Below are 112,391 nucleotides of genomic sequence, written 5' to 3'. Positions count from 1 at the left end.
GCGAGGCGGCCGGCTTCGGCGGCGTCACCGATCATCACCGGCGAGATCGGGTGGTCGCCCGGCAATACGTCGAACCCGGCCTCGGTCATCTTCGCCCGGAACAGCTTCGTGTTGGCGGCGAGCTTGTCGCGCAGGTCGGACGATCCACCGATCAGCTCCAGCGCCTTCAGCGAGGCGGCCGTCACCGCGGGAGCCAGCGAGTTGGAGAACAGGTACGGCCGGGAACGCTGGCGGAGCAGCTCGACGATCTCGCGCCGGCCCGAGACGTAACCACCGGACGCGCCGCCGAGCGCCTTGCCCAGGGTGCCGGTGAGGACGTCCACCCGGTCCTTCACGCCGAAGAGCGAGGGTGTGCCGCCACCATCCGGTCCGACGAATCCCACGGCGTGGGAGTCGTCCACCATCACCAGCGCGTCGTACCGCTCGGCCAGCTCGCAGATCTCGTCCAGCGGCGCGACGTACCCGTCCATCGAGAACACGCCGTCGGTCGCGATCAGGCGGTACCGCGCGTCGGCCGCGTCCTTCAGCTGGGCCTCGAGGTCGGCCATGTCGCGGTTCTTGTAGCGGTACCGCTTCGCCTTGGACAGCCGGATGCCGTCGATGATGCTGGCGTGGTTCAGCTCGTCGGAGATGACCGCGTCCTCGGCGCCGAGCAAGGTCTCGAACAACCCGCCGTTCGCGTCGAAGCAGGAGCTGTAGAGGATGGTGTCCTCCTGGCCCAGGAAGTTGCTCAAGGCATCTTCCAGCTGCTTGTGGATCTGCTGGGTTCCGCAGATGAACCGGACCGAGGCCATCCCGAAGCCCCACTCGTCCAGCGCCGACTTGGCTGCCGCGACCACCTCTGGGTGGTCGGCCAGACCGAGGTAGTTGTTGGCGCAGAAGTTGAGCACTTGCTTGCCGCCGGCAACGGAGATCCCCGCGTTCTGCGGTGACGTGATCACCCGCTCGGACTTGTACAGACCCGCGTCGCGGATCTCGCCGATGGTGGTGGTCAGGTCGTCGCGCATCCGCCCGAACATCAGTGCTTCTCCTCCAAGGTGGCGTGGGTCCAGTCCAGGATGACCTTGCCGCACTGCCCGTGGCGGGCGGTGTCGAAGGCCTGCTCGAAGTCGGCGTACCCGAACCGGTGGGTGATCACCGGGCCGAGGTCCAGGCCGCGCTCCAGCATCACGGACATCGAGTACCAGGTCTCGAACATCTCCCGGCCGTAGATGCCCTTGATCGTCAGCATGTTGAGCACCACCGTGCCCCAGTCGATCGCGATCTCGTCGGCGGGCAGGCCGAGCATGGCGATCTTGCCGCCGTGGTTCATGTTCGCGAGCATGTCGCGCAGCGCCACCGGCTGGCCGGACATCTCCATCCCGACGTCGAACCCCTCCCGCATGTTGAGGTCCAACTGGGCGTCGGCGATGGTCTGTTCACGCACGTTCACGGCATGGGTGACGCCGATCTTCCGCGCCAGTTCCAGCCGGTAGTCCGACAGATCGGTGATCACCACGTTGCGCGCACCCGCGTGCAGGGCGACGGCCGCGGCCATGATCCCGATCGGCCCGGCGCCTGTGATCAGCACGTCCTCACCGACGACCGGGAACGACAGGGCGGTGTGCACCGCGTTACCGAACGGATCGAAGATCGCGGCGACGTCGAGATCCACCGGATCCCGGTGCACCCAGACGTTCAGCGACGGCAGCTTCACGTACTCCGCGAACGCGCCGGACACGTGTACTCCGAGCCCGCGCGTCTCGATGCACAGGTGGCGCCGGCCCGCGCGGCAGTTCCGGCAGCGGCCGCAGACCAGGTGGCCCTCGCCGCTGACGATGTCACCGACCGCGACGTCGCGGACACCGGCACCGATCTCGACCACCTCGCCGCAGAACTCGTGCCCGGTGACCATCGGAACCGGCACGTTCTTCTGGGCCCAGTGATCCCAGTTCTGGATGTGCAGATCGGTGCCGCAGAGTCCGGTCCGGAGCACCTTGATCAGGACCTCGTCCGCCTCGATCTCCGGCTCCGGGACCTCCTGCAGCCACAGCCCCGGCCTGCTCTCGGCCTTGACCAGCGCCAACACCGCATACCTCCTCAGACGATTGCCCTCCTCATCGTCGTCCCCGGCAACCACCGGCGTCCATCGACACGTCGTACACAGCCTGTTCAGTTGATCTGCATACTTGTGGCCATGTCACGGGGCGCAGTACGGAGGTTGGGCGTCGTCCTGTTGCTGGCCGGGCTCGGATTGCTCGGCTGGGCGGGCTGGCAGTACTTCGGGACCGCGCTGACCTCGAACCACCGGATGGACCAGGCCGAGACCCGCCTCCGCGACCAGTGGAAGGCGCCTGCAAAGACGACGACAACGGCCGGTACGCCGCTCGTGCTGCTGCGGATCCCGAGATTCGGCAAGGACTGGCAGAGACCTGTCGTCGAAGGCGTCGGGAAGAACGACCTGACCCGCGGCATCGGCCACTACCCGCGGACCCAGTTGCCAGGGGAGCCGGGCAACTTCGCGGTCGCGGGGCACCGGGTCACGCATGGTTCGCCGTTCGGCAAGTTGCTCGACCTCCGCAAGGGCGACCAGGTGATCGTCGAGACCGCCGACGCCATCTACACCTACGAGCTCGACGCATCCCCGCGCGACCTCACCGTCAAGCCGACGGACACCTGGGTCCTCGAGCCCGTCCCCGGCAAACCCCGGGAGACCCCGACCAAGTCCGTCATCACCCTCACCACCTGCCAGGACCTCTTCCACTCCCCGGACCGCTCCGTGGCCTTCGGCCAGCTCGTCAGGGTGGACAAGAAGGGCTGACCAGCCGACCGCATATGCTCAACGCCCATGAGCTTTGATCGGGATGCGTTGCTGGAGCAGGTCAAGGGCAAGGCGATCGTGCACGGGCGGGTGACGTTGGCCTCCGGTAAGGAGGCCGACTACTACGTGGACCTGCGCAGGATCACGTTGGACGCCGAGGCGGCTCCGCTGATCGGGCCGGCGATGCTGGAGCTCACCGCGGACCTCGAGTACGACGCGGTCGGCGGGCTCACGCTCGGCGCGGACCCGGTGGCGATGTCGATGTTGCACGCGGCGGCTCAGCAGGGCCGCAAGCTCGACGCGTTCGTCGTCCGCAAGGCCGAGAAGACGCACGGGCTGCAGCGCCGGATCGAGGGCCCGGACGTGAAAGGCCGCCGGGTGCTCGCGGTCGAGGACACGTCCACCACGGGTGGTTCGGTGCTCACCGCCGTCGAGGCGTTGCGGGAGGCCGGGGCCGAGGTGGTCGCCGTGGCGGTGATCGTGGACCGGGCCACCGGTGCGCAGGAGAAGGTCGAGTCGGAGGGGCTGGAGTACCGCTCGGTGTTCGGCCTGGAGGAGTTGGGCCTCGGCTCTTGAGCATCACCCCCGTCCTGGTCATCGTCCTGGCGGTCGTGATCGGCGTCGGGGTCGCGTACGTCAACTACGTGCAGGCGAAGAAGCGGCGGGAGGCATTCGCCGCGTTCGCCGCGGACCAGGGGTTCGCCTACGTCCCGGAGAATGACTCGCTGGCCGGGCAGTGGACCGGTACGCCGTTCCAGACCGGCGATCACTGGCGCGCCCGAAATGTACTGAGCGGGTCTTTCCAGAGCCACAACATCGTTGCCTTCGACTACAGCTACCAGACCCACACAACCAACGGGAAAGGACAGCGGCGGACCACGACGCACAAGTTCGGTGTCGTGGTGTTGCAACTGCCGGCGCCGTTGCCGCACCTCGAAGTGACCCACGAGGGGATCTTCGGCGGGGCGGTCGCGAACGCGCTCGGGTTCGCCGATCTCCAGTTCGAGAGCGAGCAGTTCAACCGCGCGTTCCGGGTGAAGGCGGACGACCCTCGCTTCGGGCATGCGGTGATCCACCCGCGGATGATGGAGCTGCTGCTGTCCCGGGGCGAGATCGGCTGGCGGATCGAGGGCAATTCCCTGGTCGGGTGGGACTCCGGCCCGCACACGCCGGTCGAGGTGATGAACCGCCTGCAGCTCCTGCAGTCAGTGGTCGACAACGTCTCGCCCTATGTCTGGCGCGACTACGCGGGCGTCGACCCGCGCACCGGCGGCAGCGGCCCTGGCGGGGACTAGAGTCACGGCTAGTCAACACTCGGGAGCAGGGAAATGACCCTCGTCATCATCGTGATCGTCGCGATCATCGTGATTCTGGCGATCGCGCTGATCGTCTCGTACAACCGGTTCGTCAAGCAGCGGAACCTGATCCAGGAGTCCTGGCGGCAGATCGACGTCGAGCTGCACCGCCGCTACGACCTGATCCCGAACCTGGTCGAGACCGTCCGGGCCTTCGCCGCGCACGAGCGGCACGTGTTCGAGGAGGTCGCCCGGCTCCGCACCCAGGCTGTGAACGTGCAGGGCGCGTCGCCGGAGCAGCGCGCGGCCGCCGAGGGTGAGCTGTCCGGCGCGCTGCGGCAGCTGATGATCTCGGTCGAGGCCTACCCGCAGGTGCAGTCGAACCAGAACTTCCTGAACCTGCAGCGCGAGCTGACCGACACCGAGGACCGGATCGCCGCCGGCCGCCGCTTCTACAACGCGAACGTAGGCGACTACAACACCCGGATCGAGGCGTTCCCGTCGAACGTCATCGCCGGCAGCTTCAAGTTCGAGAAGGCCGGCTACTTCGAGGTCAAGGACGAGGCCGTGCGGTCCGTCCCGCAGGTTTCCTTCGGCACGATCGGCTCGGTTGCCGGTGAGCAGGCGCCGCCGCCGCAGCCGGGCGCGCAGTCGTCGGGTCAGATCCAGCCGCCGCTTCCGGGCGACGAGAGCGGCTATCAGCAGGGCCAGGCGCAGTTCCCGCCGGCTCAGAGCCAGTCCCCCTACCAGGGGCAGCCGCCGGTGGGCGGGCCGCCTGCGGGAGCCCCAGGTCCGCAGGACGGCCAATCACCCTTCACCGGTGGCCAGTAGTTCACTGAGCTCCCCCCGACCACGTCCCCCTGGCCGAAGCTCAGTGCCCCGTACTACTGGCCGGTCTTCAGACCCGGGCGCGGCGATGGTCACTCGCCGTTCCCGGGCCTGCCCTCCCCCCGGTACCACCGACAACTTTGCTCTCCGCAGATACATCCGGCGTACATCGCGACATACATCGCAGCGCCCGCACCTTCCCGTCAGCCCGGGCGGGATGCCACCATGGGTCGGTTCAACGTCGGAGAGGGACCCAAAGTGGACAGTCTGAGGTACGAGATCCTCGGACCTCTGCGCCTGGGCCACCTGCACGGCCAGCCGCTGCGCGCCAGCAAACCGCGGCAGCTCCTCGCCACCCTGCTGCTGCACCCGAACCGCTTCGTCTCGACCGACCTGATCGCGGACGCCCTCTGGGAGGGCAGTCCGCCCCGCTCGGCGACCGCGAACATCCGCACCTACGTCCGGGCTCTGCGGGGAGTGCTGCAGGAGGCCGGACTGCCCGCGCCGATCGATACCTCGGCCGCCGGCTACAGCATCGAGGTAGGCGTCGACGAGCTCGACTCGAGCCTCTTCGAGGCCCTGCTGGCCGAAGGCGGCCACCTGCGCGACGCCGGTGAAGGCCGTCAGGCGATGCAGGTCCTGTCCCGTGCGTATTCACTCTGGCGCGGCCACCCGCTGGAGGACCTGACGCCAGCCTCAGCCTGGGAGGGCTCGATCGCCCGGCTGGATGCGCAGTACCGCGGGCTGGTCGACGGACTCCTGGACCTCCGCCTCGAGCACGGCGACGCAGCCGGAGCCGCCGTGCTGCTCAGCAGTCGCCTGACCGAGGACCCGTACGACGAGCAGCTGTGGCGGCGGCTCGTGGATGCGTTGCACGCGGCAGGCAGAACCGCCGAGGCCCGCGCTGCCTATGCGAAGGCCGTCCGGACGCTGGCGGACGAGCTGGACGTCGAGCCGGGACCGGAACTCCAGGCCGCCGGAGCCCGCGCCGAGAACGGCCGCTCGGCGAACTGGCCCGCCCCAGGCATTCCCCGTACGACGGATCGCCCCGCCGAGGAGGATCCGCAGGACGTAGTACTGGGGCTCATGGCGGCGCCGGAGCTGACTGAGCCGAAGCGGCCTCCCAGTCAGCTTCCCCTCGACCTGTCCGACTTCAGCGGTCGGCAGGAACGCCTCGAGCAGTTGCGTGACCTGGTCTGTGGACGTGACCGCGTCCGGCCGCCGATCGCGGTGATCTCCGGAGCGCCCGGGACCGGGAAGACCTCGTTGGCGGTTCGGCTGGGTCATCTGGTCAGAGACACGTTCCCTGATGGGCAGATCTACCTGGACATGCGCGGCGCCACCCAACCCCGTGATTCCGGCGGCGCGCTCACCGATTTGCTGCTGAGCCTCAACATCCCCGACTTCGCAGTACCGGCCGATCCCGAGCGGCGGTCGGCGATGCTGCGGTCTGAGCTGGCCAGCCGGCGGGTGCTCATCGTGCTCGACGATGTCGCGTCGGCCAGGCAGGTCGCGCCGTTGATGCCCGGCACGGGCGCTTCCGCTGTCGTCGTCACGAGCCGGAACCGGTTGATGGATCTTGCCGGCGCGGACAGCACGCCGCTCGACACGTTCGACGACGGTGAAGCCGCCGAACTCCTGGAGCGGGTCGCCGGGGCGGGCCGGGTCGACAGCAAGTCCGCCGCGGCCGAGGAGATCCTGGCGGCCTGCGGGAACCTGCCGCTCGCGATCCGAATCGTGGCGAGCCGCCTGGCGCAGCGGCCCGACCTCAGCCCGGCCGAGCTGGCCCGGCGGTTGCGCGACGAGACCCAGCGGCTGGACGAGCTGAGCATCGGCGAGCTGGCGGTCCGGACCAGCGCGGACCTGAGCTACGGCTCGCTCAACGCGGAGGAGGCCCGGCTCTACCGGTTGATCGGGCACTTCGCGGTCGGCGAGTTCTCCGCCCGCGTGCTGGAATCGGTCGCCTCGCCCTCCTCCGTACGGCGGAGCCTGGATCGCCTGATCGAGGTCAACCTCGTGCAGATCAGTTCGGTGGATGCCACTGGCAAGGCGCGGTACCGGGTGCACGACCTGCTGCGGTTGCACGCGATCGGTGTGGGCGACGAGGAGCAGAAAGCCCAGGCGCTGAAGGACCTCTCAACTGTTCTGGATGCCCTGCTGCACAAGGTTCGCCGGGCTACGGCGGCGTTGCCGTTCGGCTACTTCGGAGTGCTGGACCACCAAGGACCGTTGCTCGATTCGGACCCGCAGCCCTTCAGCGATGTGGATGCGATCGCGTGGTTCGACAGCGAGCGCAGTTCCTTCGTGCCCGCCATCCGCGCCGCCGCGCAGAACGGCCTGCACGAGCACGCCTGGCGGATCGCCGCGGCCTGGGGGCCCTACCTCGATATGCGGGCCGGTTTCGACGACTGGAACGAGTCCCACCAGCCCGGGCTGCTCAGCGCCGTCGCGTGCGGGGATCGCCGCGGCGAGGCGATCATGCACCGCAACCTCGCCCAGCTCGCGCTCTACCGCGACGACTGGGAGCCGGCCTGGAACCACCTCAACGAGGCGGCGTCGATCTTCGCGGAGGTCGGCGACCGGCTCGGCACCGGGATCACCGCGGTCGGACTCGGGACCTGGCTGCGCGAGCGGGGCCGCCCGGACGAGGCACTGACGCAGTACGAGCTTGCTGTCGACGCCTTCGTCGAGGTCGGCGACGCGAACGCGGAAGCGGTGGCCCGGAGCGCGGCCGCCTCCATCTGGCTGGGCCGCGACGACACGGTGACGGCCGGGCGGTATCTGGCCGAAGCGTTTCTGCTGGGGGTGCGCCTTGGGGACTCGCACCGGGAGGCCAAGGTGCGGCGCCGGATCGCGGCCCTGCGGCTCCAGCAGGGGCGGCAGGACCAGGCGGTGCGGCAGTTGCAGGCTTCGCTGGCGATCTTCAACGGCATCGGGGACGACCACTGCGCGGCTTACGCCCGCGCGGAGCTCGGCAACGCCTTGCGGGCCACCGGCGAGGAAGCGGCCGCGCGCCGGATGCTGATGGACGCGATCGAGATCGGCCGTCGGTTGGGCGACCGGAGCGTCGAGGGCCAGGCTGCTTTGCACCTCGGGGAGCTGCACGCCCGCTCCGGCAACACCGACTTCGCCCGGCGCTACCTGAGCCGCGCGGTCCGGGCCTGGCAGCAGATCGGCAACGACGACAAGGCCGCCGAGGCCCGCCGCTCCCTTGCCGAGCTGACCCCCACGACGCAGGCCGTCAGCTGATTCGCACTCGCCCAATTGCACTCAGTTATTGATAGGTGGAATGTATCGCCCCTGTATGCCGACGGACGAGGATTCTGCTGACCTCGGCGGGAGCCGGAGGATGGGGGAGCACGGCCAGGGGGGAGATTCATGGGGGAGATTGTTGTGGAGCGCCGGACTGTGGAGTGGGTGGCAAACCCACGAGACACCGAATCGGCGCTGACCTGGCAGCTGGAGCGGGTGGGTTCGACGGCCTGGCAGGACTGGTCGTTGAAGTTCCAGCGGATGGCCTTCGGCTATGCCCAGGACAGCGGCTGGCACGATCCGGCCGACGCATTGCGGTGGCTCGACCATCACGCTCTGCTCCACGAGGGAGCTGCGCCACGGGGGGCGCTGGTCTGGTACCAGGCGGCGGACCGGGTCCGGGTGGCTTGCTCACTCGGCTCCGGTCAGTTGGTCGGGCCACTGCCGATCGGTCAGGTCGGGGTGGCACAGCTCACCGACCTGAGCACCGACTATGTCTGGTCAGATCCGCATTTCCCTTTTGGGCATTGACACAGTCCGTTCGGGCATTGACACAGTCCGTTCGGGCACTGACCTTCAGTCGTTGAGGTTCTCCACTACCGCCGCCTGCTTGGCCGAGCTGTCGTAGCGGTCGTCGTGGCCGTCGCCATCGGCGTCGTGGTTGCGCCCGCGGCGCTTGGCCAGCACGTACTCGACGACCATCGGGATCAGCGAGACCACGATCAGCAGGATCAGGGCCGACTCGAGGTGGTCGTGGATGATCTTCACGTTGCCGAGCGCGTGGCCCAGCAGGGTGACGCCCGTGCCCCACAGGACCGCGCCGACGCCGGTCCACAGGAAGAACCGCTTCGGGTCCATCCGGCCGGCGCCCGCGGTGACCGTGATGAAGGTCCGCACGATCGGCACGAACCGCGCCATCACCAGCGCGCGCGGACCGTACCGGTCGAAGAACGCAGTCGTCTGCTCGATGTACTTGGGCTTGAGGAACTTCGCGTCCGGATTCGTGAACAGCGTGGTCCCGAGCGCCCTGCCGATGTAGTAGCCGGAGACGTTCCCTAGGAACGCGGCCACCGTCAGCACCACGCAGGCGACCCACAGCGGCACGTTGATGGTGCCGATCGCGATGAACAGGCCCACCGCGAAGAGCAGCGAGTCGCCGGGCAGGATCGGGAACAGCAGGCCGCATTCGATGAACACGACCGCTGCGGTTCCCCAAAGGGCCCAGTCACCGAGCCAGTTGAGCAGGAACTCCGGGTCCATCCAGTTGGGCATCAGCATCGCGATCATAGGAAGCACGCGGACAGGGTAGCGTCCCAACCTGTGCAGGAGCGTAATCGCGATGACCAGGCCGACCTGATCGGGACCGATCTGGTCGGCCCCACGCAGGTCGGCGTCGGTCCGTGGAAGGGCGACCGGCCGGACGATCCACGCCTCGATCCCGAGCTGCTCGAGCACGGCGACCGGCGCAATGTGGTGGACAAGTACCGCTACTGGCGGCTGGAGGCGATCGTCGAGGACCTGGACCGGCAGCGGCACCCGTTCCACGTCGCGATCGAGAACTGGCAGCACGACCTGAACATCGGCTCAGTCGTCCGTACTGCGAACGCGTTCCTGGCGAAGGAGGTTCACATCGTCGGCAACCGGAAGTGGAACCGCCGCGGCGCGATGGTGACGGACCGCTACCAGCATGTGCGGCACCACCCGCTCCTGGAGGACCTCGCGAAGTACGCCGCCGACCATCAGTTGCCGGTGATCGGCATCGACAACCTGCCCGGCTCGGTCCCGCTGGAGACGTACGAACTGCCCACTGCCTGCGTCCTGCTGTTCGGCCAGGAGGGCCCGGGGCTGACCGCTGAGGCGCACGCGATCTGCACAGCTGTCCTGTCGATCGCCCAGTTCGGGTCCACCCGCTCCATCAACGCCAGCGCGGCGGCGGCCATCGCTATGCACGCCTGGGTCCGCCGCCACACCTACGACCAGTTGCCCTAATTCCCGCTTGCTTGCCACAGCCCACGGCCGTTGTGTCCGCAGGCCGGTGGGTGGGTGTACCGACCGACAGGAAGTAGTCCCCACCGGCGCTACAGCCGCAACCCCGCGCCGCCTGAACACCTGACCAATTCAGCCCGACCGGGGACATCTTCCTGTCGGTCGGTACGCCGGCCCTCCGTGTCCGTGTGGCTGGTGCGTTCCCCGGGCCGTCCCGGCAGACCCCGGGAGGCGGCGACGGACAGGTCGACCACTCCCTGCTCGGGCGGCTTACCGTCCGAGCAGGGATTGGAAGGCTTCGGTGAGGGTGCTGGTGGGGTCGCCTGGCAGGGTGTGCGACCGGTAAGCGACGTGGGCGTCCGGGCGGATCAGCAGGCACCCTGTGTCGGTGATCTCGCGGAGGCGGGACCAGTCGCCGTACAGGTCTTCCAGTTCGCGGCCGGGGCCGATGACGAACGACTCGACCGGGACGCCGGTCTCGTCCGAGACGGCTGCGGCGGCCTTGATCCAGGCGTCGCCACCGATGCCCGTGAGCAGGGTGAACCTTCCCTTGCCGACCACGTCGAGGGTGCTGACGGTGTCGGTCCCGCGGGTCAGCCAGCAGTGCGGGATCCTCGCGCCCGGCCAGGTGGTCGGGTGGTAGTAGAGCTCGGGGTCCCGGTCGTAGGCAGGCTCGGGTGTCCCATCGGGGACGACCGCCGCGGACGAGTAGCGCTGGCCCAGCTCCACCCCGTGTGCGTTGAACTCGTAGTCCTTGAGCTCGATCGCCTCGCGTAGCTCCTCGCGTTGTGCCGCGCCTTCCGGGGTGTCGTCCTTGCGCGACTCGATCGTGCGCCCGGCCGGTGCGTCCGGCGTCATGCCGAGCGCCCGGAAGATCTGCCCGAACTGGGTGCGGCTCTTGTTCGCCCGCTCCACGATCTGCTTCGCGATCGGCGTCCGCTCGGTGTCGTAGGTGTCCAGCAGCGACGGCGACGCCTGGCCGCGCAGTACGAGGGCCAGCTTCCACGCCAGGTTGTAGGCGTCCTGGATCGAGGTGTTCGAACCGAGGCCGTTGCTCGGCGGATGCCGGTGGATCGCGTCGCCCATGCAGAACACCCGGCCGACGGACGACTGCTCGGCGTACATGTGGTTGACGCTCCAGACGGAGGTGCCCTTGAGCTTGACGTCGATGGTGTCGTCGCCGACCAGGTTGCGCACGATCTCGGTCGCCATCGCCTCGTCGACGACCGGCGCGGGCTGGTTGATGTCGTAGCCCCAGACGATCAGCCACTCGTGCCACGGGCGGACCATCCGGACCAGGCCGGCGCCGATGCCGCCGATCTGCGCGCCCGGCTGCAGCACCCAGTAGAGAACGCTCGGCCGATGCGCGACGTACCTGGACAGGTCCGCCTCGAAGACGATGTTCATCGAACCCTCGATGTCCATCGCGCCCGCCATCGGCAGGCCGATGTCCTGGGCGACCTTGCTGCGACCGCCGTCCGCGCCGATCAGGTACTTGGCGCGGATCTCGTACTCCGAACCGCTGAGCCGGTCCCGGACGTGCGCGGTGACTCCGTCGGCGTCCTGGTCGAGCGACAGGAACTCCGTGTCGAAGCGGATCCGCGCGCCCCGACTGGCCGCCGTACCGACGAGGATCGGCTCGAACAGCGTCTGCGGCAGATCGCACGGCAGGGTCGGGCTGGCTTCGGTGTAGTCGGCGAGGCGCTGGGGATGCGTGCCCCAAGTGCGGATCCGGCCGATCTCCTCACCGGCGAGGCTGGTGCAGAAGGCGGTCTGGCCCATCAACGAGTGCGTGGTGCCCTTGTCGGTGATCTGGTCCTCGATGCCCATGTCGCGCATCAGTTCGACCGTGCGCTGGTTGGTGATGTGGGCTCGCGGCGTGTTGGCGGTCCAGCGGTAGCGGGTCAGTACGACGTTGTCGATGCCATAGCTGGACAGGAACAGTGAAGCGGCACCCCCGGCCGGGCCACTGCCGACGATCAGGACGTCGGTCTCGAATGCGTCGGTCATAACGAGCGGGTCTCCTCGATGGTGGCGAGCACCAAGTCGTACTGGACGGTGTTATAGGGGTGGTCGAACTGCCGGCCGTCCGGAGCGGTCCCCGCCGGGTGCTCGACGAAGCTCGCGATCAGGGAGTCCTTGACGCCGAAGACGGCATCGCTGTGCAGGTACTCGTCGCCCGCCGCGAAGACGTGCGTGATCAGCCTGGAGTAGCCAGGCGCGGTCACCATGAAGTGGATGTGAGCCGGGCGCATCGGTCCACGACCGCCGGCCCGGAGGAGCTCGCCGACCGGGCCGTCGTCCGGGATCGGGTAGGCGACCGGCCGCACCGCCCAGAACGAGTAGTTGCCCTCGGCATCGGTCGTCAGGTGGCCGCGGTTCTGCGGTCCGTCGACGTCTTTCTGTACGTCGTAGAACCCGTCCTCGTCGGCCTGCCAGGTCTCGACCAGCGCACCGGCGATCGGCTGGCCCTTGGTGTCCAGGACTCGCCCGCTCACCAGGCACGGCTGTCCGGGAGCACCGTTGGACACGTCGCCGCCGAGCTCGATCTCGGGGGAGCCCTCGACGAAGAACGGTCCGAAAACCGTTGATTCGGTGGCCTCCGGAGGCTTTCGGTTGCCCAGGCCGACGGTGAGCATCGAGAGTCCCAGTACGTCGGCGAGCAGCACGAACTCCTGCCGGGAGCCGGAGGAGAACTGACCGGTCCGGGTCAGGAAGTCGATGCCGGTGAAGTACTCCTCCTCGGTCAGGCCGACCTCACGCGCGAACGCGTGCAGGTGGCGCACCAGCGCGCCCATCACGGCCTTCATCCGCGCGTCGGGGCTGCTGTCGAAGCTCCCCACCACCGCGTCGGTCAGCTCATCACCCTCGAGATCCATCCTGGCGCTCCTCATTCGTCGATCCCGAACCCCTCATGCTCCGACTGCCCCGGAGGGCTCGAATGACTGTCATGCCTCGATCACCATCGCCAGTCCCTGGCCGACGCCGATGCACAGCGTGGCCAGGCCATAGCCGCCACCGCGCCGCCGCAGTTCGTGCGCGAGCGTGGTCAGAATCCTCGTACCGGAGCTGCCCAGGGGATGCCCGAGCGCGATCGCCCCGCCGTTCACGTTCACCTTGTCGCGGTCGAGCTCCGGCCATTCGCCCAAGCAGGCAAGACTTTGCGCCGCGTAGGCCTCGTTGAGTTCGACCAGCTTCAGGTCGTCCCAGCCGATCCCTGCCTTGGCCAGCGCTGTGCGCGACGCCTCGACCGGCCCGATCCCGAAGTACTGCGGTTCGACGCCGTGCACTGCCCGGCTCACGATTCGCGCCAGCGGAGTGATGCCGAGCTGTTGTGCCGTTGCCTCATCGGCAATCAGTACTGCGGAAGCGCCGTCGTTCAGGGTGGAGGAGTTTCCAGCCGTAACGGTTCCGTCGGTCCGGAAGGCGGGCTTGAGTCCGGCCATCAACTCGAGGGTGCCGCCGTCGCGGATGGACTCGTCGCGGGTCAGCGGTTTCGGGGCGTTGCGGCCTTGTGGCAGCACCGGCGCGAGGTGTTCCCACGGCACCACCTCGGTGTCGAACTTCCCGGCAGCCCAGGCCTTTCCGGCCTTGTCGTGGCTCTCCAGCGCGAAGAGGTCCTGTGCCTCACGGTCGACGTGGTAGCGCTCGGCCAGCAGTTCGGTCGCCTCGCCCAGGGAGATCGTCCACTCCGACGGCATCCGGGGATTGATCAGTCGCCAGCCCAGCGAGGTGGATTCGGCGGTCAGGTTGCCGTGTGGGAAGGCCTTGTCCGGCTTGGGGAGAACCCAGGGGGCGCGGCTCATCGACTCCACGCCGCCTGCCACCACCAGGCTCGCGTCGCCAGTCTCGATCGCGCGAGCGGCCTGGATCGCTGCTTCGAGGCCGGACCCGCAGAGCCGGTTGACCGTAGTACCGGGCACGCTGGTCGGGAAGCCGGCAAGCAACGCGGCCATCCGGGCGACGTCGCGGTTCTCCTCGCCGGCGCCGTTCGCGTTGCCGAGGAAGACGTCCTCGATCCGGGCCGGGTCGAGTCCGGGGTTGCGGGCCAGTAGTTCCCGCAGCGTGACAGCGGCCAGGTCATCCGGACGTCCGCCGGACAAGGATCCGCCGAGTTTCCCGACGGGCGTCCGGACCGCATCCAGCAGGTACGCGGATCTCACTGCGACTCCTTCAGGTCTTCTGCCGGGCGTGTGCCAACCCACGCGTCTTCCGTCGGTCGAGTGCCGGCCCAGGCACGGGCGAGGATGTCAGTGACGACCTTCTCCTCTTCCTCGTCGTGGTTCGCGGCGTATTCCTTGGCTGCTTCGTGTGCCTGCGCTTCGGTCAGTCCTAGGTCGCGGAGGCTGGTCGGCGCGTTCGCCGTGGTGAAGAGGTCGAACAGTCCTGCTGCCAGGTCGTCGATCTCGAGCGCGGCTTCCAGGCGGCCCTTGGCCCTCGGTGCCGTCGGCGCCTTATAACGAGTCACCTGAGGAAGTACTGCGGCGTGGGTCTCGGCGTGCGGGAGGTTATAAGTTCCGCCGAGCAGGTGACACAGCTTGTGGTGCAACCCCGTCCCGGCCATGGCAAGCGCCGAACCCGCGAGACTCGCGCCGTACAGAAGGTTGCTGCGGGCGTCTAGATCGGCGTGCTCGTGGAGAACTGCGAGCAATCCCTCACGCAGGGCTCTGGCTCCTTCGACCGCGGTGACCTCGGTGATCGGATCGGCCTTCGGGGTCCAGGTGGCCTCGATACAGTGCGCAAGGGCGTTCGCGACGCTCGCGCTGGTCACCTTCATCGGCAGACGACGGCTCAGCAGCGGGTCGTACACCACGGTCTTGGGCAGTACGACGGGATCGGTGCCGGTCGTCTTGTCGCCGTCGGCAGTCTGGCCCCACACCGGTGTCATCTCGGAGCCCGAGTACGTCGTCGGCACCGCGATGATCGGCAGCCTGGAGGTCAGAGCGATCGCCTTCGCCAGCCCGATCGCCGAACCACCGCCGATCGCGACGATCCCCCCGGCGCCCACCTCGATCGCCTTCGCCCGCGCGGCCTCGGCGCGGTCAGCCGGCACGTGCTGGCGTACTTCGTCGATCCGCCCGGCGAACCGGTGATGCAGAGCGGACTCCAGCAGATCGGCATCATCCCGCACGGATTTCGTTGCGATCAGCAACACCTTGCCGATCCCCAGCAAGTCGACCTCGTCGGCTACCCGGTCGAGCGTCCCCGGCCCGAGCACGATCCGACCAGCCAGTCCGACATGAACAAACGACTCAGGCATCGGCGGGCTCCCGATTCCTCAACCGGCGAAGCTCTTCCAGCTCGATGTCGGTTGGCGGCGGGACAACTCTGACGCTGTCGGCAACCTTCAGGTCCCAGCCGGTCGCTGCTCGCGCTTCCTCGACGGTGACCCCCTCATGCAGCCGGGTGAGGGTCAGTTCGTGGGTCTCGGGATCCGGCTCGAGCACGCCATAGTCGGTGATCACCAGAGTCGGCCCAGCGCCGCGTCCGTCCCGTTCTTGGCCGGTGGGGCCGTAGCCGACCGAGGAGACGAAGTCGACCTTCTCCACGAACGTGCGTGGCGACTGCTTCACGATCACGATCACCCGACCTGCGGCGGCCGCGATCTCCGGCGCTCCGCCGGCACCGGGCAGTCGAACCTTGGGGTCGGCGTGGTCGCCGATGACGGTCGTGTTGATGTTGCCGTACCTGTCGATCTGCGCAGCACCGAGGAACCCGACGTCGATCCGGCCGGCACCGACCCAGAAGTTGAACATCTCCGGCACCGACACCACCGCGGTCGCCGTCGCGGCCAGGTCGTCGTCGCCGATGGACAAGGGCAGCCGTCGTGGTTTCGCGTCGATCGCGCCCGACTCGTAGACGAGCCGGCAGTTCGGTGCGTGCGTCCTCCGCGCGAGGTTCGCGGCCAGGTTGGGCGGCCCCACCCCGACCAGGCAGACGTCCCCGTCAGACAACTCCCGCGCCGCTGCAACATTCATCATGTCCGCGCTGGTCCACTCAGGCATCGGCTGTCTCCTTGAGATCGTTGGCGGCAGCCCAGGCGAGGAAAGACCCGCGGTCGCGGGAGATCGCGTCCCACTGCTGGTAGAAGTCGTTGTCGCGCACCGAGTAGTCCGCCGCGTACGAGGGCCAGGTGCCGTTCGGTACGACGCTGACCGCAGACAGCACCCAGTTCGGCAGGATGACCGCACCGGTGTGCTCGGGGAACTCGTCGACTACTTCTTCCACCGTCACGATCGCCCGCTGAGCAGCAAGCACGGCTTCGCGCTGGACCCCGGTGATTCCCCAGAGCATCACGTTGCCGTCGCGGTCCGCCAACTGTGCGTGGATCACCGTCACGTCGGGGTTCACTGCTTTCACTGCGGCGAGTTCCTCGCCGGTGAACGGACAGGTGACGCGCGAGATGATGTCGCGCTGCTCCTCGAGGTCCGTGCCGCGGTAGCCGCGCAGTACGGCGAACGGCAGGCGTGCAGCCCCGGCTGTGTACGCATTAGCTAGCCCGGCATGACTGTGCTCGTGTACTGCGAGTCGGTGTGGCCAGTGGTTCTCCACGGCGTCGCGCAGCCGGTGGAGCGAGCCGACGCCGGGGTTGCCGCCGTATGAGAAGACCAGCTCGTCCGCGACGCCCAGACCGATCAGCTGGTCGTACACGAGGTCCGGCGTCATCCGGACGAGCGTCAAGTGGCGCCGACCCTGGCGCGCGATCTCGTGGGCCGCGGCGAACGGGATCAGATGGGTGAAGCCCTCCAGTGCGACCGTGTCTCCGTCGTGCACGTGCTTGGCGATGGCTTCGGCCAGGGGGACTGGATTCGTCACGGCTTCTCCGCTAGGATTTCGCTGAGCGAAAAATTCTTCTTTCAACGAAAAGGCTAGCCGATGTCTGCTGAACCGTCTACGGGAACGTTCCTGCAGGGGCTGGAGCGTGGCCTGGCCGTGATCCGGGCGTTCTCCGCGGAGACGCCGTCGCTCACGCTCAGCGAAGTCGCCCGGGGGGTCGGAATCACGCCCGCGACCGCCCGTCGGATCCTGCTGACGCTTGAAGAGCTCGGGTATGTGCGTAGCGACGGCCGCCGGTTCTCCCTCACGCCGCGAGTGCTTGCACTGGGTTGGGCGTACTTGTCGTCGCTGGACCTGGGTGACATCGCCGGGCCGTTCATGGAGGACCTGAGCGCGAAGACCCGCGAGTCCTGCTCGATAGCGACGCTGGACCTCCCGGACGTCGTGTACGTGGCGCGGGTGCCGACCAGCCGGATCATGACTGTCGCGCTCGGCGTGGGTGCGCGGTTGCCGGCATACGTGACTTCGATGGGGCGCGTGCTGTTGGCAGGACTACCCGAGGCCGAGCTGTCGGCGTACCTGGATTCGCTGGTACCGGAGCAGCTCACCCCGCACACGGTGACCTCGGTGGATGAGCTGCGCGAGGTGATTGCGCGTACTGCGGCTGACGGTTACGCGGTGGTCGATCAGGAGTTGGAGCTAGGGCTGCGGTCGATCGCAGTACCGATCGTTGACTCGCGTGGTCGTGCCGTGGCGGCGTTGAACGCCTCGGCCCACGCCTCCCGAACCAGCCGGGATGTACTGCTCTCCGACGTGCTAGGGCCCCTACAGGAATGCGCCGGCCACATCAGTACTGCGCTGCAGCGCCGCGGGCGCATCTGACTCGCCGCCGGCGGCCGGCGGCGAGTCAGCTGGTTGAGGCTCAGGGCTTGAGGGACTCGAGGATCTCCAGGTAGTGCGGGTTGTTCATGACGCCGAGGATGTTGCCGAACGGATCGACCACCGAGGCTGTCCGGAAGCCGGTGTCGGTGCCTCGGTTCGTGATCGGGTCGTGCAGGGTCGCGCCCAGCGAGAGCAGTCGCTCAACTGTGCCCTCCAGGTCGTCCACGTGCCAGAAGATGACCGCGCCGGACGGCTTCTCGCTGAGGCCGTGGGGCGAGTAGCGGGCGTCGATCAGGCCGAGCTCGCACTGGAAATCACCGAACCGGAACTCCAGGTATGCCGGGTCGCCCACCTCCGGCACGGCGTAGTACGGCTCGATGCCCAGCAACTCGGTGTACCAGACCTTGGCAGCGGCCATGTCGTCGGCGAAGAAGCTGACGGTGGCTAATCCTCGCAACATCTCTGGGTTCCTCTCGTTCGACCTGCTGACAAGAACAACCCTCCCAGCCAAAGTGCTCACCAAATGAGCACTTTGGCTGGGTATTTTCGCGGATCTCTGCGAGGAGGTTCGTTCGAGCCGGTCAGCCGAGGCCGATCTGCGCGTAGAAGCTCTGGTTGTCCCAGAACAGGTACTCCTCGTCCATCGTGTTGTGGGTGTTCCAGATGCCTACGGTCGCCATTGGCAGGGCGTAGGCCTTGCCGGTCGGCTTGATGATTCCGCCTTTGCCGTCCGGCATCGGCTTGGTGAAGGTGCCTTGCATGACACCTGTGACGGCGGTCAGTTGGTCGTTCGCCAGCCGGTACGGGTGCTGCAGGATCCGGGTGTCCGGGGCCCAGACGAACAGTGCGGCCAGGTCGGCGGTGTGCTTGTCGATGCCGTCGGTGAAATGCCCGTCGGGCCAGTGCACCCGGATGCTGCGCGCGTGGCTCTCACCCAGCCGGTCCCACTCCTGATGTGTGAAGACCTCGAAGTCGAGTTCGTCGAAGATCCGCAGGTGCCGGCGCTCCTCGGCGGAGAGGTTGGCCGGGTAGCCCGGTTTCTGGGTGTTGAGCTGTCCGGCGGCGCCTGCTGGGCCGGTCGAACCGTAAGCCAGGTCTGTGCCGCTGCTGACGGCGGCTAGTGCGAGGGCGCCGAAGCCGGCGGCGGTGCTGTTCCTGATCAGAGAACGACGATCGATCATTTCGCTACCTCCTGAGGGATCGCCCCGGTGCGGGCGACTTCTCCTCACTCTACAGTTACTTTTGGAAACTAGTCACTAGTAGAAACTGCGATCGTTCTGTAATCGGTTTCCATTTGGGGTAAGCTGATCGTTGTGGATCACGACGTGGAGTATGACGTCTTCTCCTCTACGTGCCCGTCCAGGCCGGTACTGGAGGATGTGACAGGTCGGTGGGGTGCGCTGGCGCTCGGCGCGCTGGCCGATGGGCCGTTGCGGTTCAACGCGCTCCGCCGGCACGTCCAGGGAGTCAGTCAGAAGATGCTGGCCCAGTCGCTGCAAGCGCTCGAGCGCGACGGGCTGGTGAAACGGGAGGTCCAGTCGACCTTCCCGCTGCAGGTCGAGTACAGCCTGACCCCGACCGGCGAAGTACTGGCCACCAAGCTGCTCGACCTGATTGCCTACCTAAGAGGCAGCATGCCTGGCATCGTCGAGGCCCAGCAGTCCTACGACAAGGCACGCGCCCAAGCCGACAAGGCACGCGCCCAGACCGACAAGGCCCACGCTCAGACCGACAAGGCACGCGCCGCCCAAGCAGACAAGGCACACGCTCAAGCCTGAAATCGACGAAGTCCCCGCCGTTCCGATAGTGCGAGCGGCGGGGACTTCGTCGGTGGAGACTCAGTCGGTTTGGGTGACCTTGCGGAGGCCGCGGGGAGCGTCGGGGTCGAGGCCGAGCTTGCGGGCGAGAGCCTCGATGGCGCGCTGGGCCGGGATGATCAGCGCCAGCGGCGACAGGGTTTCGGGCAGGTCCGGGCCGGCCAGGTTCACGTCGCAGCGGGAGGCGAAGGTCGCGTCGCCGCCGATGCCGAGGATCTTGCTCCCCTTCTCGCGGACGATCGAGGCCAGTTCCGTCATGCCGGGAAGCGCGGGGCCTTCGCCGGCCGCCACCAGGATGGTGACCAGGTCCGCGTCGACTACTGCGATGGGTCCGTGCTTGAGGTCTGCGTACGAAAGGCCGCGGACCGGCTGCAGGCAGGTCTCCTCCAGCTTGAGTGCCACCTCGAGCGTTGTACCGAAGGTCAGTCCGCGGCCGCTGGCCAGTACGTCGTGGGCGCCCGCGAGCAGGTCCGCGGCGGCTTCGACCGAGCCCTCCAGCATTTTCGCGGCAGCCTCAGGGACGCGCGCGATGTCCGCGTCGAGCGTGCCCGGCTTCTGGGCGAGCGCGTCGACTGCGACGGTGATCGCGGCGAGCTGCGTGGTGTAGGTCTTCGTCGCCGGGACGGCCAGTTCCTTGCCTGCTTGGGTGATCAGGGCGACGTCGGCGGTCGACGCCAGTGGGCTGTCGCCGTCGTTGGTGATGCCGACGATCGCGGCGCCGTTGCGCTTGGCCCACTCGGCGGTGTCGACGATCTCCTGGGTGGCGCCTGACTGGCTGACCGCCACGACCAGGGAGTTCGACAGGTCGAGGTTGGCGCCGTACAGGGTGGCGACCGAGGGCGCGGCCAGCGATGCCTGCCGGCCGGCGTGGATCTCGGTCAGATAGCGGCCGTAGACGCCGGCGTTGTCCGACGACCCCCGGGCCACGAAGATGACGTGCCGTCGCCCGGCGGCGAGCCGGGTGATGTCGTGGCGCAGCGGCAGCACGTGCTCGAACGTCGCGGCCAGAGCCGCGGGCTGCTCGGCGATCTCGCGCGCCATCTGGGTGGCAGGGGCGGGGACAGACACCACTACGATCACTGGTCCTATCTGGTCTTAACAGGTATGCTGCGCACGATAGCAGTGAGCGGTGTACGGGGGCACCCCCCGGTTCCCGCCCAGGTCTGGAGGATCGAGATTCGATGGTGGCTACCAAGCGGGCCCAGGTCCGATCGGTGCTGGAACGGCTGATCGAGGTCGAGTTGCACCCGGGTGACCCGATTCCGTCCGAGCGCGCGCTGGTGGACAAGTTGAACGTGTCCCGGGTGACTGTCCGGCAGGCGATCAGCGACCTGGTCGAGTCCGGCGCGCTGGAACGTGTGCACGGCAAGGGGACCTTCGTCACCGGCCCCCAGGTCGATTCCCAGCTCCACCTGACCTCGTTCTCCCGGGAGATGCGGGCCCGCGGTCTCGAGCCGGGCACCGTGGTGCTCTCGGCGACCGAGATCGAGGCGTCCGACGAGACCGCGAAGGGTCTGCGGGTGCCGAAGGGCACCAAGGTGATCCGGGTCGAGCGGCTGCGCACCGCCGACGCCTCGCCGATGGCCTACGAGGTCGGCTACTACCCGTCCGCGCTCTTCCCCGGCCTGCTCGGCCGCGAGCTCGGCACCCTGTACGACGTCTTCGCGAGCGAGTACGACGTCGTCGTCACCTCCGGGGAACAGACCGTCCGGGCGGACAACGCCGACGGTCACGTGGCCCGGGTCCTCGGCGTGGCCAGACGGGCACCCCTGCTGGTCCTCGAGCGCACCACCTTCGCCGGCCGCAAGGTCGTCGAGCTGTCCTGGTCGGCCTACCGGGCCGATCGCTACCGGCTGCACATGGCCCTGACCCCCCGGGGTCCGCGGACCGGGTCCGCCTGAAACAAACTGGACCGGTCCTGTTCATCAACTGGTCTGTTCGCCTGCCGTTCGCTCCCCGGTCACCCGACCGGCCCGGCAGGGAGGCCGCCGCGTACGACGAGGTAGGCGACGGTGATACTGGAGCTTCACCCACACGGAACTTTGTTGTGAGGAGTACCGCGAGACATGCCTATTGCCACCCCTGAGGTCTACGCCGAGATGCTGGACAAGGCCAAGCAGAACCGCTTCGCCTACCCGGCCATCAACGTCAGCTCCTCCCAGACGCTGATCGCCGCTCTGCAGGGCTTCGCCGAGGCGGGCTCGGACGGCATCGTCCAGGTCTCCACCGGCGGCGCCGAGTACCTGTCCGGGTCGACCGTGAAGAACATGGTGACCGGATCCGTCGCGCTGGCGGCGTACGCGCACGAGGTCGCCAAGAACTACCCGGTGAACATCGCGCTGCACACCGACCACTGCCCGAAGGACAAGCTGGACGGCTTCGTCCGGCCGCTGCTGGAGATCTCCGCCGAGCGGGTCGCCCGCGGCGAGAACCCGCTGTTCCAGTCGCACATGTGGGACGGTTCCGCGGTGCCGCTCGAGGAGAACCTCGAGATCGCCAAGGACCTGCTGGTCAAGGCCGCGGCCGCGAAAATCGTGCTCGAGATCGAGGTGGGCGTCGTCGGTGGTGAAGAGGACGGCGTCGCGCACGAGATCAACGAGAAGCTCTACACCACCGTCGAGGACGGCCTGGCCACGGTTGAGGCGCTCGGCATCGGCGAGAACGGCCGCTACCTGACCGCGCTCACCTTCGGAAACGTGCACGGCGTCTACAAGCCGGGCTCGGTCAAGCTGCGTCCGGAGATCCTGAAGGAGATCCAGGAGCAGGTCGGCGCCAAGGTCGGCAAGGACAAGCCGTTCGACCTCGTCTTCCACGGCGGCTCCGGGTCGACCCTGGAGGAGATCCGCGCCGCGGTGGATTACGGCGTCGTCAAGATGAACATCGACACCGACACCCAGTACGCCTTCACCCGGCCGGCCGCCGGGCACATGTTCACCAACTACGACGGCGTCCTGAAGGTCGACGGCGACGTCGGCAACAAGAAAGCCTACGACCCGCGCGCCTGGGGCAAGCTGGCCGAAGGTGGCATGGCCAAGCGCGTCGTCACCGCCTGCGAGGACCTCCGCGCCACCGGCACCTCCCTCCTCGCCTGACCTTCCCGCAGATCGCCGGACCGCCTTCTCCTGAAGGAATCCGCAGCTCCTGAAGGGCCCGCCGCTCTCCCGCGGCGGGCTCCTTCCGTTGTGCCCGAGCTCAGTACCGCCGTCTGATCGGTGGGCAAATTCAGCAGGGGAGGTCGTGGTCGGACGGCAGTGCGAGCTCACCGCCCGCTCCTCGCCGCCCCGTCCAGTCGCCGGCCCGTTTGCGCCGGGGCCGGTTGGGGTCGAAGACACGGACACCCGTACGCCGGGACGCTCGGGCGAAGGCTGCTCGGACCCGGTCCACGACCAGGGCCGGCTCGTCGAGATCCGCCCAGGAGATCCAGCAGTACTCCAGCGGCTCGGGCGCTGTCGGCTCCCCAGGAGGTGGTGCGCCGAAAACGCGGGCGGCGGCTTCTTCCAGATAGTCGTCGAACTCCTCGCACCAGAAGGGCTCGTGGGGTTCGAACTCCACCACGGTCCGCTCGTCGGGGAACCAGAGCGCGCAGTTCGCCACCTCCAGCTCGCATCCCGGCGGTGGTGACGACGCGGGCACCGGCAACTCCGCCTCGGCGAGAATCAGCCGCAACCGCGACTCCGCGACCGAAGCCGACTCCACCCCCGCCATCGCGAACACCTGGTGAGCTCGCTCGACTCCCTGGACCAGCTGGCTCGCGGCACGCTTGAGCGAACTCGGGGTCACCAACCCGGCGTACAGGGCTGCTTCGGCGAGCACGACCGCGGGCGCGAGCTCGGAGCTGGCGGCGACCTCCGCGACAGCCCGGGCGGGCGAGGTCATGCGCAGCTTGTTCCACAGTTGGACGCCTGGCCCGACCGGGTCGCGGACGTGCCGGTGGACTCCGCCGGCATGCCGCCCGGGTCGGCCGTCTCGTGCGGTCACGTGAACCTGGCCGAGGTCGAGCCCCCAGAGCGGCAGGGCATGCAGCGCCGCCGCCGACTGGTGGCTCGCGGCCAGCCCCGGCTCGCCGTACCGGAGTACGTGGTAGACGCGCCGGAGGTGCAGCATCGCCTCGTTCACCGGGGCGAGCGCGCGGTGCGCGGCATAGGTGCCCGGCCGGATCCGGCGCCAGCCGCCGGTGTCCAGCAGGGAGTCGATGTCCGGGTCGGGGTAGCCACACGCGCGCGCATCGGCACGGGTGAACACCCCGCCACGGATGAGGGTCATCACGCTGAGTTGTGGGTTCACACCGGAGAAGATGCAGTGATCAGCCCCGGTTCAGCGCGCTGACTTCAAAGCTGTGGAAAGAGGGCATGAAAAAAGCCCGTCATGTCTGTATGACGAGCTCGGCGCGAGTCGGTACCCAAGGTTGCCACAGGAGCGGCATGTTGGCCTCGGAAGGTGTGCGGTTGCCCTTCCGCTCGTTGCACGAGGCATGCGCCGCGACCGCGTTCAACCACTCTGTCCGGCCGCCTCTGGATCTTGGCTGGACATGATCCATCGTGTCCGCGTTGCCCAGACCGCAGTAGGCGCAGCGGAACCTGTCGCGTCGCAGTACGCCGTGCTTGCTGTACTTCATCCGGCCTGCCGCATAACGCCAGTGAGTCACCACGTAGCGCACCAGGCGCAGCACCCGTGGCACTGGAAAAGGGCCGATGGTCCGTTCGCCGTGCGCCTCTTCGACCACTGCGACCTCGCGGACCAGCATCCGGATGGCGTGCTGGATCGACACGGTGTGCAACGGCTCATATGACGCGTTCAGGACTATGACGCTCATCCGATGCCTCCTTCCGGCCGTAGCTGGGAACCACGGCGGCCTTGACGCAGGGTCTCAAGCATCCGTGGCCACTCGGTGAACGGTCAACGGATTTCGTCAGACGGTCACCTGCCGGTACGGCAGCGTGATCGGCGAAGATGTGCCTATGGAATTGAACAATCTGCTCTCTGGTCCACCCGAGACACTACTCCCTGTAGACCCAGCGGCCGCGGAACTCGCCGCCGGGGCCGCTCCGGCGGAGGTAGCGGCCAAGTTCCCGACCTCTTCGCTGGCCTGGTCGGAACTGGCCGAGGCGGCCTTCGCGGACGGCCGCACGATCGAGGCCTACGCCTATGCCCGCACCGGCTACCACCGCGGCCTCGACCTGCTCCGGCGCAACGGCTGGAAGGGTCACGGCCCGGTTCCGTGGGAGCACGAGCCGAACCGCGGCTTCCTGCGTTGCCTGGCCGTCCTCGGCAAGGCAGCCGCCGTCATCGACGAGAAGGACGAGGCCGAACGCTGCGCGACCTTCCTCCGCGACTCCTCCCCGACAGCCGCCGACGTTCTGAGCTGAAACTGTTTGTAGGGACTGGGGCCGGCGGGACATGATCCGTCGGTGACCAGTCCTTACGCGCAGAGCGGCTATCGCGCTGCCTTCGACTGGGGCCCGGTGGGCGCGGCCGCGGTCCGTGCAGACCTGGTCGCCGTCGTAGACGTCCTGTCGTTCACAACCGCCGTGACTGTGGCCGTGGACCAGGGCATCGAGGTTTTGCCCTACCGCTGGCGCGATGAGTCAGCGAAGGCTTTCGCTGAGAAGCACGACGCCGTACTGGCTGTCGGGCGGGGCCAAGCGGGCGCCGATGGGATCAGCCTCTCGCCCGTCTCGATCAGGCGAGCCCGGGACGTCCAGCGGTTGGTGCTGCCGTCGCCGAACGGCTCGACGATCTCCCAGCAACTCAGCGATAGCGGATCGACAGTGCTTGCGGTGTCCCTGCGTAATGCGTCGGCAGCAGCGGCTTGGGCTGCTGCCAAGCTCACAGAAGACGCTGCACTGACTGTCGTGGCGATCGCTGCGGGGGAGCGCTGGACAGACGGCTCGCTGCGTCCGGCGGTGGAAGATCTTTGGGGTGCAGGCGGGTTCTTGGCCGCACTGGCAGACAGAGGTGTCGCACCCTTGTCCCCGGAGGCCCGCGCGGCTGCCTCGGCGTACAGGGATGTCGTGGACGAACTGCCTCAGCTGCTGCACGAGTGCGCGGGCGGGCGGGAGCTGACGGCATACGGGTTCGCGGCGGACGTGGCGATCGCGGCCGAGGTCGATGGGAGCCAGTTGGTGCCGGTACTGCGGAACGGCGTCTTCCGGATAGGATGACGGCGTCACCCCAAGCCCTCGAGGTTCTGCCCGGTGACAGAGCCGGCAGGCGGCGTGCGTCCCCGCTTCCTGCCGAACATGGACGGTTGTTGGCGGCATGACGGACCGATGAAGCAGGACGCCCACGGTCAGATCACCGCCCCGCCGGGCAGCGGAAGGTACTACCGTGCCGGCTCTCACCGGACGGATCCGCACGCCCGACAAGCAGCACGGCTATAGCGCCGCGCTGCGTACGCCCGGAGCGTGGAAGTTCTATCTAGCGGCAGCACCCGCACGCATCGGCATCGCCATGACAGGCCTCGGCATCGTCTGGCTCGTCCACGGTTCCACCGGCTCGTACGCCGCGGCCGGCACCGTGACAGGCGGGTTCGCCGTCGCAGAGGCGGTCGCGGGTCCACAAGTCGCGCGGCTGATCGACCGCTACGGCCAGACCCTCATGCTGCCTATCACCCTGTTCCTCCACGCCGCAGCAATCGCTCTATTGATCGCCTTGACCCTCACGGCCGCGCCACTGTGGAGCTTGGTTGCAGCGGGAGTGCTTGCTGGGGGATCGCTGCCACAGATCGGTGCGCAGACTGCAGCGCGATGGTCAGCAGCACTCCGTGGCAGCCCGGTGCTCTCCTCGGCCTTCGCATTGGAATCACTTGGTACCGGCCTTGCATTCCTGGTCGGCCCCGCACTGATCGGCACAGTGAGTTCACTGGTGCACCCAGTCGCAGGAGCAACGCTCGCTACCTTGCTGGTTCTCACCGGCGGCCTCACCCTGGCCCTGCAACGCAGTACTGCGCCGCCGCGGTCGGCTGGTCCGCGGAGGTCCTCGGCCCGGCTGCTTCAGCGCGGATTCCTTGCACTGGTTGCCACGAACGTCGGCGTCGGCCTGTTCTTCGGCACCATGCAGGTCTCGGTCACGGCCTTCGCAGTCGACCGCGGATCCGCCGCACTGGCCGGTCCTCTCTACAGCGTGACGAGCTTGGTCAGCATGATCGCCGGACTCGTGTACGGCGCCCGGCGTTGGCGGATGCCGATCCCCACCCAATTCGTGGTGGCGCTGGGGTGTCTCGGCGTCCTCTGCATTCCGCTGCTGTTCGTGACCAGCCCGGCCGCACTGGCGATCGCGCTGGCTCTACCAGGACTCGCCATCGCCCCCTTCATGGTCCTGTCCTCAGTGCTGGCCGAGTCGCGCGTCGCACCAGCTGTCCTCACCCAGGCCTTCACCTGGCTGAACTCCGGCAGCGCCGCCGGCATCGCAATGGGCGCCGCCCTGGCCGGCCGAGTCGTAGACACCCACGAACCCCGCTGGGGATTCACCTTGGCGCTACTGGCGGCCGCCACCGCAACTATCGCGGCAGCGGCAGCCCGTAGTACAAGCGGCTCTCAGGAGTCGTGACGGAGCATGGCCCAACCGAGGACTGCGAACAGCGCCATCCAGCCGGCGATCACCAACCGGGCGACCACGAACGGGCCGAAGATCCCGGGGGTGAGCGGAACGAAGACGTAGATGCCCAGGGCGAGTGGCAGGTAGCGCTGCCAGCCCTCCCAGACCTTCGCCCGCACGACGGCGATCCCGGCAATGATCAGGAAGACACCGATCGCGGTCGACACGACGCCGTACCAGGTCTCGATCGTGTCGGTGCGAGGACTCGGGTACGGCGAGTCCTTGGCGCTGGTGGCGATCACCTCGAGTGCTGCCAGTCCGAGCATGGCCAGCACGCTGCCCCCGACGCCGATCCGGCCGAGCCCCGAACGGCCGGCGGCGCCAGAGGTCCAGAGCGCCGCCAGCAGTACGGCGAGACCCAGGTGCTGAAGTGCGAACACGGTCTGCGCGACCGTGAAGCCCGTTGCGTCGAAGGGATAACTGAACTGGCTGTCGTCGACCGCGGCCGGGTAGAAGATCAGGACCAGGCCCCCGGCCGCGCCGATGATGCCGGCCCAGAGGCCGATGGTGCCGGCCGCACGGACCGACAGCGGGTAAGCCTTGCTGATGGTGGTTGTACTCACGGCGTGTTCCCCCACTTCCGTGGTCAAAAATAGTAAGGTACCCCTGATATTCAGGTTTACCTTAGGATCTTCATGGCGTCAACGGATCGGCAGCGACGGGCCAACACGATCGCGATGCTCGGCCAGGCCTACAGCCTGCTCGGCTTCAAGATCGTCGACGGTGTCGTCGGTGCGGGCTACCCGCAGAAGCCGTCGCACTCCGCGGTGTTCGCCCAGATCAAGCGCGAAGGTTCCCGGCTGACGGACCTTGCCAAGGGCGCCAACATGACGCCGCAGTCGATGGGCGAACTGGTCGCCGAACTGGTCGAACTGGGCTACGTCGAACGCCGCCCCGACCCTACCGACGGCCGGGCCAAACTGATCGTCCTCACCGAACGCGGTAACGCCTGCATCGACGCCGGCGAGACCACCATCCGAGGTCTGGAAGACCAGCTCACCGAGATCCTCGGGAAACGCGGTCACGCCCAGCTCCGCACCCTCCTCACCAAACTCCTCGCCGAGGGCTGACCGCCGCGACGCCGGTGGCGAACAGGCGAGTTCATCAAGACTGTCGCCGAGGAGTATGAACTCCCGCCGGACGTTGTAGAGAATGTCCTCCGACAGGCAGCCTGAGCGTAGTGCGGCTCAGCGGTAGGTGGATTGGCGTTCGGATTGGGTTCGGGTGGCGTATTCGGCGGGGGTGAGGCCGATCTGTTCTTTGAACTCGTGGGAGAAGTGGGCCTGGTCGAAGTAGCCGAGGGCAACGGCCAGGTCGGCTAGTTCGCAGACCTCACCGCGGGCCAGTAGGTCGGCGCCGTCGTGCAGGCGGTAGCGGCGCAGTACCCACTTTGGGCCGACGCCGACGTAGCGGCGGAAGAGGCGCTGCAGTTTGCGGACGGGCAGGTCGAACCGCTCGGTGACCTGGTCAACGCGGGTCAGCGACCGGTCCTCGCTCATCGCCGCGATGATGCGCCGGACCAGCTCGTACGACTGGTCCGCCGCGACCAGGTGATCCATCAGGAACGCTTCGAACACAGCGCGCCGGCGTACGTCGGACTCCTCGGCGAACACCAGGTCGGCCAGCCGGCCGGCGTCGGCGAAGGCCTCTCGAAGAGGCAGTACCTCGTCCCGGAACGAGGCGACGTCCTGGCCCGTCACCGCACCGAACCCGCCGGCCCAGAACTTCACCCCGAAGACTCGACCCCGGCCGGTCAGCTCGCGGGTGAACTTCCGGGTGCAGACGCCGTTCACGAATGCGCCGCCCGGTTGCTCGAAGGTGACGTTCACGCTGGGGAAGGGCAGCACCTCGGCGACGTACGGCGGCTGGTCGCGCAGGTCCCACTCGACGATCCAGTACCACTCCACGAACCGGCCCACCTGCGGCCCCGCGGCGAGCCTGGACAGCGTGCGGTGTCTGGCCTGCTCCTGGGGGTGCAGTATGCCGCGCTCGTTGTCCGGGGGAGGCGTTCCGGGGTCGGTCGACAAGGGCTGTCGCTTTCTTACAAGACCGGGTGGTCGGTGGTCGCGAAGACTGCTGGCATGACGACGAACACGGTAAACCCCATCCCCGACGGTTATCACTCGCTCACCCCGTACCTCGCGGTCAACGACGGCCCGAAGGCGATCGAGTTCTACCGGCACGTGTTCGGGGCCGAAGTGATCAGCAGGCAGGACCTGCCCGACGGGCGGCTGGGACAGGCGGAGCTGAAGTTCGGCGACTCGATGCTGCAGTTGAGCAACGAGATGCCGCAGATCGGGCTGCAGGCTCCGAGCGGCGAGTGGGTGCACTCATCGCTGGTGCACTACGTCCCGGATGTGGACGCCACCTTCGCGAAGGCGATCGAAGCGGGGGCGCGGCAGGTCGAGGCGGTGCAGACGTTCATGACCGGAGACCGGTACGGCACGGTGATCGACCCGTTCGGGCATCGCTGGGCGATCCTGACGAAGGTGGAGGACGTCTCCCGCGAGGAGGCGGACCGTCGGGTGAAGGAATGGCTGGCGACGAACCCCGAGGGCCTGGACTAGGGCCGCTGTGTTGTCGTTGACAACGAGGAAGCGGCCCGCCGGAACCGTCCCCTGCGGCAGTTTCGGCGGGCCGCTGACTAAGAGTGTGCACGTGATCACGGAAATTGGCAACCCGTCGTCATGAATTGCGCGCGCCCGTGGCACTTGGATGTCACGTGTTGCCCGGGTGCACCGGCGTGAGCGTGGTAATGCGCAGTTCCGGTAGGCTTTGGCCGCAAGAGCCTGGTCACGCTGCCGAGCGAACTGTCGGTGAACGTGTCCGGGCTTCACCGTTTTCCAGCGGCCGGCCTGCGCACGGCGATGGAGCGTCAGGCCGACGCGTGAAGAGGAGGGCTGAGATGCCCGCAATCGTGCTCGTCGGCGCCCAGTGGGGCGATGAGGGCAAAGGCAAGGCGACCGACCTGCTCGGCAACACCGGTGCCGAGATCGACTACGTGGTGAAGTTCAACGGCGGCAACAACGCCGGCCACACGGTCGTGATCGGCAAGGAGAAGTACGCGCTGCACCTGCTGCCGAGCGGGATCCTGACACCTGGGGTGACGCCCGTGATCGGCAACGGGGTGGTGGTCGACCTCAGCGTCCTGTTCGAGGAGCTCGACGCGCTGCGGGCCCGGGGCGTCGACACCTCGCGGCTGGTGATCAGTGCCAGCGCGCACCTGATCCCGCCGTACAACCGGACTCTGGACAAGGTGACCGAGCGCTTCCTCGGCAGCCGCAGGATCGGCACCACCGGGCGCGGCATCGGCCCGACGTACGCGGACAAGATGAACCGGATCGGCATCCGGGTCCAGGACCTCTACGACGAGAAGATCCTCGAGCAGAAGGTCACCGGCGCGCTGGAGCTGAAGAACCAGTTGCTGGTGAAGGTCTACAACCGCCGCGCGGTGGAGATCTCCGAGGTGATGGACGAGCTGCTCGGATACGCCGATCGCCTCCGCCCGATGGTCGCGGACACCGGGCTGCTGCTCGGCAAGGCGCTGGACGCGGGCAAGACGGTGCTGATGGAGGCCGGCCAGGCGACCCTGCTGGATGTCGACCACGGCACCTATCCGTTCGTCACCTCCTCCAACGCGATCTCCGCGGGCGCCTGCACAGGCTCGGGCATCCCGCCGACCCGGATCGACCGCGTGATGGCCGTCGTCAAGGCGTACACGACCCGCGTCGGCGAGGGGCCGTTCCCGACCGAGCTGCTCGACGCCGACGGCGAGTGGCTGCGGCAGCAGGGCTTCGAGTTCGGTACTACGACCGGCCGGCCGCGCCGCTGCGGGTGGTACGACGCGGTGATCGCCCGGTACGCCGCGCGCGTGAACGGTGTCAGCGACTTCGTCCTCACCAAGCTGGACACGTTGACCGGTCGCGAGAAGATCCCGGTCTGCGTCGCGTACGACGTGAACGGCGTCCGGCACGAGGAGATGCCGATGACGCAGACGGAGTTCCACCACGCGGTCCCCGTGTACGAGGAGTACGACGGCTGGGATGAGGACATCACCGGCTGCCGCACCTTCGAGGACCTGCCCAAGAACGCCCAGACGTACGTGCGGGCGGTCGAGTCGCTCAGCGGCGCGCCCATCTCGGCCGTCGGGGTCGGTCCGGAGCGCTCCCAGATCGTCATGCTCGACCGCAGCTGACTCAACCGCGAACCACCCGGGGATCATCCCCCGGGTGGTTCAGCGGCCGATCAGGGGCAGGTCGCGGATGACCGGGTAGTGGCGGATGTCGCTGAGGCCTGGCCGGTTGGGCAGGTTGGGGCTCTGGATCGGCGTACGCGCCCAGCCGGCGCCGCTTCCGGTCGCGGCGCCGGCGAAGGACGCGACTGCGCCCACCAGGAGCAGCGTGGCGACGAGCAGGCTCATCCAGGCCGGGCGGAATGCCTTGCGCAGGGTGATCTTGGAACCGCGGCGCAGCGAGGAACCGCCAGGTCCCCACCAGGCGACGAGCAGGCCCGACAGGCCGCCGGCCGCGAATCCGACGGCGGACAACGGCTGCCAGTCGAGGCCGCGCGACGTGGCTGCTCCGGCTGTGACCAGACCGCCGACCACGAGGCCCACCACGATCGGCAGGATCAAGCAGAACAGGGTGATGAGGCTCGCTGCGATGAGGTGAACCGGGCTCGCCGCCATAGCGACCAGCCCGTCCGACTTGCCGCGGCCACCACGAACCTGCCGGCGCCGCATCAAGGCGGTGCTACCGCGGTCGACTGTTCGGGCCAGCACGATCAACACAGCCGTCAGCAACAGGCCCACGCCCGGCGTCAACGCCATCAGCCCAGCCAGCGCCAGCATCAACGCGACCAGCACCACCGAGCGAGCCATGTTCTGGTCGACCCGGGCTGCCGCGTCCACCTCCTCGTACGGCCGCTTCGCTACCGCACTTTGCTGCGGAGACTGGTTGGGCCCTTGGCGCGGCGACGGCTCCGGCCGGTACTGCGGAGGCTGCTCATAGTGCTGCGGGTACTGCGGTTGCGGCGCCGGCTGGTACTGCGGTTGCGAGGTCGGCTGGTACTGCGGTTGGTTCGGCGCCTGCGCATAACCGGGCCCGGCGGCAACAACCGGAGCAGGACCGGCTTGGTACGTGAGAGGCAGAGCCGGGGGAGCGGCCGCTGTAGGTGTCGGGCTGTACGTAGCCGGGTGACTTGGCACGGCGGCCGCCTTGGCCTTCTGCTGAGCAGCCACCTCGCGCAGCTTGTCCCGAAGCGGCGCGAACGCGGACAACGGCGGAATGACCGGCGGCACCAACTGAGCCACCTCCACCGGGTCCGGATCACGTGGAGTACCAGCAGACTCCGCTGGCATCACCCGGGTCAGCTGAGCGTTTGGGGGAGCGGTTTCCTTGGGGACTTCCGCGGTCGCCGTGTATGGGTTCGGGATCAGGGCGTCACGGCCCTCGGCGTACCGGTTGAGGCCGGTCATGATCTCGAGCTGTGTCGGGCGGTCGCGGCGGTCCGGCGAGAGTGCGGCGGCGAGCAGTGGCTTCAGGCGCGGGTCCAGTCCGTCCAGGTCTGCTTGGCCTTTGTGGACCCGATGCAGCACGACCTCGAACGGGCCCTTGCCGAACGGGCGTCGGCCGGTGGCGGCATACGCGACCGTGGCGGCCCAGCCCCACCAGTCCGCTGACTCCGAGACCATCTCGCCCTCGATGAGCTCCGGCGCGAGGTAGCCCGGCGTACCGATCACCAGGCCGGTCTGGGTGAGCCGGAGGTCGTCGGCCGCCTGGGCGATGCCGAAGTCGATCATCACCGGCTTGCCGTTGAACATCATCACGTTGCCCGGCTTGAGGTCGCGGTGGATCACACCGGCCTGGTGGATCGCCTGCAGGGACTCCGCAAGACATCCGGCGAGTGGTAGCCAACGCTGGGGGGTCAGTGGCCCGCGGTCGTCCACCTGCTCGTCCAGTGGGCGGCCGGGAATGAACCGCGTCACCAGGTAGGGCCGGTCTCCCCGCAGGTCGTGGTCAAGGATGCCGGCGACACCGGGGTGGCTCACCTTCTGCAGGGTGGTCGCCTCGCGCTCCAGCCGGGCCCGGGCGGTCGGATCGTGCGCCACGTGCGGCCGCAGTACCTTGAGGGCGACCTCTTTGTGCTCGGGTCCTTCGGCCAGGTAGACGACGCCCATGCCGCCCTGCCCGAGCCGCCGGATCAACCGGTACGGCCCGACCCGCTCGTCCGCCTCTTCAGGCGTCGTAGGTCGCCCCCCTGACACTGACATGGCATCCAAGGTACGTCGACACCAGACCAGGTTGCCCGTTGATCACGCAGTGCGCACAGCCGATCTCAGCTGAAGAACCGGGCCGGTGAAGGTGCGATCGCCTCGGCAGCGACATCGTGAGTCTGACCCGGCAGTACTTCAAGCGAGGCGTTCGGCAGGAGCTCCGGCAGCTTCTGGTCTGCTTCGATGATGGAGGCGTCGGTCTGGTCGCCGTAGAGGACGAGCGTTTCGGTCTGGACGCCCGCGAACCGGTCCGGGCCGAGGGATCGCCGGACATCGTCGAGCTGCTCGGGCAGGCCTAGTTGCAGAACGGGGGTGAAGCCAGTCGCGGCCGCGTCGCAGGCGGTGGATGCGTCGGGGCGGCGGAGGCGGGAGCGACCACGGCGGTGAGGGCGGCGGCGGTCGCGCTGACAGTGGTGACGATGGCCAGAATCTGGCGAACAGCGACCGTTCAGCCGCGGCGGCGGAGGAGGACGCCGCGGCTGCCTGGTTTGCGGAGGTAGGCGCGACCGCCGGCGACCGGTTCGACCCGCGGCTGCGCGAGCTCCACTTCCTCCTCGACGGACCACGTGGACGGCCAGGTCTGCTCGGCGAGGGCGGCGGGCTCCATCGACACGAACACCCTGTCTGTGGGGAAGCGATCCAGCAGGCTCAGGTCCTGCTCGTAGTACAGGAGTTCGATCAGCAGGTACGCCGAACCTGTCAGCCGCGCGGTGGTCGTCAACTCCTCGAAACTGTGCGGGTGGACACGGACATCACCGTCGACGTTCTCCTGCAGCCGCGCGAGGAAGACGCGGTTGGGTTCGGTGGCGTCGACGGTGTAGTGGTCGGCCAGCAGTCGCCGGGTCAGCGCGCCCTCACAGGCGCCCACCTCGATCACTCGACCGGCCGCGGGATCGAGGTGACCGCGGAGCCAGTCGACGGTCGCGTCGAGCCGTTCGTTCTCGTACTGCGAGGTCGCGAACTCCCACGGATCCGTGACCTGCGCGGCATCCTCACTCATGCTGCCCGTCAGCGCGAACAACCGGGCGCGCTCGCCCGGCTCGGACCCGAAGAACCGCTCGATCGAGTGGATCCGCCGGGTGCTCAGCGCGTTCTGGTCCTGTTCGTCGAGCCGCAGCAGATCGGCGCAATGAGTGTTCACGAAGTCCACCTTCGCCTCGATCGCCGGCGCTCCCAGCCGCACGTCGAGGTCTGTGACCCATTGGAAGAACCGCGAATCCCCGACGGCGTGCATCACCGGCGCCCGCACCAAGGTGGCGAGCTCCAACGCCCAACGCGCCCGGCGCTCGCGGGTGTCGGCAGGGTTGTGCGTCCACACGGTCGCCGCGACGTCCCCGGTCTCCAAGGCGATCGCGTCTGCCGCGGCACCCGGCGAGAACGGCTTGTCGCCTTCGCTTGCCCCCAGCAACAACTCCCCGACTGCTGCCAGTCGGCCCGCCAACGGCACTCCGTCGGGCAGCTTCAGGTAGACACCCCGCTCGGCGACAACGAGATGCACCTCACGCCCAGACTCGAGTACGGACAGGAAGTCGACCACGAGATCTTCAGGACGGAGCACCGCAACGACATCAATCATCAGGTCCAGTTTATGCAAGATCTCTGCAAAATGCCTGCTGGAGCGCGTCGGGTCGGTAAACAGATCGGTTTCCGAGCGCAAGCTGAGCCGGTACGCTCGATCACATGACGACCCACGCGACACCCCGCGAGCGGCTGCTGGACGCCGCGGGTGACCTCTTCTACCGCGACGGTGTGAACATCGGTGTCGATGCGCTGTGCAAGGCGGCCGGGGTCTCGAAGAAGTCGATGTACCAGCTGTTCCGCTCCAAGGACGAGCTGATCGCGGAGAGCCTGGCCAGCCACGGCCCGGCGTACCAGACCTTGCTGCTGCCAGAGACGGGTGATGGAGGCTCACCGCGGGCACGGATCCTGACCGTGTTCGAGCATCAGGACCAGCTCGCCGCAGGTGGCGATTTCTTCGGCTGCCCGTTCGTCAGCACCGCGGTCGAGCTGAAGAATCCCGAGCATCCGGGCAGTGTTGTGGCCCGGCACTTCAAGCAGCGGTTGACCGACTTCTTCCAGGCCGAGCTGATCGCCGCCGGCGCGGGAGATCCGCAGACCTTGGCCGTGCAGTTGACGATGGTGTTCGACGGTGCGAGCGCCCGGGCCGTAGTGCGGGCCCAGGCGCTCGGCGGTGCCGGCGTGGCGATGGCGGCCGTCCTGCTGGACGCGGCGGATGTGAGAGCCGAGGCGGGTGTGAAGGCCCAGGCTGGTGTGTGAAGGCCGCTAGCGGGCCAGGCCCGCTAGTTCGGAGCCGGCCAGCAGGAAGGCGCCCACGCCGAAGTCAGCGGTCGAATCGTAGGTGATCGGCTGGCTCGACTCCGGCCTGTCGCCGACGTTGTGGATGTAGCCGAGGAAGCCGTCGGGGTGGACCGCTGTCGCGGCCATTCCGTTCCGGCGTTGGTGACTGAGGGTAATGCCGGGGCGGCCATGACGGCGGTTCAGAGACTCAGGAATTGGCGTCTTCTGATGGGACAAGACCTCACTTTGTTCCATTGGGGGTGGGACAAATCAGCACTTTGTTCCAGATCGAATTTCCTCTCGCTCTGGATATTGACGCCTTCACACTCTGTCGTCAAACTTTCGAAAAGACGCTGCGGTAGTGGGGGAATCGCGGCGCCCACCGCCCCCGGAAACAAGGACATCCGCCCATGCGAAACAAAGCATTGATCCTGGCCGCTGCCGGCGCAGCCCTGGTGGCCGGGACACTCACCAGTCCAGCGGCCGCCGCGCCGAAGTACGAGGACGCTGCGGTCGCCGTCCAGGCGCCGGCGGCGGTCGACGCGCCGGCCACGTTCACCCATCCCGGTGTCGGCGTCAGTCGGCAACAACTCGACTTCGTCCGCGCCAAGGTCCAGGCAGGCGCCCAGCCGTGGATGAACGCCTACAACCAGGCGAAGGCCAGCACCTACGCCTCGCTGAGCCGGGCGCCGAAAGCGCGCGCGGTCGTCGAGTGCGGCCCGTACTCCAACCCGGACATCGGTTGCCGGGACGAGCGCGGCGACGCGATCGCGGCGTACACGGATGCGGTGATCTGGTACATCAGTCGCGACGATCGCTATGCGCAGAAGGCGATCCAGCTGATGGATGCCTGGTCCGCGACCATCCAGGACCACACCAACAGCAACGCGCCGCTGCAGACCGCGTGGTCGGCCTCGTCCTGGCCGAAGGCTGCCGAGCTCATCAAGCACGTCTACGGCAACTGGCCGAACTCCGGCCGGTTCGGCACCATGCTGCGAAACGTCTATCTGCCGGAGATCATCAACGGCTCGAACTCCAATGGCAACTGGGAGTTGAGCATGACCGAGGCCATCCAGGGCATCGGCGTGTTCCTCGAGGACAAGACGGTCTACGACAAGGCGATCTCGCTCTACCGGGTCCGGGTTCCTGCCTTCGTGTACCTCGAGTCGGACGGCGCGCTGCCGAAGACCAAGCCGAGCCAGAACCTGAACACCCGCGACAAGATCGTCGCGTACTGGCAGGGCCAGGGCACCTTCGTGACGGGTCTGACTCAGGAGACCTGCCGCGACTTCGTCCACACCGGCTACGGCATCTCGGCGATCGGCCACGTGCTGGAGACGTCCCGAATCCAGGGCATCGACCTGTACCCCGAGTTCGGTGAGCGACTGCGCCAGGCGCTCGGCTTCCAGTCCCGCTGGGAGCGCAACCTGGAGCCGGTGCCGTCGTGGCTGTGTGGCGGTAGCGTCAACCGCGGCCTCGGCCCGATCACCGAGGTCGGCTACAACGCCATGCACACCCGCCTCGGCTACGCGATGGCCAACACCCAGGCCCTCACCGAATCCCAGCGCCCGGCCGGCACCAACGACCTCTTCGTCGCCTGGGAAACCCTCACCCACGCCGAGAACCCCAGCTGAGTCCTTCTTGCGTCCGAAGCACCCGGGGTCCTGCCCTACGGTTCTTCGGACGCAAGGGAGTCAGATCTGGGGGTGGCCGCGTTTCCAGTAGCCCTGGAACGAGATGGTCGATTTGTGAAGGCCGATGGTGTTGACGAGATGGCGGCGGACCTGCTTGATCATGCTGGACTCGCCGGCCACCCAGGCGTAGTCGATGTCGAAGGGCAGGTCCCTGGATTTGAGGGCCTCCAGCAACGATCCGTCGGTGATCCAGGTGACGTCGGCGCATCCGGAAGTCGGCAGTGGACGGATGTCCCGTGCGTCCGGGACTTCGACGAAGACAGTCGCCTGTACTGCGGGCGGCAGTTGCTCGAGGATCACCGCGAGGGCAGGCAGCGCGGTTTCGTCGGCGACCAGGACACGGTGAACGCTAGTTGCCGGGGGCACGTAGTCGACGCCTGACTGCAGCAGGCCTCTGGTGCTGGTGGTGTCGACCGAGAACGGCACGATCAGCCCGATCTCGTCGCCCGGCCGAGCCTCACTCACCCAGGCCGAGGCGGGACCGTTCACCCCGTGCAGGACGAACTCGATGTCCAGCTCGGCGAGCTCCGTGCGCAGCGAACGGACCGTGTAGGTCCGCATCACGAACCGTTCCTCGGCGGGCGTCGCGCACCACTCGGCGTACCACTCCGGGCCGGTCGGCAGGCGCAGTTCGGCACCGTCGGGCGGCGGGAGCAGGACCTTGATCCGCTGATCCGGGCCCGCGGTCACCACGTCGGCGATCCGGGGCGCCACGAAGGTCACCCGGCGCAGGTGTGGGCTGACGTCGTCGATCGCCGCCACGGTCGCGAGTACCGAGTCGAACGCGATCGGGCGCTCGAGCAGTGTGGTCATGCCGCGACTCCCGGAGAACGTAGTGACAAAGCAGGGGACCTCGGGTGCGGCCCGGTGGCGAGCGGGCTATCCTGAGGCGACTAGAGGTTAGCCTTACCTAAGAGAATCCCAAAGTCCAATGCCCCTGCCGCCCGCAGCCGCCACACGGCCAGACCCTGCGCGGGGTCCCGCGCCGGACTCGGTGCCAGAGGCCGCCGTGCCACGGCGCCGACCGCGCACCCGCCGCGCGACCCGGGTTCTGGGGCTACTCGTGTGTGTCGCCCTGCTGGTGCTGGTGTCGCTGCTCAGCATCGCCGTCGGCTCGAAGCAGATCCCTTTGTCCACGGTGTTCGATGCCCTGCGCCACTACAACGACGCAGATAGCGACCACCTGATCATCCGCTCGCTACGGATGCCTCGGACCGCGATCGGGCTGCTGGTCGGCGCGGCGCTCGGACTTTCCGGCGCGCTGATGCAAGGCGTCACCCGCAACCCCCTTGCCGATCCCGGCATCCTCGGTGTCAACGGTGGCGCCTCGCTCTTTGTTGTCGCGGGCATCTACTGGTTCGGGCTGACCAGCCTGACGTCGTACGTGTGGCTGGCCTTCGTGGGTGCCGCTGCCGCATCGGTCGCGGTCTACACACTGGGATCGCTCGGCCGGGAAGGCGCGACACCGGTCAAGCTCGCCCTGGCCGGAGCCGCGATGACCGCGATGCTCGGGTCATTGACCACCGCGGTGCTGATCGGGGACGTGAACACCTTCGACCAGTTCAGGTTCTGGGCGGTCGGGTCGTTGGCCGGCCGCGGTTCGGAGGTCGCCGGCCAGGTCGCGCCGTTCATCCTGATCGGCATCGTGCTCGCGCTGCTGTCCGGCCGGGTGCTGAACGCCCTGTCGCTCGGTGACGACGTGGCCCGCTCGCTCGGTCAGCAGGTCGGGATGGCGCGGCTGTTCACCGCGGTGACGGTCGTGCTGCTCTGCGGCGCGGCCACCGCGGCGGCGGGCCCGATCGGTTTCGTCGGCCTCACCATTCCGCACGTCGCGAGGCTGGTGACGGGTCCTGACTACCGCTGGATCCTGCCGTATTCGATGCTGCTGGCGCCGATCCTCCTGTTGGGCTCCGACGTGATCGGCCGGGTAGTCGCCCAGCCGGGTGAGCTCCAGGTCGGCATCGTCACCGCGGTCATCGGTGCCCCGTTCTTCATCGCCCTCGTACGCCGCCGCAAGCTGGCGGATCTGTGATGACGAGCGTGAGGTCCGAGCCGACGCCTGGGCAGTCGCCCGGCCGGTCATCCGCGGAGTCGTCCAGCCGATCGCCCGCGCAGGTGATCGCGCAGGCCCGTGCTGCCCGTCAGGCACGGTCGATCGCCGTGATCGTCGCCCTCGCGGTGATCGTGTTCGTCAGCTTCTGCGTCTCGTTGTCGCTCGGCGACTTCAAGATCCCGGTCGTCGACGTGGTGAAGACGTTGTTCGGCGGCGGCGACAAGGCGACCGAGTTCATCGTCAATCGGCTCCGGCTGCCGCGTGCGCTGACCGGAATCCTGGTCGGCGCGGCACTCGGTATGTCCGGCGCGATCTTCCAGAGTGTGGCCCGTAACCCGCTGGCGAGCCCGGACGTCATCGGAGTCACGTACGGCGCGAGCGCGTTCGCGGTGTTCGCCATCGTGACGCTCGGGTTGACCGGTGTCGCGGTGTCCGCTCTGGCGATCGCCGGCGCCCTGCTGACGGCGTTCGTCATGTACGTGCTCGCGTGGCGTCGCGGCGTCTCGAGCTACCGGTTGATCCTGGTCGGGATCGGCATCGGCGCGATGGCGACCAGCCTGACGTCGTACCTGCTGACTCAGGCGCGGGTGGAGATTGCCCAGCAGGCGCTGATCTGGTTGACCGGCAGCCTGAACGGACGGGACTGGTCGCACGTGCGCTCGGTGATCATCGCCCTCGCGGTGCTCACGCCCGTGCTGGCGTTCCTCGTGCACCGGCTCCGGATCCTCCAGCTCGGCGACGAAACGGCGTACGGGCTGGGGTTGCGGGTGGAGAGTTCGCGGCTCGGGTTGATCGTGATCGGTGTGCTGCTGGCCGCGGTCGCGACCGCGGCGGCCGGGCCGATCGGGTTCGTCGCGTTCGTCGCGCCGCCGATCGCGCGCCGGCTGACCCGTTCGCCGGGGCCGGCGATGATCGCCTCGGCGCTGATCGGAGCCCTCGTGGTGTCGTTGTCCGACCTGATCGCGCAGCACGCGCTGGGGAACACCCAGCTGCCGGTCGGCGTGATCACCGGCGTGGTCGGCGCGCCGTACCTGATGTTCTTGCTGGCCCGGTCGAACCGCGTGGGGAGTGGTGGCTGAAATGGAGACCAACGTGGAACCCGGAGACCAGGCCGGCGTCGAGCCCGGCAATGGGCGAGGCGTCGAGCATCGGCTGTCGGCAGAGAAGCTTGCCGTCGGCTACGACCAGCGCGAGATCATCCACGACCTGTCGGTGCGGATCCCGACCGGCAAGATCACCGTGGTCGTCGGCGCGAACGCTTGCGGCAAGTCGACCCTGCTGAAGGCGCTCGCCCGCTTGCTGAAGCCGAGCAGGGGGGCGGTCCTGCTGGACGGCAAGAGCATCCAGCAGACCCCGACCCGTCAGGTCGCGACGAAGCTCGGGTTGTTGCCGCAGTCACCTACCGCTCCCGAGGGCATCACAGTCGCCGACCTGGTCGGCCGCGGCCGGTATCCCCGGCAGGGCTGGATCCGCCAGTGGACCAGGGGCGACGACGCGGCGATCGCCGACGCGATGACGTCGACCGACGTCCTGGAGATCGCGGACCGCCCGATCGACGAGCTCTCTGGTGGTCAGCGGCAGCGGGTCTGGATCGCGATGGCGCTCGCGCAGGAGACGGACATCCTGCTGCTGGACGAGCCGACGACCTTCCTCGACCTGACCCACCAGTTCGAGGTACTGGACCTGCTGGTCGACCTGAACAAGCGGGATGACAGAACCATCGTCCTGGTCCTGCACGACCTGAACCAGGCCTGCCGGTTCGGCGACCACCTGATCGCCATGAAGGATGGAGCGATCGTTGCTGAGGGCAACCCAAGCGAGGTGATCACCGAGGAGGTCGTCCAAGACGTCTTCGGTCTCGCCGTCAAGATCATCCCGGATCCGGTCGCCGGTACTCCGATGGTCGTCCCCATCGGCCGCCACACCACCCGGGCCGATCAGGTCTCGCGCAGTTCCGTCAACACGGCCGCCAAGGCGCTGGCCGCCAGCGCCGCCGCCAACGGAATCTGCCGCCCCACCGACCGCTGACGTCCCAGCGACACTGCCGCGGCATGGTTCGACGCGCCTTCGCTGATCGAGGGGGCTTGACAGGACAGCATCCACGCCGCTCGCGGTAGGGGGCGGACCTCCACGCCATCAATCGACCTTGAACGCCGACGCCTCAGGCGTAGCCGTCGCGTTATCCGGCTCTATTGATGCTGTGGCGATTCGCCTTCAAGCTCAGCGGGCGTACGGCGTACCTGGAAGATCACCAGGCCCGCGACGAGCGCGCCGAGGCTGCCGAGGGTCAGGTCGCCGAGGGTGTCGGTGTACGCGGTCTGGAGTTCGGACGAGTGGCGGACGAACGCGAAGTACTCGCCGAGTTCCCACACCACCGCGGCGGTGGCACCGAAGCCGAGCGCGACGAAGGTGGTCAGCCCGCGGGTCAGGGAGCGCGGCGCGAACGCCGTCATCACGCCGGCGGTGAGCAACGCCCAGAGGACGAAGTGCATCGCGTCGTCCCACCAGGAGATCGTGTCGAACAGATCCAGCCGGTTGCCGATCAGATCGATCAGCCACGGCAACGTGATCAGCAGGTCCGCATGCCAGGGGAACGACCTGTGCAGCTTGCTCTTCGCGCGGCCGTAGGCGAACCACCACAGCGGCAGCACCATCGCGCCGATCGGGTAAACGATGAGGCGGGCCGTGGACGCCTTGCCCTTGATGCCGCTCAGGTCCGGCCAGATCAATGCCGAGAGCAACAAAAGGAACAGCGCCGCTTTGGCGACCAGGGCGGCGTACTTCGTCCAACTGGGTGTGCCGGTCGTCGGCACGGTAGTGGCAACCATCGTGGTCATGCCTCCCTAGTCAACCTGCTGGGGCGGCGGAACAGCTGAGTACAACTACGCGAAAACCCCCGGTTGCGCCAGTCTGACGCAACCGAGGGCCCGATGGTTGGAGGTCAGCTGACGCTGATCAGATCGACCACGAAGATCAGGGTCTCGCCCGGCTTGATCGCGCCGCCCGCGCCACGGTCGCCGTACGCGAGGTGCGGCGGGATGACGAGCTTGCGCCGGCCGCCCACCTTCATGCCCTGCACACCGGTGTCCCAGCCCTGGATGACCTGGCCGACGCCGAGCTGGAAGGCCAGCGGCGCGCCACGGTTGTAGGAGGCGTCGAACTCCTCGCCGGTGGAGTGGGCCACGCCCACGTAGTGCACATTCACCCGGGAACCGGCCTTGGCCTCGGCGCCGTCACCCTCGGTGATGTCGGTGATCTCCAGCTCCGCCGGCGGCGGCCCGTCCGGAAAGTCGATCTCAGGCTTGTCAGTCATACCTCAAGCTAAGCAGATCCCCTGGTCCGGACCGGTCCGGGGTCAACGGCCGGCCAGAACCTCCCGCAGCCGGGCGGCGAACTCCGTGGGCTTGCCCGGCATCCCGTACTCGTCGCCGAGGAACCCGCCATGGTTGCTCGGGAAGACAACAGGCGTGGTCCCAAGCCGATCGGCGACCGCCTTCCCGCCGCGGCCGGCGAGCTGGCCCGCGGACTCCTCGCCGACGCCGATCACGATCCGGTCTTGGGCTTTGGTCAGCGCGTCGAAGTCCGGCTGGTACGACGTACAGCCGCGCAGGTTCTGCCCGAGCAAGGCATTGTCGCGGGAGCCGTCGTCCTCCGTCGGCAGACCGAACATCGCCGGGTCGGGCGCAGGCCGGTCGGTGTAGTCGGCCGGGATCTCGCCCTCGAAGCCGACCAGCGCGATGAACTTGGCCATCGCCGGGCCCATCCCGTCGCGCTGGTAGGTCTGGTAGATGTCCTCGCAGGCCGCCAGGGCTGCCTCGCGGTCCGGGACGATCCCCGCGAGCGGGGGTTCGTGCGCGATCAGCGTCCGGACCAGGTCGGGTCGCTGCGCGACCAGCGCCAAGCCGTTCACCGCGCCACCGCTGCTGGCGAACACATCGACCGGCCCGGCGTCGAGCGCCTCGATCAGGGCAGCAAGGTCGGCGGCGTGATCGTCGGGGGACAGTGCTCCCGAGCCGTCGGAGCGGACGCTGCGCTCCACCCCGCGCGGGTCGTAGGTGACGACCGTCCGGTCAGTGAAGTGCGAGGCGAGGGTCGGGAAGCCGCTTGCGCCCATCGGCGACCCGATCAGCAGCAGCACCGGCTGGTCGCGCTCGGCGAGACTGCCGCGGACGTCGTAGGTCAGCGTGGCCCCGGGGACGTCGAGGGTTTCGGTGACAGGATCCGGCATGGCAGCTCCTCAGGTCGGTCGCGTGCCGCGAGCCTAGACCCGTCCGGGGAGCCATGCACCCGTCCGCCACTAGCCTCGGCACTCATGGGGAAGAAACTCGTTCTGTTGACCGCGGCTGCCGCGCTGGCACTGACCGCAGGCGCCGTAACCGCAGCCCGCCCGTCAGACGCCAGTGCTACGGACGCAACTGCCGCCTCGGGCGCCCGTAGTACGGGAGCGGCCGCAGTGGTTGCCGAGAACTACGGGCAGTACTCGTTGATGTTCGAGCGGTCGGCAGGCCAGTACTGGGCCGGCGGCTCCGCCGCGGGCCAGTGGGCCTGGAGCCCGCAGAGCGCGACCACCAGCGACATCTCCTGGGGTGATCCCAAGGCCTGGCCGCCCAAGTCCGCCGAGCACTTCATCCACTCCGGCGACTGGGTCCTGCTGGACGGCTACAACGACGGCGCCGGCCGTCCGCTCACCCAGATCCAGCGGGTCACCTCGGAGAAGATCGGCTCCTTCGACTGCACCGGGATGCAGCCGATCCCGTCAGCCGGCGGCAAGCAGCACTACGTGAAGTGGAACGTCCCGACCACCGGCTACTGCCTGGACGCAACCGGGACGATCAAGCCCCCGAACGGCAGCACCACGGTCCACTTCCGCCACGTTCAGAAGTGGAGCCCGCCGCACGCCTGCTCGAACCAGTACTTCTCGGGCCAGACCTGCATCACCCAGTTCGAGCAGTGGTGGGACGACAACCAGCACCCCTACTCCCTCCAGCTCCAACGCTCCCTCGAAATCGCCCGAGGCAAAGGCCCCGCCTTCACCAACCACACCACAGTCCCCGTCACCTGGAACGCCGACGCCCGCTACTACTGGCACTACTGATTCCCTTGCGTCCGGCGCTGCTGAATCGCTTGCGTCCGAACTACCGAGGGTCCTGCCCCACGGTCCTTCGGACGTAACTCGCCCGCAACGTCGTGTACGCGGACCCTGCGCCCCGGCCCCGAGCCTTCCGCCAGGCGACCGGCCGCGCCCGGAGTACGCAGTACAAGCGCAACGTCCGAAGAACCGCGGGTCAGGACCCGCGGTTCTTCGGACGCAAGGAATCGGGGAGAGCTACTTCTTGACGGTTTTGGTGTATTGGTCGATCTGGGGCTTGATGGAGTCGGCGGCGTCCTTCATGGCCTTGGCCGGGTCGGTGCCGAGGACTGCTTTCTCGAGGCCGTCTTCGGAGGCTTTGCGGGCCTGGGGCATGACGCCGAGGATGCAGCCCGACGAGGCGTTGGAGGGCTTGGTGTTGTGGAGTTGGGTGATCGCGGTGGTGAACTGCGGGTACTGCGCCACCCACGCCTTGTCCTCGGGCAGGTCGAGTGCCTTGGAGTTGATCGGGAAGTAGCCGGTGCCGGTGTGCCAGGCGGCCTGCTGCTCCGGCGACGAGGCGAACTTCACGAACTCCCACGAGGCGCGCTTCTCGGCGTCCGAGTGGCCCGGGCCGTCGACCCAGAGGGAGGCGCCGCCGATGATCGGGCCGCCGGTGTCAGCCGCGCTGAGCTTGGGGAACGGCGCGGTCAGCACGGTGAACTTGCCCTTCGCCGCGTCCAGGTAGCCGCGCAGCGAACCGGTCGACTCCAGGTGCATCGCGGAGGTGCCGGACTTGAAGACCGCCTGCGCGTCGTCGGTCTTCTTGCCGGTGTTCGGCATGTAGCCGAGCTTCACCATCTGCTGGTACCAGGTGGCGATCTTGACGCCCTGCTCGTCGTCGAAGTTCACCTTGGTGGCCAGGTCCTTGCGGCCGTTCTCGTTGTCGCAGTACGTCGTACCGGACTGTGCGGTGAGCTGCTCCAGGAACCAGCCGTAGATCGCGGCGTTGAAGCCGTACTGGACCGTCTTGCCACCCTGCTTGATGGTGAGCTTCTTGGCGGCTTCCATGATCTCGTCGAGGTTCGACGGCGGCTTGTTCGGGTCCAGCCCGGCCTTCACGAACGCTTCCTTGTTGATGTACAGCAAGGGCATCGACGTGTTGAACGGCATCGAGTTCAGCTTGCCGTCGATCGAGTAGTAGTTCGCGATGTTCGGCTCGATCGAGTCCAGCGTGTAGCCGTCCTTGTCGGCGAAGCTCTGCACGGGGACGGTCTGCTTGGAGTCGATCATGAACCGCGAGCCGATGTCGTAGATCTGGACGACCGAGGGCGTGTTGCCCTGCTGCACCGACGTCTTGTACTTCGTGATGGTGTCGTCGTAGTCGCCCTGGTAGACCGCGGTGACCTCGATCTTGCCGGAGTTCTTGGCGTTGAACGCCTTCATCAGTTTGTCGACGGCCGCGCCGTTGGCGCCCTTCATGCCGTGCCAGAAGGTGATCTTGGTGACGCCGGTGGCCTTGTCCAGCGCGTCCGCGCCGGGCGCGTCCTGACCGCTGCTCGCGTTGTCGCCGGAGGCGTCGCTGCCACCGCAGCCGGCGGCGACCAGCGCCACCACTGCAAGGAGGGCCGCCGCGGTCGCCGTACGCCGTTGTCGGACAGATCGCATCGCTGTGCCTTTCTTCATGCTGTTACCGGATCGCGCCCGCGGTCAGCCCGCGAACGATGAAACGCTGGCCGAAGATGACTATGGCCAGAGTCGGAAGGATGGACAGGACGACGCCGGCCAGGATCAGGCCAGGGTTGGCCGCCTCGACGTCGTTGAGCTGGCTGATGCCGATCTGCAGCGTTCGCCGGTTCGCGTTGTCGCCGATCAGCAACGGCCAGAAGAACTGGTTCCACGCCGCCAGGAAGACGTACAGGCCGACAGCCATCAGGGCCGGTTTGTTCAGCGGGATCAGGATCCGGCGCATGAACCGCCAGTGGCCGCAACCGTCGATGACGGCGGCGTCGCGCAGCTCGGTGGGGAACTGCAGGAACGACTGCCGCAGCAGGAACACCCCGAACGCGTTCGCCAGGAACGGGAGCACCAGCGCGATCATCGTGCCGGCGTACGACGCGGTCAGCCGTTGGCCGCCGAGTTCCCAGCCGGTGATGGTCAGGTAGTTCGGCAGCACGATCGACTCCCACGGCACCATCAGCGTGCCGAGGAACAGCCCGAACAGCAGGGTCCGGCCCCACATCTTCATGAAGACGAATGCGTACGCCGCGAGCACACTGGTGATCAGCTGGCTGAGAGTGATCACCGAGGTCTGCAGCACCGAGTTGACGTACTGCCGGCCGATCGCCGTGGTGGAGGTGGCCCCTTCGTAGTTCCCGGTGAAGAGGCCGTGCGGGAACAGGTCCGGGGGATACGACGAGATCTGCCCGGGGGCCATGATCGAGCCCGCGATCACGTAGTACACCGGGAAGATCACCGCGATCGCGGCGAGCACCAGTACGGCGTACGTGATGAATCGTCCGGCGGTCATACTTCTCACTTGTAGTGCACCCGCCTCTCGAGTACGCCGAACTGGATCGCGGTGCACGCCAGCAGGATCACCAGGAGCACGATCGCCTGCGCCGAGGCGGCGCCGAAGTCGCTGGCGTTGTTCGCGAAGGCGGTGTGGTAGATCGAGTAGACGAGCGTCTTGGTCGACTGCTCCGGGCCGCCCTCGGGGGTGAGGATCTTGATCTGACCGAAGCCCTGGAGCGACTGGATCGTCGAGATCACGATCAGGAAGAACAACTGCGGCCCGAGCATCGGCACAGTGATGAACCGCGCCGCACGCCAGCCGCCGGCGCCGTCGAGCGTCGCGGCCTCGTTGATCTCAGTGGGGATCGCTCCGATGCCCGCCGACAGCACGAGCACGTTGTAGCCGATGTTCATCCAGACCGTGGTGATCGCGACGCTGATCAGAGCCCAGGACGGGTCCGTCAGCCAGCCGATCCGGTCCACGCCGAACCGCCCGAGCAGGCCGTTCGCCAGGCCGATCGCCGGGTTGTAGATCGTCGCGAAGATGACCGAGGCGCTGGCGACGGAGAACGCGAACGGCAGCGCGAAGGCGGTCCGGAAGATCCGGATCCCCTTGATGTGCTGCTCGAGCAGCAACACGATCAGCAGGGCGCCCAGTACGCCGGGGATCACCGTCAGCAGCACGAACGCGAACGTCACCCAGAGGATGTGCCGGAACTCGGCAGAGCCGAGCATGTCCCGGTAGTGCTGCAGGCCGACCCACGCGTCCGGACGGCCGAACAGGTCGGATCCGTGCAGGGACAGTGAGACGGACTTGCCCAGCGGCCACACGATGAACAGCGCGAAGATCACGACGCAGGGCAACAGCATCAGCCAAGAAGCCAGCGAGGCCGGAGTCGGCCGACGGCTTGGTCTGGCCGACGCCACCACGGCGCCTTGGCCAACTCGCACGCGCTCGGTACTCGTAGTCAATCGAACACCTCCAGTCAGGCGCAGTCTTACACCGCCCAGGTCCTCACGCCGTCAGGTCGACGTGTCGAGTGCACTAGGCTCTTGCGTCGTGAAGGTTCTTGTCATCGGCACTGGCGGCCGTGAACATGCATTGGCCTGGGCGCTGAGCCAGGATCCTGATGTCGAGCAGGTCGTCGCGGCTCCGGGCAACCCTGGCATCGCGGCGTTGCAACCGGCGTACGACGGGCAAACGATCGTTTGCCGTTCGGTGGACATCTCGGACCACGATGCGGTGGTGGCGCTCGCGACCGAGCTGGCCGCCGACCTGGTCGTGGTCGGACCCGAGGCGCCGCTGGTCGCAGGGCTGGCCGATCCGCTCCGCGAGGCCGGGATCGCTGTCTTCGGCCCGTCCAAGGAAGCAGCCCAGATCGAGGGATCGAAGGCCTTCGCCAAGGACGTGATGGCCGCCGCCAGCGTGCCGACCGGCCGCGCCTACGTCTGTACGACACCGGAGCAGGCCGCCGAGGCGATCGACGCCTTCGGCCCGCCGTACGTGGTGAAGGATGATGCGCTTGCCGCGGGCAAGGGGGTCGTCGTCACCTCCGACCGCGAGGAGGCACTGGCCCACGCGGCGGGCTGCGAGCAGGTGCTGATCGAGGAGTACCTGGACGGCCCGGAGGTGTCGCTCTTCGCGATCACCGACGGCACGACGGTGCTGCCGATGCAGCCGGCGCAGGACTTCAAACGCCTCGGTGACAACGACGAAGGCCCCAACACCGGCGGCATGGGCGCCTACACACCGTTGCCCTGGGCACCGGAAAAGCTGGTCGAGGAGATCACCGAGAAGGTGCTGCAGCCGACCGTCGACGAACTGCGCCGACGGGGTACGCCGTTCAGCGGGCTCCTCTACGCGGGCCTGGCCCTCACCTCGCGCGGCGTCCGGGTGATCGAGTTCAACTGCCGCTTCGGTGACCCCGAGACGCAGGCGCTGCTGCCGCTCCTGAAGACACCCCTCGGCGGACTCCTGATGGCCGCAGCCACCGGCAAACTCGAGGACGCCCAGCCCCTGAGCTGGCGTTCGGGCGCGTCGGTCGCCGTGGTGGTCGCCGCCAAGAAGTACCCGGCCAAGCCTCGCAGCGGCGACGTGATCACCGGCATCGACCAGGCCGAGGCGGGCGGCTCCCGCGTCTTCCATGCCGGCACCGCGATCGAGGACGACGAGGTCGTCACCGCCGGCGGCCGCGTCCTCGCAGTCACCGGCACCGGCAAAGACCTAGCCGAAGCCCGCCAACGCGCCTACGCCGGCGTCGGCCAGATCCGCATCAAAGGCTCCCAACACCGCACCGACATAGCCCTGAAAGCCTCCCGCGGCGAGAGCTGACCCTCCCGTCTCCCGTCTTTGCGTCCGAGGAACCCCAGGTTCTTCGGACGCAACTGTTTCGGATGCAACCTCGGCACGAGCGGTTTCCGTATTGAGGGGGGAGAGTGGGAGGCGCGATGCCAGAGCGGGACCAGGACTATGTGGAGTTCGTCGAGGCGGCCAGTGCGTCGCTGCGTCGGACGGCCTACCTGGTCTGCGGGGACTGGCATCGCGCCGACGACGTGGTCCAGGACGCGCTGTACAAGCTGTACCTGTCCTGGCCGAAGGTGGATCGCAGTGGTAACCCGCTCGGCTACGCCCGCCGTATCGTCGTCAACGCGGCTCTGGACAACGGTCGACGGCCCTGGCGCCGGGAGGTGCCGACCGACGTACCGCCGGAGCGCGGCCGGCAGAGCGACCACGCAGGCAGCCACGCCGACCGGGACGAGGTGCTCAGCGCCCTGATCCAGCTCGGCCCGCGGCAACGAGCCTGTGTGGTGCTCCGGTACTACGAGGACCTCTCGGTCGAGCAGACCGCCGACCTCCTGGGCTGCTCAGCGGGCACGGTGAAGAGCCAGGCGGCGCGCGGCCTCGAAACTCTCCGGCACGCCATCAACCAGGCGCGGCAGATCGGCCAGACCTCGTGAAGGAGGATCAGATGTTCGACGACCCGGAGATCGGCGCCGAGCTCCAGAGGCTGGCGGCGGCCGATCCGCTCGAGCCGATCAGCTCGTCGGCTCTCCTGGAGCGCGGCCGGAGGGGACGTCGCCGCCGGAGGGCGCTGTCGATCGGCGGCCTCGTCGCGGGTCTCGCAGCCGCAGTGGTTGTCGCGAGCTTGCTGCCGGACCTGACCATCAACGACGGGGCGCCCGCGAACACCAGCAGTCCGGCAGTGGACGGGAGTCTGCCGGTCGCGGACAGGACGAAGATCGTCAAGGTCGCCAAGGATTACCAGGAGTTCCAGGAGAACGCGTTCACGGCTGTCCCGGGCATTCCGCGAAGAGAGGCAGGCGCCGGTCAGCAGGGTCACCATGGATGAGGCGAGCCGGCGCTGTCGGCTGCGGTACCCGCAGTACAAGGCGTCGCTGGTAGGCGGGTCCTGGCAGTCGGGTCGCACCGTTGCATACGACTATGGCAGGGGCCAGCAGGAAAAGTCGTGCACCATCCCAGGCGGGGACAAGCCGTCCGAGCGGTTGGACGCGGACGCGAAGCGGGAGCCGATCCCGATCACTCCAGCCGGCCAGTTGCGCAACTGCTCGGTCCAGTTCTGGGTGAACCTGAGCGGTTGGCGGGTGGTGGCATCCGAGACCGCACCGGGGCTCGGCGCGACCCTGATCGCGGTGTCGCCGTCGCGTCGCAACGCGGTGGTCTGCAATCTCGGCCCTGAGTTCGGCGAGACGGCAACGCCGTTCGGACCCGAGCCCGGCTTCGTCTCTGCGGACAGCTCCGCCCGTCGGGACAAGGTGGACCAGTACTTCGCCACCACGGGCAACCGGGTCTGCTCGCCGGGGAAGTCGTGCCAAGGCTGGCACTACCTCAGCCAAGGCCGGGTCGCGTCGAACATCGCCAAGATCCGGATCGAGCCGATCGGGGGTGGCCTGATCCACGACATCAAGGTGACCGACGGTTGGTACACGCTGTCCTGGCTGAACGGAGACCCGAAGGCGAGGCCGGACGCCAAGATCACCGCCTACGACAAGAACGGCAAGGTCCTGAAGTCCGTCACGACCTGATCACCGCGCGGAGGGGTGTGGTGATCAGGCGGTGTCGGGGCTCTTGGAGCGGCGACGAGGGCGTCCGGGGTCGTCGGCCTGACCGGGTCGGCGGTTGGTCGGGTGATGTCCTCTACCTAGTGCTGCTGCTCGGCGATCCGCTGGCGAAGTTTGGCCTCGGCCTCGACTGCCTCGGGTGGGAGGACGTCGGCTAAGTCGGCGCCCTCGTGCACCCGGCGTAGTTCGATCGTGTTGTCACGGAAGGGCGCCTGCTTGATCCACTCGACGGCTTCGTCCATCGAGGACACCTGCCAGATCCAGTAGCCGCCGACGAGCTCCTTCGCCTCGGTGAACGGTCCGTCGATGACACTGGGCGACTTTCCAGCGTTGAACTGCACCCGCTTGCCCTCGGAGGTGGGGGCCAGGCCTTCGCCCGCGAGCATGACGCCCGCATCGATGAGCGCCTCGTTGAACTTGCGCATGGCCTCGAACTCGGCCTGGGCGGCCGGGTCATCGGCCCACCCCACGGTCTCGCTCTGAGCACTTGCAGTCACCAGCACCATGACTCGCATAGCTGTCTCCTCAGCTCGTCGCCATCTCGTCGTCATGAGCCCCGAATTGACAAGGCGATGGTATCGACGCATCGTCACACGATCCGGGTCCAGCCGGCCGTGGGCAAGGTGCGGCTGGGACCGTCACACCTGCAGCCGGCGAGTCGTGGATTTCGGAGGAGTGGTGTGGGGGATCTCAACCCGTAGTACGAGCGCTTCGACCCAGCGAGGGAGAATGAAACCGTGCCGACACCCAGTAAGCCCCTGATCCCGAACGTTCTCGCTGCTCGTTATGCCAGCCCCTCGATGGCCCAGCTTTGGTCGCCGGAGCACAAGATCGTGCTCGAGCGGCACCTTTGGCTGGCTGTGCTGAGTGCGCAGAAGGACTTCGGGGTGGCTGTGCCGGACGGGGTGATCGAGGACTACCGGCGCGTGGTGGACCAGGTGGATCTGGAGTCGATCGCGGCCCGGGAGCGGGTGACCCGCCATGACGTCAAGGCGAGGATCGAGGAGTTCAACGCGCTCGCCGGGCATGAGCACGTGCACAAGGGGCTGACGAGCCGGGATCTGACGGAGAACGTCGAGCAGTTGCAGATCCGCGCCGGCCTGGAGCTGATCCGGGACCGCGCGGTGGCAACCGCAGTACAACTCGGGCAGAAGGCGGCCGAACACTCCGCGCTGGTCATGACGGGCCGGTCGCACAACGTCGCGGCGCAGGCGACCACATTAGGCAAGCGATTCGCTTCGGCCGCGGATGAGTTGCTCGTGGCGATCGCACGGCTCGAGGAGCTGATCGACCGCTACCCGCTGCGTGGCATCAAGGGCCCGGTCGGTACGTCGCAGGACATGCTCGACCTGTTCGGTGGTCAGGAGAAGCAGCTCGCCGGGCTCGAGGCCGAGGTGGCCCAGCATCTGGGCTTCCGGCGGGTGCTGACCAGCGTCGGGCAGGTGTACCCGCGGTCGCTCGACTACGAGGTGGTTTCCGCGCTGGTGCAGCTGGCGGCGGGTCCGTCGAGCCTAGCGACCACGATCCGGCTGATGGCTGGGCACGAGCTGGTCACCGAGGGGTTCAAGGAGGGGCAGGTCGGCTCGTCCGCGATGCCGCACAAGATGAACACCCGGTCTTGTGAGCGTGTGAACGGCCTGGCTGTGATCCTGCGCGGTTACGCGTCGATGGCGGGCGAGTTGGCCGGCAACCAGTGGAACGAGGGCGACGTCTTCTGTTCCGTCGTACGACGGGTCGCGCTGCCGGACGCGTTCTTCGCGCTGGACGGGTTGTTCGAGACGTTCCTCACGGTGCTGGACGAGTTCGGGGTGTACCCGGCGGTGGTGGCTCGCGAGCTGGAGCGGTACCTGCCCTTCCTCACCACGACGAAGGTGCTGATGGCGGCCGTGAAGAACGGCGTCGGCCGGGAGACCGCGCACGAGGTGATCAAGGAGCACGCGGTCGCGATGGCGCTGGACCTGCGCAAGGGGTCGACGAACAACGATCTGTTCCGCCGGCTCGGCGAGGACGGGCGGCTGGGCCTGACCGAGGAGCAGATCGTCGGGATCGTCGGCGAGCCGCTGTCGTTCACCGGCGCGGCCGTTGCGCAGGTCAACGCCGTGGTCGCCAAGATCGACGATCTCGCCAAGCGCTACCCGGAGGCTGCCGCCTACACGCCTGGTGACATCCTCTAGCTCGTGTTCGAGCCGCTCACCTGGGTGCTGGTCGCCCTCTCGCTGGCCGCGATGGTCTTCGCGCTGGTGCTTGCCGCCCTGGATCGTCGGATCAACTGGTGGGTGCTCGGCCTGGTGGGCGCGGTCGAGGTTGTCCTGCTGGCGCAGCTCGTGGTCGGGATTGCCCAGTTGGCGACTACCGGGCGCGACGTGTCGGGCGTGCTCTTCGTCGCCTACCTGGTCGGCGCGCTGATCGTGCTGCCGCTGGGTGCGTTGTGGGCGATGGCGGAGAGCAGCCGGTGGGGTGCGGGGGCGTTGGCGATCGCGTGTCTGGTGATCCCGGTGCTCGAGCTCCGGCTGCACGACATCTGGGCCGCCTGAGATGGCGGATGCGACCGCGACCAGGCACGGGCCCGGCCGGATCCTGATCCTGGTGTACGGGATCTTCGCGTTGGCGGCGACTTCGCGGGCCGCAGTACAGATCTCGACCAAGTACTCCGAGGCGCCGGTCGCCTACGTCTTGTCGGCCGTTGCCGCGGTCATCTACTGCGCGGCGACCTTCGCGTTGGCCAGGGCAACGGCCGTCTCGCGGCGGATCGCCTTCGTCGCGATCGTGGTGGAGCTCGTCGGAGTGCTCTCGATCGGGGCCTTCAGCTACGCCAGGCCCGACGATTTCCCGGACCAGACCGTGTGGTCCCACTTCGGTCAGGGCTACCTGTTCATCCCGGTTGTGCTCCCGGTCCTGGGCCTGCTCTGGCTCCGCCGTACATCCCGCTGAGCGCGATCTGAGGGCCCGCTGAGCGTCGGGCGAGATCACGTACCTCCCGCTGAGCATTCGGGGAAGCACACGGAGTAACTCCCAGCGAACTGCCAGGTGAGCGCAGGGGTTGGCTCAGGTTCACCGGACAGCATCGGCTCTATGCAGATTTCAGGTCATCCTCGGGTCGAGATCGTCGTACCCGTTCGCAATGAGGAAAACGACCTCGGCCCGAATATTCGACGCCTCCGGGCGTTCCTGGACGCAGCGTTCCCGTTCCGGGCCGAGGTCTGCATCGCCGACAACGGCAGTACCGACGCCACCTGGGAGATCGGCAACCTGCTGGCCACCGAGCTGTCCGGGGTCCGGGTGGTGCGGATCGAGCAGCCTGGCCGGGGCCGGGCGCTGAAGCAGGTCTGGTCCGAGAGCACCGCGGACGTGCTCGCGTACATGGACGTTGACTTGTCGACAAATCTCAACGCGCTGCTGCCGCTGGTCGCGCCGCTGGTCGCCGGGCACAGTGACGTTGCCATCGGCACCCGCCTCGCCCCCGGCTCGCGCGTGGTCCGCCGCCCCAAGCGGGAGGTGCTCTCGCGGGGCTACAACCTGCTGCTCCGGGGAATCCTGGGGTCGCGCTTCTCGGACGCCCAGTGCGGGTTCAAGGCGATCCGTGCGGACGTGGCGGCCCAGTTGCTGCCGCTGGTCGAGGACACCAGTTGGTTCTTCGACACCGAGTTGCTCGTGCTGGCCGAACGGGCCGGCCTGCGGATCCACGAGGTCCCGGTGGACTGGGTGGACGACCTCGACTCGCGAGTCGCGATCGCGAAGACAGTGACCGATGACCTGCGCGGGATCGCCCGGCTGAACAAGAATCTCGGCCGCGGGCGGATCGACCTGGAACCCCTGCGCGCGACCTTCGGCCGCCCGGCGGTCGCCGACCCGCGGACTGCGCTCGCGGCCCGGGTCGTGCGCTTCTGCGCTGTCGGGGCGTTGAGCACGCTGGCCTATGTCCTGCTCTACGTGGCTCTGCGCCACCTGATGAACGCGCAACTCGCCAATGTGCTCGCGCTGCTGGTCACGGCCGTGGCCAACACCGCCCTCAACCGCCGGGTCACGTTCGGCGTGCGAGGTACCGAGAACCGGACCCGCCATCAGTTGCGCGGACTGGTCGCTTTCGCCATCGGGTGGAGCCTGACCGCCTCGTCGCTGTGGTTGCTGCACACCGTGTCCGCAGTACCGGCTCGTGGTGTCGAGATCACGGTACTCACGGTTGCGAACCTGGCCGCGACAGTGGTCCGTTTCAGCCTCTTCCAGAGCTGGGTCTTCGACGACGAGGCACCCACTCTTCCCTCCTTCGAACCGCCCGCCCTCGTTGACAACACGCGGAGTCATTGATGAGCACACTGACCGAACCGAGAACGGCCGGCGCCCGGCGCCAGGTCGGCCGCCGCGCGGGACCTCGCGCCTTCGCCACCACTTATGCGATTGGCGGCGACAAGGCACTGTTCGGCGGCTTGTTGTTGCTGACGGCAATCGCCTACCTGTGGGGACTGTCCAAGAACGGCTACGCCAACGAGTTCTACGCGGCCGCCGTCCAGGCGGGCTCCACCAGCTGGAAGGCCTGGTTCTTCGGCTCCTTCGACTCCTCGAACTTCATCACGGTCGACAAACCCCCGGCCTCGCTGTGGGTGATGGGGTTGTCCGCCCGGATCTTCGGGTTCAGCACCTGGAGCATGTTGGTTCCGCAGGCCCTGATGGGCGTCGCGAGCGTCGGCTTGCTCTACGTGTCGGTGCGGCGCTGGTTCTCGGCAAACGCGGCCCTGCTGGCCGGTGCCATTCTGGCGCTGACCCCGGTCGCCGTGCTGATGTTCCGCTTCAACAACCCGGACGCACTGCTGATCCTGCTGCTCGTCGCCGGCGCTTGGGCCGTCACCCGGGCGATCGACTCGGTCAAGCACTCGGCTCGGTGGATGGCACTGGCCGGCTTCCTGGTCGGCTTCGGCTTCCTGACCAAGATGCTGCAGGCCTTCATTGTGCTGCCGGCCTTCGGCCTGGCGTACCTCGTCGCTGGTAAGCCCGCGCTCGGGAAGCGGGTTGTGCACAGCGTGGTCGCCCTCGGCACGATGATCGTCGGCGCAGGTTGGTGGATCGCCATCGTCGAACTGGTGCCAGCCTCGGCCCGGCCCTACATCGGCGGATCGACCAACAACAGCATCCTCGAACTGACCCTCGGCTACAACGGTCTCGGCCGGCTGACCGGCAACGAGACAGGATCCGTCGGCGGTGGCGTCGGGAACCGCGGTTGGGGTGGTGCGACCGGGCTGCAGCGACTGTTCGGCGGCGAGTTCGGCAGCCAGATCGCGTGGTTGCTTCCGACTGCCCTGCTGGCGACCATCGTGCTGGTGGTTGCTGCCGGTCGTGCTCCCCGGACCGACAAGACACGCGCCTTCACGATTCTGTGGGGCGGGTGGCTGCTGGTCACCGGGCTGGTGTTCAGCTACATGCAGGGCATCATCCACCCGTACTACATGATCGCGCTGGCACCTGCGATCGGCGCCCTGATCGGCGCCGCGGCGATGGTGCTCTGGCGTCGCCGGACCGAGTGGTTGCCCCGCGCAACGCTTGCCGGAGGTGCCTTGCTGACGGCCGGCTGGAGCTTCGCGCTGCTGAACGCGACACCCACCTGGCAGCCGTGGTTGCGCTGGGTCGTGCTGATCGCCGGCGTTGTCGCCGCTGGTGCGGTGATGCTGCTGCCGGAGATCCAGGGACGTCGTACGACGATGCGCCGGGCGGGCCTGTTCGCCGCGGCACTGCTGGCGCTGACCGCGTTGGCCGGACCGGCGGCGTACTCGGTGCAGACGATCGCGACCTCCCACGGCGGCGCCCTTCCGACCGCTGGACCCGCCGGCGGATTCGGCCCCATGGGTGGTGGCCGGATGGGCGCACCTCCTGGGGGTGCGGCCAATGGCGCTCCTGGCGCTGGTACGGCGAACGGTCAGGGCGGCACCGCCACCGGCCCGGGCACGACGACCGGGCAAGGTGGAACTGGCGCGGCTACCGGCCGTGGGGGCGGCGGTGGAGGTGGCTTCCTCGGTGGCAATGGCACCAGCGGAGTGTCGAGCGACCTGGTCAAGACTCTGCAGCAGGGAGCGAAGAACTACACCTGGGCAGCGGCGGCGGTCACCTCGAACGCTGCGGCGCCCCTGCAGCTCGCGGCCGATGTGCCGGTGATGTCGATCGGCGGGTTCAACGGCACCGACCCGGCGCCGACGTTGACGGAGTTCCAGCAACTGGTTGCTCAAGGCAAGGTTCACTACTTCATCGGCAGCGGCGAGGGCGGCGGCTTCGGCGGTCGCGGCGGCGGTAGCAACTCGACCTCCAGCCAGATCAGTGCCTGGGTGGCGGCGAACTTCCAGGCGCAGACCATCGGCGGAACCACGGTCTACGACCTCACCACTGGCTGACATTCCAAGATTCCGGAGTAAGAAGAGATGACGCAGAACACCAACAACCCTCAACACCCTGACGTCCCCCAGTGGGTGACAGGGATCCAGGAACCGCCGCACACCGCTCAGCCCGCTGGTCCGGCTGCTTCGATGCGCCCGACCGGCTCGCCGGGCGAGCAGCAGTGGCAGGCGGCCCGCCAGGGCGGCGCAGTACCGGGCACTCCGGGTTCGGCGCCGGGCGTGGGCAGCCCCCGGTACGCAGTACCGGGTGGGCCTGGGAACCCTGCACCGGGTGGGCCGGCGGTCGGTGGGCCGGCGGTCGGTGGGCCCGGGGTCGGCGGACCGGGTGCGCCCGGGGCCGCCGACGCAGTACCGGCTGAGGCTGCGGCTGCTCGGAAGGGTAAGGCCGGTGACGGCAGACCGAGCAACTTGATGCTGGCCGGTGCCGGGACCCTGCTGGCGGTGCTGGCATTCCTTGGCGGCACTGCGGTCGGCCACGCTTGGGGTAGCTCGGGTGCGACGGACCAAACCCAGTTGCCGGGTGGCGGGCGCTTCCGGCAGTTCCCGGGCCAAGGCCAGCAACCCGGGCAGGGAACTGTGCCTGGGCAGGGCAACCAGCAAGGCCAGGGCACGGTTCCAGGTCAGGGCACTCAGCCCGGCACGGGCACTCAGCCGGGCACCGGCACGCAGCAAGGGCAGGGGACCGTCCCCGGTCAAGGCGGCTTCCGGCGCGGGCAGGGAACCGTTCCCGGGCAGGGTACCGACCCGAACCAGGTGCCGCAGAACACGGGCGGTACCACTCAGAACTCGGGCACTTCGCCGGGGCAGTCCAACGGTCAGCTCCGCACAACCTGACCACGCACCTCGGTGGTCAGGTGTGCACCACCTGACCACCTGAGGCACTGGTGTGACGCGTGTCGGTCCACGTCCTGATCTGTGGACCGACACGCCGGTGCGTTCCAGTTGGCCCCAACTGGGGTAAGGATCGGGTCGTGCAATGGTCCAACGTCACCTGGTTCCTGACCGCCCTGGGCGCTGTCGTCGTGTTGCTGACGCGCGTCCGGCTCGGCGGTGAAAGCGCTGGCGAGAGCAACCGGGCGAGCGGCGTCGCGGGCTATTCCTCCGCGCTGCTGCGCATCCACACCACGGTTGGCGTGCTCACCCTGCTCGCCTGGGTCGCCGCCCTCGCCATCGGTCGCCGCGAGATCGCGCTCGGCGCGCTGGTCGGTTGGTGGCTGCTGACAATCGTCGGTTTGTTGCTGTTGGCCCGTTGGATGCCCAGCGCTGCTCGCCACGGCGCCGACAAGGCAACCGACGCCTGGGGTTCCGGGGCCGGCCTCTCCGTGCTCGGCCACGTCGGCATGCTCATCGGCGTCTGCTACTTCACCTTCGTAACCCTCACCGAGCGCCTCTGACCCCGGGTGGTCCCCAGCTCCGCCCCAACTCCACTCAGTGCCCGTCTCGGAATGGTCGGAGGGTGCACAAAGTCGCGGTCAGGCGTTCCTCAGGCCGGTGAGGAGGGCGCCGAGCGAGCGGCGTACTGCGGACTCGAAGGCCTCGGGGGACAGCGTCGTACCGGCGCCCGCGACCCGGTCGTACATGAGCCCGTCCATCATTGCGGCGACCGGCCAGGCGGCCGCCTCCGGATCGGGGATCCCGAGCGCCGCCAACATCCCGGCGAGCCCTTCCCGCAACTGCCGGCCGCCCTGGACGATCGCCTCTCGAAGCTCCGGCTGACGACTCGCCTCCAGCGATAACTCGTACCGCGCGACCAGGTCGTCGGTCCGTTCACGCACCAGCCCGACCACCATCTCGACCATCAACTCCTCGAGACCGCTCCCGCCGCCGGTTGGGCGGGCGGGATCGCCTGTGCCGGTGCGCCGCGCGGGATCGCCTGTGCCGGCGGCGTTGGCGGGCTGGGCGCCGAGGTCGCGGGTGAGCATGCGGTTCACGCAGGCGGTCAGCAGGGCGTTGCGGGTGCGGAGGTAGTACGACGTCGAGCCCTGCGGCAGGCCTGCTTCCTCGTCGACCGCGCGGTGGGTCAGACCACGGAGGCCGCGGGTGGCGACGAGGTGGATCGCGGCATCGGCGATCGCGTCCCGGCGGTCCTCGCCCAGTGGAACCTTCTTCGTCACAGCCGGCTTCGTCACACCGGCAAGTCTCTGGTCACGGGCTCACTCTATCCAATTCGACTCTACAGATGTAGAGTCGCGATCATGAGGACAGCGATCGTGGTGGGTGCGGGGATCGGTGGGGTGACGGCGGCCGTCGCGCTGGAGCAGTGCGGCTGGCAGGTCACGGTGCTCGAGCGAGCGCAGGAGCTTGGCGAGGTCGGTGCGGGGATCTCGGTCTGGCCGTCGGCTGTCGCGGTGCTGGAGGAGCTCGGCGTCGTCGGCGTGGAGAAGGCGGCGGCGGCCGGTGGTGCCGCCGGGATGCGTAAGCCGAACGGGCGCTGGGTGGTGGAAGCCGCGGACCTCGGCGTGGAGATCCCGGTGATGATCCATCGCGCGCAACTCCACGAACTCATCACCGACCGCTTCGGCCCGGCAGTCACGGTCCGCACCGGCATCGCCGTCACCGGCCTGACCCAACACCCCGACGGCGTCACCATCACCGCGGCCGGCCAGAGCATTGCGACCACCAATATCCCTCACGGTGTGCCAGCCGGGTCGGTCGAGGAATTCCAGGCTGACTTGGTGATCGGGGCTGATGGGATTCGCAGCGTCACCCGGGCTGCGCTCTACCCGGAGCATCCGGGGCCGCAGTACGCCGGCTACACGGCGTACCGGGGGATCGCCGACGTCGACCTCAGTGACGGCGGTGGGGAGACGTGGGGGCGCGGTCATCGCTTCGGGTTCGCCGAACTCATCGACGGGCGGATCTACTGGTACGCCACGGCCAACCGTGAGCCCGGCCCGCCACCTGGCCCAGACGGAATCCACGCGGACGTCGTGCGCCAGTTCGGCGACTGGCACGAACCGATTCCGAGCCTGCTCGCCGGTACGCCGGCCGAAACCGTGCTGCAGAACGACATCCACGACCTCCCAGTGCCACTCGCCCCGTTCGTCAATGGCCGAGTCGTTCTGCTGGGCGACGCCGCGCACGCGATGACGCCCAACCTGGGCCGCGGCGCCTGCTCCGCGATCGAGGACGCCGGCGCCCTGGCCCGCCACCTCCGCGGTACGCCGGCGCCTGGCGGCGCGGACCCACGTAGTACGCCGGATCTGACCACCGCGCTCGGCCGGTACGACGCTGAGCGGCGTCCGGCGACCGCGAAGCTCATCAAGCGGTCCAGGGCTGTCGGCAAGCTCGGGCAGCTCGACAACGGGTTGGTCTGCGCGGTCCGTGACGGCTTGTTCGCCGTCGGCGGCAAGGTGGCTGCCTTGATGGCCGGGTTGAGGGCGAGACGGCGCGGGGTGGAACAATCGCGGGTGTGACCATACCCCCGCAGGCCGACGAGATCCCCGGTGCGAAGCACCTCCACTCCGGCAAGGTCCGCGATCTGTACGAGCTGGAGTCGGGCGAGTTGCTGATGGTCGCGAGCGACCGGATCAGCGCCTTCGACTGGATCCTCGAGACGCCGATCCCGGACAAGGGCAAGGTGCTCACCGCGATGAGCCTGTGGTGGTTCGAACAGCTCGACGTGCCGAACCACATCGTGTCGACCGACGTACCGTCCGAGGTCGCGGGCCGCGCGGTGGTCTGCGAGAAGCTGGAGATGTTCCCGGTCGAGTGCGTGGCGCGCGGATACCTCAGCGGCTCCGGCCTGCTCGACTACAACGCGACCGGCGAGGTCTGCGGCATCCCGCTGCGGCCGGGCCTGGTCGAGGGATCCCGGCTGGACCGGCCGATCTTCACCCCCGCCACCAAGGCCGACCTCGGCGAGCACGACGAGAACGTCTCGTACGAGGCTGTGGTCGCCACCGTCGGCGCGGAAACCGCCGAGGCGCTGCGGAAGCTGACCCTCGACATCTACGGCGAGGCTCACACCCGGGCCGAGCAGCGCGGCATCATCCTGGCCGACACCAAGTTCGAGTTCGGCGCCCGGGCGGACGGCACGATCGTGCTCGCGGACGAGGTGCTCACCCCGGACTCCAGCCGGTTCTGGCCGGCGGACGAGTGGAAGCCGGGGAAGCAGCAACCGTCGTACGACAAGCAGATCGTGCGGGACTGGCTGCAGTTCGAGTCCGGCTGGGACCGCCACTCCGGCGAGGCGCCGCCGCCGCTGTCCGACGAAGTGATCGCCCGGACCCGCTCGGCGTACGTCGACGCCTACGAACGCCTCACCGGCCGCACCTTCACCGCGTGAACCCAGCCCCAGAGCCTCGTTGCGTCCGAAGAGGTGAGGGGCAGGACCCCGGCTTCTTCGGACGCAAGGCGCCTCACCGGGCGCGACTGGGGTCAGAAGAGGCCGACGCCCAGGGCGAGGGTGATGAAGCGGGCGAGGCGGCCGGTGAGGACGGAGAGGGTGAAGGTGACGACGCCCATCCGGCTGGCGCCGGCGATCAGGGCGACGCCGTAGAGCGGGGGGATGCCGACTGACGAGCTCAGCAAGGTGACCGGGACGCCCCAGCGGCGGTCGCTCAGGGCGTCGAGCAGGCGTTTGCTGATGTCCCGGTTCCACTGGATGAAGCGGCCGCGACGGGTGTTGAGGTGGACGGGCTTGGACTCCTTGCCCTTCTTCGCCGCGTACCCCGGCCGGTAGCGGACCGCGAGGAACATCGCGACCTTGCCGAGGGTCTGGCCGACCGAGACACCGACCGCGGCGACCACCGGGTCGAGCGCGCCGGAGACGCCCACGCCGAGGACATACGCCTCCGCATTCATCACCGGGATGACGGCGGACCCGATCCCGAAGCCCACCGCCAGCGCCAGTTGCCAGACCCACATGCCCTAGAGGTTATGCGGCGATCCCTTCCGGATCAGGGAGGCCAGCACCACTTCAGGGACAAGCCAGCACTACCCTCAGGTGGATCGGAGGTTCTCCGCGGCGGTCGCCTCGTGGACCTGGCCGCGCAGCAAGTACGCGGCTGCCGCAGCGGCCAACCAGGCCAGCCCGGCCCCGACGGCGACAACCACAACTGCCGAGAGCAGCAGCGGCGAACCGTACCCGCCGTGGACAACGCTTCCGAAGCTTGCAAACATCACGAAGCCGAGGAGGAGGCCTACTGCGATCGCAGGCGCCGTGCTTGACGTCACCTGATGGCGCACCGAGCGGTGTAGCTGGGCTTCTCCTACCCCAAGCACATTCAGGGAGGTCAGCTGGCGCCGCTGGTCGAGCAGGTCATCGGCAGTGCCGGCCAACAGCGAAACCACAGCGATGAGTCCGGTGAACGAGGCCAGGCCCGCGGCGAAACCAAGACCGGTCAGCTGAAAGCTGAGCGACGAGCCCGGATCCTCATCGAACAACAAAGTCGCCACGGTGGCAGCCACGTAGCCGACGGCGACGCTGCAGAAGGTGAGCAACATCATGGTGCGGCCCACCGGCCGAGCTGTCCTCAGCAGGCGCCCGCCGGCCAGGACCTTGAGCGGGTCCGCCGACTCGGTGAGCCGCCGCCCTCGCCAGCTCACCAGCAGTGAGGGCAGGCCTGCGGAGAGCAGGATCACTCCCAAACCGTGCAGCGCCAGCACGAGGTACGCGACGGCGTAGCTGTTGTTGACATCGAAACTGATGAGGTGGGTGATCAGAATCGAGCCCAGGCCAAGGGCGGCAAGGATGATGCCCAGCTTCACCGGTACCGGAGCCCGTACTGTGCCGTCTGGCTTCTCGCCATTGGGGACCACTCCGCGGCCGAGCAGCGCGCCAAGCGACGCAGCGACGACAGTCAGCAGGACTGCGACCACTGGCCAGGTCAGCAGATCGACCAGGTTCGGCGGCGGCAGCATGCGGCCCATCCGTGGGAGCCCCTGGACCAGCAGAGCCAGCAGCAGGTAGACCGGGCCGGCCATAACCCCTCCAGCGAGGCCGGCCATTCCTGCATCGATCGCACCGAGCTTGCGCACGTCGCCAGGAGTCGCGCCGGCCAAACGGAACGCGGCCAGCCGACGATCGCGCGCCGCAGTACCGAGCCGCAGGGCCTGGTAGGTCAGCAGGCAGGCGCAGATGGACACCAGGACAGCTGCGAAGGCGACTCCGCTCCGCAGACCGTCCTCCTGCAGGAAGTTGCTGTAGTTCATGGAGGTCAGTTCACCGTTGAAGCCGAGCCGCTTGACCCGCCAAGCAGCCAGCAGGAAGCCACCGGCGACGGCGATGGTTGTCACCAGCAACAACAGCCGACGGCGATCGGTCCTTGATCGCGGGCGCGCCAGCTCGATCATGGTCGCGAGGTTCATGCCAGTGCCACCTCGTGCTGGACGATGCCGTCGCGGAGGCGGACCTCGCGGTCGGCGTACGCGGCGACCATGTTGTCGTGAGTGACGATCACCAGGGCCGCACCGCCGGTACGAGCCGAGCTGAGGAGGAGTTCCATCATCTGTTCGCCCGCCTGGCTGTCCAGGCTGCCGGTGGGTTCATCGGCGAAGACGATCCCGGGTCCAGTCACCAAGGCCCGCGCGACCGCCGCCCGCTGGTTCTGCCCGCCTGACAACTCGCCGGGCACCGCTGCTGCGTCCTCTGCCACGCCGACTCGCTCCAGCCATTCCAGCGCCGCCCGGCGAGCCGCAGCTCGCTCGTGGCCTTCCAGCAGCAACGGCAGAGCCACGTTGTCGGTCAGCGAGAGGTCCGGGACCAGTTGCCCGAACTGCAGGACCACTCCGGCCTGCGTACGACGTAACCGCGTCCGCGCGGCCTCGGGCAGCTCCGCCAGGTTCTGCCCGGCCAGGGCAACCGTCCCGGCTTGCGGGCGAAGGATTCCCGCAGCGCAGTGCAGCAAGGTGGATTTGCCGCAGCCGCTCGGTCCGGTGACCGCGACGACCTCGCCGGGCCTGACCTTGAGCGACACCCCGCGCAGGGCCACATCACGCCGGTAGGCGTACTCAACCCGGGCCATCTCCAGGGCGAGGTCAGTCATCGACGGGTCTCCTTCAGCTCGGTGATTCGGTCAAGGGCGCCGTCGAGCCAGCGCAGGTCGGCATCCAGGTGCACAGCCAGGTAGTCCCGCACCAGCCGCGCGGGGGTGTCGTCGTCCTCGCCGGGAACCGCGGCCTTCAGCTCGCGGATCCGGCGCAGGTGGCTCGATCGCTGCCGGGCCAGGAATGCGGTGGCGTCCTCGCCGGTGCGGATTGTCGCGACCACCTTGCGGACCAGCTCGTCCACCCCGCCCAGCGCCGGCTGGATCGGCTCGGCCAGCCAGTTCGCGAGGTGCTCGCGGCCCTTCTCGGTGAGTCCGTAGACGGTCCGCTCGGGACCACCGTCGGAGCCCTTGTCCACCACCTCGACGAGTTCGTCCCGCTCGAGCCTCGCCAGGGTTGTGTAGACCTGCCCGAACGCCAGCGGGCGGCTGTCGGGGAACCACGCGTCGTGGCCGCGTTTCACGTCGTACCCGTGGGCGGGACCGCTGTGCAGCAGTCCCAGTACGAGCTCTGCAGTTGCCATGGCGGCGACTATACACACGATGTATGTACTGAGTGAATAGTCCGGGATGCGGGAGTCCGTGCCTGCGGTCGGTAGGATTCGGGGCGTCACCCCTGGAACCAGACCTGGAGTAGTCAGTGGCTCGCGTTGTCGTCGACGTCATGCTCAAGCCCGAGATCCTCGACCCGCAGGGCAAGGCGGTGCACGGTGCGTTCGGCCGGCTCGGCTTCGACGGCGTGGCCGATGTCCGTCAGGGCAAGCGCTTCGAGATCACCCTGGACGGTGAGGCGACCGAGGAGAAGGTGGCCGAGATCCGCAAGGCGGCGGACACGCTGCTGGCCAACCCGGTGATCGAGGACTACACCCTGCACGTCGAAGGCGACGAGCAGTGAAGATCGGGGTCGTCACCTTCCCGGGTTCTCTCGACGACGCGGACGCCCGCCGCGCGGCTGCGGTCGCAGGCGCCGAGGCGGTCGCGCTCTGGCACGGCGACGCCGACCTGCACGGGGTCGACGCGGTGGTGCTGCCCGGCGGCTTCTCGTACGGCGACTATCTGCGCGCCGGGGCGATCTCCCGGTTCGCGCCGGTGATGGGCACGATCATCGAGAAGGCCGCCCAGGGCCTGCCGGTGCTGGGGATCTGCAACGGCTTCCAGGTGCTGTGCGAGTCGCACCTCCTGCCCGGCGCGCTGATCAAGAACCACCACCGCAAGTTCATCTGCAGGGACCAGCCGCTGCGGATCGAGAACAACCGCACCGCCTGGACCAGCGACTACGACGCGAACCACGAGATCACCATCGTGCTGAAGAACCAGGACGGCTCCTACGTCGCGGACGAGGCCACCCTGGACCGGCTCGAGGGCGAGGGCCTGGTGGTCGCCCGCTACCTGGACGAGAACCCGAACGGTTCCTACCGCGACATCGCCGGCATCAGCAACGAGCGCGGCAACGTGGTCGGCCTGATGCCGCATCCCGAGCACTGTGTCGAGACCCTGACGGGTCCGAGCACGGACGGCCTCGGCTTCTTCACCTCGGTGCTGAAGGCCGTCGTCTCCTCCTGATGAACCACCCGTTGCGTCCGAAGACCTGTAGGGCCCGCCCCTCACTTCTTCGGACGCTAGGACTGCTGCTTGCGGCATTCGTGGCTGTCGGTGCAGCAGCCGGTACTGCGAACACCGCGCCGGCCTCCGGTGCTGCGCATGCCGCGCCTGCCGGTACTGCGAACGCCCTGCCGCAGGTGGATCAGAGTCTGCTGGCGAAGGTCGTCGTGATCGGTGTACCCGGGCTCCGTTGGTCCGACGTGAAGGCGTCCCCGGAGCTCACCGCGCTGGTGAACCAGTCCAACGTCGGGTCGATCACGGTCAAGACGGCCGGTCCGCACACCTGTCCCGTCGACGGCTGGCTGACGATCAGCGCGGGCACCCGGGCCTGGGGGAGCGTCCCCGATCAACCCTGCGGGGAACTCCCCGGGCTGGTCGACGGCAAGGTGCAGGGCTGGCAGACGTACGTCAACCGACAGGCCGAGCACCACACCGGAGCACCGCTCGGCCGCCTCGCCGAGACCAACAGCAAGATCTGCGGCTTCGGCCAGGGTGCGGCAGTCGCACTTGCTCACACCGACGGCACGGTCGCGAACTGGCAGCCCACGTTCGACTCCTCGAAGCTCGCAGCCTGCCCTGACGCGATCGTCGACGGCGGCGTGATGCCCCTGAGCGAGGGCCGGGACGAGGCTCGCAAGAAGGTCGCGGAGCTGGTTGCCCAGGCCAGGGCGGCCGACGGTTGGGTCCTGCTCGTCGGCATCGCCCAGGAGACTGCCGACGCGCACCAGGAGCCGCTGGTCGCGATGCAACTCCCGCCGGACAACGGCCCGCGCTGGCTGACCAGCGACTCCACCCGCAGGCCCGGCCTGATCCAGTTGACCGACGTCACCGCCACGATCCTGCGCGGTCAGGCCAAGGAGATCGACCCGGCCGGCAGCGAGGAGCCGGGACCCCTGGATGGCAACGAGATCACCTCCACGGGTGACGTGCACACCGACGCGGCAGCGGTGATCGAGGACCGGCTCGACACGAACCAGCGGTTCGAACAACCCCGGCCCATGCTGGTGGCGGTGGTGACCACCTTGGTGGTGGCGCAGCTCGCCGCGCTCGGCTGGTTCCTGATCACCCGCAGCCGGCGAGCCCGCAGTACGAGTGTGTTCACGATGCTGGCGCAAGGCGGGTTCTTCATCGCGGTGTTCCTGTCCACGGCGACGTCCTGGTGGCGTTGGCCGTCGCCCGGATTCTCCTTGTACTGCGTAGTGCTCGCGATCAGCGCGGGATTCGCCGGACTGGCTCAGCGGCTCCTCAAGAAGCACGCGTACCTGGGGATCCTTGCGGCGGCGTACGTGATTCTGCTCGTCGACGGAGTGCTGGGGACGCCGCTGCAGTTCGGCAGCATGTTCACGGACGGCCCTGTGATCGGCGGCCGGTTCTACGGCTTCGGGAACTCCACCTTCGCCACGCTGGCGGTCGCCGCACTCGTCATGGCTGGCTTCGCCGCGCAGAAGGTGCTGGACCGAAGCAGGGTCGAGGCGGCAGCCGCGGTACTGGTTGTCGGCGGGCTGGCGATCGTTGTGGACGGCAAGCCAGGTTGGGGAACCGACTTCGGCGGCATCATCGCACTGACCCCAGCAGTCCTGCTCCTGGCCTGGTTTACCTGGCGCGGCAACATCTCCTGGAAGGCGCTGGTAGGCATCGGTCTTGCCGGGTTCGTCGCTGTGTCTGCGGTGGCCTATCTCGACTACTTGCGGCCAGAGGACGAGCGCAGCCACTTCGGCACCTTCGTGGCCCGGCTGCTGGACGGTGACGTGAACGACGTGCTGATCCGCAAGCTGCAGATGTCGCTGGGCTTCTTCCACACTCCGGCCGGCTGGGCGATGCTCGTCGCTGTCGTGCTGTCCATGCTTGCCACGGTCAGGCCTGACAAGGTGCCTTCCGAGTCCTACCGTCGGTTCTATGTGGGCAAGCCGATGGTTCGCCCGACTCTGCTGGCTCTGGCAACCTGCGGTCTGGTCGGCATGCTCCTCAACGACGCGGGTGTCGCCCTGCCCGCGATCATGGCCGGCTTCGCCGTCCCCCTGCTGGTCGCACACCTGCTCGCCGCCGGTGCCGATGACCGGCCAGCTACCGTTTTACCCGAGTCCCACCTAGTTCAGGAGTCATAAGTGTCGACCGACCACAGAACCGACACGGTCAGCAACGCGACCAGCACGCCGGACGTCGAGCAGCCGTGGGCGGAGCTCGGGCTGAAGCCGGACGAGTACGAGCGGATCCGCGACATCCTGGACCGGCGGCCGACCAGTTGCGAGCTGGCGATGTATTCGGTGATGTGGAGCGAGCACTGCTCGTACAAGTCGTCCAAGGTGCACCTGAAGAAGTTCGGCGACATCCCGCAGGAGACCCCGGCCGGCAAGATGCTGGCCGGCATCGGGGAGAACGCCGGCGTGATCGACATCGGCGAGGGATACGCCGTCACGTTCAAGGTCGAGTCGCACAACCACCCGTCGTACGTGGAGCCCTACCAGGGTGCGGCCACCGGGGTCGGCGGCATCGTCCGCGACATCCTGGCGATGGGCGCGCGGCCGGTCGCGGTGATGGACCCGCTGCGGTTCGGCCCGCTGGACGCTCCCGACACCAAGCGCGTGCTGCCGGGGATCGTGTCCGGCGTCGGCGGCTACGGCAACAGCCTGGGCCTGCCGAACATCGGCGGCGAGGTCGTCTTCGACCCCACGTACCTGGGCAACCCGCTGGTGAACGCGCTCTGCGTCGGGGTGATGCGGCACGAGGACCTGCACCTTGCGAACGCCACGGGTATCGGCAACCAGATCATCCTGTACGGCGCGAAGACGGGCGGCGACGGGATCGGTGGCGTCTCGGTGCTCGCCAGCGAGACCTTCGCCGAAGGCGGCCCGACCAAGCGGCCGGCGGTCCAGGTCGGCGACCCCTTCATGGAGAAGCTGCTGATCGAGTGCACCCTCGAGCTGTTCGCCGCCCGGATCGTCGAGGGCATCCAGGACCTCGGTGGCGCCGGGCTGTCCTGCGCGACCTCGGAGCTGGCCAGTGCGGGTGACGGCGGCATGTACGTCTCGCTCGACAAGGTGCCGCTGCGGGACGCTTCGCTTGCTCCGGAAGAGATTCTGATGAGCGAGTCGCAGGAGCGGATGATGGCTGTCGTCACTCCTGAGAACGTGGACCGCTTCTTGAAGATCTGCGAGAAATGGGATGTCCAGGCCGACGTGATCGGCGAGGTGACGGACACCGGCCGGCTGCAGATCGACTGGCACGGCGAGCGCGTCGTCGACGTACCGCCGCGGACCGTCGCGCACGAGGGGCCCGTCTACGAGCGCGCGATCGGACGCCCGGCCTGGCAGGACGAGTTGCAGGCCGACGGTGCCGAAAAGTTGCCACGGGCAACCACTGGCGAGGAGCTGCGGGACACGCTGCTGAAGCTGATCGCCTCGCCGAACCTGTGCGACAAGTCCTGGGTGACCGACCAGTACGACCGGTACGTGCTGGGCAACTCGGTGCTCGCGCAGCCCGAGGACAGCGGCATGATCCGGGTCGACGAGACGAGCGGCCTCGGCGTCGCCGTCTCCACCGACTGCAACGGGCGGTTCGCGAAACTCGACCCGTACACGGGCGCCAAGCTCGCGCTGGCCGAGTCCTACCGCAACGTCGCGACCACTGGCGCTCGCCCGGCCGCCGTGACCGACTGCCTGAACTTCGGCTCGCCGGAGGATCCGGGCGTGATGTGGCAGTTCTCCGAGGCGATCCGCGGTCTGGTGGACGGCTGCATCGAGCTGGGGATCCCCGTCACCGGTGGCAACGTGTCGTTCTACAACCAGACCGGTGAAACCCCGATCCTGCCGACGCCCGTAGTCGGCGTACTGGGTGTCATCGACGACGTGACCCGGCGGACCCCGATCGGTTTCACCGCCGAGATGGAGGGCCACCAGCTCTACCTGCTCGGCGACACCGAGGAGGAGCTGTCGGGCTCGGAATGGGCGCACGTGATCCACGGGCACCTGGGCGGACGGCCGCCGGCGGTGGACCTTGCCGCCGAGGCGCAGCTCGCGGACATCCTGATCAACGCGTCGCGCGACGGGCTGATCGACGCCGCGCACGACGTCAGTGACGGTGGTGTCGCGCAGGTGCTGGTCGAGTCGGCGCTGCGCGGTGGTGTCGGGGCTCGCGTGTGGGCGCCGGACGGGCTGGACCCGTTCCTGTTCCTGTTCGCGGAGTCGGCCGGGCGCGCGGTGGTCGCAGTACCGCGGACCGAGGAGGTCCGGTTCACCGACATGTGCACGGCCCGCCGCTTCCCGCACACCAAGATCGGTGTCATCACGGGCGAGTCCCTCGACGTCCAGGACCAGTTCGAGATCCCCCTCACCGACCTGCGCACCGCCTGGACCGCTACCCTCCCTGCCGCCCTCAGCTGACCCGCCGCCGCCCCTTCCGATTGCTTGCGTCCGAAGAAGTGGGGGTCCTGCCCTCCCGCTCTTCGGACGCAACGGGATTGGGGCGGGTCTGGCACACTCGGGGGGAGGCGAGTGGGGAGCATCGATGGTCGACAAGTCGAAGGCGAATCTGGCGAACCTGGCCGGGCTGGCAGCCGCCGCCGGTCAGGAGGCGCGGGTCGCTGCCGCGCGCCGGCGGATGCAGCCGGTGCGGCTCACCGACGAGGAACGCCGGATCTGCACCGACGAACTCTCCGAGCAGTTCGCGATCGGCCGGCTCGACGAGGCCGAGCTGCATCAACGGGTCGACCTCGTGCACAACGCGGTCACGCATGGCGACCTCGGTCCGGCCTTCTCCGGCCTGCCCGCGCCGCGTCTGTATGCGCCGCCTCGCAAGCCGGGTCGCTGGAGGTGGGCCGCCTTCGCAGGTGCCGTCTGGATGGCGTTGCCGTTCTTCCTGACGGGCTTGGTGTTCCTGCTGTTCGGCCGCGAGATCGCCGCCGCGATCTTCGGCATCCCGTCGCTCGCGCTCGTCTTCTTCACCTGGCGCTGGGCCTCCGGCCGCAGCGGTCCGCGCCGGTCCGGACCGTCGGGTTACTGAGCCTGCAGTTGCACGTGGTCGGTGCAGATCTGCATCACGGCGTACTTCTTGGCCTTGACCGTTACTGCGTCGCCGACCTTCACCTCCGCCGCCGTGCGCTCCGCCGGATCCACACCGAGCAGCGACAGCTCGGCAGTCGGCGGGGTGGCGTCGAGGTGCGCCGAGTTCAGGACGGCCCGGCCTCCGCCCGGGAGGGTCACGGGCCCCGACTGCAGCACGTGCGTCGTGCCCGGCGTGTCCGTGCCGGTGCAGGTCGCCGGCGGTGGGGCCGAGTTGGTCTTGTCGTTGCCGCCGCCGCAGCCGCTCGCGAGGGCGAGCACCAGGACCGGGACAGCCGCTGCAACTCGCCTCAAGAGGACTCCTCCAGCTCGATGTACGGCCGCGGACCCGAGACGACCGTGACCACTCGCCACCGTCGGCCGGCGATCTCGCAGTCGTCGCCGTCGCGGAGGTCGAAGCCTGCCACCCAGGTGCCGTCGTCGTGCACCGACAGCCGCGCCTGGTCGGTCCGGGCGTCCACGTCGTTCAGGCCGACGAGCAGCTCCCGGTCCCTGTCCATCACCCGGTAGGGGATGCCCTGCCGGATCCGCCATCTTTCCATGCTCACCCTCCCACCTGGAGTTCCTGGGCGTCTTGGAACAGCTTCTTGAACTCGTCCTTGGTCACGGTGACGGTGGCCGAGTCCGGACCCCACGGGTTACCCAGGACGACCTTGTCGCCCGAGATGCTCTTCACGTAGTACACGTGCCGGCTGACATAGGCGTCCTTCTGCTGCTGTGTCCACTTGTCAGGCACATTGTTCTTGTCGCTGTTCGACGCCACGATCACCGGGTGGCCGCCGTCGAACGACTTCTTCACGTCGTCGTAGTCGGTGCCGATCCCCTCCGACTTGTGCCCGGTCAGGTAGGGCGGCGCCTTCTCGTTGTAGTCCCACTCGAGCGCGCCATAACTGCCCTGCTCGGCCTTGTCGTACCGGGGGTCACCACCCTTGCCGTCGGGTGCGCCACCGCCGTCGCCTTCGTAGACGATCGCGAATGCCTTCTCGTAGTACGCCGCCCAGGTGGAGCCGTCGCCGTGGGCGCCGACCGGGCTGCCGTTCTGGTCGAGCGGCAGTTCGCGGTTCATCGTCACCCAGCGCTGGTTGCCGTCCTTGTCCCAGATCCGGACCGACAGCGTGCCGTTCGGGTTCTCCCTGATGCCCTGGCGAAGGAAGTCCGGGTTCGTCTGGGCCGTCGCCGTCATCGAGGCGATGAACCAGCAGTCGCCGAGCTGGCCCTGGTAGATGTCCTCGGCCAGCGGCTTGCCGGTGAACAGCGGGTCCGACGGAGTGCCGTAATGCATCCCGTTGGTGGACTTGCCGGTCTGGTCGTTGAACTTGTCGAGGTAGACGTCAGTGGAGTCGAAGCCGGGCTGCAACCACGGGAACGCGGTCTGGAACTTGCCCATGTTCTCCGGCCCGGTCTTCGCGAGCAGAGCGCTGGCGAAGTCGACCCGCTCGCCGACCGGCAGGCCGTTGTCCGCGAATGGCCAGATGCCGCCGCCGTGGCTCGACGCCATCTGGTTCCGCAACGAGGCGAGGTCCTCGGGGGAGGCCTGGTCGAGGAGAAGGTCGAGCTCGGCCCCGGTGAGTCCCTTCAACGTGCCGACCACCGCGCGCAGGTCGTCGCGGTTGCCGTTCATCCCGGTGTCCTTGGTCCTCATCGCGCGCAGCGCCTCAAGCGCCTTGCGGATCTTCTCCAGGTCAGGCGGCGGTTCGTCGTTGAAGACCAGGGCCGGGTCGACAGTGCCCTTGCACTCGTCCATCAGCGCCGAGCACTTCTCCAGGTGGGTGGCGCGGCGATCGATGCTGCCGGCCATGTCACCCAGCGAACCCGCGAGGTTGCCCGGCGGGGACAGGGCCATACCGAAGACGCTGACGTTGACCAGCGCGAGCCGCTGGCTGGTCGTGGCCGGCTTGCCGTTCAGGTGGTTCTCCGCCTCCTGCAACACCTTCCGGACGTCACCGTGGAGCTGGGGGGAAGTGCGGGCCATGGTGCGAAGTTCGCCCGCCAGCTTCCGCACGCGTGGGAGGTCGAAGCCCGCGTAGGTCATCGCATCCTCACTTCGGGGCCGGCTCCGCGGCCTTGGCGTCGGCCTCGAGCTTCTCGGCCTCACGGATCCAGGAGTCGGCGCTCACGACCAGGTCGGCGGCGAGCTCGCGGAGGTTCTTCTGATCCTGCATCAGCGACCTGGTCGACTCGATCGCGTAAGGGCCGTGCCAGACCCCGTCCGCGGTCGCCGAGGTGACAGCCTTGTCGATGTGGGTCCCGAGTGGTGGGGCCAGTGCCTTCGCCCTGCGGGCCGCTTCGCGCAGCGCCTGCGCTCGTTTCTTCATCGACTCCGGACTCTCTGGGCCAGGTTCGGACGGTCGCACTCGGTCAACCCCTCTCGTTCGCCGCAGAACCTTAACCCGGTCAGGGGGCGATCCCGCCGCTCGATTAAGTTGGCCGGATGAGCCCCTTGCAGCGCCTGGCCGTGCCTGCCGATGCGCCCGCCGTCGCGGGGTTGATGCGGGCCTCCGTGCTCGACCTCTTCCCGGCGTACTACGACGCGGAGCAGACGGCCAGCGCGTCCGTACACATCGCGGCCCTCGATCTCGCCCTGATCGAGGACGGCACGTACTACGTGCACGAGGCGGCCGGGGAGATCGTCGCCTGCGGTGGATGGAGCCGGCGGAACAAGCTGTACAACGGCACGGAGGCAGGCTCCGACGAACGGTTGCTCGACGCCGCGACCGAGCCGGCCCGGATCCGCGCGATGTTCGTTCGCGGCGACTGGACCCGGCGGGGACTCGGCCGGGCGATCCTCACGTCATGCGTGACGGCGGCGCGGGCCGAGGGGTTCACGCAGCTCGCGCTGATGGCGACGCTGCCCGGAGTCCCGCTCTACAAGGCGTTCGGCTTCACCGAGGTGGAGTCCGCCGAGCTGAGATTGCCCGACGGCGTAGTACTGGGCGGGGTCGCGATGGAACGCGGCATCGACTGAGCTTTCGCAGTACCGACCTGAACCGAGGAGATTCGGCATGACCGCAGGCACGACCGCTCTGGCCCCCGACGGCACCGAGATCGTGCTGGGGGAGATCGGCACTCGCGTGCTACTCGTGAACTCCCGCGTCCGGGTCTGGGAGGTCGCGCTCGACGGCGGCGAGGCGCAGGCCTGGCACCTGCACCACAACCCGTACGTCGTGCTGTGCCTGGCGACTTCTCCCTGCCACATGGATTGGCTCGACGGCAGCCCGGCCCGGCAGCTCAGCGAGACCGTCGGCGGCTCGGTCTACCGCCCGGTGTCCCCGGTTCACATGCTCACGAACGACGGCGACGACCCCTACCGCAACCGCCTGATCGAACTCCTGGACCTTGGCGAGGAGGCTTCGGGTGAGCCTTACACCGTTGCCGACGGCATGCCCGCGGAGAGCGCCTTCGAGGAAGTCGGTGAAATCCCCACCAAGACGGTCGTCGACGAGCCCGACGTGCGCGTCCAGCACGTCACCCCGGAACCGGGCACGTCCTACACCTGGCGCACCGGCGCCTACCCGTCGCTCGTGGTGGACCTCGACCTCGCCACTCCGACCGTCACCTATTTGAACCCCGGCGAGTCCCACACCCTCCCGGCCAAGCCCACGCCGACCTCCGGCTTCAACCTCGTCGAGCTGCGGTACTACGCCAGCTAGCCGGCCGCGAAATGCCGTTGCTGACGGCATCGCGGGTTGAGAAGGTGAGTGCCTCAGGTCATGGAGGTACTACGTTGCGTGGTGCACGGGGTTCGTCGTCGCGGCAGCTGATGCCGTGCTGACGGAATTCGCGCAGACGCTCGGGAGGTATCGCCTGCATGCGCGGCTGCTCTGGCGGGCCTGTCCTGGCTGGACGGTGGCGGCGGCCATGGTCGCGTTGCTGAATTCGGCGGTCGGCACACTGCTGCTGATCTCGACCGGACAGTTCGCCGGGGCGCTGCCCGAGGCGATTCGCGGCGGAGCCGGATCCCCGGCAGCGGATCATGCCTGGCGATGGTTCGCCTTGACCGCGGCTCTGTTGATCACCGGTCCGCTGGTTGCCGCGTTGATGGTCTGGGTGACGGCCAGGACCTCCGCCGGCTACCTCGCTCACGTGTTCGAGTTGGTCGCCGAGACGGGCGTCCACCCACAAGGGATCGAACTGCTGGACTCGCCTGGTTTCTCCGGCCGGCTGCAGGCCGTCGTGGAGGCGACGAGGGATTGGACGTTCACCTTCGGGCTGGACAACACCTGGACCGTGCTGAGCCGCCGACTCGCGGGGGTCGGCGCCATCGTCGTACTGATGTCGTGGCATTGGTGGCTGCCGTTCTTCATCGCCGGTTCGTTCGTGGTGATGTCGAAGACGTACGCGACCTGGCTGAACACCTCCTTCGACAAGTTGTTGCAGACCTCGGCCAGCGAACTCCGACGGGCCCGGTACCTCCGGGGACTGCTGGTTCGGCCCGAGGCAGCCAAGGAGGTCCGGCTGTTCGACCTGACCGACTGGGTGGTGGACCGATACCGCTCGACCTGGCTTTCGGCGATGGCGGCGCTCTGGCCGTTGCGTCAGCGTGGGCTGCGGCCCGTCTACTTGTCCTGCCTGGTGATGGCCGTCGCAGTCGGTGGCGCCCTGGCCTTGCTGACCCACGACGTCGTTGCAGGGACCGTGGGGCTGGCCGGGGTCGTCACCTTGATCCAGGCCATGTTGGCGCTCGAGTCGTTCGGCATCCTCGGGGATCCTCAGCTGGCTCTGGCGCAGAGCACCGCGGCCGCCGTCGAGTTGACCCGGCTCCGTCAGGAGGTCGGCCTGCCGCCGACGCGCCCTGCCGACGAGAGCCCGGAAGACCGTACGACGTCTGTCGGTGCGGTCGAGGTGGTTCTCGATGACGTCACGTTCGCATACCCGACCCGGACAGAACCGGCTGTCGCAAATCTCGACCTGCGGATCCCGGCCGGGCAGTCGGTCGCGATGGTCGGAGTCAACGGTGCGGGGAAGTCCACCGTGATCAAGCTGCTCTGCGGCCTCTACCGACCGGACCAGGGAGCCGTCCGGGTGGGCGGTGCGGATCCTGCGGAAAGCCAGGCGGCCCGTCGGCGAGTGGCCGTGATCTTTCAGGACTTCGTCCGCTATCACCTGTCCTTGCGAGACAACGTCGGAATGGGTGCGGTCGCACGACGAGGAGAGCAGCAGATCCTGGACCGGGCGCTATCCGATGCCGGAGGCAACGGTTTGCTCAAGCGGCTGGAGAGTGGCTGGGACACCGTTCTGTCCGCGGAGTACGAGGGTGGCACGGACCTGTCCGGTGGCCAGTGGCAACGGGTGGCGCTCGCGCGCGCCCTGGCGGCGGTATCCGCAGGCGCCGGCGTACTGATCCTGGATGAGCCCACGGCCGCGCTGGACGTTCGAGCCGAGGCGGCGCTGTTCGACCGCTTCCTGGAGGTCACGCGGGACGTGACGACCATCCTGGTCAGCCACCGACTGTCGAGCGTCCGGCATGCCGACCGGATCGTGGTCCTCGACCCCGGTGCCGGGATCGTCGAGGACGGTAGTCACGAGGAACTGCTGCAGGCAGGCGGCCGATACGCCGAGATGTTCACCCTGCAGGCCCAGCGGTTCGCCCAGGTGGACGAGGGGTCAGGCGGGTGAGAGACAACTGGCGCGGGATCTGGCTGGTCCTGTCCACCTCGGTCCGGACCAGTCCACGGCTGGCCCTGCTAAGCCTGACCGAGACGATGAGCAAGTTGCTGACGGCAGCCGCACCTCTGTTCATCGGCATCTTCGCTGCCGGTGCGATCGACCGCGACAGCCGCCGGATGCTGATCGCCGGCTTGGCGCTGGTCGGATCGACCGCGCTGAACAACGTGCTGCAGACCATCGGCACCAATGCCCGGGTCGCGCTGATGGAGCAGGTCGGCTTCAGCTTCGACGTGAAGATCGCCGAGCTCACGGCTCGGATCCCGACGCTGGAACATCTCGAGAGGGCCGACTATCTGGACCGCTTGCAGATCCTGCGCGACCGGGACGGCATTCTCGGCAGCACGCTGAACGCGCTGATCAATACGGCGAACTCGTTGGTGTATGCGGTCAGCATCCTGCTCGTGGCGGTGTCCGCCGACTGGCGGCTGCTGATCCTTGTTGCGTTGGGTGTTCCGCGGCTGCTGGCGACCCGCTGGTCGATGCGCTGGGGCACCGTTGCCGAGGAGCAGAGTGCAGCACCGAGCCGGCTGTCCGCGCATCTGATCGACCTGACCACGTCCGCCGGCGCGGGCGCGGAGACCCGCGTGTTCGGATTGCAGCGGGAGCTCCAGCGCCGGGTCCGGGCTGCGGCGACAGCCTGGCAGGCGCCCGGCGTACGAGCATCCGTGCAGAATGCCGGGCTGGCTGCGGCGACCGCCATCCTGTTCTTCGGATCAGCGATCGCCTTGCTCGCCTGGATGACCCACGATGCTCTGGCCGGTTCTGTTTCCGTGCAGTCACTGGTGGTCGCCTTCGGCGTCGTCGGCGGCCTGGAGAGAGTCAGCGGGATCGTCTCCTTCGCCGTGCAGGATGTCGCTCGCGTCACGCGCTACATCTCGCGCTTCCTTTGGCTGCGGGATCACGCGGCCTCAGTGGCCGGGGCGCATGACGGTCAGCTCGAACCACCGGACCGGCTGGAGTCGGGAATTCGGCTGGAGGGCGTCAGCTTCCGGTACGCCGGTGCGGACAAGGACTCGATCACCGACGTGACCCTGGACGCGCCGGCCGGCTCAGTGGTGGCCCTCGTCGGAGAGAACGGCGCCGGCAAGTCGACCCTGGTGAAGCTGCTGGCAGGCCTGTACCAGCCGACCCGCGGGCGAATCCTGATCGACGGCATCGACCTGGCGGAGTACGACCTGACGGCTTGGCGCTCGCGCATGTCGGGCGCCTTCCAGGACTACGCCGCCTTCGAATTCATCGCACGTGAGGTCGTCGGCATCGGCGAGCTGGAACGGCTCGGAGACGAAGCTCGGATCCGGCAGGCCCTGTACGACGGGGCGGCCGAGGACGTCCTGCCTTCGCTGCCCGACGGCCTGTCCACTCAGCTAGGGACCACCTGGGCTGGTGGCGTCGATCTGTCTGGTGGCCAAGGGCAACGACTTGCCATCAGCCGGGGGATGATGCGGTCGCGCCCGCTGCTGCTCATCCTGGACGAGCCCACCTCGGCGCTCGACGCCGCCACCGAGCACAACCTGTTCGAGCGGTACGCGGCTGCCGCACGCGAGGCAGTCGGACGAGGCGCCGTGACCCTGCTCGTCACGCATCGCTTCTCCACCGTGGCCGCGGCAGACCTGGTCGTCGTACTGGACCAAGGCCGAGTCGTCGAGGCCGGCCGTCACCCCGACCTGCTCGCCAAGGGCGGCCACTACGCCGCCCTCTACAACCTCCAGGCGCGAGGCTACCGCTGACCGAACAGGTCTCGGACGGCAGCCGCGGTGGGCAGGGTCAAGGCTTGCGCGGCCGTCTTCGCGGCCTCGGCCAGGCTGGTCTGGCGGAGGCGGGACTTGATGATCGGCACCTGGGGCCCGACGGCACTCAGCTCGCGGATGCCCAGGCCGGCAAGGAGAACAGCGGCGTCGGGGTCGCTCGCGAGGTCGCCGCAGACTGCTACCTCGACCCCGAGCGGAACCCCGCGGACAACCCGGTCGATGAGCTGGAGAACCGCTGGATCCAGGCCGTCGGCCAGGCTTGCGACCGCACTGTTGCCGCGATCCGCGGCGGTCGTGTACTGCGTGAGGTCGTTCGTGCCGATGCTGACGAAGTCGAGGCCCTCGGCCAGGGACGAGATGCGGAGCGCAGCGGCCGGTACTTCGACCATGATGCCGACCTTGACGTCCCATCCCGACGCCCCGATATCGGCGAGCTCGCTCAACGCCCAGGCAACCTCCTCGGAGGTCGTCACCATCGGGAACATCACCTGAACCGGCGCCTCGGCCGCGACCTGGGAGATCGCCCGCAGCTGATCCCGGAGCAATTCCGGACGCTTCCGGAACACCCGGATCCCGCGCTCGCCCAGGAACGGGTTCGCCTCCCGCTCCTGCGGCAGGAACGGCAGCGGCTTGTCGCCACCGATGTCCCAGGTCCGGATGGTGATCGGCTTCCCGCCGAACGCCGACGCGATCGCCCGGAACACCTCGACCTGCTCTTCCACCCTCGGAGCAGTCCGCCGATCGCCGAAGAGCACCTCGGTCCGAACGAGGCCCGACCCGTCGGCCCCATACGCGTCCAGCGCATCCTGCACCGACCCGACGTTCGCGAACACCTGGATGGTCGTCCCATCCACCGTCACCGCGGGCCGATCCGCCTCCGCCAACGCGGTTTCCCGTTCGGCCGCGCGCTCCCGCAGCGTCGTACGGAATTCAGCGCCGCCGTCGGCAGGCTCGACCACGAACGACCCCGCCCGTGCGTCGAAGGCAACCAACGCCCCCGCCGGCACCTCGACCTCGCCGATCCCGGTGATCAACGGAATCCCCCGCGACCGCGCGACGATCACGCCATGCCCGGTCGTCCCGGCAGCCCGAACCGCGACCCCCGCGATCCTCTCGGCCTCCAGCGTCGCAGCCGTCGCCGCGTCAAGCTCCCGTACTACGAGCACGCCGCCCGCCGGTGGTTCCGCGGGCTCGGTGGACCCGGTCAGGGCACGGAGGACCCGGTCGCGCACGCTACGAACGTCCTGTGCGCGCTCTCGCTGATAGGGATCGTCCAAACCCTCGAAAGCCGAGGCCAGTTTGTCCAATGCGGTGGTCCAGGCCTCCGGCGCACTCGTGCCCTCAGCGATCGCGCGGAACACCGCGTCGAGCTGAACGACGTCGTCCAGTAAGGCCAGCTGCGCGTCGAAGATCGCACCCTCCGCCGCTCCGACCTGCTCAGCGGTGCGATCCCGGAGCCGAGCCAGCTGCTTCTCAGCGTCCCATTGCGCCTCCTTCGCCCGCGCTCGCTCAGCGTCGATATCACCGGGAAGGTAGCCACTCAGGTCCACACTCTGCTCGAGCACCACAGCCGGCCCGACTGCCACATCAAGGCCGGACCCGCCTTTCCGAACAACCGCAACCCCGGCTCCCGCCGCGAGTCCAGCGCCAGCTTCGGCCCCAGCTTCGACTCCTGCGCTGGTTCCGGCCACGGCCGCAGTTGCTGCTGTTCCTCCTCCGCCCGGGCCGAGAGCAGGGGCAGTTGCAGGGGTGTCGTCGAAGGCGCGATCCGCTAGTTCGCGGACTGCCTCCAGCGCCGCGCCGGCCTGCGGGCCGGTTGCGCCTACGCGAAGGCGATGGCCCTGCTGGGCGTTGAGGGTGGCGACCATGCTCAGACTGCCTGCATTGACCGGGCCGCGTCCGGTGTCGACATCCGTCAGCGTGACGGCCGCGTCGTACCGCTGAACCAGTGCGACCAACTTCGCGGCCGGTCTGGCATGCAGACCATGGTTGTTGCTAACAGCAACTTCAATGACCTGCTCGTTGCCTTCAGCCAGTTGCGTTGAGTCGATGTCGCCGGTCGCAGGAAGATCGCCGAGATGGTCCTGCTTGCCCGCGAGACCGCGCGAGGCCTCCGCGACCACGGCGTCGAGCGGTGCGCCGGTTGACGCCGTGACGACTGCTGCCACGAGCCCCTCGACCAGAGGTGCGCTCGACAGCACAACCCGCTCCGCGACCTCGGGATCGACGAACTCCAGTGCCATCTCGGCGCTCAGCACCGCACTCCCGAGGTCGAGCAGCACCAGTACGCCGTCCGGGCTGTCGGCAGTCCCGATCGCCTCGGCAACCGCCGCCGCGTCGGTACCGAAGGTGGTCTCATCCAGCCCGGCGGCAACCGCGATCACGGGGCGATCGTCGTCGCCGACCATTTCCGAAGCGAGCGCCACCGCAGCTGCCGCCAGCGCGCGGCTGTGCGACACCACCACGATCCCGATCAATGGAGAACCATCCCAGTCCAGTGGCCGACTGGGCTCATGCCAGGGTTCGGGCGGCTGATTCCAGCACCAGCGTGGTGCTGGTTGCGCCTGGGTCCTGGTGGCCTGCGCTGCGTTCGCCGAGATAGCTTGCCCGCCCCTTGCGAGCGACCAGCGGCGTTGTCGCGTCTCGACCCTTCGCGGCGGCTTCGGCGGCGGCGCCGAGCGCCCCGGCGAGGTCGGAACCACCCGCCACCGCCTCGTCGTACGCGTCGAGCGCCGGCGCCCAGGCGTCGTACATGGTCTTGTCACCGAGCTCGGCCTTGCCGCGGGCCAGGATGCCGCCGACGCCCGCCTTCAGCGCCTCGCCGACGGTGGCCGGTGTGATCTCGGCGCCGGCCAGTGCGGTCCCGAAGCGGAGGAAGAACGTGCCGTACAGCGGCCCGCTCGCCCCGCCGACCTTGCTGACCAGCGTCATGCCCGCCTTCTTGAGCAGTTCGTCGACTGTCTCGAACGAGCTCTCGTCCAGCACCGCGACGACCGCCTGGAAGCCGCGGTCCATGTTCGCGCCGTGGTCCGCGTCCCCGATCGCCGAGTCGAGCTCGGTCAGGTACGCCGAGTTGTCGTGCAGCGTCTTCGCCAGGTCCCGCAACCAGTCACCGAATGCCTCGACGTCCGCCATGCTCACGCGCCCCAGCGTAGGCCCGGGGTGTTCACCGGCGCGTCCCACAGACGTACCAGTTCGTCGTCCACCTTCAGCAAGGTGACCGAGCAACCGGCCATCTCCAGCGAGGTGATGTAGTTGCCGACCAGCGACCGTGCCACCGTGATGCCCGCGCGATCCAGCAGCTGCCGGACCTCGTTGTACATCACGTACAGCTCGATCAGCGGTGTCCCGCCCATCCCGTTGACGAAGGCAATCACCGTATCGCCTTGCTGATAAGGAAGATCGCTGAGCACAGGATCGACCAGCATCGCGGCGATCTCCTTGGCCGGCGCCAACGGCAATCGCCGGCGACCGGGCTCGCCGTGGATGCCGATGCCGACCTCCATCTCGCTCTCGGCCAGCTCGAACGTCGGCTTGCCCGCGGCTGGGACAGTGCAGGACGTGAGCGCCATGCCCATGCTGCGACCCTGGTCGTTGACCCGCTTGGCGAGGTCGGCGACCTCCTGTAGCGGCCGGCCTTCCTCCGCGGCTGCGCCGACGATCTTCTCCAGCAGCACGGTGACGCCGACACCCCGGCGACCGGCGGTGTAAAGGCTGTCCTGGACGGCCACATCGTCGTCGGTCACCACCGAGAGGACCTCGACGCCCGCGTCGGCGGCAGCGAGCTCGGCGGCCATCTCGAAGTTCATCACGTCGCCGGTGTAGTTCTTGACGATGTGCAGCACACCCGCGCCGGCGTCGACCTCCTTGGTCGCGGCCATCATCTGGTCGGGCACCGGTGAGGTGAACACCTCACCCGCGCAGGCGGCATCCAGCATGCCGAGACCGACGAACCCGCCGTGCATGGGCTCGTGGCCGGAACCGCCACCCGAGATCAGCCCGACCTTGCCGGGCCTGGGCGCGTCCTTGCGATAGACGATCCGGTTCTCGTGGTCGACCCGGATGTGGTCCGGGTGCGCCGCCTCCATCCCCCGCAGTGCTTCACTCACAACATCAGCAGGGTCGTTGATGAGCTTCTTCATGCCCCCATCTGAGCACACCGAACGCCCCCGCGGGAGCCCCCAGCAACCGCCCGGTCCCCGGACCCCGGCGGACGACGTACCGGCGGCTCGGGCCGTGGCGTACGACGTGCTGGCCCGCCCCGGCGTACGGCGTACCTGTCAGGTCGGCTGGGTCGTGGCCACGGCGACGTGCCGACCGGAGCTGCCTGGATCGGTGAACAAGGCGACCGGGACCCCTGGAGCAGGTTCAGTCCTTGGGCCTCAGGAGTGGGCGGACGACCTCGCGGGCGTCGTGGATCCGGGACTTGATGGTGCCGAGCGGGGCTCCGACCTCGGCCGCGATCTCCTCGTAGGACAGGCCGTACACGTCCCGCAGTACCAGCGGGGTGACCATCTGCGGGCGGTCGCGCTCGAGCGTCTCCAGCGCCTCCAGCAGGTCCAGGCGGGTGCCCGCGATCACGCTGGTGGTGCGCGGGTCGGGCCGTTCCAGCTGCTCGGGGTTGTGCGCGGCCTGGGCGCTGCGCTTCAGCTTGCGGTACGTCGACCGGGCCGAGTTCGCCGCGACCGAGTGGACCCAGGTGGAGAAGCTGCTCCGGCCGGAGTACGTGTGGATCTTGGTGGCGATGTTGAGCAGGGCTTCCTGGGCCGCGTCCTCGGCGTCCGCTGAGTACGGCAGCACGCTGCGGCAGATCCGCAGGACGCGAGGGTGGACCAGCCTCAACAGGTCGTCCATCGCGTTCTTGTCACCGCCGGCGGCACGCTCGGCCAGGACTCCGAGCTCGTCGGTCGGACCGCTGCTTTCGCTCATCTGCGCCTTCGTTGTCATCGGTCCCCGGGCGTGGGACTCCGAGTGCTCCATAATGCCTTGTATGGGGGTCCCATCCAGACTAGGCCGGTATGTCGTGCGCCGACGCCTGGGCTCAGGCGGTTTCGCGACGGTGTGGCTCGCGTACGACGAGCAACTGGATGCCGAGGTCGCGGTCAAGGTGCTGGCCGACAACTGGGCCCATGACGACTCGGTACGCCGCCGGTTCCTCGAGGAGGGCCGGTTCCTGCGCCGGGTCGAGTCCGAGCACATCGTCCAGGTGCACGACGTCGGCGAACTGGAGGACGGGCGCCCGTTCCTGGTGCTCACGTATGCCGACCGCGGCACGCTGGCGGATCGCCTGAAGAAGGAGCCGCTGGGCCTCGAGGCAGCGGTCGGGGTGGTCGTCCAGGTCGGCCGCGGACTTCAGGCGCTGCACCGCCGCGGGCTGCTTCACCGGGACGTGAAACCGGCCAACGTGCTCTTCCGGAGCACCGACGAGGGCGAGCGGGCGGTCCTGTCCGACCTGGGCCTGGGCAAATCCCTGGACGAGGTCTCCCGGATCACCATGCCCGGCGGGACCCCGTCGTACGTCGCGCCGGAGCAGGCGATGGGCGAGCGGCTGGACGAACGCGCGGACCAGTACTCGCTGGGAGCGGTCGCGTACGCCGCGCTGACAGGTCGTTCCCCGCACCAGGTCGACGGCCTGGGCGCCGCCGGACGGGTTGAGGCGGCGCCGCCACCGAGTTCGCTCGGCTTCGATGTGCCCGACCGGGTGGACGCGGCGATCGTCCGGGCCCTGGAGCCGGATCGCGAGAAGCGATGGCCTGACGTGGTCTCCTTCACCCGCGAACTCGTCGGCGCCCTCGACGAGACCACCCACGACTTCGTCTCCTCGGCGGTCGCGACCGCCCCGGCCGCCGGCGCCGTGAGCGATGCGGCGACCGTGGCGCCCGAGCGGTCCGGCGAGAAGACCGCCCTGAGCGACTCGAACGCGCCGACCATCGTCAAGACCCCGTCAGGCACCCCCAGCGAGACAAAACCCGCGCTGGCCGCGCCGGCGGGAGCGTCTGACGGCATCGCAGCCGCGTCCATCGCGGCGCCCGCGGACGACTCAAAAACAGGAGGTGCGGAGGCGGAGGCTTGGAAGACCGCTGGTTCCGCCTGGCGCCTCAGGCGGCGGCGGAGGCGGTGGCTGGTCGCCGCTATGCTCGCGCTCGTCCTGGGCGGCGGGGCGGGATTCGGCCTGCAGCGGTACCTCGGAGCGCGGCAGTTGGTCGACATCATCCGGACTGACTTCAGCCTGCGGGTCCCGAACTCCATGGCCGGCGTGGTCGTCCAATCGACCTGGCGCCCGCCGGGAAGTACTTCGGACCAGCCGGCGATCCGGGTGAGCAAGGACGAGGGTTGGACCACCGCCGGTCGGCAGACGCCCGGCGTGTTCGTGGGCGCGATGCCGAATGTCGGCGACCTCCACAAGGTGCTGCCCAGCGCCGACCCGTACGGCTGCGACAGTGTCGGGCCAGTCACAGAGAGCCAGCGCGACGGCACCCAGACGCTGGAGAGGCTCTCGTCGGGCTGCGCCGGCGGCAGCACTATGCTGCAGCGTGTGACATTGTCGTCGACCGGCTTGATGCTACTCGTGCAGGTCCAGGTGCCCGATTCCGACCGTGCCCAGGCCATCGTGGTGGCCAACTCGGTCTCTTACAACGGGCCCGCGAACCCATGAGGATTGTCGCTGAACGGCTCCGGCCGTCACCTGCCCTGGTCCAGTCCAGCCGGCGCCGTTTCTACCGGCTCCGCTCGACGGTCTTCCGCATCATCTGGCCGCGCTGAGCTCAAGCTGGGTGCTGGAGGCAACTACTGGGAGGAGTCGTCGCGGGTGACGCTGGTGGTGGCATGGTCGAGGACGGCGTCGACGGCGGCTCGGTCCTGGGAAAGGCCGGTGGAGCTCATCTCGACCGCGACGTTCCCGCTGGAGTCCAGCGCGGCCCACCGCACGACCACATAGCGCAGAGTCAGGTCCGGGACGTAGGTGTAGGTCAGCGTCGCGGTCCGCGCCTTCGGGTCGACCTGTTGGGAGAGGATTTTGAGCGCCTGGCTGGACGGGACCGATTTCAGCAGCGCGATTCTGGCGGCCATCGAGTCCGCCGGCGGCCGGGTGATGGTGAAGCCGGCCTCGATCCGGATCCAGCGCTTCCCGGTCGGATCGGTGAACCTGGCCTCGTCCTGCGGATCCGGCTGGGTCATCTTCCAGTTTCCGGGCACCTTCAGCGTGACTCTGGAGCGGACCGTGCTCTCCGCGAAGAACGCGCGGGTCCGGTAGGTGAGATTCTCGGCCAGCAGCGGTGGCGAGTCGTCCGGCCTGGGTGTCTTCGGCGGCTCGATCGGTGAGGACGGTGGCGTCGACGGGCTGGCGGCCGTTAGCGGCGCGGCGTTGCCGGTCGAGTCTGACGCCACCGAACTGGTCAGCCAGCCGATGCCGTAGCCCCCCGCTCCGCCGAGCAGGGTGACCGCGAGCAATCCGGAACCGAGTAGAGCGCGTCCTACCATCGACACGACCACCCCTCCTCCCCGGTCCGCCCCGATAAGTCCTTGGACACCGTAAACCGGCGAAAGGTTCGTTGCCTGCCGCACGGTGTCGCGATCAGCACCAACCGGCAGCCCGGGTCAGTCCTTCAGTTGTACCGACTTGGTCGCCTCGGCGAGCACGGGCGCGAGCCCGGCGGCATCCTGCGGCAGGCCGGTGACGCTCATCTCGACGGTGGCCGTGTCGTCGCCGCCGGTCGCCACCCAGCGGACGACCACATACCGCCGGGTCTTGATCGGGATGTAGGTGTAGGTCAGCGTCGACACCGTGCGCGGTTGGCCGTCCACGCCGGTCACCTGGCTGTCGGTCTGCGACAGGATCCGCAGATCGTTCTCGTAGGCCTGGCTCGACTTCAGGTTGTTCACCAACTCGTGCATCGAGTCGGTCGTGGACTGCTTCGGCGCGAGTCCCGACTCGACCCGGACGCCGCGTTCCTTCAGCGGATCGAGGAACTTCACTTCGCGCGGTGCCTTCGGGTCCCTGGTCAACTGCCAGCCCCGCGCCATCCTGATCGACAGCCGGAGCGATGCCCCGGAGTCAGCCCGGACTGTGAAGCTCTGCGTGCGGAAGGTCAACTCGTCGGCCTTCAGGCCGGCCAGCGTGTTCGGCTCGGGCGTCTTGCGGGGCAGCGGCTCCTGCGTTGGGAAGCCGGCCAGTGGCGCGGCCGCTGCAACCTCGTCGACAGGAGACGGCTGCTCGAGCCATGCGCCGCCTACGTAGCCGCCGACACCACCCAGCACGCCGAGCAGCAGCACGCCGCTCACCAGGATCGGAGCTTTCACTCGTCCACCGGTCCCCGGCCCAGGAGTTGGTCCTCAGTCAACACCCGGCCATCTTCTCAGGCGGGAATGTAGGTCACCGCACTGAATCCTTTCAAGACAGGGCCACGGAGCTATTGACACTCCCTCCACATCCGTCCGTAGCGTGCCCAAGTTGAGGAAAATAACACTCCGTTACGTCTAGTTCACGTCAATCGGCGATATTTTCTGGAGCCTTGTCTTGCTCCGACCTCAGGAGAACCGTCGCATCAGTGGCGCCTTAGCCTGCGGCCGCCGGCCTGACCAGTGATTCGCCGGGCCGGCGACGACCAGCATCGACGCCACGTCCCGGCCTCGTCTACAGGTCCCCGGCCTCGTCTACAGGTCCCCCCGGCTCGGCGTCTTCGCGGCTGCGGTGTACCGACCGACAGGAAGTAGTCCATCCCCAAGCCACGCGACCGCCGGAAGCATGGCCCTGGTGACGCGATCGGGCCGGCTACTACCTGTCGGTCGGTACGGGAGACCCGGTCCACACCCCCAGTTGGCCGCGGTCGCACCCCGGCTGAGCGACGAGGCCCGACTGGAGGGGGTCGACTCGGTCGGTACGGAGACCCCGTCCACACCCCAGGCGGCCGCCGTCGCACCCCCCGGGCCGAGTCACCAGGACTGGCTGGAGGGGGCGATTCGGTCGGTACCAGGCGGTCGTGTCGGTCGGGAGTTTGCGTCCAACCAGCGGGGCCAGACCTACGGTTACCCACTGATCTTGTGGGTTGCCCTCCGGTATTTTCATGGGGCAACCCACAACGTCAGTGGGTAACCCTCTCTGATGGTCGTGAGCAACCAGCCGGGCTAAGTCGAAGGCCTGACTGCGGCCCGGGAAAATGAGCGCGCTGCGGGACCTCCCGAACCGCGGATGACCTGGCTGGAGCCACCCGGTCAGGCAGGGCGACGCTGCTCTCCCGTGCCCGTCCGATGTCGATGAGCCGCGACGGAGGAGCGGCGGTGGGCGGAGTACCGCTGGAACCGTGGGGGATGTTGGCGACGTCGAAGTCGGCATGAAGCTCAAGGTTCGTGTGGTGCAGTACTGCCGCCAGGGGGCCGAGTGCTGGTATGCCGACATCGACGATGCCGACGACCGTCAGCCAGATGATCCCTACTGGTACGTCGACGGCTGCCGCACGCAGGCGGAAGCACTCGCCGCCGCGTGCGCCCAGCTTCTCGCCTTCGACCGGTACTTCGCTACCGGCCGCTTCCCGTCCCGCATCAGCCAGAGCTCCAGCTCCGCGGCCCAGCTCCAGCTCCGCAGCCGAAGGTCCACCTCCGCGGCTTAGCTTCAAGTCCGCGCCTTAGCTCCAGCTCCGCAGCCAAAGCTCCAGCTCTGCGGCCTAGCTCCAGTTCCGCAGTCAAAGCTCCAGTTCCGCAGTCAAAGCTCCAGTTCCGCAGCCAGAGCTCCAGGTCTGCGGCCTAGCTCCAGCTCCGCAGCCAAAGGTCCAGCTCCGCGGGCTAGCGCCGGCTGACGCGGCCCAGTCACCGCTGCAGGGTGCCTGCCAGGAGAACGGGAGCGTTGTTGCAGAGGAATCTGTTGCGAAGGGCAACCATGCTGTCGGTGAGTGCGGTGGCGCGTGGGGTGATCACCCCAGGGGACAGCAAAGTCGTCTCCCCGGCGGTTTCGAACTCTCGCGCGCTGTTCGAGACCAGGTTCAGGAGCTCCGTGTTGATCCGCAAAGTCAGCCGCTGCAAGGCGATCCGGTGGGCTGCCACGCCTCTCAGACCGAGCAGGAGTCGTTCCGCGACGACGATCTCGGTCCACGCCTCCGCCAGTTGATCCGCGAGGCCCTGCTCACCCAGCCAAGGCTCTAATGCCTCGCCTAGCCTGCGCCGGTAGGTGTCCACCCATGGTGAACAAACGGCACCGTCGGCGGGGATGCTGAAGACCGCAGGAGTTGATCCATCGGCCACGATCACCTGGAGCATCGCGAGCCGCTCGCGCACCTTCGCGAACCGAGGCGACCGCCCGAACAGGTCCAGGTCGTACTCCACGAGAATCCCGGCACGGCGCAACGTCTGCACGGCGACGAGCAACTCGCGGAGCCTTAGCGGATCAGCCGGGATGCCAGAAAGGTCCAGCCGGACCAGGAACAACCCGGTGTCGCGCAGCGATTGGAAGACGGCGGCCGACACGTCGCCCGGCGTACAGCGGGTGCTCCACAGGACGTGGCCGAGCAGGCCATCGGAGCTGAGTTGGTCGACTACGTCGGCGCCGAAGGATCTGCCCGGGCGGGACGAGTCGCAGTGCAGGGTGAGAATGGTCGCGCCGTGCAGGCTCTCGCTGAACCTGCGCAGCACCCACGTGCCCTGATCAGTATCCATGGTCCCCCCATGACGCCGATCGACTGACTAAAAGGTCCGCCGTTCCCCGCCCGATGTCAAGGGCGCCGTCACGGATCGTCACCCCTCAACTTTTGGGATTGAGGAGTCACGTCCCGCACCAAGGCCGCGCCCTTCGATTGCGCTGAGCAACGCCGTGTGCACTGGCAGAAACCTGGTCTCCACTGCATCATGGGGCGATGTGGGGGGAATCCGAGGGGACCAAGGGTGACGCGACGATCGAGGAGATCGGCCGGCGACGCACGTTCACCAACACGTTGTCGCTCGCGATCGTGCTGTTCGTGGTGCAACTGCCGATGGTTGACGCGGTCCGGGACAACGCCGGATCCGCGTTCGACTGCGCGATCCCGGGCCGGTTGTCGTTGCTCGTCGACGTGCTCTTCATTGGCACGTATGTCTATGCCGCCTATCGCGCTTACAAATACGTGCGCTTCCTGCAACAGCCGCTGTGGCAGGCGATCGCGCGGATCGGTGCGCTGCTCATCTTCCTCGCCGCGGTCCTCGACGTTGTCGAGGACATCAAGCTGTGGAGCGACTTCGGCCGACAGACCGGTGGCTGTGCCGACTTGTCCACTGGGTGGCTCACCTGGCTGATGCGGGTGCTCTGGGTGGCCGGTTCGCTGGTCCTGGCGGTCTGCCTCTTCGCCACCAGCCGCTTCGGCCGGCGCAAGTTGTTCGGCATCGAGCCCGGCCCTCGAGCGACGTTCGAGCGGGAGCCAGATCCCGGCCCCGATGCGGGTCGACTGGTGATCTGCTGCTCGGGCGGCGGGATCCGGTCCGCGTCGTTCTGTCTCGGAGCCCTGCAACTGCTGCGGGAACGCGGGTACTACGACAAGGCGTCCACGGTGATCGGCGTCAGTGGAGGCGGCTACATGGCAGCCGCCTTCCACGTCCTTCGGCGGACCTGCGCCGATCCCTTCTCTCCTGGATCGGCCGAGTTGGCCCGGCTTCGCAGGCAGACGCGATATCTCTTGCAGGGTGGGCGTGCGATGTTCCGCGCGGCCCTGTCTGTGTTGTTCGGCGTGATCGTGAACCTGTTGCTGATCGGCATCATGCTGCGCGCGATCGCCTGGGTGCTCGGCTGGTTCCTCTCGGATCAGAAGGTGGTGGTTGCCACCGGCCAGGAGATCCGGGTGGACTGGCGGCCGGGTGGTTCCTGGTGGTTCGTCGGTTTGTCGCTGTTCCTGATCGCGGTGAGCGCGGCGATGTTCGTGCTGGAGAAGGTGTGGGACCGCTGGGCGCGGATGCCGGACCCGGTTCGCAAGGTGCTCACGACTGTCGGCGGAGTCACCTTGCGCTACGGTACGCCGGTCGCCGTGCTGCTGCTCGGCGTACCAGGTGGCCTTTATCTGTTGGGGAAACTCCCCGGCGGCAACGCTGACCAGCCGAGCCTGCCGTCCGCCTTGCTGGCGTTGGTGGACCCGACCAAGCAGGGCGTCGCCTCGTTCGGAGCACTGGTGGTCGTGCTGATCGGCCTCGGCCGGACGGTGTGGAACGGCCTCGCGGTGGAGAGCAAGGATCCGTCCGAGGCAGGCCTGCGCGGTCGCCTGCTCGCCTTCGCGCGGAACAAGCTCGCGCCCTGGGTGGGCAGCGCGATCATTGTGGGCGCGGCCGTCATCGCGCTGCTGCGCTGGACCGGCGGATATGCCACGGACCGGTCCTACCAGATGGACTGGTCGGTCGCGCTGGTGCTGGCGAGCATCGCGATCGCGATCAAGCTGCTGACGGATGCCAACCGGACCTCCCTGCATTCCTTCTACCGCGAGCGGTTGTCGCGGGCGTTCCTGGTCACCCGGAAACCAAACGGTGCCGCGGTCAGCCTCGATTACAGCATCCGCCTGCGGTACTCCGAATGGGCGAAGCCGACGGACGGTGGACCGCAGTTGGTCATCGCGGGCGTGGCGAACGTAGCCGACGCGGACTTCGTGCCGACCCAGCGCGACTGCGTTCCGTTCATCTTCGACGCCGAGCAGATCGGCATCGTCGGTGACCGCTCCCTGCCGACGGGTGGTCGCCGCCGCACAGAGGACTACGAGCGTGAGGCCGACGTGCTGAAGCGGGAGGTGACCGTGCCGGCCGCGATGGCGATCAGCGGCGCCGCACTCAGTCCGCTCACGGGCCGGGTGAACAGCCGGACCCGCCCGGTCCGCCTGCTCCTCGCCGTCCTCAACGCGCGCCTCGGCGTCTGGCTGCCCAACCCGTACTGGAACAACCGCGACGAGGACACCTTCCCTGAGGTGACCGGCTTCGCGGCCCGTGTACGCCGGTACGTCGGCAGCGTGATCGACAAGCCCGGCCCCTACCGGTTGTTGCGCGAGGCAATCGGCAGTCCGTCCATGTATGACCGGCGGATCTACGTCACCGATGGCGGGCACTACGACAACCTGGGCCTGGTCGAGGCTCTTCGCCGCGAACCGGCCCAGGTGATCGTCATCGACGCGTCGAACGATCCCGAGGACCGGTTCAACGCACTCGGCGAGGCGATCGCCACGGCCCGGATGGACCACGGCATCCGGATCGACATGGACCCGGCGCCGATGATCCGCGGCCAGAAGACCCGCGCCGACCGGTCCTGGGCCTATGGCATCGCGACCCATCCGCTCAAGGAGGGCCGGCGGCAGCCGTACAAGACCGAGATCTTCTTTCTCAAGGCCGTCCTGGCCGGCCACCTCGGCTGGGACGTCGAGCAGTACGCCACCACGCACGACGACTTCCCGCGCCGCTCCACCGGTGACCAGTTCTACGACGAATGGGACTTCGAGGCCTACCGCGACCTCGGGTATGTCCTCGCCGAATCCCTGACCGATCACCACCGGGTCAAAGCCCGCCTGGAGGACCTGCCCGACTGAGGGCGAGCTGCCTTTGACAGGCGAGGGCTATCGGCAACGAGGCCCTGAACGCCTTGCTGTGCACGGAAAGTAGTCGGATGGATGCTTTCGGCATCAACACGGACAGTCCCGGACTTATCACTACCTGGTGACCTGGTCAGGCGGGTGGTCCGGCCAATATTCTTTACCAAGATTTAGTCGTGACGTTCGGTCGAGCTGGTCGTTGATTTGTCAGACACTTCCGATCATCGGGTCTCCTGGGGGATCCGGAAGGGCCACCTGTGCACCGATTCAACTCACCACCGAGCTGGCCTGATCCTCCGACCGCCACCTGGCGTCCGCCGCTCGGCTGGGAACCCGATCCGGAGTGGCCCGATGCGCCGGCCGGGTGGGGATTCTGGATCAATCGCCACGGCCGTCCTGCCAGCGGCCCGATCGGCGCCTATGGCGCGGTCGACGCCGGTCGTCTCGAGCTCGCCACTGCCGACAGGTGCTTGCTGCTGATGCACAGCTGAGCCCTGTTATCGCGCTCCGGTGTTATGTTATCAACCGACATAACATCCGCAGCGGGATGAACAGGAGGTGCACGCGTGGGCGAACCGGCCTGGATCGGCATCGACCTCGGCACCCAGAGTGTGCGATCCGTCCGTGTCGATGCTTCCGGTGCGGTGCTCGCCCGAGCGAACCGACCTCTGACCAGCGCGCGCCGGACCTCACCGTCGGGTGATCGTCATGAGCAGGATCCGCTCGACTGGCTCGCGGCCGTCGACGCCACCCTGGCTGAGGTCGCGGATCCGGCCGTCGAGGGCATCGCGATCTGCTCGACCTCCGGCACCGTCCTCCTCACCGACGACGCGGGCCGGCCCGTCGCCCGAGCACTCATGTACGACGACGCCCGCGCGGCCGCGGAACTCCCCAGGATCGTGGCGGCTGATCCCGAGCGCTGGTCCTCCTCGATGCAGCCGACCTGGGCCCTCCCCAAGATCCTCTGGCTCGAGCCGCGCGGCCGACGCATCGCGCACAGTGCGGACGTGGTTGCCGCACACCTGGTCGGTCACCCGGTCGCCACCGACACCAGCCACGCCCTCAAAACCGGGTACGACCTGGTCGCGGGCTCCTGGCCGTTCGATGCTTTCGACCGCTTGGGCCTCGCACCCGAGACCTTGCCGGAGGTAGTCCTCCCAGGCGCCGGGCTCGGTCGGGTCTCGGCGGCAAACGCCAAGATCACCGGGCTCCCTGCCGGCACTCCCGTGTACGCCGGGATGACTGACGGGTGTGCCGCTCAGATCGCTGCAGGCGCGCTCGCCCCAGGTGCCTGGAACTCCGTCCTCGGCACCACGCTGGTCCTCAAGGGCGTCAGCGAGGATCTCCTCGAAGACCCGACCGGCGCGGTCTACAGCCACCGGCATCCCGACGGCGGCTGGCTGCCGGGCGGCGCCTCGAACACGGGCGCCGGCGCGCTCACCGAGATGCTCCCCGGTGCCGATCTCGACGCGTTCGACAAAGCCGCGCGGGAACTCGGCCCGATCAGCGCCGCGATCTACCCGATCACCAAGAGGGGCGAGCGGTTCCCCTTCGTCGCACCCCAGGCCGAGCAGTTCGAGCTCGGCGATCTCCCCGACGACCTGCACCGGTACGCCGGAATTCTGCAGGGTGTGGCGTTCATCGAGCGGCTCGCGTTCGAGCACCTGGAGAGCCTCGGCGCCGAGCCGGTGGGATCCGTCTCGCTCACTGGCGGCGCGGTGCGCAGCGATTACTGGAACCAGCTCCGCTCGGACGTCCTCGGCGTACCGGTGGAGCTGCCCGCGACGCCCGACCCGGCGTACGGGATGGCTGTGCTTGCGGCGTCGGGTGGTGCGTCGGTGACAGAGACCGCCGCGCGGATGGTTCGAGTCGAGCGGGTGTTGGAACCACGACCGCAGGAGACACTGAACAATCTGTACGGCGAGTTCGTGGCGGAGCTGACCCGACGGGGGTATCTGGCGTGAGGACGATCGTCGTACTGGCTCGGCACGGGCGAACCGATTATCACCACGGCAACCGGTACGCCGGGTCCACCGATCTGCCGATCGACGAGGTGGGCCTCGAGCAGGCGGAGCGGCTGAAGGACTGGGCGGAGGGCTTCGCACCGGACGCGCTCTGGTCGTCGCCGATGCTGCGCGCCCGGCAGACCGTCGCTCCGGTGGCCGAGGCGCTCGGGCTGCAGCCGGTGCTGGACGATCGGCTGCGGGAGGTGGACTTCGGCTCGGCCGAGGGCCGCAGGCTGAGCGAGTTGCCGCCGGACGTGGTGAGGGCGTTCGAGCTGGATCCGGTTCGGGCGCACCTCCCTGGCGGCGAAGATCCGGTGGTCGCAGCGGACCGGGTGTACGAGGCGTTCCATCAGCTCGCACGTCAGCACGAGGGCCAGAAGGTGCTGGTGGTCGCGCACAACACGCTGATCCGGCTGCTGGTCTGCCGGGTGCTGGGACTCGAGTTGCGGGAGTACCGCAGACTGCTGCCTACGCTCGACCCCGCGGCGCTGGTGCGGTTCCGCCGGCAGGACGGCACAGTGGGTCTCGAGGCGTACAACACCCCGGCAGTCCGAATGGAGACCCTGGTATGAGTTCCGACCTCGACGGTGACACCACCGAGCTGAGCCGGCCGGCCCGGCGCCAGGCCGAGATCGCGGCGTACGTCGTCGAGCACGGCTCGGTGTCGGCCAACGAGCTGGTCGAGGCGTTCGGGGTCAGCGTGATGACCGTGCACCGGGACCTGGACGAGCTGGAACGGCAAGGTGTCGTTCGCAAGTATCGCGGTGGCGTGAGCGCCCAGCCGACCAGCGTGTTCGAGAGCAACGTGGCCTACCGGTTGAACACAGCGCAGGCGGAGAAGGCGGCACTGGCCCGGCATGCCCGCGCGATGATCGAACCGGGGATGTCGGTGATGCTGGACGACTCGACCAGCGCGCTCGCCCTGATCGACCTGTTCGAAGACATCACCCCGTTGACCGTTGCCACCAACTTCCTCCCGGCGATCGGTCGGCTGACGGAGCTGCGCGACATCACGCTGCTCGCGCTGGGTGGGATCTACTCGCCGACGCACGACTCGTTCGGCGGAGTGCCGTGCGCGCAGGCGGTCGATGCCCTGCACACCGACCTGCTCTTCTGCAGCGTGTCGGCGGTGTCGCCGACGCATGCCTTCCACCAGGAGCAGGAGATCGTCCTGGTCAAGCAGGCGATGCTGCGGTCCGCGCACACCAAGGTGCTGCTCGCCGACCACGGCAAGCTGCAGCGCACGGCCCTGCACCGGCTGGCCCCGCTGACCGACTTCGACCTGGTCGTGGTCGATGAGAAGACCCCTGCAGACCTCGTCCAGGCCCTGCGCGACCACGGCGCAACCGTGGAGGTCGCACCGCTCTAGCTCTCAGGAGGTTGGATGGACGTCGGAGTGGATGTCGGCACCACGGTCACGAAGGCTGTCGCGTTCGACGAGGAGGGGCGTCAGCTTGCCGAGGCGTCCCGGCCGACGAGGCTGGTTCGGCCCGGGCCCGGCCGGTTCGAGCATGACACCGACGAGATCGTTGCCTCGGTCAACGAGGTGGTCAGCGAGCTCGCGGCCGCTGTTGGCAACCAGCCGGGCGTCCTTGCGATCACCGCGCAGGGAGACGGGCTGTGGTTGGTGGACGCGGGCGGCCGCCCCGTCAGGCCGGCGATCTCCTGGCTGGATGCGCGGAGCAGTTCGATCCTGGAGCAGTGGACGACTGACGGAGTCGCCGAGCAGGTCTTCCGGCGATCCGGCAACCGGATGTTCCCCGGGGCATCCGGCCCGCTGCTGGCCGCAGTACTGGCTGAGGAGCCGGACGTCGCCGCCCGCGCGCACACCGCGGCGTACTGCAAGGACGTCGTGATGCAAAGGCTTACGGGCGTCCGCGCGACCGATGTTTCCGATGCGTCAGCGCCTTTCCTCGACCCGCGGACGGGCCAGTACGACGCTGACGCCCTGGTCGCGTGTGGTCTCGACAAGTGGCAACATCTGCTGGCTCCGGTCGCCACGGGGCCGATGGGCGAGCTCACTGATCCCGCGGCCGGATTAGCCTTGGGAACAAGGGTTTCGGCTGGTCCCTACGACCTCCCCGCGGCTGCCATCGGTGCCGGTGTCGCCGAGGTCGGGGACGCGTTGCTGACAGTCGGTACGACGCTCGCATGTCAGGTGGTCACCCGGGAACTACCGGTGGACGGGGAGCCGGCCGGGTTGTTCCTCGGCACGTGGACACCTGGGACTTGGCTGCGGGCGATGCCGGCGATGGTTGGTACGGCTGCGCTCGATCGGGTGCTCGCGCTGGTGGGTCTTGGGACTGACCAGCTCGCGGGGCTGTTGGCCGATAGTCCGCTGGGTGCTCGTGGAGTGACCGTGCTGCCCTACTTCTCGGAGGCCGGCGAGCGTGCGCCCTTCGTGGATACGCGGGCGCGAGGGAGTTTCGACGGGATCGATCTCTCGACCACCCAGGCGGACCTCGTCCGGGCGACTTGTGAAGGAATCGCCTACGCGGCTCGGCATTGCCTGGAAGCGGCTGGGTGGAACGGGCGGGTGACGGTGTGCGGAGGCGGCGCGCGCAGTAGCGAGTGGACGCAGATCCTCGCCGACGTGCTGAACAGTCCACTGCACACCACCGAGGCATCCCAGGTCGCCGCGAGGGGTGCCGTGATCGGCGCCAGACAGGCCGTGGACCCGGACACCGCCGGACCCGGGTGGATCGCGATCACTCGACAGATCGACCCCGATCCTGCTCGTGCCGCCTTCTATGACGAGGGATACGCGCACTACCTGCGCCGGATCGAGTCCGCGCGCCCACGCTGGGCCGACCCTTCGCCGATCCCCGGCTGATCGTGGTCGCCAACCGCTGCTTCACCCGAACTTGACGAGACCAGGAGCCTGATGAGAACCGTCCGAACCCTGCTTGCCGGAGACCACTTCGTCCGCAACGACCTGCTGGCCGGTTCGCTGTCCAAGCTGGATGACGTGACCTTCGACTTCCGGGAGATCACCTTGCCGTGGCCGCTGACGCCGTACGGGCGGGTGGCCGAGGTGGACGAGGCCAGCGATGCCGAGGAGCAGTTGATCGAGGCGTTACCGGGCATCGAGGTGGCGGTCACGCAGATGGGCCCGTTCACCGAACGCGTGCTGGATGCCGCGCCAGACTTGCGGTTCCTGGTCTGCTGCCGGGGTGGTCCGGTGAACGTGAACGTGCCGGCGGCGACCAAACGCGGCATCGTCGTCTCCTCCACGCCGGGACGCAACGCCGCCGCCGCGGCTGAGCATGCGGTCACTTTGATGTTGGGTGCCCTGCGCAACCTTCCGCGGTTGCAACGCACGCTGGAGCAGGGGGAATGGCGGAGCGATCTCTACGCCTATGACGAGTGCGGTGGTGAGCTTGGCGGCGCGACCGTAGGCCTGATCGGATACGGCGCGATCGGTCGGCGGGTAGCCCGGGTGATGCTCGCCTTCGGTGCTCGCGTGCTGGTGACCGATCCTGCCATCGACCCGGCCTCGCCTCCCGACGGCACCGAGGCGGTCACGTTGGACGACCTGCTCCGGCAGTCGGACGTGGTCAGCCTGCATGCGCGGCTGACGGACCAGACCCGCGGCATGATCGGTGCGCGACAACTCGCGCTGATGCCGCGGGGCGGCGTACTGGTGAACACAGCGCGTGGCGGGCTGCTCGACTACGACGCCACTGTCGATGCGCTGGAGTCCGGGCAGTTGGGGGCGGCGGCCTTCGATGTCTTCCCGACCGAGCCGGTGCCGGCCGGTTCACGGTTGCTCACAGCGCCGAACGTCGTGATGACTCCGCACCTGGCCGGTGCTACCCGCCAAACCGCTCACCGGGCCGGTTCGATCGCGGCCGAGGCCGTGGCCGCCTACCTCGCCGGCCGCGACCCGATCGGACTGGCTTCCTGATCGGACGAGCCTGTGGATCCGACCCGCTGGCCCGCCTGAAGTCGCACCGCTGCGTTCGGGCTGCGGGTACGTGCGCTGAGTCACAATTCCGATGTGCGGAATTGTTCTTACATGGCCGGGAAATGTGTGATTGCCTTGGTTCATGAGTATCAGCATTGGTGTGGTCGGCGCCGGCCAGTTCGCCCCCTCGTTCCTGCGGCTCTGGACCGCGCACCCGGAGGTCTCGGACGTCCGCTTGACCGACCTCCTGCCGGACCGGACGGCTGAGCTGGCCGCGCGGCTGGGCGTCTCCATCACGTACCAGTCGTTCGAGGAGATGCTCGAGTCAGACGTCGACGCGATCGCGATCTTCACCCAGCGCTGGCTGCACGGGGAGATGGCGATCCAGGCGCTGGAGGCCGGCAAGCACGTCTACTCGACCGTGCCGATGGCGATCGAGGCGGACCAGATCGCGAAGATCATCGAGCTGGTCAAGGAGACCGGCCTGACCTACATGATGGGCGAGACGAGCTTCTACTACCCGTCGTCGGTCTACTGCCGGGAGAAGCTCGCCGCCGGTGAGTTCGGCCGGGTCTTCTACTGCGAGGGCGACTACGTCCACGACATGGACCTCGGCTTCTACGCCGCCTACCAGTACAGCGGCGGTGAGGAGTGGAAGAAGGTCGCCTCATTCCCGCCCATGCTTTACCCCACGCATGCTGTCGGCAACGTTCTGTCCGTGACCGGGCAGCACGCCACCCACGTGTCCTGCATCGGCGTGAAGGACGACCGCGGCGACGGGGTGTTCGACAAAGAGGTCAGCCAGTTCGACAACGACTTCAGCAACGCGACCGCGCTGTTCAAGCTCGCCGACGGCGGCGTGATGCGCACGAACGAGATGCGCCGCGTCGGCTACCCCTCCCACATCCGCGAGTCGCGGCTGCGCGTCTTCGGCACGGAGGGCAGCTTCGAGCAGCTCGCCGAGGTGAGCGTCTGGCAGACCAAGGAAGGTGTCGAGGACGTCAGCGAGCTGCTGGAGTCGGCGCCCAGCGCCTCCCTCGACGACACCGACATGATCAACGTCGACCCCGCCCTGCGCGACGCCTTCCTCTCGGGGCTGGCGCCCGTCCACGACCGCAGCCGCCTGCCGGTCGAGTTCACCGGCCTGCACAACGGCCACGAGGGCTCACACCACTTCCTCGCCGACGACTTCGTCCGCGCGGTCGCCGACAAGACGCTGCCGCCGGTCAACGCCTGGGTGGCCGCCCGCTACACGCTGCCGGGCATCTTCGCTCACCAGTCCGCCCTCCAGGGCGGCGTCCAGCTCGAGATCCCCGACCACGGCGACGCCCCCGCCTGAAGCTGACAAGTGCCGCACCCGAAGTGTTCGGGTGCGGCACTTTCGTGGCCCGCTGACCAGCGGGTGACCTACGCGGCCTCGGAGGTCACGCTGGGGGATCGGGCTTCTCGGCTGCGGGTGCGGTGCCGGTACCACGCGTAGGCGAGCAGTGCGCAGACGAGGCCGTTGAGTATCCCCGCGCCGATGTCCGTGACGTGGTGCATCCCGCGATAGAGCCGGGCGAACGCCACCAGCAGCGGCATGGTGAGGCAGACGACGACCGTCACCCACCGCAGCCACGCGCGCCCGATGCCCAGCGCGATGAGGGCGAGCGCGACGTACAGGCCCGTCGAGGCGCCGACGTGTCCGCTGGGGAAGCTCGCCGTCGGCGGTGACGGGTCGAGCTTGACGACCGGCGGGCGGTTGCGGTCGACGACCTTGGCAGCGATGAGGAAGATCAGCCCCTGCATGGCGATGGCCAGCACCGGAACGGCTGCCAGGCGCCAGTCGCGGGTTCGCCACAGCAGCACCGCCGCGACGATGACGCAGACGCCGATGACGGTCTCGGTGTTGCCGATGTGCGACCACACCAGCGTGATGGAGTTCCAGGTGTTCGTCCGGTCGGCCGCCAGGTCTTTGTTGACCGACTCCTCGGCGTGGGACAGCCCGTCGAGCGGTCCGCGCAGGGCGATACCGATTCCGACGACCAAGCCGCCGAGGACTATGCCGGGTGCGACGGCCCGGGTGAGGAGGTCGCTTCCGTCTTGCCGATGAATCCGATCCATGATGAGAACACGATCCCTAATCCGAGGATGAAGCCCGCGACGACGTCTGACGGGAAATGAGCCCCGAGGAAGATCCGGTCCAGGCCGACCAGGACGACTACGACGATGGCCAGCGCGACAGCCAGGCGACGACCGGCAGTCGACAGCAGCGGCCACAACAGGAAGACCATGACGCTGGCCGCCACGGTGATGTTCAGCGCGTGGCCGGAGGGGAAGGAGTAGCCCTGCGCATGCGGCACCGAATCGTCGACGACCGGCCGGGCGCGCTGGACGATGAGCTTGGAGATACCCCCGATACCCCAGCCGGCCATCATGGTGACGAAGGCCCACAGAGCTCGGCCCCTCAGCTTCCTGGCTACCCAGGCCCAGACCGCGACGATCGTCGCGACGAGGTAGACGAAGATCGGCCGGCTGATGTCTTGGAGGACAGTCAACGCTGACACCAGACCGTGGCTGACGGCGAAGTCGGTGGCTGCCCTGATGGCTGCCTCGTCGGCATCGATCAGGGGGTCGAACTGCTGGCGGACCGCGAAACCGAGGAGAAGGACGGGCAGCGCGAAGGCGCCCATCGCCAGGACGCCCCGGAGGAGGCGCCAGCTCCGCGTCCGGACGACATCTGTCGCGCCTGCGACGAGCCGGACGCCGTGCGGCCTCGTCATGGCTGGCTCTCCATGACCCTGAGCGTAGGGCTACCAAGCAGCAGGGGCACTTCGTACGTCTTCGGCCGTGTCGACCCATCCCCATCGCTGCGACCGTGTCGTGACCGTGACCGTGCGGTGACCCGGTGTCAGGGCTGGTCGTAGACCTTGCGGAGGCGCAGCGCCATGGAGTTGTCGATGTGGCGGTTCATGGCGTGTTCGGCGGCCGCCGGGTCGCCGGAGCTGATGGCTTCGACGATCTGGCGGTGTTCGACCAGGACCTCGGGGCCGGTGTCGCGGTCGTAGTGGAGCCGGAAGATGTGCAGGTGGCAGTGCGTCCGCTCGAAGGCCAGCCGCACCTGATCGCTTCCGGACAACCTCGTGATCAACGAGTGGAACCGCTTGTCGTGCGCGGTCAGCGACTTGTAGCCGGCGTAGTCAGCCGATGTCGGTTCGACCGCGGTGGCCAGTTCCTCGGCGAGGAGCTCACGCCCGGCGCTGTCGATCACCTCGGCCGCGTGCCGCGCTGCCCACGGTTCCAGGAGCCGGCGGAAGCGGTACAGGTCGTCGAACTCCTCGAGCGTCAGCAACGGCGTCGCCCGGTAGCCCTTCAGCGGCTCCTTGTCGGCTAGGCCCTCGGACTCGAGCCGGGCGAGCGCCTCGCGGACGGGAGTCGAGGAGACCTGGAACTCGCGGGCCAGCCCGTCGATGGAGATCCGCGCGCCCGGCCGGATCACGTGGTCCATCAGCATCGTCTTGATCGTCTCGTACACGTCGTCGGCGAGCATCTGCCGCCGCAGCAGCCGGCGGTCCGGCAGCTCGACGGCGGGCGCGATCGGTTCTGTCATCGAGGCCCATTCTCCAGGGACTGGTCGCGGGCTTGACCCAGCCCGCGCAGTTCGGCAGGGTGGCACTGGTAATCATGCATCATGCACGATTCGAGGTCCGCCAGCTAGCCGGAGGCGCAAAACAATGCTCAGGTTCGAAGAGATCGGCGTACTGCCCGAGCCAGGGGACAACGTCGCCATCTCGTCGCGCCGCCTCGAGGCCGGCGCCGTGATCGACTTCGCCGGTACCGCGGTGACGCTGCCGCACACCGTCCTCGAAGGCCACCGGTTCGTCGCCCGCCCGGTCGCGACCGGCGAGGCGCTGACCTCCTGGAACACCCCCTTCGCCCGAGCTCTCCGCGATCTGGAGATCGGCGACTACGTCTGTACTTCGACCAGCCTGGCCGCGGTCTCCGCCAGAGGGGTGGAAGGTCTTCCCGCCGAGCCCTCCGCCAAGAACGAACCCCTCGACCCCTACGTGCTCGACGAGAACGCGCTGAACCTGGGCCAGCAGGTGACCTCGGTCGAGCAGCCCGGCACTTTCCTCGGCTACCCCCGCGAGCAGGGGCCGGCCGGCACGCGCAACCATGTCGTCCTGTTGGCGACGAGCTCCCGCAGCAGCGGCTTCGTGACGGAGCTGGCCCGCCGGTTCGACGGAGCGCAAGGCTTCGACGGCGTCGTGCCGGTGGCTCATACCGAAGGCGGCGAGGCGGGAACGCCCAACAACCTGCACTTCCTGCTGGCCACGTTGGCCGGGTTCGCGCTGAACCCCAACGTCGGCGCGGTTCTGATCGTCGACACCGAGGAAGACCTCGTGTCCGGTCAGGCGATCCGGGACTTCATGGCCGAGCACGGCTACCCAGGGATCCGGGTGCCGCATGCGTACTTCACCCGCCGGGCGGCCTTCGAGAAGGACCTCACGGCGGCGGGCGCGCTGGTCGAACCGTGGCTGCCGGTGGTCGCCGCCCAACAGCGCGAGGAAGTCCCTCTGGCGGATCTGTGGATCGGCCTCCAGTGCGGTGGATCCGACGCGTTCTCAGGCGTCAGCGCGAATCCGTTGTCCGGAGCCGTCGCCCGCGAGGTGATCCGGCACGGCGGCATCGCAGTACTGGCTGAGACCGACGAGCTGATCGGTGCCGAGGGTTACGTTCTCAAGAACGTGCGGGACCTCCCGACGGCACGGCGATTCCTCAAGACCGTGCAGTCGTTCAAGGAGCGCGTCGGCTGGCACGGTCACACCGCGGAGGGCAACCCTTCCGGCGGCAACGTCTACCGCGGGCTCTACAACATCGTCCTGAAGTCCGTCGGTGCCGCCCGGAAGCTCGATCGCGACGTCCGGCTGGACCACGTGATCGACTATGCCGAGCCGATGCCGGGCCACGGGTTCGTCTTCATGGACAGCCCGGGCAACGACCTGGAATCCGTCGCCGGCCAGGTCGCGAGCGGCTGCAACCTGATCTTCTTCACCACCGGCAACGGCTCGATCACCAACTTCCCGTTCGTGCCGACGATCAAGTTCGTCACCACCACGGCGCGCCACGAGCTGCTGAACGCCGAGATGGACGTGAACGCCGGTCGCTACCTGACCGGTCTGCCGATGGACGAGCTGACGGCGGAGACGTTCGACCTCACCGTGCGGGTGGCCTCGGGCGAACCGAGCGCGGGTGAGAAGGCCGGCCACAGCCAGGTGTCGATCTGGCGCAACTGGCGGCAGAGCGGTCCGCGTGAAGGTATCTCGATCACCACCGACGGCCGCACCTCCCGCAATCTCGCCGATCTGCCCGCCGAGGATCGCGACGCACCGCTCGACGGCCTACCGCTTCAAGTCAAGGCGTCTGCGGTCGAGCCGACGGGCGTGGTGCTGTTGGAGGCGGACGAGCGGCGGGCACCTGAGCAGGTCGGGTTGATCCTGCCGACGAGTCTGTGCTCCGGGCAGATCGCGCTCCGGTTGGCGGCGCAGGCCGAGACCGAGCGCTGGGCAGGCGACGCGGTCAGCAGGATGGTCGCGCTGCCGCACACCGAGGGCTGCGGATCGAGCGGCGGGGCGTCCGAGGAGACGTTCGCGCGGACGATGCTCGGCTACCTCCTGCACCCCAACACCCGGATGGCTCTCCTCCTGGAGCACGGCTGCGAGAAGACCCACAACGACTACTTCCGGTCGCGCCTGGTGGAAGCCGGCGCCGATCCGTCCCGCTTCGGCTGGGCCAGTATCCAGGCCGATGGAGGGCTCGACGCAGTCAGCGAGCGGGTCAAGCAATGGTTCGGTAGCTTCGACCTGCCCGCCCCGACGGAAGTCGCCGGCACTGTCGGAGACCTCACGATCGCCCTCGAAGCTCGCGGCCCGTTGACCTCCGAGACCGCCGAAGCGATGGCATTGATCGGCCGCGAGATCGTCGGCGCAGGCGGCTCGGTCGTGCTCTCGTCGCGCGGTGCGCTGCTGGCGAACGACGACTTCCGGTACGTCGCGTTCAACCGCCGCGACGAGGTGGTGCCGACGATCGCACACGGCCAGCGATTCGCAGTACCGGGCTGGCACGTGATGCGGATGCCCGGGACCGACTGGATGGAGACGGTGACCGGGTTCGGTGCCGGTGGCGTCCAGCAGGTGCTCGCGCATGTTGCCGGGGGCACCTTGTCGGCCCAGCGATTCGTCCCGGTGGTGGAGTTCAGCAACGACCCGGAGACGGTCGCGAAGTACGGCGACGATCTCGATGCGGTTGCCGCAGGCAAGGCTGACGAGCAGGCCCGGGCCGGGCTGGACATCGTCGCCGCGGTCGCCAGCCGGCGGCAGGTCCCCAAAGCGGTTGCTTCCGGCAATGTTGGATTCCAGATCACCCGTGGTCTGCTCGGCACCTCGATGTGAAAGGCGAAGACTTCATGCACTTGGTCCGTTACCAGCTCCCAGGCCGGCCGCCGCAGGCCGGAGTCCGCACCGGTGACACGGTGGCACCCATCCATGGCATCGCCGGGATGGCGGAACTCCTGCGCCTGACCGCGGAGGAGCTTCGCGGGTCGCTCGGCAAGCTCGGTGACGAGGTGCCGCTGGCGGACGTCCGACTGCTGCCGCCACTCGACGGGTACGGCGAGGTCTGGTGTGCCGGCGTCACCTACGAGCGCTCCCGCGGTGCCCGGATGGAGGAGAGCACCGAGCAGTCCGTCTACGACCGTGTGTACTCCGCGCCACGGCCGGAGCTGTTCCCCAAGTCACCCGCCTGGCGCCTCGTCACGGACGGCGAGCCGATCGGCATCCGCGCGGACTCGGGCCACGACGTACCCGAACCCGAGCTGGCGATCGTCGCGAACAGCCGCGGCGAGATCGTCGGCTACACCATCTGCAACGACGTCAGCTCACGGTCGATCGAGGGGGAGAACCCGCTCTACATCCCGCAGGCAAAGGTGTTCGCCGGCGGTTGCGCGCTGGCCACCGGCATCCGGCCGGCCTGGGAGGTCGCCGATCCGAAGGACCTCACCATCGACCTGGTGATCCGCCGTGACGGTGCCGAGGTCTTCACCGGCACGACCTCGACGGGCCAGCTGATTCGCGAGCTCCAGGATCTGGTCGACGTCCTGTTCGTGCCGAACGAGTTCCCCGACGGCGTGATCCTCGCGACGGGCACCGGGATCGTGCCTGAGCTGGACTTCGCGCTGCAGGCCGGCGACGTCGTGGAGATCTCTGTCAGTGAGGTCGGAACGCTGACGAATACGGTGGCTGTCGGCCGGGAGCCGTTCGCCTTCCTGGCAGCCGAGATCCTGGAGGAGACCCGATGATCCCGGACACCACGCCCGCCGAACTGGAGCAGGCACTCGCCGACGCCGCGGCGGCCGCCGGGCCGTTAGCGCAGTCCGAGCCGGCCACGCGAGCCGGCTGGATCCGTGCGGTCGCCGATGCTCTCGACGCGGCGGCGGACGAGCTGGTGCCGATCGCTCAGCGGGAGACCGCCCTGCCCGAGGCCCGCTTGCGCGGTGAGGTGGCCCGCAGCAGCGGCCAGCTCCGGATGTTCGCGGACGTCCTGGATGAGGGCTCCCTGCTGGAAGTCATCATCGACACCGCGGACCCGCAGGCCAAGCCCGTACCACGCCCTGATCTGCGCCGCGTGCTGGTTCCACTGGGCCCGGTCCTGGTCTTTGCCGCCAGCAACTTCCCGTTCGCGTTCAGCGTCTGTGGGGGCGACACGGCGTCGGCCTTGGCAGCAGGCTGCCCGGTGATCGTCAAGGCGCATCCCGGTCACCCTGAGCTGTCGCTCAAGACGGCCGAGGTGATGATCGAGGCACTGCGGGCCGCGGGCGCTCCGGCCGGCAGCCTCGGCCTGATCCAGGGGTACGACGTCGGCGTGACCGCGCTGAAGGATCCCCGGATCACCGCCGCCGGCTTCACCGGTTCGGTCCCGGCAGGCAAGGCCTTGCACGAGATCGCGGTGACCCGGGCCGAGCCGATCCCCTTCTACGGCGAGCTCGGCAGCCTCAACCCGGTCTTCGTGACCCAGGCTGCTGTCGATGCCCGAGGCAACGAGATTGCCGGCGGGTACGTCGGCTCGTTCACGCTGGGTGTCGGACAGTTCTGCACCAAGCCCGGCCTGCTCTTCCTGCCGGCCGGACACGGTCTGCAGGATCAACTGGTCGAGGCCACGGGTGGTGTCGCCGGAGGGAAGATGCTCAACGACCGGATCGCGGACGGGTTCTCGTCCGGCCTCGACCGGCTGCAGAAGGTCGACGGCATCCGCGTCTGGGCCTCCGGCGGTGCGACTCTGCTCCAGACCACGGTCCCCGAGTTGCTGGAGCGACGCGAGGAGATCCTCGAGGAGTGCTTCGGGCCGGTCTCGATCGTGGTCGAGTACTCGTCGACCGAGGAGCTGGTCGCCGCCGTCGAGGCCTTCGAGGGCAACCTCACCGCGACGCTGCAGGCGGAAGAGACCTCGGACGCGGAACTCGCCGGGAAGCTGCTGCCGTTGCTGACGGCAAGGGCCGGGCGGGTGCTGTGGAACGGCTGGCCGACCGGAGTCGCCGTGTCGTGGGCCCAGCACCACGGCGGGCCGTTCCCGTCGACGGTCGGGTCGATCCACACCAGCGTCGGAGTGACCGCGGCACGCCGGTTCCAGCGGCCCGTGGCCTATCAGGACACCCCGGACACGGTGCTGCCCGCAGTACTGCAGGATGCAAACCCGGCCGGCATCAGCCGCCGGATCAACGGATCAGTGACCACCGCGGAGGTATCTCGATGAGCGACCAGCCCCCAACGGACCTGCCGCCGACCAACGATCCGAACCCCGGGACGACCGACGCCCTCCTCGGCGGACCCGGACCCGGATCCAGGGCCGACTCCGGCGTACCGGCTGCGAGCGGGCTGTCGACTGATCCAGCAGGGGAGCCGACCCCTGAGAAGACCGGGCGTCCGGTCGGTGACGAGCCGGCGCGGCCGGACGGGCACATCGGGCGGCGGAGCTTCGACCACTGGTTCGGTGAGAAGGACCGGAACGGGTTCATCCACCGGTCCTGGATGCGCGCACAGGGCTTCTCCGACGAGGTGTTCGACGGCCGTCCGGTGATCGGCATCTGCAACACCTGGTCCGAGCTGACGCCGTGCAACGCGCACCTGCGCAGGCTGGCCGAATCGGTGAAGCGCGGCGTCTGGCAGGCCGGAGGGTTCCCGTTGGAGTTCCCGGTGATGTCGCTCGGCGAGACGATGCTCCGGCCCACCGCGATGCTGTTCCGCAACCTGCTCAGCATGGATGTCGAGGAGTCCCTGCGCGGCAACCCGATCGACGGCGCCATCCTGCTGACCGGCTGCGACAAGACCACGCCGGGCTCGATCATGGGCGCGGCCAGCGTGGACCTGCCGACCCTGGTGGTGACCGGCGGGCCGATGCTGAACGGCAAGTTCCGCGGCTGCGACATCGGTTCCGGTACCGCGGTCTGGCGGTTCACGCAGGACGTGAACGCGGGGCGGATGACGCAGGAGGACTACGCCGCCGCCGAGTCCGGCATGTCCCGCAGCAACGGGCACTGCATGACGATGGGCACGGCGTCGACGATGGCCTGCATGGCCGAGGCGCTCGGCCTGCAGTTGACCGGGTCCGCGGCGATCCCCGCCGTTGACTCGCGGCGGTACGCGATCGCGCAGCAAGCTGGTCAACGGATCGTCCAGATGGTTGAAGAGGACCTCAAGCCGAGCGACATCCTCACCCGGGACGCGTTCGCCAACGCGGTGCGCGCCAACGCGGCGATCGGTGGTTCCACCAACGCGGTGATCCACCTGCTCGCGATCGCAGGCCGCGTGGGCGTCGACCTCACTCTGGACGACATGGACGAGTGGGCCCGCGGCGTACCGTGGCTGGTGGACCTGCAACCGTCCGGGAAATACCTGATGGAGGACTTCTACTACGCCGGCGGACTCCCTGCGGTGATGCGGGAGATCCTGCCGCTGCTGAAGGCCGACGCGATCACCGTGACCGGCAAGACCATCGGTGAGAACGTCGCCAATTCCGAGCGCACGGTCGACACCGACGTGATCCGTGCCGTCGGCAACCCGCTCGGCAGCGGCGCCGGAACCGCCGTGCTGAAGGGGAATCTCGCCCCGGACGGTGCCGTGGTCAAGCAGTCCGCCGCGTCCGAGAGGCTGCTGCAGCATCGCGGCAAGGCGCTCGTGTTCAGCAGCATCGAGGAGTACGACCTGGCCGTCGACGACATGGATCTCGACGTCGACGAGGACACCGTGCTGGTGCTCCAGAACGCGGGCCCGCGGGGCTATCCCGGCATGCCCGAGGTCGGCAACATGACCATCCCGCGCAAGCTCGCGGAACAAGGCGTCGACGACATGGTCCGGATCTCCGACGCGCGGATGAGCGGTACGGCGTACGGGACCGTGGTCCTGCACGTCGCCCCGGAGGCAGCGGTTGGTGGTCCGCTGGCGTTGGTCCGGACTGGTGACTGGATCGAGTTGGACGTGCCGGCGCGGACGCTGCATCTCGACGTGTCCGAGGAGGAACTGGCCAAGCGTCGTGCCGACTGGCAGCCGACGACGGTACCGAGCGATCGAGGCTGGGCCAGGCTCTACGTCGATCACGTCACCCAAGCCAACCAGGGCTGCGACCTCGACTTCCTCGTCGGTCGCACGGGGTCGGCCGTCGCCAGGCAGAGCCACTGATGCCCACGTCGTGGGGGCCGTTCGAGGCGATCCGCGGGCTTCGGCCCGACGGGGTGATCCCGCAGGTCACGCCGATCCGTCGCCTCCTGCCGGACCTGCCCACCGAGAACGACCCGTACGCCGCGGCGCAGACGGCGCTGGCTCCACTGGCGGAGCAGGTTCGACCTGGTGCTCGGATCGCCGTGACGGCCGGGAGTCGTGGGATCCACGATCTGGTGGTCGTGGTTCGCGCGGCCGTCGACTGGCTGAAGTCGGTCGGCGCCGAGCCGTTCGTCGTACCGGCGATGGGGTCTCACGGCGGTGCGACGGCGGAGGGCCAGCGGGAGATGCTGGCGGGACTCGGCGTCACGCCGGAGTCCGTGGGGTGCCCGATCGAGGCGACCATGGAGACGGTCGTCGTCGGCACGCTGGAGGACGGAACGCCGGTGCACCACGACGCGCTCGCGGCCAAGGCCGATAGGGTGCTGCTGGTCAACCGGGTCAAGCCGCACACCGACTTCCACGGCCCGGTCGAAAGCGGTCTGGCGAAGATCCTCGCGATCGGGTTGGGCAACCATTCCGGCGCCGCCTCTTTGCATGCCGGTGGGATTCCCTCTCTGGGTGGTGCGATCGAGGCAGCGGCGCGCATGGTGGTTGCGAACGGCAAGATTCTCGGCGGACTGGCGATCCTCGAGAACGCTCATGAGCGCACCGCCGCTGTCGAGCTGGTGGTTGCCGACGGCATCGCGGGTGCGGCGGAGAACGCGTTGCTGCAGCGGGCCGGGAGCCTGATGGGTCGGCTGCCCTTCGACGACCTGGACGTGTTGGTCGTCGACGAGATGGGCAAGGACAAGTCCGGCACCGGGATGGACACGAACGTGATCGGCCGGTGCTGGGTGCACGGGATTCCCGAGTTCGAGTCGCCTTCGATCGCGGCGATCAGCGTGCATCGGCTGTCGGAGGCCTCGCACGGGAACGCCTCGGGGCTCGGGCTGGCGGACGTGATCCCGGCGCGCATTCTGGAGCAGATCGACCTGCGGGCGAGCTATGTGAACGCGCTGACGTCGGGCGCCGGCGGAGCGCGCAGGTCGCGGCTGCCGATGGTGCTCGAGGATGATGCGGCGGCAGTGCTGGCCGCGGTGACGATGAGCGGGCGGCGGGACTGGTCGGAGCTGCGGTTGGCGCGGATCCGGGACACGCTGTCGCCCAATGAGCTGCTGGTGACGCCGGCGCTGCTGGCCGAGGCCGGCGATCGGTTCGAGCTGGAGATCACCGGCCCGGCACAGGATCTGACGGATGCGTCGGGCCGGCTCGGGCCATGGAGTGAAGGATGAATCTTCGCGAGGCACGAGCGCTGTTGGCCGACCGTGGATTCACCACCGGCGATTCGTCGGGAGCACGGTTCCCGGACGGTTCGCCGTACAAGATCGAGATCCCGAGTTGCGAGGGTCCCGCGGTGATGGCGGCCGTGCTGGAGGAGGCGAAGCAACGCGGCGTGACGGTGCACCGCGTCTCCCAGGGCAGCGGCGTGATGATGCTGACCGACGGCGAGATCGAGGAGATGCTCTCGTTGGGTGCGGCTGCCGATGTCGAGGTTTGCTTGTTCCTCGGCCCACGGGGTGCCTGGGACATCGGCGGCCAGGCGAAGGTGTCGGCCGCGGTCGGTGGAGTTGCCCGAGGCAATGAGATGGTCGCCGCCTCGCTCTGTGATGCCTTCCGGGCGGTTGAGCTCGGGGTGCGGAGCCTGCTGGTGGGCGACCTCGGAGTACTGGAACTGCTGGGATTGTTGAAGAAGGACGGCTCGCTGCCCTCGGACCTGGTGCTGAAGACCTCGGTGCTGATGCCGTTGGCGAATGCGCCGACCGGTGCGCTGTATGAGCGGCTCGGCGCGACGAGTCTGAATGTGTCGACGGATCTGCCGGTGGAGGTTCTTGCGGAGATCCGTGCCGCCACGACGGTGCCTATCGACATGTACATCGAGGTGCCGGACGACCAGGGCGGTCATGTGCGGTTCTACGACGTGCCTGAGGTGGTGCGGGTGGCCGCGCCGGTCTATTTGAAGATGGGTTTGCGCAACGCCCCGAACATCTACCCGGTCGGGATGCATCTGGCCGCGACGGCCGAAGCGCTCGGCCGCGAACGGGTGCGCCGCGCTGAATTGATCCTGAGACTCCTCGACGAACAGGAATCCGCTGAATGAGTGTCGATCCGTTGGTCTCCCGCCTCACCTCCTCGCTCGGGGAGAAAGCAGTCGTCACCGACCCCGATGTACTGGACAGCCATCGCAACGACCACGCGACCTTCTGTACTGCGGGAGTTCCGCGGGTCCTCGTCCGGCCTTCCAGTACTGCGGAAGTGCAGGAGGTGCTGCGCGCGGCAGGGGAGTACGGCGTACCGGTGGTGACGCAGGGCGCGCGGACCGGATTGTCTGGTGCGGCGAATGCGCTGGACGGATGCCTGCTGCTGTCGACCGCGCGGATGAACAAGATCCTGGAGATCTCGGTCGAGGACCAGGTGGCAGTCGTCCAGCCGGGTGTCGTCAACGCCGACCTGTCTCGCGCCGTACTCGAGCAGCGGCTGTTCTACCCGCCGGACCCGTCGTCGTGGGAGATGTCCACCATCGGCGGCAACATCGCGACCAACGCGGGCGGGCTGTGCTGCGTGAAGTACGGCGTGACGTCCGACTTCATCCGCGGGCTCGAGGTGGTGCTGGCATCGGGCGAGGTTGTGCGGACCGGCCGGCGGTCGGCCAAGGGCGTCGCCGGGTATGACCTGACGAGGTTGATCGTCGGCTCCGAAGGCACGCTAGGTGTCGTCACCGAAGCGACGCTCGCGTTGCGCCCCGAGCCGGAGGCGGCATTGACGGCGGCGGCGACCTTCCTGTCGATCGAGGACGGCATCGCGGCTGCGGCTGCGGTGATGGCTTCCGGCCTGCGGCCCTCGCTACTGGAGTTCCTGGACGGTCCGACGGCTCGGGCGATCCAGGACTACCGGGACATGGGCCTGCCGGCCGACGTCGGCTCGCTGCTGATCGCGCAGTCGGATCGTGGTCCGCGGGCCGCCGAGGACGTCGCCGCGATCGCCGCGATCTGCACGGCGCATGGGGCCGTGGAGGTTGCCGAGGCGTCGGACGCGGAGGAGTCGCGGATGCTCCTGGAGGCCCGGCGGCTGGTCAACGCGTCGCTGGAGCCGCTCGGCGTGACGCTGGTGGACGACGTCGCCGTGCCGCGGAGCAAGTTGGTTGCGCTGCTCAACGGGATCGCCGAGATCGGTACGAAGTACGACGTACTGATTTGTTGCCCTGGGCATGTAGGTGACGGAAACATGCACCCCACCGTCGTCTTCGATCGCGACGATCCCGCTGCCGAGGCGCGGGCGCTCGAGGCGTTCGGGGCGGTGATGGACCTGGGATTGGCGTTGGGCGGCACGATCACCGGCGAACACGGAGTCGGCAAGCTCAAGCGCCAGTGGCTCGCGCAGGAGCTGGGCCCGATCGGCCTCGACCTGCAACGCCAGATCAAGGCAGTCTTCGACCCCGACAACCTCCTCAACCCGGACAAACTCTTCCTCTGAAACGTCGCGCCCGACGCGTTGCGTCGGAAACGTTGCATCCGAGCGTGGC

Annotated in this window: 108 protein-coding genes and 1 pseudogene (1 of these 109 cut by a window edge); 62 read left to right on the top strand and 47 right to left on the bottom strand. The window is 68.2% G+C overall.

All coding sequences use genetic code 11. The features are described 5' to 3' along the window. Positions 1-1,007, bottom strand: the 5' portion of a protein-coding gene (locus ABD210_RS13745; protein WP_344112055.1) for a glycine C-acetyltransferase. Its footprint begins 163 nt before the window's first position; the window shows 1,007 of its 1,170 coding nt (coding positions 1-1,007); it begins with the start codon at positions 1,005-1,007; its stop codon lies beyond the left edge, outside the window. Between the two features lie 11 nt (positions 1,008-1,018). Beyond that, a complete protein-coding gene (gene tdh, locus ABD210_RS13740) occupies positions 1,019-2,068 on the bottom strand; it encodes an L-threonine 3-dehydrogenase (protein ID WP_344111616.1) in 1,050 nt (349 codons plus the stop codon). A gap of 108 nt (positions 2,069-2,176) precedes the next feature. On the opposite strand from tdh, the gene ABD210_RS13735 reads away from it, so the two are divergent. The 6 genes from ABD210_RS13735 (at position 2,177) to ABD210_RS13710 (ending at position 8,706) form a co-directional block, all read left to right on the top strand. Beyond that, positions 2,177-2,800, top strand: coding sequence for a class E sortase (locus ABD210_RS13735; RefSeq protein WP_344111615.1), 624 nt, complete (start codon positions 2,177-2,179; stop codon positions 2,798-2,800). Positions 2,801-2,827: 27 nt separating this feature from the next. Further along, entirely contained in the window at positions 2,828-3,376 is a 549-nt protein-coding gene (gene pyrE, locus ABD210_RS13730) for an orotate phosphoribosyltransferase (RefSeq protein WP_344111614.1), read from the top strand. After that, complete coding sequence (locus ABD210_RS13725) at positions 3,373-4,095, top strand: hypothetical protein (protein WP_344111613.1); 723 nt, start codon at positions 3,373-3,375, stop codon at positions 4,093-4,095. The genes pyrE and ABD210_RS13725 overlap by 4 nt, the downstream gene beginning before the upstream one ends. A 33-nt stretch (positions 4,096-4,128) precedes the next feature. Further along, positions 4,129-4,926, top strand: coding sequence for a LemA family protein (locus ABD210_RS13720; protein ID WP_344111611.1), 798 nt, complete (start codon positions 4,129-4,131; stop codon positions 4,924-4,926). A 255-nt stretch (positions 4,927-5,181) separates the two neighbouring features. Beyond that, positions 5,182-8,172: an AfsR/SARP family transcriptional regulator gene (locus ABD210_RS13715; protein WP_344111609.1), complete on the top strand. Its 2,991-nt coding sequence runs from the start codon at positions 5,182-5,184 to the stop codon at positions 8,170-8,172. A gap of 129 nt (positions 8,173-8,301) precedes the next feature. Further along, the gene (locus ABD210_RS13710) at positions 8,302-8,706 is read left to right on the top strand and encodes a hypothetical protein (RefSeq protein WP_344111607.1); all 405 of its coding nucleotides are present in this window, start codon (positions 8,302-8,304) and stop codon (positions 8,704-8,706) included. Between the two features lie 45 nt (positions 8,707-8,751). Here ABD210_RS13710 and ABD210_RS13705 read toward each other — a convergent pair whose 3' ends face one another. Beyond that, the gene (locus ABD210_RS13705; RefSeq protein ID WP_344112054.1) at positions 8,752-9,462 is read right to left on the bottom strand and encodes a DedA family protein; all 711 of its coding nucleotides are present in this window, start codon (positions 9,460-9,462) and stop codon (positions 8,752-8,754) included. A gap of 33 nt (positions 9,463-9,495) precedes the next feature. Between ABD210_RS13705 and ABD210_RS13700 the strand changes: the two genes are divergently transcribed. Continuing rightward, a complete protein-coding gene (locus ABD210_RS13700) occupies positions 9,496-10,164 on the top strand; it encodes a TrmH family RNA methyltransferase (protein ID WP_425552660.1) in 669 nt (222 codons plus the stop codon). A gap of 267 nt (positions 10,165-10,431) precedes the next feature. Here ABD210_RS13700 and ABD210_RS13695 read toward each other — a convergent pair whose 3' ends face one another. The 6 genes from ABD210_RS13695 to ABD210_RS13670 form a co-directional block, all read right to left on the bottom strand. After that, complete coding sequence (locus tag ABD210_RS13695; protein WP_344111606.1) at positions 10,432-12,171, bottom strand: FAD-dependent oxidoreductase; 1,740 nt, start codon at positions 12,169-12,171, stop codon at positions 10,432-10,434. After that, a complete protein-coding gene (locus ABD210_RS13690; RefSeq protein ID WP_344111605.1) occupies positions 12,168-13,040 on the bottom strand; it encodes an intradiol ring-cleavage dioxygenase in 873 nt (290 codons plus the stop codon). Before ABD210_RS13690 ends, ABD210_RS13695 begins: the two co-directional genes overlap by 4 nt. A gap of 69 nt (positions 13,041-13,109) precedes the next feature. Beyond that, entirely contained in the window at positions 13,110-14,324 is a 1,215-nt protein-coding gene (locus ABD210_RS13685) for a thiolase family protein (protein ID WP_344111604.1), read from the bottom strand. Continuing rightward, the gene (locus tag ABD210_RS13680; RefSeq protein WP_344111602.1) at positions 14,321-15,421 is read right to left on the bottom strand and encodes a maleylacetate reductase; all 1,101 of its coding nucleotides are present in this window, start codon (positions 15,419-15,421) and stop codon (positions 14,321-14,323) included. Before ABD210_RS13680 ends, ABD210_RS13685 begins: the two co-directional genes overlap by 4 nt. Next, entirely contained in the window at positions 15,414-16,166 is a 753-nt protein-coding gene (locus tag ABD210_RS13675) for a CoA-transferase subunit beta (RefSeq protein ID WP_344111601.1), read from the bottom strand. Before ABD210_RS13675 ends, ABD210_RS13680 begins: the two co-directional genes overlap by 8 nt. Further along, complete coding sequence (locus ABD210_RS13670; RefSeq protein WP_344111600.1) at positions 16,159-16,977, bottom strand: CoA transferase subunit A; 819 nt, start codon at positions 16,975-16,977, stop codon at positions 16,159-16,161. Before ABD210_RS13670 ends, ABD210_RS13675 begins: the two co-directional genes overlap by 8 nt. Positions 16,978-17,037: 60 nt before the next feature. On the opposite strand from ABD210_RS13670, the gene ABD210_RS13665 reads away from it, so the two are divergent. Then, positions 17,038-17,820 carry an IclR family transcriptional regulator domain-containing protein gene (locus tag ABD210_RS13665; protein ID WP_344111598.1) on the top strand — a complete coding sequence of 261 codons (783 nt, stop codon included), beginning with the start codon at positions 17,038-17,040 and terminating at the stop codon, positions 17,818-17,820. Between the two features lie 40 nt (positions 17,821-17,860). Here ABD210_RS13665 and ABD210_RS13660 read toward each other — a convergent pair whose 3' ends face one another. Together ABD210_RS13660 and ABD210_RS13655 are read right to left on the bottom strand one after the other, a co-directional pair. Further along, positions 17,861-18,280, bottom strand: coding sequence for a VOC family protein (locus tag ABD210_RS13660; protein ID WP_344111597.1), 420 nt, complete (start codon positions 18,278-18,280; stop codon positions 17,861-17,863). 121 nt (positions 18,281-18,401) lie between these two features. After that, entirely contained in the window at positions 18,402-19,001 is a 600-nt protein-coding gene (locus ABD210_RS13655) for a hypothetical protein (RefSeq protein WP_344111596.1), read from the bottom strand. Positions 19,002-19,133: 132 nt separating this feature from the next. Here ABD210_RS13655 and ABD210_RS13650 point away from each other — a divergent pair, with 132 nt between their 5' ends. Continuing rightward, positions 19,134-19,598, top strand: a complete 465-nt coding sequence (locus tag ABD210_RS13650) for a winged helix-turn-helix transcriptional regulator (protein WP_344111595.1) — start codon at positions 19,134-19,136, stop codon at positions 19,596-19,598. Positions 19,599-19,658: 60 nt separating this feature from the next. On the opposite strand, the gene ABD210_RS13645 is transcribed toward ABD210_RS13650, so the two are convergent. Then, complete coding sequence (locus ABD210_RS13645) at positions 19,659-20,705, bottom strand: SIS domain-containing protein (protein WP_344111594.1); 1,047 nt, start codon at positions 20,703-20,705, stop codon at positions 19,659-19,661. 113 nt (positions 20,706-20,818) lie between these two features. On the opposite strand from ABD210_RS13645, the gene ABD210_RS13640 reads away from it, so the two are divergent. Both ABD210_RS13640 and fbaA read left to right on the top strand, forming a co-directional pair. Beyond that, positions 20,819-21,538 carry a GntR family transcriptional regulator gene (locus ABD210_RS13640; protein WP_344111593.1) on the top strand — a complete coding sequence of 240 codons (720 nt, stop codon included), beginning with the start codon at positions 20,819-20,821 and terminating at the stop codon, positions 21,536-21,538. Positions 21,539-21,703: 165 nt separating this feature from the next. Continuing rightward, entirely contained in the window at positions 21,704-22,729 is a 1,026-nt protein-coding gene (gene fbaA / locus ABD210_RS13635) for a class II fructose-bisphosphate aldolase (protein WP_344111592.1), read from the top strand. Positions 22,730-22,859: 130 nt separating this feature from the next. Here the strand turns inward: fbaA and ABD210_RS13630 are convergent, their stop codons facing one another. Both ABD210_RS13630 and ABD210_RS13625 read right to left on the bottom strand, forming a co-directional pair. After that, a complete protein-coding gene (locus ABD210_RS13630) occupies positions 22,860-23,921 on the bottom strand; it encodes a type IV toxin-antitoxin system AbiEi family antitoxin domain-containing protein (RefSeq protein WP_344111591.1) in 1,062 nt (353 codons plus the stop codon). A gap of 79 nt (positions 23,922-24,000) precedes the next feature. Further along, positions 24,001-24,450 (bottom strand): HNH endonuclease, encoded by a 450-nt coding sequence (locus ABD210_RS13625; RefSeq protein ID WP_344111590.1) that lies wholly within the window; start codon positions 24,448-24,450, stop codon positions 24,001-24,003. Between the two features lie 145 nt (positions 24,451-24,595). Here ABD210_RS13625 and ABD210_RS13620 point away from each other — a divergent pair, with 145 nt between their 5' ends. From ABD210_RS13620 to ABD210_RS13610, 3 genes are all read left to right on the top strand, one after another. Next, positions 24,596-25,003 (top strand): DUF3151 domain-containing protein, encoded by a 408-nt coding sequence (locus ABD210_RS13620; protein WP_344111589.1) that lies wholly within the window; start codon positions 24,596-24,598, stop codon positions 25,001-25,003. A gap of 42 nt (positions 25,004-25,045) precedes the next feature. Beyond that, positions 25,046-25,798: a 2-phosphosulfolactate phosphatase gene (locus ABD210_RS13615; RefSeq protein WP_344111588.1), complete on the top strand. Its 753-nt coding sequence runs from the start codon at positions 25,046-25,048 to the stop codon at positions 25,796-25,798. 166 nt (positions 25,799-25,964) lie between these two features. Then, positions 25,965-27,185 carry an MFS transporter gene (locus ABD210_RS13610; RefSeq protein WP_344111586.1) on the top strand — a complete coding sequence of 407 codons (1,221 nt, stop codon included), beginning with the start codon at positions 25,965-25,967 and terminating at the stop codon, positions 27,183-27,185. Here ABD210_RS13610 and ABD210_RS13605 read toward each other — a convergent pair. Further along, a complete protein-coding gene (locus ABD210_RS13605; protein ID WP_344111584.1) occupies positions 27,173-27,796 on the bottom strand; it encodes a hypothetical protein in 624 nt (207 codons plus the stop codon). The genes ABD210_RS13610 and ABD210_RS13605 overlap by 13 nt on opposite strands. A 72-nt stretch (positions 27,797-27,868) precedes the next feature. On the opposite strand from ABD210_RS13605, the gene ABD210_RS13600 reads away from it, so the two are divergent. Further along, positions 27,869-28,303, top strand: a complete 435-nt coding sequence (locus tag ABD210_RS13600) for a MarR family winged helix-turn-helix transcriptional regulator (RefSeq protein WP_344111582.1) — start codon at positions 27,869-27,871, stop codon at positions 28,301-28,303. Positions 28,304-28,420: 117 nt separating this feature from the next. Here the strand turns inward: ABD210_RS13600 and ABD210_RS13595 are convergent, their stop codons facing one another. Next, entirely contained in the window at positions 28,421-29,260 is an 840-nt protein-coding gene (locus ABD210_RS13595; protein WP_344111580.1) for an AraC family transcriptional regulator, read from the bottom strand. A gap of 54 nt (positions 29,261-29,314) precedes the next feature. Here ABD210_RS13595 and ABD210_RS13590 point away from each other — a divergent pair, with 54 nt between their 5' ends. Together ABD210_RS13590 and ABD210_RS13585 are read left to right on the top strand one after the other, a co-directional pair. Further along, on the top strand, positions 29,315-29,800 hold the full coding sequence (locus ABD210_RS13590) for a VOC family protein (RefSeq protein WP_344111579.1): 486 nt from the start codon (positions 29,315-29,317) through the stop codon (positions 29,798-29,800). A 338-nt stretch (positions 29,801-30,138) separates the two neighbouring features. Continuing rightward, positions 30,139-31,428, top strand: a complete 1,290-nt coding sequence (locus ABD210_RS13585) for an adenylosuccinate synthase (protein WP_344111577.1) — start codon at positions 30,139-30,141, stop codon at positions 31,426-31,428. A 39-nt stretch (positions 31,429-31,467) separates the two neighbouring features. Here ABD210_RS13585 and ABD210_RS13580 read toward each other — a convergent pair whose 3' ends face one another. Further along, complete coding sequence (locus ABD210_RS13580; RefSeq protein WP_344111575.1) at positions 31,468-33,504, bottom strand: serine/threonine-protein kinase; 2,037 nt, start codon at positions 33,502-33,504, stop codon at positions 31,468-31,470. A gap of 116 nt (positions 33,505-33,620) precedes the next feature. Between ABD210_RS13580 and ABD210_RS13575 the strand changes: the two genes are divergently transcribed. Beyond that, positions 33,621-33,806: a hypothetical protein gene (locus tag ABD210_RS13575; RefSeq protein WP_344111573.1), complete on the top strand. Its 186-nt coding sequence runs from the start codon at positions 33,621-33,623 to the stop codon at positions 33,804-33,806. 149 nt (positions 33,807-33,955) lie between these two features. On the opposite strand, the gene ABD210_RS13570 is transcribed toward ABD210_RS13575, so the two are convergent. Then, positions 33,956-35,083, bottom strand: coding sequence for an SAM-dependent methyltransferase (locus ABD210_RS13570; protein ID WP_344111571.1), 1,128 nt, complete (start codon positions 35,081-35,083; stop codon positions 33,956-33,958). A 104-nt stretch (positions 35,084-35,187) separates the two neighbouring features. Between ABD210_RS13570 and ABD210_RS13565 the strand changes: the two genes are divergently transcribed. Then, positions 35,188-35,784, top strand: a complete 597-nt coding sequence (locus ABD210_RS13565) for a TetR/AcrR family transcriptional regulator (protein WP_344111570.1) — start codon at positions 35,188-35,190, stop codon at positions 35,782-35,784. Positions 35,785-35,790: 6 nt separating this feature from the next. Here ABD210_RS13565 and ABD210_RS13560 read toward each other — a convergent pair whose 3' ends face one another. After that, positions 35,791-35,952: a hypothetical protein gene (locus ABD210_RS13560; RefSeq protein WP_344111569.1), complete on the bottom strand. Its 162-nt coding sequence runs from the start codon at positions 35,950-35,952 to the stop codon at positions 35,791-35,793. A gap of 263 nt (positions 35,953-36,215) precedes the next feature. Between ABD210_RS13560 and ABD210_RS13555 the strand changes: the two genes are divergently transcribed. Then, complete coding sequence (locus ABD210_RS13555; protein ID WP_344111568.1) at positions 36,216-37,439, top strand: alginate lyase family protein; 1,224 nt, start codon at positions 36,216-36,218, stop codon at positions 37,437-37,439. Positions 37,440-37,499: 60 nt separating this feature from the next. On the opposite strand, the gene ABD210_RS13550 is transcribed toward ABD210_RS13555, so the two are convergent. Further along, on the bottom strand, positions 37,500-38,312 hold the full coding sequence (locus ABD210_RS13550) for a siderophore-interacting protein (protein WP_344111566.1): 813 nt from the start codon (positions 38,310-38,312) through the stop codon (positions 37,500-37,502). 118 nt (positions 38,313-38,430) lie between these two features. On the opposite strand from ABD210_RS13550, the gene ABD210_RS13545 reads away from it, so the two are divergent. The 3 genes from ABD210_RS13545 to ABD210_RS13535 are packed head-to-tail and all read left to right on the top strand — an operon-like array spanning position 38,431 to position 41,580. After that, positions 38,431-39,531 (top strand): FecCD family ABC transporter permease, encoded by a 1,101-nt coding sequence (locus ABD210_RS13545; RefSeq protein WP_425552659.1) that lies wholly within the window; start codon positions 38,431-38,433, stop codon positions 39,529-39,531. Next, entirely contained in the window at positions 39,531-40,631 is a 1,101-nt protein-coding gene (locus ABD210_RS13540) for a FecCD family ABC transporter permease (protein ID WP_344111563.1), read from the top strand. The genes ABD210_RS13545 and ABD210_RS13540 overlap by 1 nt, the downstream gene beginning before the upstream one ends. A gap of 1 nt (position 40,632) precedes the next feature. Further along, on the top strand, positions 40,633-41,580 hold the full coding sequence (locus tag ABD210_RS13535; RefSeq protein WP_344111561.1) for an ABC transporter ATP-binding protein: 948 nt from the start codon (positions 40,633-40,635) through the stop codon (positions 41,578-41,580). Between the two features lie 161 nt (positions 41,581-41,741). On the opposite strand, the gene ABD210_RS13530 is transcribed toward ABD210_RS13535, so the two are convergent. From ABD210_RS13530 to ABD210_RS13520, 3 genes are all read right to left on the bottom strand, one after another. Further along, the gene (locus ABD210_RS13530) at positions 41,742-42,389 is read right to left on the bottom strand and encodes a DUF2238 domain-containing protein (RefSeq protein WP_344111560.1); all 648 of its coding nucleotides are present in this window, start codon (positions 42,387-42,389) and stop codon (positions 41,742-41,744) included. Between the two features lie 104 nt (positions 42,390-42,493). After that, positions 42,494-42,865 carry an FKBP-type peptidyl-prolyl cis-trans isomerase gene (locus ABD210_RS13525; RefSeq protein WP_344111559.1) on the bottom strand — a complete coding sequence of 124 codons (372 nt, stop codon included), beginning with the start codon at positions 42,863-42,865 and terminating at the stop codon, positions 42,494-42,496. 42 nt (positions 42,866-42,907) lie between these two features. Next, complete coding sequence (locus tag ABD210_RS13520; RefSeq protein ID WP_344111557.1) at positions 42,908-43,780, bottom strand: alpha/beta fold hydrolase; 873 nt, start codon at positions 43,778-43,780, stop codon at positions 42,908-42,910. An 84-nt stretch (positions 43,781-43,864) separates the two neighbouring features. Between ABD210_RS13520 and ABD210_RS13515 the strand changes: the two genes are divergently transcribed. After that, positions 43,865-44,647: a hypothetical protein gene (locus ABD210_RS13515; RefSeq protein ID WP_344111555.1), complete on the top strand. Its 783-nt coding sequence runs from the start codon at positions 43,865-43,867 to the stop codon at positions 44,645-44,647. A 231-nt stretch (positions 44,648-44,878) separates the two neighbouring features. Here the strand turns inward: ABD210_RS13515 and ABD210_RS13510 are convergent, their stop codons facing one another. From ABD210_RS13510 to ABD210_RS13500, 3 genes are read right to left on the bottom strand one after another with little or no spacing between them, the layout of a single operon-like run. After that, the gene (locus tag ABD210_RS13510; RefSeq protein WP_344111554.1) at positions 44,879-46,288 is read right to left on the bottom strand and encodes an ABC transporter substrate-binding protein; all 1,410 of its coding nucleotides are present in this window, start codon (positions 46,286-46,288) and stop codon (positions 44,879-44,881) included. Between the two features lie 22 nt (positions 46,289-46,310). Continuing rightward, positions 46,311-47,150: a carbohydrate ABC transporter permease gene (locus ABD210_RS13505; RefSeq protein ID WP_344111553.1), complete on the bottom strand. Its 840-nt coding sequence runs from the start codon at positions 47,148-47,150 to the stop codon at positions 46,311-46,313. Between the two features lie 5 nt (positions 47,151-47,155). Continuing rightward, positions 47,156-48,106: a carbohydrate ABC transporter permease gene (locus ABD210_RS13500; protein WP_344111551.1), complete on the bottom strand. Its 951-nt coding sequence runs from the start codon at positions 48,104-48,106 to the stop codon at positions 47,156-47,158. A gap of 88 nt (positions 48,107-48,194) precedes the next feature. Between ABD210_RS13500 and purD the strand changes: the two genes are divergently transcribed. The 4 genes from purD (at position 48,195) to ABD210_RS13480 (ending at position 51,178) form a co-directional block, all read left to right on the top strand. Next, positions 48,195-49,466 carry a phosphoribosylamine--glycine ligase gene (gene purD / locus ABD210_RS13495; protein ID WP_344111550.1) on the top strand — a complete coding sequence of 424 codons (1,272 nt, stop codon included), beginning with the start codon at positions 48,195-48,197 and terminating at the stop codon, positions 49,464-49,466. Positions 49,467-49,582: 116 nt separating this feature from the next. Further along, positions 49,583-50,092: a SigE family RNA polymerase sigma factor gene (locus tag ABD210_RS13490; protein WP_344111549.1), complete on the top strand. Its 510-nt coding sequence runs from the start codon at positions 49,583-49,585 to the stop codon at positions 50,090-50,092. A gap of 11 nt (positions 50,093-50,103) precedes the next feature. Then, positions 50,104-50,484 carry a hypothetical protein gene (locus ABD210_RS13485; RefSeq protein ID WP_344111548.1) on the top strand — a complete coding sequence of 127 codons (381 nt, stop codon included), beginning with the start codon at positions 50,104-50,106 and terminating at the stop codon, positions 50,482-50,484. Beyond that, positions 50,477-51,178 carry a hypothetical protein gene (locus ABD210_RS13480; protein ID WP_344111547.1) on the top strand — a complete coding sequence of 234 codons (702 nt, stop codon included), beginning with the start codon at positions 50,477-50,479 and terminating at the stop codon, positions 51,176-51,178. Before ABD210_RS13485 ends, ABD210_RS13480 begins: the two co-directional genes overlap by 8 nt. Before the next feature lie 116 nt (positions 51,179-51,294). Here the strand turns inward: ABD210_RS13480 and ABD210_RS13475 are convergent, their stop codons facing one another. Further along, positions 51,295-51,729, bottom strand: a complete 435-nt coding sequence (locus tag ABD210_RS13475) for a YciI family protein (protein WP_344111546.1) — start codon at positions 51,727-51,729, stop codon at positions 51,295-51,297. Positions 51,730-51,951: 222 nt separating this feature from the next. On the opposite strand from ABD210_RS13475, the gene purB reads away from it, so the two are divergent. The 7 genes from purB (at position 51,952) to ABD210_RS13440 (ending at position 58,985) form a co-directional block, all read left to right on the top strand. Next, the gene (purB, locus tag ABD210_RS13470; protein WP_344111544.1) at positions 51,952-53,388 is read left to right on the top strand and encodes an adenylosuccinate lyase; all 1,437 of its coding nucleotides are present in this window, start codon (positions 51,952-51,954) and stop codon (positions 53,386-53,388) included. Between the two features lie 3 nt (positions 53,389-53,391). Then, positions 53,392-53,748, top strand: coding sequence for a hypothetical protein (locus ABD210_RS13465; protein WP_344111543.1), 357 nt, complete (start codon positions 53,392-53,394; stop codon positions 53,746-53,748). A 1-nt stretch (position 53,749) separates the two neighbouring features. Beyond that, complete coding sequence (locus ABD210_RS13460; protein WP_344111542.1) at positions 53,750-54,145, top strand: hypothetical protein; 396 nt, start codon at positions 53,750-53,752, stop codon at positions 54,143-54,145. A 141-nt stretch (positions 54,146-54,286) separates the two neighbouring features. Further along, positions 54,287-55,519: a bifunctional glycosyltransferase family 2/GtrA family protein gene (locus ABD210_RS13455; protein ID WP_344111540.1), complete on the top strand. Its 1,233-nt coding sequence runs from the start codon at positions 54,287-54,289 to the stop codon at positions 55,517-55,519. Then, complete coding sequence (locus tag ABD210_RS13450; protein ID WP_344111538.1) at positions 55,519-57,588, top strand: ArnT family glycosyltransferase; 2,070 nt, start codon at positions 55,519-55,521, stop codon at positions 57,586-57,588. Before ABD210_RS13455 ends, ABD210_RS13450 begins: the two co-directional genes overlap by 1 nt. A gap of 27 nt (positions 57,589-57,615) precedes the next feature. Continuing rightward, positions 57,616-58,425, top strand: coding sequence for a hypothetical protein (locus ABD210_RS13445; RefSeq protein ID WP_344111537.1), 810 nt, complete (start codon positions 57,616-57,618; stop codon positions 58,423-58,425). Positions 58,426-58,562: 137 nt separating this feature from the next. Beyond that, positions 58,563-58,985, top strand: a complete 423-nt coding sequence (locus tag ABD210_RS13440; RefSeq protein ID WP_344111536.1) for a hypothetical protein — start codon at positions 58,563-58,565, stop codon at positions 58,983-58,985. Positions 58,986-59,063: 78 nt separating this feature from the next. Here ABD210_RS13440 and ABD210_RS13435 read toward each other — a convergent pair whose 3' ends face one another. Continuing rightward, a complete protein-coding gene (locus ABD210_RS13435) occupies positions 59,064-59,720 on the bottom strand; it encodes a TetR/AcrR family transcriptional regulator (RefSeq protein ID WP_344111535.1) in 657 nt (218 codons plus the stop codon). A gap of 66 nt (positions 59,721-59,786) precedes the next feature. On the opposite strand from ABD210_RS13435, the gene ABD210_RS13430 reads away from it, so the two are divergent. Further along, complete coding sequence (locus ABD210_RS13430) at positions 59,787-61,007, top strand: FAD-dependent monooxygenase (protein WP_344111534.1); 1,221 nt, start codon at positions 59,787-59,789, stop codon at positions 61,005-61,007. After that, positions 61,004-61,879, top strand: a complete 876-nt coding sequence (locus tag ABD210_RS13425) for a phosphoribosylaminoimidazolesuccinocarboxamide synthase (protein ID WP_344111532.1) — start codon at positions 61,004-61,006, stop codon at positions 61,877-61,879. Before ABD210_RS13430 ends, ABD210_RS13425 begins: the two co-directional genes overlap by 4 nt. 92 nt (positions 61,880-61,971) lie before the next feature. Here ABD210_RS13425 and ABD210_RS13420 read toward each other — a convergent pair whose 3' ends face one another. From ABD210_RS13420 to ABD210_RS13405, 4 genes are all read right to left on the bottom strand, one after another. Next, positions 61,972-62,460 (bottom strand): hypothetical protein, encoded by a 489-nt coding sequence (locus tag ABD210_RS13420; protein ID WP_344111531.1) that lies wholly within the window; start codon positions 62,458-62,460, stop codon positions 61,972-61,974. 75 nt (positions 62,461-62,535) lie between these two features. Then, positions 62,536-63,903, bottom strand: coding sequence for an FtsX-like permease family protein (locus ABD210_RS13415; protein ID WP_344111530.1), 1,368 nt, complete (start codon positions 63,901-63,903; stop codon positions 62,536-62,538). Next, a complete protein-coding gene (locus ABD210_RS13410; RefSeq protein ID WP_344111528.1) occupies positions 63,900-64,580 on the bottom strand; it encodes an ABC transporter ATP-binding protein in 681 nt (226 codons plus the stop codon). Before ABD210_RS13410 ends, ABD210_RS13415 begins: the two co-directional genes overlap by 4 nt. Continuing rightward, the gene (locus ABD210_RS13405) at positions 64,577-65,104 is read right to left on the bottom strand and encodes a PadR family transcriptional regulator (RefSeq protein ID WP_344111526.1); all 528 of its coding nucleotides are present in this window, start codon (positions 65,102-65,104) and stop codon (positions 64,577-64,579) included. Before ABD210_RS13405 ends, ABD210_RS13410 begins: the two co-directional genes overlap by 4 nt. A gap of 116 nt (positions 65,105-65,220) precedes the next feature. Here ABD210_RS13405 and purS point away from each other — a divergent pair, with 116 nt between their 5' ends. The 5 genes from purS (at position 65,221) to ABD210_RS13380 (ending at position 71,180) form a co-directional block, all read left to right on the top strand. Further along, positions 65,221-65,475, top strand: coding sequence for a phosphoribosylformylglycinamidine synthase subunit PurS (gene purS, locus ABD210_RS13400; protein WP_344111525.1), 255 nt, complete (start codon positions 65,221-65,223; stop codon positions 65,473-65,475). Then, a complete protein-coding gene (gene purQ / locus ABD210_RS13395) occupies positions 65,472-66,143 on the top strand; it encodes a phosphoribosylformylglycinamidine synthase subunit PurQ (protein ID WP_344111524.1) in 672 nt (223 codons plus the stop codon). Before purS ends, purQ begins: the two co-directional genes overlap by 4 nt. 80 nt (positions 66,144-66,223) lie before the next feature. After that, the gene (locus tag ABD210_RS13390; RefSeq protein WP_344111523.1) at positions 66,224-68,287 is read left to right on the top strand and encodes a hypothetical protein; all 2,064 of its coding nucleotides are present in this window, start codon (positions 66,224-66,226) and stop codon (positions 68,285-68,287) included. After that, entirely contained in the window at positions 68,288-70,561 is a 2,274-nt protein-coding gene (gene purL, locus ABD210_RS13385) for a phosphoribosylformylglycinamidine synthase subunit PurL (protein ID WP_344111522.1), read from the top strand. Between the two features lie 124 nt (positions 70,562-70,685). Next, positions 70,686-71,180: a DUF1707 SHOCT-like domain-containing protein gene (locus ABD210_RS13380; protein WP_344111521.1), complete on the top strand. Its 495-nt coding sequence runs from the start codon at positions 70,686-70,688 to the stop codon at positions 71,178-71,180. On the opposite strand, the gene ABD210_RS13375 is transcribed toward ABD210_RS13380, so the two are convergent. The 4 genes from ABD210_RS13375 to ABD210_RS13360 are packed head-to-tail and all read right to left on the bottom strand — an operon-like array spanning position 71,174 to position 73,554. After that, positions 71,174-71,533, bottom strand: coding sequence for a hypothetical protein (locus ABD210_RS13375; protein WP_344111520.1), 360 nt, complete (start codon positions 71,531-71,533; stop codon positions 71,174-71,176). The two genes, ABD210_RS13380 and ABD210_RS13375, sit on opposite strands and share 7 nt — an antisense overlap. Further along, positions 71,530-71,781, bottom strand: coding sequence for a hypothetical protein (locus ABD210_RS13370; RefSeq protein WP_344111519.1), 252 nt, complete (start codon positions 71,779-71,781; stop codon positions 71,530-71,532). Before ABD210_RS13370 ends, ABD210_RS13375 begins: the two co-directional genes overlap by 4 nt. 2 nt (positions 71,782-71,783) lie before the next feature. Continuing rightward, the gene (locus ABD210_RS13365) at positions 71,784-73,271 is read right to left on the bottom strand and encodes a C2 family cysteine protease (RefSeq protein WP_344111518.1); all 1,488 of its coding nucleotides are present in this window, start codon (positions 73,269-73,271) and stop codon (positions 71,784-71,786) included. Between the two features lie 7 nt (positions 73,272-73,278). Beyond that, positions 73,279-73,554, bottom strand: a complete 276-nt coding sequence (locus ABD210_RS13360) for a hypothetical protein (RefSeq protein ID WP_344111517.1) — start codon at positions 73,552-73,554, stop codon at positions 73,279-73,281. Positions 73,555-73,670: 116 nt separating this feature from the next. On the opposite strand from ABD210_RS13360, the gene ABD210_RS13355 reads away from it, so the two are divergent. The 4 genes from ABD210_RS13355 to ABD210_RS13340 all read left to right on the top strand — a co-directional run bounded on the left by ABD210_RS13355 (position 73,671) and on the right by ABD210_RS13340 (position 78,633). Beyond that, a complete protein-coding gene (locus tag ABD210_RS13355) occupies positions 73,671-74,204 on the top strand; it encodes a GNAT family N-acetyltransferase (protein ID WP_344111515.1) in 534 nt (177 codons plus the stop codon). Between the two features lie 37 nt (positions 74,205-74,241). Continuing rightward, the gene (locus ABD210_RS13350) at positions 74,242-74,889 is read left to right on the top strand and encodes a cupin domain-containing protein (protein WP_344111513.1); all 648 of its coding nucleotides are present in this window, start codon (positions 74,242-74,244) and stop codon (positions 74,887-74,889) included. 115 nt (positions 74,890-75,004) lie between these two features. Beyond that, a complete protein-coding gene (locus ABD210_RS13345) occupies positions 75,005-76,855 on the top strand; it encodes an ABC transporter ATP-binding protein (protein WP_344111512.1) in 1,851 nt (616 codons plus the stop codon). Then, positions 76,852-78,633: an ABC transporter ATP-binding protein gene (locus ABD210_RS13340; protein WP_344111511.1), complete on the top strand. Its 1,782-nt coding sequence runs from the start codon at positions 76,852-76,854 to the stop codon at positions 78,631-78,633. Before ABD210_RS13345 ends, ABD210_RS13340 begins: the two co-directional genes overlap by 4 nt. Here the strand turns inward: ABD210_RS13340 and ptsP are convergent. The 5 genes and pseudogenes from ptsP to ABD210_RS13315 form a co-directional block, all read right to left on the bottom strand. Further along, positions 78,624-80,666 carry a phosphoenolpyruvate--protein phosphotransferase gene (gene ptsP / locus ABD210_RS13335; RefSeq protein WP_425552674.1) on the bottom strand — a complete coding sequence of 681 codons (2,043 nt, stop codon included), beginning with the start codon at positions 80,664-80,666 and terminating at the stop codon, positions 78,624-78,626. The two genes, ABD210_RS13340 and ptsP, sit on opposite strands and share 10 nt — an antisense overlap. 54 nt (positions 80,667-80,720) lie before the next feature. Next, positions 80,721-81,131, bottom strand: a pseudogene (dhaM, locus tag ABD210_RS13330) (dihydroxyacetone kinase phosphoryl donor subunit DhaM); the annotation flags it as partial. Between the two features lie 34 nt (positions 81,132-81,165). Then, complete coding sequence (gene dhaL / locus ABD210_RS13325; RefSeq protein WP_344112051.1) at positions 81,166-81,789, bottom strand: dihydroxyacetone kinase subunit DhaL; 624 nt, start codon at positions 81,787-81,789, stop codon at positions 81,166-81,168. A gap of 2 nt (positions 81,790-81,791) precedes the next feature. Further along, complete coding sequence (gene dhaK / locus ABD210_RS13320) at positions 81,792-82,796, bottom strand: dihydroxyacetone kinase subunit DhaK (RefSeq protein WP_344111510.1); 1,005 nt, start codon at positions 82,794-82,796, stop codon at positions 81,792-81,794. Between the two features lie 226 nt (positions 82,797-83,022). Beyond that, positions 83,023-83,583, bottom strand: a complete 561-nt coding sequence (locus ABD210_RS13315) for an RNA polymerase sigma factor (RefSeq protein ID WP_344111508.1) — start codon at positions 83,581-83,583, stop codon at positions 83,023-83,025. 61 nt (positions 83,584-83,644) lie between these two features. Here ABD210_RS13315 and ABD210_RS13310 point away from each other — a divergent pair, with 61 nt between their 5' ends. Next, entirely contained in the window at positions 83,645-85,309 is a 1,665-nt protein-coding gene (locus ABD210_RS13310; RefSeq protein ID WP_344111507.1) for a serine/threonine-protein kinase, read from the top strand. A gap of 131 nt (positions 85,310-85,440) precedes the next feature. Here ABD210_RS13310 and ABD210_RS13305 read toward each other — a convergent pair whose 3' ends face one another. Continuing rightward, the gene (locus ABD210_RS13305) at positions 85,441-86,139 is read right to left on the bottom strand and encodes a hypothetical protein (RefSeq protein ID WP_344111506.1); all 699 of its coding nucleotides are present in this window, start codon (positions 86,137-86,139) and stop codon (positions 85,441-85,443) included. Positions 86,140-86,250: 111 nt separating this feature from the next. Next, a complete protein-coding gene (locus ABD210_RS13300) occupies positions 86,251-86,952 on the bottom strand; it encodes a hypothetical protein (protein WP_344111504.1) in 702 nt (233 codons plus the stop codon). Positions 86,953-87,983: 1,031 nt separating this feature from the next. Here ABD210_RS13300 and ABD210_RS13295 point away from each other — a divergent pair. After that, complete coding sequence (locus ABD210_RS13295; RefSeq protein ID WP_344111502.1) at positions 87,984-88,259, top strand: hypothetical protein; 276 nt, start codon at positions 87,984-87,986, stop codon at positions 88,257-88,259. A 196-nt stretch (positions 88,260-88,455) separates the two neighbouring features. Here ABD210_RS13295 and ABD210_RS13290 read toward each other — a convergent pair whose 3' ends face one another. Then, the gene (locus ABD210_RS13290; protein WP_344111501.1) at positions 88,456-89,298 is read right to left on the bottom strand and encodes a hypothetical protein; all 843 of its coding nucleotides are present in this window, start codon (positions 89,296-89,298) and stop codon (positions 88,456-88,458) included. A gap of 197 nt (positions 89,299-89,495) precedes the next feature. Here ABD210_RS13290 and ABD210_RS13285 point away from each other — a divergent pair, with 197 nt between their 5' ends. From ABD210_RS13285 to ABD210_RS13255, 7 genes are all read left to right on the top strand, one after another. Then, on the top strand, positions 89,496-92,165 hold the full coding sequence (locus ABD210_RS13285; RefSeq protein WP_344111500.1) for a patatin-like phospholipase domain-containing protein: 2,670 nt from the start codon (positions 89,496-89,498) through the stop codon (positions 92,163-92,165). 569 nt (positions 92,166-92,734) lie between these two features. Beyond that, entirely contained in the window at positions 92,735-94,132 is a 1,398-nt protein-coding gene (locus tag ABD210_RS13280) for an FGGY-family carbohydrate kinase (RefSeq protein WP_344111499.1), read from the top strand. Then, positions 94,129-94,746, top strand: a complete 618-nt coding sequence (locus tag ABD210_RS13275) for a histidine phosphatase family protein (RefSeq protein WP_344111498.1) — start codon at positions 94,129-94,131, stop codon at positions 94,744-94,746. The genes ABD210_RS13280 and ABD210_RS13275 overlap by 4 nt, the downstream gene beginning before the upstream one ends. Further along, complete coding sequence (locus ABD210_RS13270) at positions 94,743-95,543, top strand: DeoR/GlpR family DNA-binding transcription regulator (protein WP_344111496.1); 801 nt, start codon at positions 94,743-94,745, stop codon at positions 95,541-95,543. The genes ABD210_RS13275 and ABD210_RS13270 overlap by 4 nt, the downstream gene beginning before the upstream one ends. A 15-nt stretch (positions 95,544-95,558) precedes the next feature. Then, on the top strand, positions 95,559-97,007 hold the full coding sequence (locus ABD210_RS13265; RefSeq protein ID WP_344111495.1) for an FGGY family carbohydrate kinase: 1,449 nt from the start codon (positions 95,559-95,561) through the stop codon (positions 97,005-97,007). Positions 97,008-97,058: 51 nt separating this feature from the next. Then, on the top strand, positions 97,059-98,081 hold the full coding sequence (locus ABD210_RS13260) for a 2-hydroxyacid dehydrogenase (RefSeq protein ID WP_344111494.1): 1,023 nt from the start codon (positions 97,059-97,061) through the stop codon (positions 98,079-98,081). A gap of 142 nt (positions 98,082-98,223) precedes the next feature. Next, positions 98,224-99,420 carry a Gfo/Idh/MocA family protein gene (locus tag ABD210_RS13255; RefSeq protein WP_344111493.1) on the top strand — a complete coding sequence of 399 codons (1,197 nt, stop codon included), beginning with the start codon at positions 98,224-98,226 and terminating at the stop codon, positions 99,418-99,420. 68 nt (positions 99,421-99,488) lie between these two features. Here ABD210_RS13255 and ABD210_RS13250 read toward each other — a convergent pair whose 3' ends face one another. From ABD210_RS13250 to ABD210_RS13240, 3 genes are all read right to left on the bottom strand, one after another. Continuing rightward, a complete protein-coding gene (locus tag ABD210_RS13250) occupies positions 99,489-100,109 on the bottom strand; it encodes a phosphatase PAP2 family protein (RefSeq protein ID WP_344111492.1) in 621 nt (206 codons plus the stop codon). An 11-nt stretch (positions 100,110-100,120) separates the two neighbouring features. After that, a complete protein-coding gene (locus ABD210_RS13245; RefSeq protein WP_344111491.1) occupies positions 100,121-100,843 on the bottom strand; it encodes a phosphatase PAP2 family protein in 723 nt (240 codons plus the stop codon). A 128-nt stretch (positions 100,844-100,971) separates the two neighbouring features. Continuing rightward, positions 100,972-101,670 carry a GntR family transcriptional regulator gene (locus ABD210_RS13240; protein ID WP_344111490.1) on the bottom strand — a complete coding sequence of 233 codons (699 nt, stop codon included), beginning with the start codon at positions 101,668-101,670 and terminating at the stop codon, positions 100,972-100,974. Between the two features lie 124 nt (positions 101,671-101,794). Between ABD210_RS13240 and ABD210_RS13235 the strand changes: the two genes are divergently transcribed. The 7 genes from ABD210_RS13235 to ABD210_RS13205 are packed head-to-tail and all read left to right on the top strand — an operon-like array spanning position 101,795 to position 112,342. Then, positions 101,795-104,512 carry a UxaA family hydrolase gene (locus ABD210_RS13235; RefSeq protein WP_344111489.1) on the top strand — a complete coding sequence of 906 codons (2,718 nt, stop codon included), beginning with the start codon at positions 101,795-101,797 and terminating at the stop codon, positions 104,510-104,512. Positions 104,513-104,526: 14 nt separating this feature from the next. After that, positions 104,527-105,417, top strand: coding sequence for a fumarylacetoacetate hydrolase family protein (locus ABD210_RS13230; RefSeq protein WP_344111488.1), 891 nt, complete (start codon positions 104,527-104,529; stop codon positions 105,415-105,417). Further along, positions 105,414-106,868, top strand: a complete 1,455-nt coding sequence (locus ABD210_RS13225; protein ID WP_344111486.1) for an aldehyde dehydrogenase (NADP(+)) — start codon at positions 105,414-105,416, stop codon at positions 106,866-106,868. The genes ABD210_RS13230 and ABD210_RS13225 overlap by 4 nt, the downstream gene beginning before the upstream one ends. After that, positions 106,865-108,790, top strand: coding sequence for an IlvD/Edd family dehydratase (locus ABD210_RS13220; RefSeq protein WP_344111484.1), 1,926 nt, complete (start codon positions 106,865-106,867; stop codon positions 108,788-108,790). The genes ABD210_RS13225 and ABD210_RS13220 overlap by 4 nt, the downstream gene beginning before the upstream one ends. Beyond that, a complete protein-coding gene (locus ABD210_RS13215) occupies positions 108,790-110,103 on the top strand; it encodes a nickel pincer cofactor-dependent isomerase, group 22 (RefSeq protein WP_344111483.1) in 1,314 nt (437 codons plus the stop codon). The genes ABD210_RS13220 and ABD210_RS13215 overlap by 1 nt, the downstream gene beginning before the upstream one ends. After that, on the top strand, positions 110,100-110,969 hold the full coding sequence (locus tag ABD210_RS13210) for a hypothetical protein (RefSeq protein WP_344111482.1): 870 nt from the start codon (positions 110,100-110,102) through the stop codon (positions 110,967-110,969). Before ABD210_RS13215 ends, ABD210_RS13210 begins: the two co-directional genes overlap by 4 nt. Continuing rightward, positions 110,966-112,342: an FAD-binding oxidoreductase gene (locus tag ABD210_RS13205; RefSeq protein ID WP_344111481.1), complete on the top strand. Its 1,377-nt coding sequence runs from the start codon at positions 110,966-110,968 to the stop codon at positions 112,340-112,342. Before ABD210_RS13210 ends, ABD210_RS13205 begins: the two co-directional genes overlap by 4 nt. The last annotated feature ends 49 nt before the right edge of the window (positions 112,343-112,391 follow it).

The sequence above is a fragment of the Kribbella alba genome, from assembly GCF_039529635.1.
Taxonomy (GTDB): domain Bacteria; phylum Actinomycetota; class Actinomycetes; order Propionibacteriales; family Kribbellaceae; genus Kribbella; species Kribbella alba.
This window is presented reverse-complemented; position numbering and strand designations above follow the sequence as displayed.

Excerpts from the sequence above, each read along its gene's own strand:
- ABD210_RS13735 (WP_344111615.1), top strand. The coding sequence starts at position 2,177 with ATGTCACGGGGCGCAGTACGGAGGTTGGGCGTCGTCCTGTTGCTGGCC.
- pyrE (WP_344111614.1), top strand. The coding sequence starts at position 2,828 with ATGAGCTTTGATCGGGATGCGTTGCTGGAGCAGGTCAAGGGCAAGGCG.
- ABD210_RS13720 (WP_344111611.1), top strand. The coding sequence starts at position 4,129 with ATGACCCTCGTCATCATCGTGATCGTCGCGATCATCGTGATTCTGGCG.
- ABD210_RS13710 (WP_344111607.1), top strand. The coding sequence starts at position 8,302 with ATGGGGGAGATTGTTGTGGAGCGCCGGACTGTGGAGTGGGTGGCAAAC.
- ABD210_RS13705 (WP_344112054.1), bottom strand. The coding sequence starts at position 9,462 with ATGATCGCGATGCTGATGCCCAACTGGATGGACCCGGAGTTCCTGCTC.
- ABD210_RS13695 (WP_344111606.1), bottom strand. The coding sequence starts at position 12,171 with ATGACCGACGCATTCGAGACCGACGTCCTGATCGTCGGCAGTGGCCCG.
- ABD210_RS13690 (WP_344111605.1), bottom strand. The coding sequence starts at position 13,040 with ATGGATCTCGAGGGTGATGAGCTGACCGACGCGGTGGTGGGGAGCTTC.
- ABD210_RS13680 (WP_344111602.1), bottom strand. The coding sequence starts at position 15,421 with ATGCCTGAGTCGTTTGTTCATGTCGGACTGGCTGGTCGGATCGTGCTC.
- ABD210_RS13675 (WP_344111601.1), bottom strand. The coding sequence starts at position 16,166 with ATGCCTGAGTGGACCAGCGCGGACATGATGAATGTTGCAGCGGCGCGG.
- ABD210_RS13665 (WP_344111598.1), top strand. The coding sequence starts at position 17,038 with ATGTCTGCTGAACCGTCTACGGGAACGTTCCTGCAGGGGCTGGAGCGT.
- ABD210_RS13660 (WP_344111597.1), bottom strand. The coding sequence starts at position 18,280 with ATGTTGCGAGGATTAGCCACCGTCAGCTTCTTCGCCGACGACATGGCC.
- ABD210_RS13655 (WP_344111596.1), bottom strand. The coding sequence starts at position 19,001 with ATGATCGATCGTCGTTCTCTGATCAGGAACAGCACCGCCGCCGGCTTC.
- ABD210_RS13640 (WP_344111593.1), top strand. The coding sequence starts at position 20,819 with ATGGTGGCTACCAAGCGGGCCCAGGTCCGATCGGTGCTGGAACGGCTG.
- fbaA (WP_344111592.1), top strand. The coding sequence starts at position 21,704 with ATGCCTATTGCCACCCCTGAGGTCTACGCCGAGATGCTGGACAAGGCC.
- ABD210_RS13625 (WP_344111590.1), bottom strand. The coding sequence starts at position 24,450 with ATGAGCGTCATAGTCCTGAACGCGTCATATGAGCCGTTGCACACCGTG.
- ABD210_RS13620 (WP_344111589.1), top strand. The coding sequence starts at position 24,596 with ATGGAATTGAACAATCTGCTCTCTGGTCCACCCGAGACACTACTCCCT.
- ABD210_RS13600 (WP_344111582.1), top strand. The coding sequence starts at position 27,869 with ATGGCGTCAACGGATCGGCAGCGACGGGCCAACACGATCGCGATGCTC.
- ABD210_RS13590 (WP_344111579.1), top strand. The coding sequence starts at position 29,315 with ATGACGACGAACACGGTAAACCCCATCCCCGACGGTTATCACTCGCTC.
- ABD210_RS13585 (WP_344111577.1), top strand. The coding sequence starts at position 30,139 with ATGCCCGCAATCGTGCTCGTCGGCGCCCAGTGGGGCGATGAGGGCAAA.
- ABD210_RS13580 (WP_344111575.1), bottom strand. The coding sequence starts at position 33,504 with ATGTCAGTGTCAGGGGGGCGACCTACGACGCCTGAAGAGGCGGACGAG.
- ABD210_RS13570 (WP_344111571.1), bottom strand. The coding sequence starts at position 35,083 with ATGATTGATGTCGTTGCGGTGCTCCGTCCTGAAGATCTCGTGGTCGAC.
- ABD210_RS13565 (WP_344111570.1), top strand. The coding sequence starts at position 35,188 with ATGACGACCCACGCGACACCCCGCGAGCGGCTGCTGGACGCCGCGGGT.
- ABD210_RS13560 (WP_344111569.1), bottom strand. The coding sequence starts at position 35,952 with ATGGCCGCGACAGCGGTCCACCCCGACGGCTTCCTCGGCTACATCCAC.
- ABD210_RS13555 (WP_344111568.1), top strand. The coding sequence starts at position 36,216 with ATGCGAAACAAAGCATTGATCCTGGCCGCTGCCGGCGCAGCCCTGGTG.
- ABD210_RS13550 (WP_344111566.1), bottom strand. The coding sequence starts at position 38,312 with ATGACCACACTGCTCGAGCGCCCGATCGCGTTCGACTCGGTACTCGCG.
- ABD210_RS13545 (WP_425552659.1), top strand. The coding sequence starts at position 38,431 with ATGCCCCTGCCGCCCGCAGCCGCCACACGGCCAGACCCTGCGCGGGGT.
- ABD210_RS13540 (WP_344111563.1), top strand. The coding sequence starts at position 39,531 with ATGACGAGCGTGAGGTCCGAGCCGACGCCTGGGCAGTCGCCCGGCCGG.
- ABD210_RS13535 (WP_344111561.1), top strand. The coding sequence starts at position 40,633 with ATGGAGACCAACGTGGAACCCGGAGACCAGGCCGGCGTCGAGCCCGGC.
- ABD210_RS13530 (WP_344111560.1), bottom strand. The coding sequence starts at position 42,389 with ATGACCACGATGGTTGCCACTACCGTGCCGACGACCGGCACACCCAGT.
- ABD210_RS13525 (WP_344111559.1), bottom strand. The coding sequence starts at position 42,865 with ATGACTGACAAGCCTGAGATCGACTTTCCGGACGGGCCGCCGCCGGCG.
- ABD210_RS13520 (WP_344111557.1), bottom strand. The coding sequence starts at position 43,780 with ATGCCGGATCCTGTCACCGAAACCCTCGACGTCCCCGGGGCCACGCTG.
- ABD210_RS13515 (WP_344111555.1), top strand. The coding sequence starts at position 43,865 with ATGGGGAAGAAACTCGTTCTGTTGACCGCGGCTGCCGCGCTGGCACTG.
- ABD210_RS13510 (WP_344111554.1), bottom strand. The coding sequence starts at position 46,288 with ATGCGATCTGTCCGACAACGGCGTACGGCGACCGCGGCGGCCCTCCTT.
- ABD210_RS13505 (WP_344111553.1), bottom strand. The coding sequence starts at position 47,150 with ATGACCGCCGGACGATTCATCACGTACGCCGTACTGGTGCTCGCCGCG.
- ABD210_RS13490 (WP_344111549.1), top strand. The coding sequence starts at position 49,583 with ATGCCAGAGCGGGACCAGGACTATGTGGAGTTCGTCGAGGCGGCCAGT.
- ABD210_RS13485 (WP_344111548.1), top strand. The coding sequence starts at position 50,104 with ATGTTCGACGACCCGGAGATCGGCGCCGAGCTCCAGAGGCTGGCGGCG.
- ABD210_RS13480 (WP_344111547.1), top strand. The coding sequence starts at position 50,477 with ATGGATGAGGCGAGCCGGCGCTGTCGGCTGCGGTACCCGCAGTACAAG.
- ABD210_RS13475 (WP_344111546.1), bottom strand. The coding sequence starts at position 51,729 with ATGCGAGTCATGGTGCTGGTGACTGCAAGTGCTCAGAGCGAGACCGTG.
- ABD210_RS13460 (WP_344111542.1), top strand. The coding sequence starts at position 53,750 with ATGGCGGATGCGACCGCGACCAGGCACGGGCCCGGCCGGATCCTGATC.
- ABD210_RS13455 (WP_344111540.1), top strand. The coding sequence starts at position 54,287 with ATGCAGATTTCAGGTCATCCTCGGGTCGAGATCGTCGTACCCGTTCGC.
- ABD210_RS13450 (WP_344111538.1), top strand. The coding sequence starts at position 55,519 with ATGAGCACACTGACCGAACCGAGAACGGCCGGCGCCCGGCGCCAGGTC.
- ABD210_RS13445 (WP_344111537.1), top strand. The coding sequence starts at position 57,616 with ATGACGCAGAACACCAACAACCCTCAACACCCTGACGTCCCCCAGTGG.
- ABD210_RS13430 (WP_344111534.1), top strand. The coding sequence starts at position 59,787 with ATGAGGACAGCGATCGTGGTGGGTGCGGGGATCGGTGGGGTGACGGCG.
- ABD210_RS13420 (WP_344111531.1), bottom strand. The coding sequence starts at position 62,460 with ATGTGGGTCTGGCAACTGGCGCTGGCGGTGGGCTTCGGGATCGGGTCC.
- ABD210_RS13415 (WP_344111530.1), bottom strand. The coding sequence starts at position 63,903 with ATGAACCTCGCGACCATGATCGAGCTGGCGCGCCCGCGATCAAGGACC.
- ABD210_RS13410 (WP_344111528.1), bottom strand. The coding sequence starts at position 64,580 with ATGACTGACCTCGCCCTGGAGATGGCCCGGGTTGAGTACGCCTACCGG.
- ABD210_RS13405 (WP_344111526.1), bottom strand. The coding sequence starts at position 65,104 with ATGGCAACTGCAGAGCTCGTACTGGGACTGCTGCACAGCGGTCCCGCC.
- ABD210_RS13380 (WP_344111521.1), top strand. The coding sequence starts at position 70,686 with ATGGTCGACAAGTCGAAGGCGAATCTGGCGAACCTGGCCGGGCTGGCA.
- ABD210_RS13370 (WP_344111519.1), bottom strand. The coding sequence starts at position 71,781 with ATGGAAAGATGGCGGATCCGGCAGGGCATCCCCTACCGGGTGATGGAC.
- ABD210_RS13365 (WP_344111518.1), bottom strand. The coding sequence starts at position 73,271 with ATGACCTACGCGGGCTTCGACCTCCCACGCGTGCGGAAGCTGGCGGGC.
- ABD210_RS13360 (WP_344111517.1), bottom strand. The coding sequence starts at position 73,554 with ATGAAGAAACGAGCGCAGGCGCTGCGCGAAGCGGCCCGCAGGGCGAAG.
- ABD210_RS13355 (WP_344111515.1), top strand. The coding sequence starts at position 73,671 with ATGAGCCCCTTGCAGCGCCTGGCCGTGCCTGCCGATGCGCCCGCCGTC.
- ABD210_RS13350 (WP_344111513.1), top strand. The coding sequence starts at position 74,242 with ATGACCGCAGGCACGACCGCTCTGGCCCCCGACGGCACCGAGATCGTG.
- dhaL (WP_344112051.1), bottom strand. The coding sequence starts at position 81,789 with ATGGCGGACGTCGAGGCATTCGGTGACTGGTTGCGGGACCTGGCGAAG.
- dhaK (WP_344111510.1), bottom strand. The coding sequence starts at position 82,796 with ATGAAGAAGCTCATCAACGACCCTGCTGATGTTGTGAGTGAAGCACTG.
- ABD210_RS13315 (WP_344111508.1), bottom strand. The coding sequence starts at position 83,583 with ATGAGCGAAAGCAGCGGTCCGACCGACGAGCTCGGAGTCCTGGCCGAG.
- ABD210_RS13310 (WP_344111507.1), top strand. The coding sequence starts at position 83,645 with ATGGGGGTCCCATCCAGACTAGGCCGGTATGTCGTGCGCCGACGCCTG.
- ABD210_RS13295 (WP_344111502.1), top strand. The coding sequence starts at position 87,984 with ATGAAGCTCAAGGTTCGTGTGGTGCAGTACTGCCGCCAGGGGGCCGAG.
- ABD210_RS13290 (WP_344111501.1), bottom strand. The coding sequence starts at position 89,298 with ATGGATACTGATCAGGGCACGTGGGTGCTGCGCAGGTTCAGCGAGAGC.
- ABD210_RS13285 (WP_344111500.1), top strand. The coding sequence starts at position 89,496 with ATGTGGGGGGAATCCGAGGGGACCAAGGGTGACGCGACGATCGAGGAG.
- ABD210_RS13270 (WP_344111496.1), top strand. The coding sequence starts at position 94,743 with ATGAGTTCCGACCTCGACGGTGACACCACCGAGCTGAGCCGGCCGGCC.
- ABD210_RS13265 (WP_344111495.1), top strand. The coding sequence starts at position 95,559 with ATGGACGTCGGAGTGGATGTCGGCACCACGGTCACGAAGGCTGTCGCG.
- ABD210_RS13260 (WP_344111494.1), top strand. The coding sequence starts at position 97,059 with ATGAGAACCGTCCGAACCCTGCTTGCCGGAGACCACTTCGTCCGCAAC.
- ABD210_RS13255 (WP_344111493.1), top strand. The coding sequence starts at position 98,224 with ATGAGTATCAGCATTGGTGTGGTCGGCGCCGGCCAGTTCGCCCCCTCG.
- ABD210_RS13245 (WP_344111491.1), bottom strand. The coding sequence starts at position 100,843 with ATGACGAGGCCGCACGGCGTCCGGCTCGTCGCAGGCGCGACAGATGTC.
- ABD210_RS13240 (WP_344111490.1), bottom strand. The coding sequence starts at position 101,670 with ATGACAGAACCGATCGCGCCCGCCGTCGAGCTGCCGGACCGCCGGCTG.
- ABD210_RS13235 (WP_344111489.1), top strand. The coding sequence starts at position 101,795 with ATGCTCAGGTTCGAAGAGATCGGCGTACTGCCCGAGCCAGGGGACAAC.
- ABD210_RS13230 (WP_344111488.1), top strand. The coding sequence starts at position 104,527 with ATGCACTTGGTCCGTTACCAGCTCCCAGGCCGGCCGCCGCAGGCCGGA.
- ABD210_RS13225 (WP_344111486.1), top strand. The coding sequence starts at position 105,414 with ATGATCCCGGACACCACGCCCGCCGAACTGGAGCAGGCACTCGCCGAC.
- ABD210_RS13220 (WP_344111484.1), top strand. The coding sequence starts at position 106,865 with ATGAGCGACCAGCCCCCAACGGACCTGCCGCCGACCAACGATCCGAAC.
- ABD210_RS13215 (WP_344111483.1), top strand. The coding sequence starts at position 108,790 with ATGCCCACGTCGTGGGGGCCGTTCGAGGCGATCCGCGGGCTTCGGCCC.
- ABD210_RS13210 (WP_344111482.1), top strand. The coding sequence starts at position 110,100 with ATGAATCTTCGCGAGGCACGAGCGCTGTTGGCCGACCGTGGATTCACC.
- ABD210_RS13205 (WP_344111481.1), top strand. The coding sequence starts at position 110,966 with ATGAGTGTCGATCCGTTGGTCTCCCGCCTCACCTCCTCGCTCGGGGAG.